Source organism: Agromyces sp. Marseille-Q5079 (genome assembly GCF_051016555.1).
GTDB lineage: Bacteria > Actinomycetota > Actinomycetes > Actinomycetales > Microbacteriaceae > Agromyces.
Window position 1 is genome coordinate 169,494 of sequence record NZ_JBPEJF010000004.1, and the last position, 111,820, is coordinate 281,313.

Genomic DNA, 111,820 nt, shown 5'->3' on the forward strand with positions numbered 1-111,820 from the left:
ATGGCCCTCTTCGACGACGACCGGTCGCCGCTGCCCGAATCGTCCGGGCTCGACGAGCCGTCGCATCGACGGGGACCTCGGCCGGTGCGCGAGCGCATCGGATGGTGGGCCGCCATCGTGGCCACGGTCATCGGCATCGTGTTCGCGCTCTTCCCGACCCCGTACGTGATCGAGCGGCCCGGACCCGTCTACGACACCCTCGGCACGGCTGAGCACGGCGACGAGGAGATCCCGCTCATCGAGATCCCCGATGAGCGGACGTACCCGACCGAGGGAGAGCTGAACCTCCTCACGGTCTCGGTCGTCGGCCGGCCGGGCTCCACGCCCACGTGGTTCGAGGTGCTCGGCGCATGGCTCGACCGGCAGCAGTCCGTCGTGCCGGTCGAGGCGATCTTCCCGCCCGGGCTCAGCAACGAGGACCGCGACGCGCAGAACTCCGCGGCCATGGTCGACTCGCAGCAGGACGCCATCGCCGCGGCGCTCGTCGAACTCGGCTACGACTTCCCGCGGGAGGTCACGGTCTCCGGCGTGGTCGAGGACGGACCGGCCGACGGCGTGCTCCAAGACGACGACGTGGTCCTGGCCGTGAACGGCACCGAGGTGTTCTCGATCGACGAGCTGCGTTCCGCCGTCCAGGACAACGGCACCGATGCGCCGGCCGAACTCACCGTGCTCCGCGACGGCGAGGAGGTCTCCGTCGAGGTGACACCCACCGACAACGGCGGCACCGCGGTGCTCGGCATCGGCGTGCGCATGGTCTACGAGTTCCCGATCGACGTCGAACTGCAGCTCGACGACGTGGGTGGCCCGAGCGCCGGCATGATGTTCGCCCTCGGCATCGTCGACAAGCTCACGCCGGGCGCGATGACCGGCGGCGAGATCATCGCGGGCACCGGCACGATCGACTCGTCGGGCATCGTGGGGCCCATCGGCGGCATCCGCCAGAAGCTCTGGGGTGCGAAGGATGCCGGTGCCACCGTCTTCCTGGCCCCCGAATCCAACTGCGACGAGGTGACGGGGCACGTCCCCGACGGACTCGACGTGTTCGCCGTGACCGACCTCGATCAGGCCCGCGAGATCGTCGAGGCGGTCGGCGAGGACGCCGACACCGACGCCTTCGCCACCTGCCCGACCTCCTGACGGCCTGACCGGGGCCTTTCGGGGCAGACGCACGGGTTCGCGAACATAGGATGGAATCTCGATCCGTCCCGACCGAACAGAAGGCCGAGAGTGACAGCACAGACGCAAGAACCGAGGACATCGCGCCGGCGCGCGCCCATCGCCCTGACGATCGGGGTGTTGGCAGTGCTGGTGATCGCGTTCTTCGTGTTCATCGGGCTTTATGCCGATGTGCTCTGGTACGACCAGCTCGGCTTCCTCGAGGTGCTCACCACGCAGTGGGTCGCCCGCACGGTGCTCTTCCTCATCGGGTTCGTCGCGATGGCACTGCCGGTCTGGGCGTCGATCCAGATCGCCTATCGCACGCGTCCGGTGTACGCGAAGCTCAACTCGCAACTGGATCGTTATCAAGAGGTGTTCGAGCCGCTGCGGCGACTCGCGATGTACGGCATCCCCGTGGTGCTGGGCATCTTCGCGGGCGTCTCGACGTCGAGCCGCTGGGACCTCACGCTGACCTGGCTGAACCGCACGCCGTTCGGCTCGACCGATCCGCAGTTCGGCTTCGACCTCGGGTTCTACGTCTTCGAGCTCCCCTTCTACCGTTCGATCATCGGCTTCGCCTCGGCCGTCGTGCTCCTGTCGCTGCTGCTCGTGGCCGCGACGAACTACCTGTACGGCGCGATCCGCGTGAGCGGTCGCGAGGTCGTCATCTCGAAGTCGGCGCGCGTGCAGATCGCGATCACGGCCGGCCTGTACCTGCTGCTGCAGGGCGTCAGCATCTGGTTCGACCAGTACGCCACGGTGACCGAGTCCGGGTCGCTCATCACGGGTGCGGCATACACCGACGTGAACGCGGTGATCCCCGGTCGCCAGATCCTCGCGGTGGCCGCCATCGGCGTCGCGGTGCTCTTCGTCGTGACCGCGATCATCGGTCGGTGGCGCCTGCCGCTCGTCGGCGTCGCGCTGCTCGTCGTCTCGAGCCTGCTCATCGGCACGCTCTACCCGTGGGTCATCCAGCGCTTCCAGGTCGACCCCAGCCCCCGCACGCTCGAGGCGCCGTACATCCAGCGCAACATCGACCTCACGCGTGATGCCTACGGCGTCGCCGATATCGAGGAGATCCCGTTCGAGGCGAAGACCGACGCCGAGCCCGGCGCGCTGCGCTCCGACGCCGAGACGACCGCGAACATCCGCCTCATGGACCCGCTCGTGATCAGCCCCGCGTTCCAGCAGCTCGAGCAGTTCCGCCAGTACTACCAGTTCCCCGAGGCCCTCGACGTCGACCGGTACCAGATCGACGGCAAGACCCAGGACACCGTCGTCGCCGTGCGCGACCTGAAGCTGTCCGGCCTCGGCGACGCCGAGACCTGGTACAACTCCCACATCGTCTACACGCACGGCTACGGCCTCGTCGCCGCTGCGGGCAACCAGCGTTCGGCCGGCGGGCAGCCGGTGTTCGTGCAGTCGGGCATCCCGTCCACGGGCGACCTCGGCGAGTTCGAGCCCCGCGTGTACTTCGGCGAGAACTCGCCCGACTACTCGATCGTCGGAGCGCCCGAGGACACCAAGCCCGTCGAGCTCGACTACCCGGCCGGTGGCGACAACGACGAGCAGACCCAGACGACCTTCGAGGGCGATGGCGGGCCGAAGCTCGACAACGTCTTCACGAAGCTCGCCTACGCGCTGAAGTTCCAGTCGGAGCAGATCTTCCTCTCCGACGCGGTGAACACGACGTCGCAGATCCTCTACGACCGCGACCCGATCGAGCGCGTCCGCAAGGTGGCGCCGTACCTCACTCCCGACTCCGACGCGTACCCGTCGGTGGTCGACGGCAAGCTCGTCTGGATCGTCGACGCGTACACGCTGACCGACCAGTACCCGTACTCGAACAAGGTGAGCATGAGCGAGGCGATCGCCGACAGCGAGAGCCTGCCGCAGACCCTCCCGTTCGACGAGGTCAACTACATCCGCAACTCCGTCAAGGCCACGGTCGACGCCTACGACGGCTCGGTCACGCTCTACGCGTGGGATGCCGAGGACCCCATCCTCAAGACGTGGCAGAAGGTCTTCCCGTCGACGATCGAGCCGATGAGCAAGATGTCGGGCGACCTGCTGAGCCACGTGCGGTACCCGGCCGACATGTTCAAGATGCAGCGCGCCGTCCTCGGGCGCTACCACGTCACCGACGCGAGCGCCTTCTACTCGCGTGAAGACGCGTGGACGACGCCCAAGGAGCCCACGCAGGCGGCCAACACCACGCTCCTGCAGCCGCCCTATTACCTGACGATGCAGATGCCCGGCCAGGAGGTGCCGTCGTACTCGCTGTACTCGACGTTCATCCCCGAGGCGAGCGGCGACCAGAGTCGCAACGTGCTGCGCGGATACCTCGCGGTCGACGCGGATGCCGGGAGCACCGACGGTGAGCGGGCCGAGGGCTACGGCAAGCTGAGGCTGCTCACGCTGCCCGAAGACGACAACGTGCCGGGCCCCGGCCAGGTGCAGGCCACGTTCAACTCCGATCCGACGGTGTCGCAGTCGCTGAACCTGCTGAAGCAGGGCCAGTCCGACGTGATCAACGGCAACCTGCTCACGGTTCCCGTGGGCGGCGGTCTGCTCTACGTGCAGCCGGTCTACGTGAAGTCCACCGGCAACACGAGCTATCCGCTGCTGCAGAAGGTCCTCGTCGCGTTCGGCGACCAGATCGCGTTCCAGGACACGCTCGACCTCGCGCTCGACGTGCTGTTCGGCGGCGATTCGGGTGCGGATGCCGGCGACCAGGCGGTCGACCCCGGTGCGACGCCGGAGACACCCGCCGAGGGCGAGGGCGAGGGCGACGGCGCCACCGACGGTTCGACGGGTGGCGAGGCCCCGAGCGAGGAGATGCAGCAGCTGCTCCGCGAGGCATCCGGATTCCTGAAGGCGAAGCAGGCCGCTCTCGCCGATGGCGACTGGGCAGCCTACGGTGCGGCCGACGCGCAGCTCGCCGAGACGATCGCGAAGATGCTCGCGCTCACCAACGGCGAGTGATCCACGCGGGCGTGCAGCCCGCATCCGAAGCGACACCGATGGCCGGCAGGAGATCCTGCCGGCCATCGGTGTCGGAGCAGAGGGAAGGCTCAGTCGAGCGGGCCCTCGGGTGCGTTGCGCAGGGCATCGCCGAGCGAGTCGCCGAGCTCGTTGCGGTAGTCGCCGGAGAGGTCCCACCACATCGCGCCGCCGTAGCCGGCCTGCGTGAGCCATTGCGCCTTCGCCGTGACCGAGGCGGGGTCGTCGAGGCTCCACCAGTCGCCGGTCGCCGCATCGTATCGCCATGACGCGCCCACGATCGGGTCGAAGTACCCGTCGCCGACCTCGCGGATCTCGTAGTAGGGCTTCGTGCCGATCGACGCCGTCGCGGGCTGCCATGCGTCATCGCCGACGGTCACGCCGGTCCACCCCTGTCCGTAGGCCGCGAGGCCCGCGTTGAGCTGCTCGGGGGAGGCGCCCGCGTTCAGGTACATGCCCACGGCGCCGTCCAGGCCGAGGCCCCAGTTCTCGGTGCCGTCGGGGTGAAGGTTGCCCTGGTGCCCGGTCTTGTCGGGGACCCATCCGCCGTGGAAGTCGTACCCCTGCACGTTGAGGAAGTCGACCGAGGCAAAGAGGCGAGGGTCGAGCCATCCGCCCTGCCCGGCGTTCCAGCCGCCCGCCGGGGCGAACGCGGTCAGCAGGTAGTCCTCATGCGTCTTCTCGCCGTAGGCGTCGAGCTGCGTGCGGAACTCCTCCATGAGTGCGAGGAAGTTCTCCTTGTCGATGGCGGGGTCGGGGCTGCTGCTCGGCACCTCGCCGCCCGTGACCGGCCACTCCCAGTCGATGTCGATGCCGTCGAAGATGCCCTTGGCGACGCCCGTGCCGCCCTGCTTGCCGACGACGGGGAGGTTGCCCTTCAGGTAGACGTCGATGCAGCTCGACACGAGCTTCGCGCGGCTCTGCGGCGTCGCGGCGGCGGCAGAGAAGTTGTCGGACCACGTCCAGCCGCCGAGCGAGATGAGGATCTTCGTGTCCGGGCTCTTCTCCTTGAGCTTGCGCAACTGGTTGAAGTTGCCGGCGAGCCTCTGGTTCTTGGAGTCCTTCTTGCCATCGACCGAATCGGCGGCGGACACCAGTCGCAGGTAGTCGTTCTGCGCGTCGCCCTCGCCCGCGACGTTCGTGATGTCGCACGTGAGCTTCGACGTGACGTTGCCGAAGGCGTAGTTGAGGTGGGTGATGTCCTTGATCGCGCCCGTCGTCAGCACGTCCTCGATCTGGTAGTCGCGCGTGACCGGGGTGTCCGCCATGAGGTAGCCCACGGCGCGGTATCCGTTGATCTCGTCGGGGCCGGCTGAGCGGCCGTGCTTCCCGCGGTCGTGGTGCTGGCCGTGGCCGCCCCGGTCGTCATCGTGGGCGAGGGCGGGGGAGACGGCGGATGCCGCGACGAGCGCGGTTGCGGCGGCGGCGAGTGCGGCGGCCCTGAGCAGATGGCGTTTCGGCATGGGAATCCTCATCGATCGTGTGGCCCGCACGAGCACGCCGCGCGTGCGGTTGCGGTGACGGTACCAACGCACGGCGGAGTTCGGTAGGAGTCCTAACAATTACTGGGGGAACCGCAATCAATCCGGCGACGGCGTGGTGATCTTCCATAGGGGATTCCAAGGTTCGTGCAGATGCTGCAACGTTCGACGGAGGTGCGCGGAGGTCGCCAGATGGTCTCCGGGGTGCGGCGTGGTCGCTCCGCGGCATCCGGAATCGCAGGGCGGATGCCGCGTAGCGGTCGAAACTCGCCTCGATTTGTGAGGCCCCGGATCCCGTGCTAGATTCATCTCTTGTGCCGCGGGGTGGAGCAGTTCGGTAGCTCGCTGGGCTCATAACCCAGAGGTCGTAGGTTCAAATCCTGCCCCCGCAACCGAGGTGGTAGAAATACCGCTCGAAGAGGCCGGAATCGAAGCAATTCGATTCCGGCCTCTTTCGTTTCCCCCGCCTCGCATCCTGCCCGAGTGGTCGGAGGCGGGGCTGCCGGCACGTATACTGGATGAAGCGCGACGAAGAGCCTGGGCAAGATCATCAGGTTCCTCGAGCGGAGGCCCTGGTTCAGGGCTCACGGCGCGGGGTGGAGCAGTTCGGTAGCTCGCTGGGCTCATAACCCAGAGGTCGTAGGTTCAAATCCTGCCCCCGCAACCAACCAACCAAGAGAGGCCGGCACCGGAGAAATCCGGTGCCGGCCTCTTCTGTCTTCCGCCTTCGGGGGAACTCCTCAAGAGCGACACCTCACGACTCGCGAAGATGAGGCCCCTCAGAGCAGAGGAGCTGACACGGCCGGCTCGTTGAGAGCTCTCGACGAGCTTGCTCAGTGCCGCCGCACCGCGCTCGCCCAGACCCAGGTGTGCATGTCGTGCCCGCCGTGCTGCCAGCGTACGAGCACGGCGCCCCGGGTCCACGCGACGGCCTCGCCCTCGATGAGGCGCGGCTCCTCGGTGATGACGCGGAGCCTGACCCGCGCATCGACGCGCACCGGGATGCGGGCGTCGGTCCTGCGGCCGGTCGTGCCCAGTTCGTCGATCGAGAGGCCGATCGGGGTGCCTCGGTCTTCGTCGGCCCGCGCGGCCCGGGCGAGGTTCTCGTCGAGACGCGTGCCGGAGCGGCGGTTCTGCGTCACGGCCAGACGTGCTCGACGACCCAGCCGCCGTCGACGCGGACGACGTCGACCGTGAGGAACTCGTCGGCTTCGGAGCACGCGCGGATGCGCCATCCGAAGTGCTGCGTCGGGGGGTGGGTGAGCGCGGCGGGGAGCACCTCGGGCTCGCGGGTGAGCGGGATGGGCGTGTCGACCGGGTGCCAGCGCGCATTGCGGAAGACGAGCCTGACCGGCACGCCGTCGTGCTCCCAGATGGACGCTGCCTCCACTGCGATCGTCATGGCGACCCCTTCACTCGAACGTATGTTCGAAGGATAGACCGGAAGCGCTCGACACGCCCAAACGTCGTCGGAGGCTTCGCGCACCGAACGTTCACGCGGTCGTCGCCCGCCGGGCATTGCCCTCGGCGCGTGCGAAGAGGACCATGGGCGCATGAATGAGCCGGTCGAGCGCAATGCCGTCGAGAACGTGATCGCCAAGCTGACGGAGCGGTATCCGTCGGTGGGTCGTGAGGGGGTCGAGCACATCGTCGACGAGGAGGCCGAGCGGCTGGAGGGCAACCCGGTCCGCGAGTACGTGCCCTCGCTGATCGAGCATGCCGCCGACGAGCGGCTCCGTCAGGAGGCCGAGCCCGTCGTCGCGGAGGCCGACCCCGGCGGTCCGGCGCTGGTGGGCGACGACGAGCTCGATCCGATGGAGATCGAGCGTCGCGAACGCGAGCGGGAGGCGGGCTTCCTCTTCGGCGACCTCGGCGGCGGCTCGGTCTGACCGCGACCGGCGTCGTCGCGTTCTGGGTCGTGAACCGCCGGGCGGTCAGCCCTCGTCCGCGTTGGACTCGCTCGGCGTCGCGATGGTGATGACCTCGTCGGCACGGTCGGATTCGATGGCCTCGGCGGCCGCGAGCTGCTGCTCGGGCGTGAGCCGGAGCCGCTGGGCCCGGGAGGGGCGGATGGCGGGGACGTCGCCCACGATGGGCACCGGCGTGCGGTACCAGCGCAGGCCGTAGCGGGCCCAGAGGCCGATCATCGTCGTGAGCCGGTTGCGTGCGCCGAGCAGGCTGCCGATGTGCACGAACAGCCACACGGCCCAGGCGGGGTAGTCGGTGAGGCCGATGGTGCGGCGGAAGCCCGGCACCTTCCGCAGGAACTTCAGGGAGTGCAGCACCGGGACGTTCGCGAGGCCGGGCAGTTCGCCGACGGCCGAGCGGCGCCCGATGACCGCGAGCTGTCCCTTGTCGTGGTACTCGAAGCGTTCGGTCGGTTCACCCGCGATCAGGTGGAGGATCTGCCGGCCGACGTGCCCGCCGCCCTGGATGGCCGGCTGCGCGAGCTGCGGCAGGTCCTGCGGCGCGATCGCCACGTCGCCGGCGGCGAACACGCCGGGCAACCCGAGGACCTGCAGGTCCTCGCCCACCCGGATGCGGTCGTGCTCGTCGAGCGGCAGGCTCCAGTAGCGCACCTCCTCGTGAGGGGCGACGCCGGTCGCCCAGACCGTCAGGTCGGAGGCGACCGAGGTGCCGTCGGTGAGGACGACCTCGTTCTCGCGCACCTCCGCCACACCGGCGCCGAGTCGGAGTTCGACGTTACGGTGCTCGAGCTGCTTCTTCGCGTAGTCGCGCAGGCGCGGGATGAAGGGCTTCAGCAGCTCCTGGCCGCGCTGCACGATGGTGATGCGGAACGCGTCACCGTCGAGTTCGGGATACGCAGGGCGCAGGCCCTGGTCGCGGAGCTCGGCGAGGGCGCCCGCCATCTCGACCCCGGTCGCGCCGCCGCCGACGACGACGACGCGCAGGCCGTCGGTGCGGCCCTCCTGCTGCGTCGCGCGCTCCAGCCTCGTGAAGAGGGTGTCGCGGATGCGGATCGCCTGGGAGCGCGAGTACACGGCGAAGGCGTGCTCCTTCGCACCGGGGGTGCCGAAGTAGGTGGTGGTGACGCCGTTGGCGAGCACGAGGTAGTCGTAGTCGATCGTCTGGCCGTCGAGGAGGCGGATGCTGCGCGCGTCGGGGTCGATCTCCATGAGGTGCTCGTGCACGATCTCGAGGTTCGGCTGCCGGATGCGGAGACTGCGCAGGAAGTGCGTGACGTCGCCCGGGTTCAGTCCGCCCGTCGCGACCTGGTAGAGCAGCGGCTGGAAGGTGTTGTAGACCCGGCGATCGATCAGCGTGACGCGAACGGGCGCCTTCGCGAGCGCCTTGGCCGCGTACACGCCGGCGAAGCCGCCGCCCACGATCACGACGTGGGGCTGCTCGGTGGAAGCGGAGGGGGAGGAGTTCGTCACGGGTACCACGCTACCCACTCGCGGCGGGGTCCCCGGCCTCGGGGCGGTCCGCCGAACGGTGCGCTCAGCCGAGCTGGCGCGGCGGATGCTTCGCCCTCGCCCAGCGCGCGGGCGTCCCGGGACCGTCCCAGACCTGGACGACGCCCCAGGCGACGGCCGTGATCGGCACCGCCAGGACCGCGCCGAGGATGCCGCCGAGGGCGGTGCCGACCGTCAGCGCCACGAGGATGACGAAGGCGTGCAGCTTCATCGACCTCCCCATGAGCACCGGCTGGAGGAAGTTGCCCTCGAGCTGGTTCACGAGCACCACCACGCCCACGACGAAGAGCGCGTTGACCCATCCGTTGGCCACGAGCGCGACGAGCGCGGCGAGGATGCCGGCGAGCGTCGCGCCCACGATCGGGATGAACGCGAGCAGGAACACGAGCACCGAGAGGGGGATCGCGAGGGGCACCTGGAGGATCAGCAGGCCGATGAGGATGCCGATCGCGTCGACGAGCGCGACGGCGGCCGTGCCGCGGATGTACGAGCCCAGCACCGACACGGTCTTGTCGCCGACGCGACGCGCGCGCTGGTAGTTCGCGCCGCGGAACGGCCGCAGCAGGAACTCCCACATCTGCGGACCGTCCTTCAGGAAGAAGAACAGGATGGTGACGAGCAGCACGAATCCGGTGATGAAGCTCGCCACCGCCCCGACGCCCGCGATCGCGCCGGACCCGAACTGCGCACTCGTCAGGAAGTCGGTGACCTGCGCGATCCAGTCGTCGAGCTGGTCGGCGGTCGGGAAGAACGGCAGGTCCTGCGCCCAGGCCGCGAGCGAGGCGAAGCCCTCCTGCGCCTGTGCGTACAGGTCGTCCCACTGGTCGCGCACCGCCCAGACGATGAGCCAGCCGAGCGCGCCGAGCAGCAGCACCGTGGCGAGCAGGGTAATGAGCGTCGCGAGCACCGACGGGATGCCGCGTCCGCGCATCCACCGCATGACCGGGGCGAACGCGCTCGCGAAGATCAGCGCCAGCACGAGCGGGATCGTGACGAGGGTCAGCGACTGGATGACGAAGATGATGCCCGCGGCGATCGCGACCACGATGATCGCCTGGATCGAGCGGATCGCCAGCCGGCCGAACCCGTCGGCCCAGAGGCTCCACGGCGCCCGGTCGGCCTTCAGGCCGACGGATGGATCCTGCAGGCGGATGACGCGGGGTTCCCTTGGGGCGAAGAAGGACATGCCTCGACGCTACGTGGTGCCCGGCGGAATGCGACCCGTTGACACGGCCGGTCGTGCCCGTGTCCCGCCGGGACCGGGAAGGGCCGCGAGCGGTGCGCGGCCCCTCCCTCGGTCGCTCGGGTGCTCAGTCGCTCGTGAGGATCACGAGCTCGCGGGTCGCACGCGTCATCGCGACGTAGCGGTCGACGGCCCCCTCGATGCCGTCGCCGAACCCGTCGGGGTCGATGAGCACGACGAGGTCGAACTCGAGCCCCTTCGAGAGTTCGGGCGTCAGCATCCGCACGCGCGACGTCGCCGGCACGGCGGCGCTCGCGACATCCGTCCCCTCGTCGACGCCGATCACGCAGGCGACGCCCTCGGCGTGCTCGGCGAGCCACCCGTCGAGGATCGGCCCGAGCTCGGCGAGCGCCCCGCGCCGCACGGGCAGCCCGCTGCTGCGCACCGACGTGGGCACGTTCGCATCGGGCAGGGCCGACCGGATCACGGGTTCGGCCTCGACCATGACCTCCTCGGGCGTGCGGTAGTTGACGGTCAGCGACGAGACGTGCACCGCGCCGAACCCGACGCGTTCGAGCCGCTCCCGCCACGACTCCGTGAACCCGTGCCGTGCCTGGGCGCGATCGCCGACGATCGTGAAGCTCCGCGACGGACAGCGCAGCAGCAGCATCTGCCATTCGGCGTCGGTGAGCTCCTGGGCCTCGTCGACGACGATGTGCGCGAACGGGCCCGCGAGCACCTCGGGGTCGCTCTTCGGCGCCGCGGTGTGCCGGAGCAGCGAGTTCTGCACGTCCTCGCCGCGCAGCATCGTCATGACGCCCTCGCCCTCGCCGTCGTCGTACTCGGCGGCGTCGATGAGGTGGTCGATGACGGTGCTCATCTCCTCGCGTTCACGCTCGGCGAGCGCCTCGCGCCGGCGTCGGCGAGCGGATGCCTCGGGGTCGCCGATGCGCTGCCGGGCGGCGTCGAGCAGCGGCAGGTCCGCGACCGTCCAGGCGCGCGCATCCGCTCGTTGCAGGGTTGCGACCTCCTCGGCGGTGAGCCACGGCGCGCTCGCCCGGAGGTACGCGGGCACCGACCAGAGGTCGCCGACGACGCCCGCGGCGTCGAGCAGCGGCCAGGCGCGGTTGAACGCGGTGCGCAGGGCCGGGTTCTGCTGCAGCGACCGCCGCACCATCCGGTCGGAGACCTCGACCTCGTCGTGGTGGTCCATGAGGATCGCGACGAGCTCGTCCCAGACCCGGCCGCGGGCCTCGTTGTGCGGCGTCTCGGGCTCGGGCGCGCTGAAGGCCTCGGCCCAGTCGGCGGCGTCGAGCCAGACATCCGCCCAGTGCGTCTCGATCGACATGCCCGTCATCGGCGGGACCTCGTAGTGACGCACGGCGGCCTCGACGGCGGAGACGAGCCGGGCCGACGACTTGAGGCTCGCCACCTCGGCCTCGGCCTCGGCGACGGCGGCCGGGCCCTCGGGCAGCAGGTCGCGGAGCGTGCAGGTCTCCACGCCCTCCTCGCCGAGGCTCGGCAGCACGTCGGACACGTAGTCGAGGTACGGCTGATGGGGGCCGACGAACAGCACGCCGCCGTGCCGGTGCCCGAGGCGCGGATCGGAGTAGAGCAGGTACGCCGTGCGGTGCAGGGCGACGACGGTCTTGCCCGTGCCGGGTCCGCCGTCGACGACGAGGGCGCCCCGCGATCCGGCGCGGATGATGGCGTTCTGGTCGGCCTGGATGGTGCCGAGCACGTCGCGCATGCGCGGGGAGCGCGTGCCCGCGAGGCTCGCGATGAAGGCGGACTGGTCGTCGAGCGCGGCGCGCCCCTCGAGCGCATCGGGCGCGAACACCTCGTCCCAGTAGTCGGTGACCCGGCCGCGGGTCCACCGGTAGCGCCGCCGGCTCGCGAGCCCCATGGGATCGGCGTGCGTCGCCCCGAAGAAGGGCTCGGCGGCGGGGGAGCGCCAGTCGAGCAGGAGCCGGCGGCCCGCGTCGTCGGTGAGCCCGGTGCGGCCGATGTAGACGGGTTCCGCTCCGTCGTCGCCGACGATGCGCCCCAGGCAGAGGTCGAGCCCGAACCGTCGGAGGGTGCGGAGCCGGCTCGTGAGGCGGTGGACCTCGAGGTCGCGGTCGAGTGCGCGCTGGCCGTGTCCGCCGCGTTCCAGGCGGGCGGCGTCGAGGCGAGCGGATGTCTCGGCGATGGACTCCTCGACGCTCGCGGCGATCGCCGCGAAGTGTGCCTCGTCGTCGGCGATGAGGTCGGGCCCCGCCTTGACGGCGAGGCGATCGGGCAGGTTGAATGCGGTGCTGGTCAGGACTTCTCCTCGAGGTATGGTGCGTGCGACGGACCATTCTGCATCAGAGGGGGGCCCTTGCGGCAAGGCCCCCTCCCTGCGTTAAACTGGCTACGGCGGGCACGATGGTGTCCGCCTTTCGCGTTTCCAACGGTGCGTCCGCCCACGTCGTCAGCGCCGGGGCGAACGGCCGCGAATCGGGCGTAGCCTGACGCTTCGGGGTGGATGCGGCATCCGCCCGTCGAGGATGGAGCGCATCGGCATGGAATTCGGACTGCACATCGCGGACTACACGTGGACGAGCGGCGCTCGCGACCTCGGCCCGGCACTGGCACGGCACGTGCGCAACGCCGAGGCGAGCGGCATCGAGCGCATCACGGTCATGGACCACTTCTGGCAGCTGCCGGGCATCGGGCCGGTCGAGCACGAGATGCTCGAGGCGTACGCGACGCTCGGCTTCATCGTCGCGAACACCGAGAAGGCGATGCTCCACACCCTCGTGACCGGCGTGATCTACCGCGAGCCGGCGCTCCTCGTGAAGCAGGTGACCACGCTCGACGTGCTCTCGGGCGGTCGGGTCGGCCTCGGCGTGGGCGCGGCGTGGAACGTGCAGGAGTCCGAGGGGCTCGGCTTCGAGTTCCCGCCGGTCGCCGAACGGTTCCGGCGCCTCGAGGAGACGGTGCAGATCGCTCTGCAGATGTGGTCGGACTCCGAGGAGCCGTATGACGGTGCCGTCTACCAGTTGGGGCGCACGCTGAATTCGCCGCAGTCCCTCACCCGACCGCATCCGTACCTCATGATCGGCGGCAGCGGCGAGCGCAAGACGCTGCGCCTCGTCGCGCAGTACGCCGATGCCTGCAACATCGGATTCACGCCCGAGTCGGCGCGCAAGCTCGACGTGCTCCGCGGCCACTGCGACGCCGTCGGCCGCGACTACGACGAGATCGAGAAGACCGCGATGATCGCCGTGACCCCCGAGTCGACGCCCGACACGGTGGCCGCCACGGTGCGCGAGCTCGAGGGCCTCGGCTTCACGGCGACGTACGTGTACGCGATCGGCATGCCCGAGCCCGAGCACGTCGTCGACCTCATCGCGGGGGCGCGCACCGTCGCGGCCTGACTCCGGGTCCGCACGGAGGCGCCGGATCCCGACGCCTCGATACGCTCGGGCCATGCGCCGATCACGCGCCACCGGCTCGGCCGGCCTGCCCGACCTGGGCGGTGCACGGGCGCTCGTCACGGGTGCGAGCAGCGGCATCGGCCTCGAGATCGCGCGCGCGCTCGCCGGGGCCGGCGCCGAGGTGACCATGCCCGTGCGCGACCGGGAGAAGGGCGCCCGCGCCATGGCGGAGATCCGCCGGACGGCTCCGGATTCCCGACTGGAGCTCGCCGACCTCGATCTCGCGCGGCTGGACTCGGTGCGGGCGCTCGCCGCCGTCGTGAACGCGGACTCCCGCCCGTTCGAGTTCCTCGTGCTGAACGCCGGCATCGTGCTGCTCGGCGACCCGGTGCGCCACGTCAGCACCGACGGCTACGAGCTGCACTTCCAGACGAACTTCCTCGGGCACGCCGTGCTCGTGCTCGCCATCCTGCCCCTCCTCGTGGCGGGCCACGCGCGCGTCGCCGTGCAGACGAGCCTCGCCGCGGCGACCGGCCGCCTCGACCTGCACGACACGCTCGGGATCGAGCGGTACACCCCGCTCCGCGCGTACGGCGCCTCGAAGCTCGCCCTCGGGCTCTTCGGCGTCGAGCTCGGCCGGCGTGCGAGCGACGTGGGAGTCGAGCTCTGCCACCCCGGCATCGCCCCCGACACGGGCATCGCCGCCGACCTCCGGGCGCGGGCGTCCGCCGCCCAGGCGCGGCTCAGCCGGGGGCTGGGCAGCACGCCGGCCCAGGCAGCGGAACCCGCATTGGCCGCGCTCACGGGCGAGGTCGGCGCGGGTCGGATGGTCGCGCCGTCCGGCGCCTTCCAGCTCTCGGGGCCGCCGGCGCCCGCGCGGCGATTCCGCAGGCTCGACGACCCGGCCACCGCGGCGGCGGTGTGGAGCTTCGCCGAGCGCGTCGCGTCGACCGCGTGATCGCGCCCCTTCGTTCGGCAGGTCGGCTGTCCTAGCATTGCCTCATGTCGGTACCGACGAATCGCGTCCAGCTCGAGGCCGCCGCCGTGCGCGGATTCCACCGGTTCGATGAGGCCATCGAGTCGATCCCCGAGGCCGAGCGCGAGGCGCCGTTCCCGCGCGAGGGGCGCGACCGCGACATCCGAGACGTCATCGACCACCTGCACGCGTGGCACGAGCTGCTCCTCGGCTGGCTCGACGCCGAACGCGCGGGCGAGCCGGTCGCCTACCCCGCCGAGGGGTACACCTGGGCGCAGCTCGACGAGCTGAACGCGGTGCTCCGCGAGCGATACCGCGGCAAGTCGCTCGCCGAGGCGCGGGAGCGCCTGCGCGGCAGCCACATCACCGTGCTCGCCCGCATCGAGACGCTGAGCGACGACGACCTCTTCGATCCCGCCGCGCACGACTGGCTCGGCGGACCGCTCGCCGAGCCGGTGCACGAGTGCCTCGGCGGTCACTACGCGTGGGCGCTCGAGACGCTCGACGCCGCACGTGCGTAGCATCGCAGCATGAGTCCTGACGTCACGGATGCCGCCGGCACGCCGACCGAGTCCGCGTTCGGCGTCGCGGTCGCCCAGTTCGCGCCCGGCGACGACGCCGCGGCGAACCTCGCCGAGATCACGCGCCTGGCCGAGCTCGCGGCATCCCGTGGCGCCGGCCTGGTCGTCTTCCCCGAGTACTCCAGTTACTTCACGCCCCAGCCGGATGCCTCGTGGCTCGCGGCATCCGAACCGGTCGACGGCCCGTTCGCGCGGGCGCTCGCCGCGCTCGCCGACCGGCTCGACGTGCACCTCGTCGCCGGCATGATCGAACGCGTCGAGGGGGAGCGGCGCGTCTCGAACACCGTCGTCGCCGTGGCGCCCGCGGCCGGCGTCGTGGCGACCTACCGCAAGCTGCACCTCTACGACGCCTTCGGCCAGCAGGAGTCCGAGTGGGTCGCGCCGGGCGCCGTCGAGGAGCCCGAGACCTTCGTGGCCGGCGGCCTCCGCTTCGGACTGCAGACCTGCTACGACGCGCGCTTCCCCGAGGTCACCCGGCGCATCGTCGACGCGGGCGCCGACGTCGTGTGCATGCCCGCCGAATGGGTGCGCGGTCCGCTGAAGGAGGCGCACTGGCGCGTGCTCACCACCGCGAGGGCGCTCGAGAACACGGTCTTCGTCGCCGCGGCCGACCACGCCCCGCCGATCGGTGCGGGCAACAGCATGATCGTCGACCCGATGGGCGTCGAGCTCGCGACCATCGGCGAGTCGACGGATGTCGCGGTCGCCTGGGTCTCCGCGGCCCGCATCGCCGCGGTGCGCCGCGTCAACCCGGCCCTGCGGCTGCGCCGGTTCGGCGTCGTCCCGCGCTGAGTCAGGCCGGGGCCGCGGGCGGGTCCTGGGTCGGGACCGCGTCGAGCCGGCGCGTCATCTGGATGCGGCGGCCGAGCGCCGGGAGCCCCAGCCGCTCCTCGACCGCGACGAGCCCGCGATGGAACTCCGACGCGGGCTCGGTCTCGACGAACCCGCACGTGGCGTAGAAGGGCGCGTTCCACGGGACGTCGGCGAACGTGCGGAGCGTGATGCGGTCGTACCCGCGGGCTGCGGCCTCGTCGACGGCCGCCTCGACGAGTCGGCGGCCGAAGCCCCGCCTCGTCGCATCCGGCAGCACCGAGACCTGCTCGAGGTGCGCGAAGCCGTCGACCTCGAGCACGTGCACGAAGCCGACCGCCCGTTCGGTGCCGCGCTCGACGGCCATGAGCGTGAAGCCGGGCAGCGACCCGCGCTCGCGCCCGGTCGGCGCAGGAGTCCAGTGCTCGGGCCGCAGCAGCGCCACGAGCAGCGCATCGGCCTCGTTCTCGATGGACTCGGTGAGGTCGAGGTCCCGCCGCGTCGCATGGCGGAGCACCATGCCGGCGTCGACCGGCATCAGCGGGCGCCCAGGGCGGTGAGCCGCGCCGAGGCCTCCTGCAGCACCTCGAGTCGCTTGCAGAACGCGAAGCGCACGAGGCTCCGGGTCGCCGCGCGCCGCTCGGGATGCACGAACGCCGAGATCGGCACGCCGACGACGCCGGCGAGGTCGGGCAGGCGGCGGCAGAGCTCGGCGCCGTCGTCGAAGCCGAGCGGCGCGGCATCCGCGACGATGAAGTACCCGGCAGTGGGGAGCGAGATCTCGAACCCCGCCGCCCCGAGCCCGGCGGCGAGCACGTCGCGCTTGGCCGCGAGGCCGGCCGCGGCATCCGAGAACACCGCGTCGGGCAGGTCGAGTCCCGCCGCGATCGCGGGCTGGAACGGCGCCCCGTTGACGTACGTGAGGTACTGCTTGACCGCGAGGATCGCCGTCACGAGGTGCGCCGGCGCGACGAGCCAGCCGATCTTCCACCCCGTCGTGCTGAAGGTCTTGCCGCCCGAGGAGATCGTGACGGTGCGCTCGCGGGCGCCCGGCAACGTGGCGATGGGCACGTGCCGGCCGTCGAACACGAGGTGCTCGTAGACCTCGTCGGTCACGATGACGGCGTCGTGGCGCTCGGCGAGGGCCACGATGTGCGCGAGCGTCGCCGTGTCGAACACGGCGCCGGTCGGGTTGTGCGGCGTGTTCACGATGATGAGGCGCGTGCGCGGCCCCACGGCCGCCGAGAGCTCGTCGAGGTCGGGCTGCCAGTCGGGAAAGGTGAGCGGCACCGTTCGGTGCACGCCGCCGGCCCGTGCGATGAGCGCCGCGTAGGCGTCGTAGTACGGCTCGAACGTCACCACCTCGTCGCCGTCGTCGACGAGCGCGAGGATCGTGGCGGCGAGCGCCTCGGTCGCGCCGGCGGTCACGAGCACCTCGGATGCCGCATCCGCCTCGATGCCGTACCACCGCGACTGGTGGCGGGCGATCGCCTCGCGGAGCACGGGCATGCCCGTGCCGGGCGGGTACTGGTTGACCCCGTCGGCGATGGCGGCGCGGGCCGCCTCGAGCACCTCGGCGGGGCCGTCCTCGTCGGGGAAGCCCTGCCCGAGGTTGATCGCCCCGGTCCGGATCGCGAGCGCGCTCATCTCGGCGAAGATCGTGGCGGCGATGGTGCCGTCGGCCGCGAGCAGGCCCGCGCCGGCGGCGGTGCGCTGCCACGGACGCAGGCGGCGTGCGGGGTCGAAGTCGGTCACGCTCACACCGTACGTCAGACGGCGGCCGCTACGCTGGCACACGGCGTTCCTGCGCGGTGTCGAGGCACTCGGAGCCTTCACCGCCAGGGGATAGCAAGAACACAGACTTCGCCGATGCGCTGCACAGGTTGCAGCGAGAAGCTGGCTTCGCCCTGGAAGGAGCACACCATGACCGACAGCACTCACGGACCCACGCAGCCCGAGGACGCGCAGGTCGCCCAGACCGCCGCGACCGATGCAGCTCCGGAGGCACCCACGACGGATGCCGCCACCACGAACGTCTCCACCCCCGCTTCGGACGCCGCGCCGGCGACGGAGGCCGCGACCCCCGCGGTCACGACTCCGGCAGCCGCGACGCGGTCCGCGGCCTCCGCGTCCGTCGACACCCGGCTGACCGACTTCCGCGCCGCCCTCCCGCGGCTCCCCGCCCCCCCCCCCCCCCTGCCCCGCCCCGCCCCCCCCACCCCCCCCCCCCCCCCCCCCGCCCCCCCCCCCCCCCCCCCCCCCCCCCGCCCCCCCCCCCCGGCGCGGGGGGGGGCGCCCCCCCCGCCCCGCGGGCGGCCCCCCCCGGGCGCCCCCCCGCCCCCCCCCCCCCCGCGGGGGCGCCCCCCCCACCCCCCCCGCCCGGGGCGCCCCGCGGGCCGCCGGCCAGGCCACGCCCCGCCGCAAGGTCGGCTTCGGCATCGCGGCGGCACTCGTCGCTGCAGCACTCATCGGCGGCGCCTCGGGCGCTGGCATCACGGCCCTCGTCAACTCCAACGACCAGGGCACCACGGCGAGCAACACGGCCGACGCGCAGAACGTCGTCGTCAACGACACCGACTCGGTGAACCAGATCACGGCGGTCGCCGCGAAGGCGAGCCCGAGCGTGGTCACCATCTCGGTCTCCGGCAGCAACGGCGCCGGCACCGGCTCGGGCATCATCCTGTCCGACGACGGCTACGTGCTGACCAACACCCACGTGGTCACGCTCGACGGCGAGATCGCCGACCCGAGCATCCAGGTCAAGACCGCCGACGGCCACCTCTACGCGGCGACCGTCGTGGGCACCGACCCGCTCTCCGACCTCGCGGTCATCAAGCTGACGGATGCGTCGGGCCTGACCCCGCTCGAGTTCGCCGACTCCGACGAGCTCAACGTCGGCGACACGGCGATCGCCATCGGCGCGCCGCTCGGCCTCTCCGGAACGGTGACCAACGGCATCGTGAGCGCGCTCAACCGCTCGATCGACGTCGCGTCCTCCGCGGCCCCGACCACGCCCGACGACTCGACCGAGGGTGACGACGGCAGCCAGGGCGACCAGGGCGACGGCTCGCAGAGCCCGTTCGACTTCTTCTTCGACCTGCCCGAGGGCGAGTGCGGCGAGGGCGGCGAGTCGCAGCAGCAGCCGACCGCGACGAGCCAGGTCTCGCTCCCGGTCATCCAGACGGATGCCGCGATCAACCCGGGCAACTCGGGCGGCGCGCTGCTCGACTCCGAGGGCAAGCTCATCGGCGTCAACGTCGCGATCCTCTCCACCGGCTCGTCGGCGGAGTCGGGCAACATCGGCGTCGGCTTCGCGGTCCCCTCGAACCTCGCCAAGCGCGTGGCTGAGGAGATCATCGACAACGGCGCGGCGACCCACGGCCTGCTGGGCGCGTCGGTCACCTCGGCTGAGACGGCCGAGGGCAGCGACAGCGTCGGCGCCCTCATCGCCGACACCCCCGTCGACGGCGGCGCCGCAGCCGGTGCCGGGCTCGAGCAGGGCGACGTGATCACCGAGTTCAACGGCGTGCCGATCACCGACCAGACCGACCTCACCGCGCAGGTGCGGGCGCTGCCCGGCGGCACGAAGACGACCCTCACGTACACGCGTGACGGCGAGTCGAAGACGGTCGACGTCACGCTCGGCACCTTCGAGGGCTGAGCCCGACCGAGCGCACCGAACGGCGGTGCCGGACCGACAGGTCCGGCACCGCCGTCCGCATTCCGGCGTCCCGCAGCGACCACGGGTTCGCAGGCGTCGGCTGCTAGGCTCGATCGACCCGATCACGAGTGAGGAACATGCCCGACCAGCACCGCGAGGCGACCACGTCGCCGCTCGTCGGCGTTTCGTACGTGATGCCCGTCCTCAACGATGCCTCCCACGTCCGCGAGGCGGTCGAGTCGATCCTCGCGCAGGACTACACCGGCCCGGTGGAGGTGCTCATCGCCCTCGGTCCGTCGATCGACGGCACGAACGAGCTCGTCGCCGACCTCGCCGCACGAGACAGCCGCGTGCACGTGCTCGAGAACGCGGTGGGCTCGACCCCCGCGGGGCTGAACCTCGGCATCCGCGCGGCCGTGTACCCGGTCGTCGTGCGGGTCGACTCGCACTCGATGCTGCCGGTCGACTACGCCCGCATCGCGGTCGAGGTGCTCGAGCGCACCGGAGCCGACAACGTCGGCGGCATCATGGACGCCCAGGGCGTCACCCCGTTCCAGAAGGCCGTCGCGCTGGCGTACACGACCAAGGTCGGCCTGGGCGGATCCTCGTTCCACGTCGGCGGCGAGGAGGGGCCGGCCGACACCGTGTACCTCGGCGTGTTCCGCCGCGAGGCGCTGCTCCGCGTCGGGCTCTTCGACGAGCGCATCAAGCGCGGGCAGGACTGGGAGCTGAACCGGCGCATCAGGGCCGACGGCGGCACGGTCTGGTTCACCCCGGCGCTCGCGGTCACCTATCGCCCTCGCGCCACGCTCGAGCGGCTCGCCAGGCAGATGTTCTCCACGGGTCTCTGGCGCGGCGAGCTCGCACGACGGTTCCCGGGGGCCAGCGGCATCCGGTACTTCGTGCCGCCGGTCATGGTCGTCGGCGTGTTCCTCGGACTCGTGCTCGGCGTCATCGGCCTCGTGCAGGCCGCGGTCGGCGCGACGCCGTGGCTCCTCCTCGGATTCGTGGTCCCCGCCGTCTACCTCCTGTTCGTGATCGCGGCCACGCTGCTGTACGCCCGCGGCCACGGTGCGCGCACGGCGCTCTGGTTTCTCGTAGTCTTGCCATGCATCCACGTCTTCTGGGGGGCGGGCTTCGTGCCCGGGTATCTCTCGCTGACGAGCAACATCGCAGAACACACGGGAAGGTGACACGGATGTCGCGCATCGACCCGCACGCGAGGCCGGCGAGCATCGCCGAGCTCCGCGCCGTCGCGCAGCCGCCCGAGGTGCGCGGCCGGCGCAACGCCGAGCACTGGACGGCGTCGCTGTACCTGCGGCGCTTCTCGCCGTACCTCACGTGGTGGCTGCTGAAGACGCCGATCTCGGCCAACGGCGTCACCGCCCTCATGATCCTCGTCGGCTGGTCGACGGCCGCCGCGCTGCTCATCCCGGGCGTCTGGGGCGCCCTGCTCGCCGTCGTGCTCGGCCAGCTGCAGATGCTGGTCGACTGCTGCGACGGCGAGGTCGCCAGATGGCGCCGCACCTCGTCGCCCGCGGGCGTGTTCCTCGACAAGGTCGGCCACTACACGACCGAGGCGCTCATCCCGCTGGCGCTCGGCATCCGGGCGGCCGCGTACCCGCTGGAGTTCCCGGCCGACTTCCTCTGGACCACGCTCGCGGCGCTGCTCGCGCTCGTGATCGTGCTCAACAAGGCGCTCAACGACATGGTGCACGTGGCGCGGGCCAACGCGGGCCTCTCCAAGCTCGCCGACACCCACGGCGAGAGCGCCCCGCGCGGGGGCCTCGTCGCCAAGCTGCGCAAGGCCGCCAGGTTCCTCCCGTTCCACCGCCTCTACCACTCGGTCGAACTCACGCTCATCGTGTTCGCGGCCGCACTCGTCGGGCTCGTGTTCGGGCAGCCGCTCGTCGACCGCATCGTGCTCGCCGCGCTGCTGCCGCTCGCGATCCTCGCCGTGATCGGGCACTTCGTGGCGATCATGGCGTCCCGTCGTGTCCGGTCCTGACGCCGCGCGTCCCGACCCGCGACCCGCGCCGACCGGGTCCGTCACGGCCGTCCCGCCGCGGGTCGGCGTCGTCGTGCTCACCATGGGCACGCGTCCCGACGACCTCGCCCGCGGCATCCGCAGTGTGCTCGACCAGCAGGGCGTCGTGGTCGACGTGGTGTGCGTCGGCAACGGCTGGGACCCGGCTACAGCAGACCCGCCCCTCCCGGCCGGCGTGAAGACCCTGCACCTGCCCGAGAACCTGGGCATCCCGGCCGGTCGCAACCGCGGCGTGCCCGAGGTCGCCGGCGACGTGCTCTTCTTCCTCGACGACGACGCGTTCCTGCCGAGCGGCACCTTCCTGAGCGACGGATGCCGCATGCTGGCCGATCGCCCCGAGATCGGCCTGATCCAGCCGCGCGTCGTCGACCCCACGGGGCTCGTCTCGCCGCGTCGGTGGATCCCGCGCATCCGCAAGGGCGACGCGGCGCATTCCAGCGCGGTGTTCTCCTGCTGGGAGGGGGCGGTGCTGCTCCCGCGGCGGGTCTTCGAGGCCGCGGGCGGCTGGGCCGACCCGTTCTTCTACGCCCACGAGGGCATCGAGCTGGCCTGGCGGGTGTGGAACACCGGGCACGTCGCCTGGTACGCGGGCGACCTCGAGGCGGGGCATCCGGTCATCGACCCGGCGCGGCACGCGTACTACTACCGCCTGAATGCGCGCAACCGCGTCTGGCTCGCGCGTCGCAACCTGCCGTACGTGCTCGTGCCGTTCTACGTCGCGTCCTGGACCGGCATCCAGGTGCTCCGCTGGGCGCGGCGCCCGGCGGCGCTGAAGGCGTGGTTCGGCGGATGGCGCGCCGGCTGGCGCGAACACCCGGGGGAGCGGCGGCCGATGAGTTGGCGCACGGTGTGGCGGATGACGCGCGCCGGCCGCCCGCCGATCGTCTGACGCGGTCGGCCACCGGCCGGTAACGATCGGCTCTCGGTCCCCGCGCCGCGGCCGCTCCGTGGCATCCGCCCAGCCCTGCGTCGCTACCCTTGGACGGTGGGATTGCGAAGAGATGCACGTCGAGCCGTCAAGCTGGCCAAGGAGATCATGTGGTCGCGGCGCGCACAGCGGGCGCTCGTCGCGAAGCTGGCCGACCAGGCGCCGCTCGAACCCCACCGGTTCCGGGTCGGCGTGTACTTCGCCGACGGCAAGGTCAACCTGTACCAGCTGCGCCAGTGGTACGCGCCGCTCGCGACGCTGGCAGAGCGGCATCCGGTGCTGGTCCTCAGCCGCGCCTCGGGTGCCGCGCTGAAGCTGCTCGACGAGTCGCCGCTGCCGGTCGCCTACGTGCGCCGGGTCGCCGACCTCGAGCGCGTGGTGCACGAGCAGGACCTGCACGTCATCTTCTACGTGAACCAGAACGCGAAGAACTTCCAGATGATGCGCTACGGCCGCCGCTGGCATGTGTTCATCAACCACGGCGAGTCCGACAAGATGTACATGACGACGAACCAGTTCAAGGCCTACGACTACGCCCTCATCGCCGGCGACGCCGCCCGCGCGCGGCTCGAGAAGGTGCTCTGGGACTACGACTTCGACAAGCGGGCCATCCCGATCGGGCGCCCGCAGGCCGACCACTACCTCGACGGCACGACGCTGCCGTACACGCCCGACGAGCGCGAGGTCGTGCTCTACGCGCCCACGTGGGAGGGCGACCGCGCCGCCGCGGCCTACGGCTCGATCGCCACGCACGGCGTCGGCCTCGTGCAGGGCCTGCTCGCGACGGGGCGGCACCGGGTCATCTACCGGCCGCACCCGCGTTCGGGCGTCGTCGACCACGAGTACGGTGCGGCGAACCAGGCGATCATCGCGGCCATCGCGGCGGCTAACGCGGCCGATCCGTCGGCGCAGCACGTCTTCGACGACGGCCCGAAGCTCGGCTGGCAGCTCGCGGCGGCGGATGTCGCGATCGTGGACATCTCGGCGATGGTCTACGACCGGCTCGCGGCGGGCAAGCCGCTGCTCATCACCCGCCCGGTGAACCCGGCGGCGCAGATCGACCTGGCCGGCTACCTGCAGGCCTGCGAGTGGCTCGAGGCGTCGGATGCCGCGGCGCTCGTCGCGCGCGTCGACCAGGTCGCCCACGACGAGGCCGCGCTCGAGCGGCTCGAGCGCTGGGTCACCCGGTACTTCGGCGACACGACGCCGGGCGCGACGACCGAGCGCTTCCACGCCACGGTCGACCACCTGATGGCCGAGTGGGAGCGGTTCGCGGCCCTCCACGCGGCAGACGGCGAGATCGACGAGCACGACGTCGAGGCCGACGTCGACGACGAGCTCGAGGTCGAGTAGGGCTCAGCGACCCTCGTCGCCGGTCTCCGGGGCCCCAGCGGCCTCGCCCTCGTCGGCCACGTCGCCCGCGCCATCCGCACCGTCGATGCCGACGACCGGCTCCTCGCCGGACGACGCGCCGCGGCTGCCGAGGCGGGACGCCACGGTGCGGAGCCCGCGACTCGTCGAGACGGCCACCGAGCCGACCGCCGCACCCGCGCGCGTGATCCGCGCCGTGGCCGCGGACACGAGCGTCGGGGTGTCGCCCGATTCCAGCTCGGCGGGCAGCAGGGCCGGAGGTCGGCCGAACGCGACCCGCGACTGCTGGAGGACCCTGCGACCGAGGAGGTGGTTGCCGGTGCCTCCGATGGCGGCGCCGATGCCGAACGGGAGCGCCTTGCCGATGATGCCGGCGCCGCCCTTGACGGCGAACTGCTTGATGAACACGGACCGGAGGCGATCGGCGACCGGACCCACGAGTGCGCGGGGGATGCCGTTCGTGATGAGCTCGCCCCAGTACACGTCGCGGGCGACGCCGGTGCCGCCCGCCTGCCCGGCGAACTGGCGCACGAGGTCCACGCCCTCCCGGCCGAGCATGAGCGTCATCACCAGGGCCCTGGCCCGCTCGGGGTTCTCGATCGCGATGCCGTGCACCTCGGCGACCGACTGGGCGAACAGCGCCGTCGCCTCGAGGAAGCCAGCGGTCTCGAGCCCCGAGAGGGCGAGCGTCACGCCCGTGCCGATGCCGGGGATCACCGCGGTCGCACCGACGGCGGCGCCGCCGGTGGTGACGGCGGCCAGGTAGCGTTGCTCGAGGATCCGCACGAGGCGCTCGGTCGAGGCATCCGGGACCCGCCGGCGGATGCTGCGGATATGGGCGACGACGACCGGCCGCTGGATGGACAGCACGGCGTCGATGCCGCGATCGAGGCCGGCTCCCCGGGCGGGAGCGTCAGGAGTGGGCTCACCCTCGATCGGCGGCTCGTTCGGCGCGGAGCCGCCCATCGAGGTGATCTTGTGCACGCGCTCGGGCATGCGGCGATGATACGTGACCGTGATGGGGCGAAGCCGTCCGCACCGCCCCCGTGGACAGGTCGGGGGATGCGTGCTAGGCCGTGCCGTGGTCGGCGTTGTAGCGGTCGAGCACCTCGTCGATGGGGCCGTCGAGCTGGAGGGCGCCCTTGTCGAGGTAGAGGCCGCGGCTGCAGAACCGGCGGAGGTCGCGCTCGTTGTGCGAGACGAAGAACATCGTGCGCCCGCCCGAGAGGAGCTCCTCGATGCGCGCGTAGCACTTCTCGCGGAAGGCCTTGTCGCCGACGGCGAGCACCTCGTCGACGAGCAGGATCGGCTCCTCGAGTTGGGAGATGACAGCGAAGGCGATGCGCACCTTCATTCCGCTCGAGAGGTGCTTGTAGGGCGTGTCGAGGAAGGCGCCGACGCCGGAGAAGTCGACGATCTCGTCGAACTTCGCGTCGATCTGCGAATTGGTCATGCCGTGCAGCCCGGCGGTCAGGTAGACGTTGTCGCGAACCGTGAGGTCGTCGACGAACCCGCCCGTGATCTCGATGAGCGGGGCGACCCCGCCCGTCACCTCGACCGTGCCCTCGTCGGCGATCATGACGCCCGCGACGAGCTTCAGCAGGGTCGACTTTCCCTGGCCGTTGCGGCCGACGACGCCGATGGCCTCGCCGGGGCGCACCGTGATGGACACGTCGCGGAGCGCCCAGAACTCGTCGGGACGCGTGCGGCGACGACGTCCGGAGAGCAGGTCCTTGAACGAACGGCGCCCGCGGCGGTTGCGCCGGAACCGGATGCCGAGTCCCTCGGTGCGGATCGCATAGGTTTCGGCCATCAGATCTCCTTCAGCACCTGGCGCACGCTGCCGCGGAAGACGAGCAGCCCGACCACGAGGAATGCGATCGACATGACCGCGCTCACGGCCACCTCGAACCAGATGAGCTGGTCTGGGAAGAAGCCGGCCCGGTACAGGCCGAAGATGCCGGTCAGCGGATTGAACGCCGCCCAGAACTGCAGCCCCTCGGGCAGGTCCGTCGTGCCGTAGATGATCGGCGACGCGTAGAAGAGGAAGCGGAGCACGAGCTTGGCCGCGCGTTCGAGGTCGCGGAAGAAGACGACGAGCGGCGCGACGATGAGTGCCACGCCCGCGGTCAGCACGGCCTGGATGAGGATGGCGAGCGGGAAGAGGACGAGCTGCCATGAGACCGTCGCCTGCGCGAGGAGCGCGAAGAGCGCCAGCACGGGGATCGCGAGGACGAACTCGATGCCCTTCGAGAGCACGATGCGATTCACCCAGATCGTGCGGGGGATCATCGTGGACCGCACGAGCTTCGCATCCTTCAGGAACGCGCGCGTGGAGTCGGAGACGGCGCCGTTGAACCACATCCACGGCAACAGGGCCGAGAGCAGGAACACGATGTAGGGCTCGGTGCCGACGGGCTTCTGGAAGACCTGGGTGAACACGAACCAGTAGATGCCCGCCATGACGAGCGGGTCGAGCACCGACCAGACGTACCCGAGCGCGGACGTCGAGTAGCGCACCTTCAGGTCGCGCGTGGTGAGCAGCCACAGCGCGTGCCGGTACCGCGACCACCGGGTGCGCTGCAGTGGATGGGTGTCGCCGTACGCGACCGAGGTGGTGCTCATCACGATCTCATCGTAGATGCCGCGCACCGGTAGATTTGTAGCGGCGTCGTCTGCGGCGTCATCTGAGAGGAGCGTCGTGCGGCGTACAACGACCCGGGTCCTGTTGAGTTGTGCGGCCATCGGCGTCGGCGGCGGTCTCGTCGCGGGCGCGTCCGGCTACCTCGCCGCGGCGTTCGCGGCGTTCGGCCCGCTGTTCTACGGCGTGACCGTCGGTGCGCACTTCCTGCCGAGCATCGTGGCGCTGGCGCTCCTGAAGCGTCCCGGCACGGCGGTGCTCGCGGGCGTGATCGCCGGTCTCGTCGGCGCCGTCTTCGCCCCGTGGTGGATCGGCCGCTTCGTCGGCACGGGCCTCCTCGTGGGCGTGCTCGTCGAGCTGCCGTTCCTCATCACCGCGTACCGCCGCTGGCAGCCGTGGATGTTCTACATCGCGGCCGTGTTCTCAGGGGCGGTGCTGGCCGTCGGCGTGTTCTTCGCCCTCGGGGCCGAGCACTACACGCCGCTGGCCTGGGCGATCGCCCTGCCGCTCTGGGTCCTCAGCCCCGTGCTGTTCACGTGGATCGGCCGACTGATCGCCGCGCGGCTCGCCCGTGCGGGTGTCGCGCAGGCCGGCGCCGACGCGCCCTGACCCGTCGCTCGCAGCGAATGCACAGGGCCGGCCGGTGATCGGTCGGGCCGGCGTCGACGAGCCCCGACATGCGAAGAGCGGATGCCTCGTGGCATCCGCTCTTCACTGCTGTGGGGTTGTGATCACACGAAGTGGTTCGCCCGCTCGAGGTCTTCGGCGAAGTCGATCTCGACCGCGTAGAGGTCGGAGATGTCCATGGGCTCGATGAGCAGGCCGTTGTTCTCGATCGCGAGCTCGAGGCCCCGCTCGAAGTAGTCCTGGTCGTCGACGCGGCGAAGGTGGGCGAGGAACGCCGCCTTGTCGCGCGAGGAGATGTAGTTGATGCCGACGGCCTCGCCGAGGCCGCCCTTGACCGTCTTCGACAGTTCCTTGACGTAGCCCTCGGCGCTGATCGTGTACTTGACCTCCTCGTCGGAGACCTTCGCGTGGTTGACCGTGACGAACGACTGGTCGCGCGCGATGTACGGCAGGGCGCGGTCGAGGATGCGCGGGTCGAACACGACGTCGCCGTTCATCCAGAGCACGCCGCCCGACTGCGACGCCTGCAGCGCGCGCATGAGCGACTTCGACGTGTTCGTCTGGTCGTACTCCTCGTTGTAGACGAAGGACGCCTGCGGGAACGCCTCGATGATGTGCTCGAGCTTGTAGCCGACCACGATCGTCACGCTGGCGTTGGCGCCGAACGCGTGCTCGACGTTGTCGAACTGCTGGCGCATGATGGTGCGGCCGTCGCTGAGTTCGGTGAGCGGCTTGGGGAGGGATCGTCCGAGCCGGCTCCCCATGCCGGCTGCCAGAATCACGATCTGGGTGGTCATTGCTGCTCCTTCGATGGTTCGGATGCCGCGAAACCTCGATTCGAGAATTTACGTGCGGTTCATCCGGAAGATCTGTTGAAGACACACCGTTATGCCGTTCATCAGCGTAGCGGGCGGGGGTTACGCAACGCTGAACGCGGCCGAGGTCGTAGTCGGATCGTGATCCGGCACACAGGAAATGCACAGGCGTGCGGGGCGCGCCATGACGTCGTCGGGAGCGCCGGAACCACGGAGGTTGGTAGGTTGTCTGGGTGACTTCCGTTTCGCGCTCCGAACACGACGACGAAACTCCCGGAGGCACGGGCACGGGGGTGTCTGCCGAGGGGGGCGCGTCCGACGCGCGCTCCGGCTCCGGCTCCGGCTCGGCGCCCGCGACCGGCGCACGAGCATCGGCATCGCCGGCCAAGCGCGCTCCCGCCCGTCGTCCGGCCGCGAAGGCGGCGACATCCAAGGCGGCCCCCAAGACCCCGGCGGATGCCGCCGAGAGCGAGCAGCCCGCATCCTCGGCCACCACCCCGGCGTCTTCCTCTGCGGCATCGAAGGCGAAGACCCCTGCGGCAGCGTCGAAGGCTCCTGCGGCCACGTCGAAGGCTCCCGCGGCGAAGCGGCCTGCTGCCAAGCGGCCCGCCGAGGCCGCGCCGAGCGACGCCGCCGCGGCCGCCGAGTCCGAGCCCGTGGCCTCCAAGCGCACCCCGGCGTCGCGACAGGCGTCGGCCGGCGCGGCGTCGGCGCGCAGCACCGCGGCGAAGTCCTCGCGCACCACGCGCACGACCGCCAAGGGCGACGCTCCGAGCGCTCGAAGCCGCGCCGCATCCGACGCCGCGAAGAAGCGGCAGACCCAGCGGGTCGCCGCGTCCCTCACCACGGACACCACGGCGGCCGAGCGCGCACCCCGGAAGACGACGGCTGCGCAGCCCGACGAGCCCCAGACCGACGCGGCAGCCGCGACGGCCGCAGCACGACCCGACGACGCGCCCGTGAGCGCTCCGGCCGAGCCGGTTGCCGTGCCCGAGCCGGTCGCCGAGGCCGTGCCGGTCGTCGAGCCGGAGCCGGTCGTCGAGGCCGTGCCGGTCGTCGAGCCGGAGCCGGTCGTCGAGCCCGAGCCGGTGGTGGAGACCGTGCCGGTCGTCGAGGCGGAGCCGGTCGTCGAATCCGCGCCCGTGGTCGCGCCCGAGCCCGAACCCGAACGGCCCGCGCGGACGGTGGCCGCCGCCGTGGTCGCGGCTTCCGTCCTCGACGCCCCGCCGTCGCCGACGGCCGAGCCGGAACCGGAGCCCGAGGCCGAGCCCGCCGCGCCGATCTCGCAGGATGTCGCGGTCGCCGTGATCCCCGCCGCGCCGAAGTCGACGCCGCGCAAGAAGCGCACGCTCCGGGTCGCCCGGGCAGCGCCCCCGTCCGATGCACCCCGCGTGCTCGCGATCGAGGGACTGGTCAAGCAGTTCGGCGGCAACACCGCCGTCGACAGCATCTCGCTCGAGGTGCGCGCCGGCTCGTTCTACGGCATCGTCGGACCCAACGGCGCGGGCAAGACCACGACGCTCTCGATGGTCACGGGGCTCCTGCGTCCCGATGCCGGCAGCGTGCACATCAACGGCATCGACGCCTGGGCCGACCCGCTCGCCGCCAAGCGCGCCACTGGCGTGCTGCCCGACCGCCTCCGGCTCTTCGACCGGCTCACGGGCGCCCAGCTGCTCTCGTACTCCGGCAGTCTCCGCGGCCTCGACAATCGAACGGTGCGCGAGCGCAGTGCCGACCTCATCGCGGCCTTCGGGCTCGACGACGCCGTCGACCGCCTCGTCGCCGACTACTCGGCGGGCATGACGAAGAAGATCGCCCTGGCGTGCGCGATGATCCACGCGCCTCGCCTGCTCGTGCTCGACGAGCCGTTCGAGTCGGTCGACCCGGTCTCCGCGGCGAACCTCACCGACATCCTCGAGCGCTTCGTCGCGGGCGGCGGCACGGTCGTGCTGTCCAGCCACGGCATGGACCTCATCGAGCGGGTGTGCGACTCGGCGGCGATCATCGTCGGAGGCCGGGTCCTGGCATCCGGAACCCTCGACGAGGTCCGCGCAGGGAAGACCCTCGAAGACCGATTCGTCGAGCTCGCCGGCGGGCGCAAGGCAGCGGAAGGCATGGAATGGTTGCACAGTTTCTCCGACTGAAACTGCGACTCCTCGGCAACATCTTCCAGCGCAGCCCATGGCAGGTCGTGGGCCTCTCGCTCGGACTGATCTATGGGTTCGGCATCGCGGCGCTGCTGTTCGTCGGGCTCGTCGGACTGCGCACGGTCGAGGACGTCGCGCTCATCCGTGACGGGATCATCGTCGCCGGCAGCCTGGTGGTCGTCGGATTCATCGTGCTGCCACTGCTCTTCGGCGTCGACGACACCATGGACCCGCGGCGGTTCGCCTTGTTCGGCGTGCCCGACCGCACGCTCGCCCTCGGGCTCGCGCTCGCCGCCGCGATCGGCATCCCGGCCACGGTGCTCGGCATCGTGCTGCTCGGCACGGTGGTGACCTGGTCCAGGGGCGTCGGCGAGACGTTCCTCGCGATCCTCGGTGCGGCGCTCGCCTTCGCCACGTGCCTGCTGGTCGCGCGGGTCGCGACCTCCATCGCCTCGCTCCTGCTGTCCAGCAGGAGGGCGAAGGAGGTCGGCGGCGTGCTCGGCGTCGTCGCCATCGTGCTGCTGCTGCCGGTGATCGTCGTGCTGGTGAGCCTCGACTGGGCCGCGAGCGGACTCCTGCTGCTCGAGGATGCCGCCGACATCCTCGGCTGGACGCCGCTCGGGGCCGCGTTCGCCGTGCCCGGCGATGCGGCCGCCGGCGCGTGGGGTGCCGCGATCCTGAAACTGCTCATCGCCGCGGCGACGCTCTGGGCGCTGTGGCTCGGGTGGCGCGCCCTCGTGGCGCGCATGCTCGTGACCCCCGGCCGCGAGGCATCCGCCAAGCACTACCGCGGCCTCGGATGGTTCGATCGCATGCCGCACACGCCCGCCGGCGTCATCGCCGCGCGCAGCTTCACCTACTGGGGTCGCGACGCGCGCTACTGGGTCTCGCTCGTGATGCTCCCGCTCGTCCCGCTGCTCGTGCTCGTACCACTGACGCTGGCGGGATTCCCGCTCGGCGTGACTGCGCTGATTCCCGTTCCCCTGATCTGCCTGCTGCTCGGCTGGACCCTGCACAACGACACCGCGTACGACAGCACCGCCATCTGGCTGCACGTGGTGTCGGGCGTCCGGGGCACGGCCGATCGGCTGGGCCGGCTCGTGCCGGTCCTGCTCGGCGGCATCCTCGTGATCGGCGCGGGTTCCGCCCTCACCCTCATCGCACTCGACGACGACACCGTGCTGCCCTCGCTCATCGGCGTGAGCACGGCACTGCTGCTCGGCGGACTCGGCATCGGATCCATCGGATCGGCCTGGCTGCCGTACCCGGCCGTGAAGCCAGGCGACTCGCCGTTCCAGCAGCCGCAGTCGACGGGCACGATCGCGGCGCTCGTGCAGACGATGACGATGCTCGGCTCGGCGCTCGTGGCGGCACCGGCGATCTGGTTCGCCTACCTCGGGCTCACGGATGACCCGCGCTGGCACGCCATCTCGTTCGTCGTGGGCACCGCGGCGGGCGTGATCGTCCTCGTCGTCGGCATCCTCGCCGGCGGCCGCATCTTCGATCGGCGCGGGCCCGAGATCCTCGGCGCCGCACTTCGAGCCTGAGCGCATCGGCCCGGCCCCGCTCCCGAGCACGTAGAATCGGGACCATGATCGTGCCCGTCACCGCCAGCATCGCCGACCCCGACACCCCAGGTGGCGGCACCTCGGTCCTCGACCGCGAGCTCGAGAAGCTCCTGCAGGACGAGGCCATCGAGCCCGGCGATCACGAACGCTTCTCGCACTATGTCAAGAAGGACAAGATCCTCGAGTCCGCGATGACCGGCAAGCCGGTCAAGGCGCTCTGCGGCAAGAAGTGGACCCCAGGTCGTGATCCCGAGAAGTTCCCGGTGTGCCCGACCTGCAAGGAGATCTACGAGCGCATGAAGCAGGGCTGAGCCGCGGCGCAACCCACGGATCGCGGGTTGTGCTGAGACATTCGTCCGGCCGGAGCCCCGCCGCGACTCAGCGGTAGGTCGTCGGGATGGCGGCCTCGCCGCGTCCGAGGCGGAACGCCTCGATCGGCAGCTCCTGCATCGCCTCGGCGCGATGCGCCCGCGCGGCCGCCGTGCCGGCGGCGCCCAGGTGCGCGGCATCCGCGACGCCCTCGGTCATGAACGGGACCATGAGCGGTCGCAGTTGCGAACCCTGCTCGAACTCCGCGTCGCCGCCCGGGCCGTCGCCGACGAACACGATCTCCTCGCGCGCCGTGCGCGTGGAGTCGAGCCGGCGCGCCGCGTTCTTGCGCCCGCCGACGCTGGCCTTCGAGAGCGATGACTTGGCGACGGCCACCCAGTCGCCGGCGTCGTCGCGTCGCGCCACGAGCTTGTAGACCATGCCGGCGGCGGGGGACCCGGAACCGGTGACCACCGAGGTGCCCACGCCGTAGGAGTCCACGGGGGCGCCCGACAGGCCGGCGATCGTGAACTCGTCGAGGTCGCTCGTCACGGTGATCTTCGTGCTCACCGCGCCGAGCTCGTCGAGCTGCTCGCGCACGGCGGCCACGACCGTCGGCAGGTCGCCGGAGTCGATGCGGACCGCGCCGAGTTCGGGGCCCGCGACCCGGACCGCCAGCTCGACGCCGGTGCGGATGTCGTAGGTGTCGACGAGCAACGTGGTCTTCGGCCCGAACGCCCGCACCTGGGCGCGGAAGGCGTCCTCCTCGGAATCGTGGAGCAGGGTGAACGCGTGTGCCGCCGTGCCCATCGTCGGGAGACCCCACGTGCGACCGGCCTCGAGATTCGAGGTCGCGTCGAAGCCGGCGATGTACGCGGCACGGGCCGCGGCGACCGCCGAGCCCTCGTTCGTGCGCCGTGAGCCCATCTCGGCGATCGGCCGTCCGAGCGCCACGGAGACCATGCGGGCGGCCGCGCTCGCCACCGACGAGTCGAAGTTGAGGGTCGAGAGCACGAGGGTCTCGAGCACGACCGCCTCGGCGAAGCTCGCCTGGATGCTCAGCAGAGGGGAGCCCGGGAAGTAGACCTCGCCCTCGCGGTAGCCCCAGATGTCGCCGCGGAAGCGGTAGTCGGCGAGCCAGTCGACGGTCTCGGAGCGCACGACCTGGTTCTCGCGCAGCCAGTCGAGCTCGGCATCCTCGAACCGGAACCGGTCGATGAGCTCGAGCAGGCGGCCCGTGCCCGCGACGACGCCGTAACGCCGTCCGTCGGGGAGGCGGCGCGCGAACGCCTCGAAGAGGCTCTCGCGATGCGCGGTGCCGTCCTGGAGGGCGGCATCCACCATCGTGAGCTCGTATCGATCGGTGAACAACGCAGCAGACCCGGTCACCTGGTCAGCCTACTTGCCCGGTGGCCGGTGCGACCGCGGCCTCGCCTAAGCTGGTCTGTTGTGACGGATGCACCGATCGGGATCTTCGACTCCGGCGTGGGCGGGCTCACGGTGGCGCGTGCCGTGAAGGACCAGCTGCCGAACGAGTCCATCCTCTACATCGGCGACCTCGAGCACTCGCCCTACGGGCCGAAGCGCATCGCCGACGTCCGCGGCTACGCGCTCGCGGTGCTCGACGACCTCGTCGCGCAGGGCGTGAAGATGCTCGTCATCGCGTGCAACACGGCGTCCGCGGCCATGCTGCGCGACGCCCGGGAACGCTATGACGTGCCCGTGGTCGAGGTGATCCAGCCGGCGGTGCGCCGTGCGGTGGCCACGACCCGCAACGGGCGCGTCGGCGTCATCGGCACGGCCGGCACGATCTCGTCGCGAGCGTACGACGACGCGTTCGCCGCGGCACCGCATCTCGACCTGCACACGGTCGCGTGCCCGCGATTCGTCGAGTTCGTCGAGGCCGGCGTCACGAGCGGCGACGAACTGCTCGCCGTCGCCGAGGAGTACCTCGCGCCGCTGCGGGCCGCCGACGTCGACACGCTCGTGCTCGGGTGCACGCACTACCCGTTCCTCAAGGGCGCCATCTCGTACGTCATGGGCGAGCGCGTCTCGCTCGTCTCGAGCGACGTCGAGACCGCGAACGACGTCTACCGGGTGCTCGTGGGCACCGGCATGGAGCGTCGCTCGGCCATGCCCCCCACCTACCGCTACGAGGCGACCGGCGGTTCCACGAGCGCGTTCCTCGACCTCGCGCACCGACTCATCGCCCCCGAGATCCCGAGCGTCGAGCTCGTCGAGACGGGCGCGGTCACCATTCCCGACCAGGTACGACTTCGACAGGAGAACGCATGACCGAGGCATCCGCCACCATCGTCCGCGCCGACGGCCGCGCACCCGACGACCTCCGCGAGGTGCGCATCGAGCGAGGGTGGAGCGAGCACGCCGAGGGCAGCGCGCTCATCTCGTTCGGTCGCACGAAGGTGCTCTGCACGGCGAGCTTCACCAACGGCGTTCCCCGGTGGATGCAGGGCAGCGGCAAGGGCTGGGTCACCGCCGAGTACGCCATGCTGCCGCGGGCCACGAACACGCGCAACGACCGCGAGGCCGTGAAGGGCCGCATCGGCGGCCGCACGCACGAGATCAGCCGGCTCATCGGCCGCAGCCTCCGCGCCGTGGTCGACATGAAGGCGCTCGGCGAGAACACGATCCAGATCGACTGCGACGTGCTGCAGGCCGACGGCGGCACCCGCACCGCCGCCATCACGGGCGCGTACGTGGCCCTCGCCGACGCGATCGAGTGGGCGCGCGGCAAGAAGTTCATCGCCCAGAAGGCCACGCCGCTCATCGACACCGTCGCGGCCGTGTCGGTCGGCATCATCGACGGCACGCCCATGCTCGACCTCGCCTACGTCGAGGACGTGCGCGCCGAGACCGACATGAACGTCGTCGCCACGGGCCGCGGCCTCTTCGTCGAGGTGCAGGGCACCGCCGAGGGCGCCCCGTTCGACCGCCGCGAGCTCGACGCCCTGCTCGACCTCGCGCTCGGCGGCACCGCGTCGCTCACCGACATCCAGAAGGCCGTGCTCGCCGAGGCGAAGGCGGGCGCGTGAGCCTCGAGTTCGTCCTGGCGACCCACAACCAGCACAAGGTCGCGGAGTTCCAGCGCATCATCGGCGAGCGGATGCCGCAGGCCGTCGTCGTCTCGTACGACGGCCCCGAGCCCGTCGAAGACGGCGTGAGCTTCGCCGCCAACGCGCTCATCAAGGCGCGCACCGCCGCGGCGCACACGGGTCGCATCGCGCTCGCCGACGACTCGGGCATCGTGGTCGACCTGCTGGGGGAGGCCCCCGGCATCCTCTCGGCGCGCTGGGCCGGGCACGCGGCGGGCGATGAGGCGAACCGGATGCTGCTGCTCGACCAGCTTTCCGACATCGCGCGTCCGAACCGCGGTGCGGAGTTCCGGTGCACCATCGCACTGGTCGTCCCCGAGTCGCTGATCGAGGGCGGGTCGGAGTTCGTCGCCGAGGGTCGGTGGCGCGGGTCGCTCGCCTACGAGCCGCGCGGGTCGCACGGGTTCGGCTACGACCCGATCTTCGAGCCCGAAGGGCTCGAGGTCACGGCCGCCGAGCTGCTGCCCGAGGAGAAGAACGCGCGGAGCCATCGCGCGCTCGCCTTCGTCGAGTTGCTGCCCGAGCTGGAGCGCATCGCGAGCCTGGTCGACGCAGCCGGGGCCTGATCGGCCTGAGAACGCGACTCATTCCCATCACGGGCGCGCCGCGCGTTCCGCGCCTACGCTGGAGGTGATGGGACACTCGCACGATCACGACCACGCGCACGGCGCGGCGAATCGCACCAGGCTCTGGATCGCGATCGCCATCATCGGCGTGTTCCTGCTCGTGCAGGTGGTCGGCGCGCTGCTCACCGGCTCGCTCGCGCTGCTCGCCGACGCGGGCCACATGTCGAGCGACCTCATCGGACTCGTGGTGGCGCTCATCGCGGCGGTCGTCGCGGCCCGACCGGCCACCGACCGGCAGACCTACGGCTATCGGCGCGCGGAGGTGCTCGGCGCGCTCGTGAACGGCGTGATCCTCACGGTCGTCGCCGTCACGGTCGCCGTCTCGGCGATCTCGCGACTCGTCGAGGGCGTGTCGGGGGAGGCGCACGAGGTGGCGGGCGGCGGAATGCTCATCGTGGGCATCGCCGGCCTGGTCGCCAACGTCGCGGCGATGCTCGTGCTGCGCGGGGGAGCGAAGGACTCGATCAACCTCCGCGGTGCATACCTCGAGGTGCTCGGCGACCTCATCGGCTCGGTGCTCGTGATCGTCGCCGCGCTCGTCATCGTCCTGACCGGATTCGACGCGGCCGACCCCATCGCCTCGATCGGTATCGCCGTGCTCATCGTGCCGCGGGCGATCTCGCTGCTCCGCGACGTGGTGCACGTGCTCTTCGAGTCGGCGCCCGCCGACACCGATGTCGCCGAGATCCGCGAGCACCTGCTCGGCACGCGCGGTGTGGTGGCCGTGCACGACGTGCACGTGTGGCAGATCACCTCGGGGCAGCCGGTGTTCTCGGCGCACGTCGAGGTCGAGCCCGAGGTGTTCGCCTCGGGCCGCACCGGGGCGCTGCTCGACGAGCTGGGCGGATGCCTCGCCGCGCACTTCGACGTCGAGCACTCGACGTTCCAGCTCGAACCCGCCGGCCGCGCGGAGCAGGAGCAGGGCTCGCACCGCTGAGCCGCGGCATCCGCCGTTCGGTGTCGCAGCGCGGCCGGGCGACGCGGGACGGAGCCGGTTGGCTCAGCGCGCGTGCGGGTCTTCGGGACCGCGTTCGAAGACCTCGGGGTCGAGCACGAGCGCCTCGGCCTCGTCTTCGTCCGTGATGACGTCTTCGCCTGCCGCCGCCGCCTTCTTCGCCTTCGAGCGCTCGCGGAGGTAGTGCCACAGCGTGACGATCGCCGTGCCGCCGACCGCGGCGAGCAGGATGAGGTCGATGTACTCCTTGACGAAGTTCGCGACGGGCGGGATGAAGCCGATCGCGTAGCCGAACATCGTGAGGCCGAAGCCCCAGAGGATCGCCCCGATGAGGTTGTACAGCGTGTACTTGCCCTTGCCCATGTGGCCGACGCCCGCGGCGACCGGCGTGAACGTGCGGACGATCGGCACGAAGCGGGCGAGGATGACGGCCAGTGCGCCGAACCGCTCGAAGAACGCGTTCGTGCGTTCGACGTTCTTGACGCTGAAGAGGCCGGACTCCTTGCGCTCGAAGATCGTGGGGCCGGCCTTGTGCCCGATGTAGTACCCGACCTCCCCGCCGAGGAAGGCCGCGAGCCCGATGAGGAGCGAGACCCACCACACGGAGATGCCGAAGACGCCGTTCGGCGCGCCGTCGAGCGGGTGCGAGAGGAGGCCCGAGATGACCAGCAGCGTGTCGCCGGGGAGCAGGAACCCGATGAGCAGGCCGGTCTCGGCGAAGATGATGCCGCAGACGACGAGCAGCGCCCATGGACCGGCGCCGCCGATGATGGTCTCGGGGTCGAGCCAGGGGATGAGTGCGGTGTTGATCACGGGATCGTGCTCCTGACGGCGGACACGGCGAAGGCCGGATCACAGGCGGCGTGGGTGTCGATGCAGTCTACCGAGCCGGTGGGCCCGCCGACTGGGTGGCAACCCTGAAATCATCCCCGGGTATGACGGCGGCGCCGCGGCATCCGCACCTGTGGACGGATGCGGCGGCGCCGCCGTGATGCAGGGCTCAGCCGGCGAGGGCCTCGAAGATCGCTCCGTTGAGGCGGAACGAGGCCTTCGCCTCGTCGATGAGCACGTCGACCTGCCCCGGTTCGAGCGCGAGGGCGTTCATCGCCTCGCGGTAGCGGCGCTTGTAGCGCACCGGGCCCTCGTCGCCGAGGTCGAAGTCGTAGAAGCTCAACTGGTCGGGCGTCGCGCCGTAGTGGCGGCCGACGAGCGCCGCGATGGCCTGGCCGCCCGACAGGTCGCCGAGGTAGCGCGTGTAGTGATGGGCCAGGTAGCGCACGTCGTCGTCGGAGATCGCGCGCAGGTGCGCCGCGTAGGCCGCGGTGGCGGGCAGCGCGGGGTGGGTCTCGCGCCAGTCGCCGGCGCCGAGAGCCGCGAGGTCGGATTCGATGGCCGCCAGGCGCGCAAGGCTCGGATCGAAGACCTCGGGGTCGCCGTCGCGGCTGCCGCGCGCCTCGAGCGCCTCGTATACCCACGCGAACTGGGCGAGGTAGCGGGTGTAGTCGTCGAGCGTGAGCTCGCCGCCCATCAGGCGCGTGATGAATCCGCGGGTCTCGGCGTTGCGGTGGTCCTCGGCGGTCGCGGCGCGCACGAGGGCGGCGACGTCGAGGGGCTCGGTGGCGGCCACGGCCTCGGCGGGGGGAGCGATGGTCATCGGGCGCGTCCTTCGGTCGATGCGAGATAAAGTAAGCCTAACCTTACTAGCTGCGGATGCCGTGTCGAATCCGGCATCGATGAGTCGGGATGCGAGTGCGGATGTCGGCGGCCGGCGATACCTTCGGCGCATGGAGTACGGCTTCATCTACACGGGCAGCGATCCAGAGATCGCGGTCCGACTGGCGAGCCTCGCCGAGACGCACGGCTGGCACGGCTTCTTCGTGTGGGAGGGCATCTGGGCGACCGACCCGTGGGCGACGCTCGCCGCGGCGGCCGTGACGACGTCGACCATCCGCCTCGGCACGATGCTCACGCCCGTGCCGCGGCGCAGGCCGTGGGAGCTCGCCGGGCAGACCATGACGGTCGACCGCCTCTCGCACGGCCGGGTCATCCTCTCCGCAGGTCTCGGCGTGCCCGAGTCGGTCGAGCCGAGGTTCTGGATCTTCGAGTCCGATCCGGGCCGGCGCGAGCGCGCCGAGCGGCTCGACGAATCGCTCGAGCTGCTCGAGCATCTCTGGCGGGGCGAGCCGTTCGAGTACGAGGGTGCGCACTACCGTGTCTCGAAGGCCGATCAGATGCTGCCTCCGCCTGCCGTGCAGCAGCCGCGCATCCCGACCTGGGTGGTCGGCGTGTGGCCGCGACCGAAGTCCATGCGCCGGGCGGCGCTCGCCGACGGGTGGATCCCCAACTTCGCCCCGCCCGGCACCGCGATCACGCCCGAGGCACCCGGCTACACTCCCGAGGTCGCCGCCGAGGCGATCAACTGGATCCGGCGCCAACGCGAGGCGGCGGGGCTCGCCGACCGCCCCTACGCGATCACGCAGGAAGGCACCACGAGCACCACCGATGCCGCAGCCGCCGCCGAGGTCGTCAGGCCGTGGGCCGAGGCCGGGGTGACGTGGTGGCTCGAGGCCGACTGGAGCGTGCCCGCCGAGCAGGTCGAGGCCAAGGCTCGGGCTCGCATCGAGGCCGGGCCGCCCTCGGTCTGAGGCGGGCGCCACCCGCCGTCAGTCGTGCACGAGCAGCCGCCGTCAGTCGCGCACGAGCACGGCGCCGCAGCGCCAGCACGGCGTTGCGCCGACGCCCTCGACGAGGGCGCCGCACTCGTCGCAGACCCGCGAGAGCCAGCAGACGGCGTCGCCGCCGTCGAAGCGGTCGCCATCGACGCCGGGGCGGTCGTCGCCGGCCACGTCGGCTCGGCCATCGCGGGGCGACGTCACATTCGGGTCTTGACTCGCCATGCCCGAATAGTCTCAGCGGGTGAACCCAGAACGCCATGTCGTCGTCGAACCGAGCGTGCTCTACGTGGGCACCCCCGCGTACCTGATCGCCACCGAGAACGCCGACGGCTCCCCGAACCTCGCACCGGCCTCGTCGTACTGGGCGCTCGGCCGCATGCTCGTGCTCGGCATCGAGGTCGACGGGCAGACCGCGGCGAACCTGCTCGAGCGACCCGACATCACGGTCAACTTCCCGTCGGGCGACCTGTGGCGCGCCCTCGTGCGCCTGTCCACGCTCACGGGCCGCGACCCCGTGCCCGACGACAAGCGGCGCCGATACCGATTCGAGCCCGACAAGTTCCGGGCGGCGGGGCTCACCCCGCATCCGTCCGATCTCGTCTCGGCGCCGCGCGTGCTCGAGTGCCGGCTGCAGTTCGAGGCGCGCGTGCGGCGGGCGACGCCCGGGCTCGACGGGAGCTACCTCATGGTCGAGGCCGAGGTGCTGCGCGTGCACGCCGACCCCGCGATCCTCGATCCGAGCGGCGAGCACATCGATCCGACGATCTGGAATCCGATCGTCTACGCCTTCCGCCACTTCTTCGAACGCGGCGCCCAGGTGGGCTGGCTCGCCTCGAGCCCGACGGCGCCGCATCCGCCGATCATCGAGTGACAGCGGATGCCGATGTGAGAGGACGCGCGCCGGCGTCGCCATACGGCATCGATCGGACAGACGTCAGTCAGTCAGTCAGTGTCAGTGCGGAAGGAGGGACTTGAACCCTCACGCCCGAAGGCACAGGAACCTAAATCCTGCGTGTCTGCCGATTCCACCACTCCCGCGAGTGCCCGTACAGTCTAGGCGCGCGGTGCGCACGGGCTGCGCGCACGATGGCCTTCGGACGACGCGATGCGGCATCCGCCCGCCTCGAGGGTGAACGGATGTCGCGTCGCGCGATGAGCAGGGCTCAGTCGGCCTTCTCGGCCTTCTCGGCCGTGCCGGCCTTCTCGCCGAAGAGCATGCGCGCGAGCACGAGCATCATGGCCACGAAGCCGCCGATGAACGCGAGCGGCGCCCAGATCCAGCCGGCGGTGAAGCCGATGATGGGGATCGCCACGAACGCGAGGATCCAGATCACGGCCGAGTAGATGCCGAAGCGGGCGCCGGCGGCGGGGTCGTCCTCGAAGCGGGTGCCGATGGATGCCGCGTCGCGATGCTGCTGCACGACCCACGGCTTGTGCCGGTTGGTCTGGGTCGCGCCGAGGTAGCTCAGCTCGCCGATGGCCGCGACGACGGCGGCGCCGGCGAGCACGAGCCACCCGAGGTCGAGGTGCAGGATCACGATGGGCGTGAACGCGAGGCCGGCCAGCAGCAGGCCGGTCGCGGCGCCGTACCCGAGCGCGCGCCCCGCAGGCATGCGATGGTTGGTCGTCGTCTCCTGGCTGAGGGCGTCGCCCGTGACCGTGCCGAGTGCCAGGCCGAAGACGGCGGCGAGGGCGATGAGGGCACCGACGGCGAGCGGCAGCAACGGGGTGAGGCCGAGCACGAGCAGCACGAGCGCGGCCGCGGCGATGATCGCGAGCACGACGGTGCGCACGACGAAGGCGGGCTTCGGGCGCACGCGGTTGCGGAGGGCCGCCGCGCCGGCGGACTCGACGCGGGCGGCGCGTGCCGAGCGGGCGGTCGACGGCGAAGAGGCGCCGGTGCCTGCGGCATCCGTCGTGCCGTCGGCCTCGATGAGCTCGTGCACGTCGCCGAGTTCGGCGACGGCCCGGCGCGCGGCATCCGCCTGGGGGAGTCCGGATGCCTCGAGCTCGGCCATGCGGGCGAGCAGGTTGCCGCGGATCTCCTCCTTGAGGTCTTGGATCTCGGGGGTGACCTCGATGCCGGCGAAGGCCTCGTCGAGCAGTCGGTGCAGGTCGCCGCCTGAGGAGCGGTGGTCGTTCATGTCAGGAGCCCTTCTTGGCCGTGGGCGCGGTGGGCGTGCCCAGCAGGGAGTCGATGATGGTGCGGGTGGCGACCCAGGCGGCGACGTTCTGCGTGAACGCGGCCCGACCGGCGTCGGTGATGCGGTAGTACTTGCGACGGCCGCCCTGCGACTCGTCACCCCAGTACGCCTCGGCGAGTCCGTCGCGGAGGAGGCGCCGGTAGCTCGCGTAGAGGGTCGCCTCCTTGATCTCGTACGCGCCGCCGGTGGCGTCGCGGATGAGCTTGTAGATCTCGAAGCCGTAGCTGTCGTGCCTGCGGAGCACGCCGAGCACGATGGTGTCGGTGTGACCGCGCAGCAGGTCGGCTGCGAAGGCGTCGTCCGGCGCGGAGCCGGATGCTGTGTCCTTGGTCATGACAGGTACTTTATCAGATCAACTACTGAATCAGAAGGCCTATATTGCGGCAGTCGGTACCGGAGGGCGAGGTCTCGCTCGATCAGGCCGACTGGCGGCGGATGACGGTGGCCGGCGTCGGTGCGGCTGCGCTGTCGTCGGCGGGAAGGTCGAGCACCTCGCGGGCGAGGCGTCGACCGAAGCCGGCCGTGTCGATGCGCACGGTCGTGAGCGCGGGGGAGACGAGCTCGCCGGCGCCCGCGTCGTCGAAGCCGATCACGGCGAGGCGCTGGGGCACCGCGATGTCGAGGGTCCGCGCGGCGGCGAGCACGCGGAGCGCGGTGTCGTCGTCGAGCCCGGCAACGGCGGTGACCTCGGGGTGCCCGTCGAGGAAGTCGGACAGCGCGCGCCGGTCCTCGTCGAGGTCGCGGCCCATCACGAGGGGGAGCGGCGCCTCGAGGTCGACCGCGGCGAGGATGCGAGCGGCGTAGTCGAGCCGCAGCGCCGCGAGTCGGTCGAGCTCCGACCTGTCGGTGGGGAGGGCCATGGCGATGCGCGTGTGCCCGAGGTCGACGAGGTACCGGAACTGCACGGCCGTGTGTGCGGCCAGGCCCTCGGTCCACCCGCCGTCGGCGGTCTCGGCGTCGGGGGAGTTGTAGATGCGGTCGAGGTCGAGCACCGCGCGCGGGGCGACCATCGCCGTCATCCGCTCGATGTCGGCGGAGCCCGGCCGGTAGCGCACGAGCAGCATGTGGTCGAGGCGCTCGAGCTCGCCATCGAGGGCGTCGATGAAGGCCGCGAGGCCGGTGCCGCCGTGCGGGAGCCTGGCCACGTTCAGGATGACGATGCGCGAGGTGCCCTCGCGGAGGGCGCGTGCGGCGCCGTTCGGCACGTAGCCGAGCTCGGCGGCGGCGCGGCGCACGCGCTCGCGGGTCTCGGGCGAGATCGTCTCGGTCGGCTTGTCGTTCAGCACGAAGCTCACGGTCGCGGGGGAGACGCCGGCGGCGACCGAGACGTCCTTCATGGTCACTCGGGTGGACTTCACGGGGCCTCCTTCCGGCGCATTCGCTGTGAGTCGCGTCGGCGACCTGGCGTCGCCGTGTTCCCAGCGTAGACTGCACTTATTCGATTTAGTGACCGTGCCGCGAATCCGATGCGCACGGCGAGAGAGGAATTGCGAACGATGAAGTCGGTCATGGTCACCGGTCCCGGCACCACCGCGATCGTGGAGGTCGAGCAGCCCGTCGCGGGCCCCCGCGACGTGCTCGTGCGCATCCGCGCGTGCGGCATCTGCGGCAGCGACCACATGTACACGGTGTACGGCGGCATCCCGCCGCGGCAGGGCGCGACGCCGCTCGGCCACGAGCCCGCCGGCGAGATCGTGTTCGTCGGCGACGAGGTGCAGGGCGCGCAGGTCGGCGACCACGTCGTCATCAACCCCATGGCCGCGAGCGACGGCATCATCGGCTCGGGCGGCGCGCAGGGTGCGTTCTCGCCGTTCGTGGTGCTGTTCGACGCCGTCGCCGGCACGCACTTCCGCGTCATCCCGAACGAGATCCCGTTCGAGGTCGCCGCGCTCAACGAGCCCATGGCCGTCGCCCGCCACGCCGTCAACCGCTCCGGTGCGAAGCCCGGCGAGCAGGCCGTCGTCTTCGGCGCCGGCCCCATCGGCCTCGGCGCGCTGCTCAGCCTCAAGGCGAAGGGCGTCGAGCACGTCGTCGTCATCGACATCCTGCCCACGCGCCTCGAGAAGGCACTCGCCGTCGGCGCCGACGCGGTCATCAACTCTGCGACCGAAGATGTCAAGGCGCGCCTCATCGAGCTGCACGGCCAGGCGCCCGCGGTCATCGGCGCGCGCGACGCACGCCCCGCGACCGACGTCTACCTCGACGCCGCCGGCGCCCCCGTCGTGCCCACGACCGTCTTCGGCCTCGTCAAGCAGGGCGCCCGCCTCGTGATTCCCGCGGTGCACAAGAAGCCCGTCGAGGTCGACTTCGGCAGCCTGCTCACCACCGAGATCTCGATCATCATGTCGATGGGCTACCCGACCGAGATCTTCGAGGTCACCGACGACATCATCGCCAACTGGGAGAAGTACCAGCTCATCATCAGCGACCGCTTCACCGTCGACGACGTGCAGCAGGCGCTCGAACTCGCGGCCACGCCCGGCGCGGCCGACAAGGTCATGGTCACGCTCGACTGAGCTGGCCAGGTCGCCCGCCGGCTCAGGTGCCCGGCGACCGCAGAGACGCACGGGGCGTCGCAGACACTACGGATGTCGCGGCGCCCCAACCCATGTTCCGACGCCGCGCCGCGGCATCCGCGAAGCCAACGACCTGGACTAGGTCATCTATATCGAAGATCAGCGACCTGCTGCCCAGTGCAACCCGGCGGCAACGGCGGCGAGATCGACCTCGAAATCGGCCGTTGAAGCTCCCGACACCTTCTGATTGTCAGGTGACTGGCCGATCGCGTAGCCGTAGACGAGGTCTCCGGCCGCGCTGAGCGACGCGTAGTAGGCGAAGAGGTGCGCATCAGAGAACATCTCGAATACGCGCGCGCCGGGGCGCATATACCCGATGCCCGTCAATCCGGACCCTGAGACCCCGGCAACGGCGATCGCGTTGCGGAAGTCGAGAGCCTGATCGCCGGACTGCATCGGGTCGTAGATCTCATACCCGATTTCGGCAGCCATGCTCTCGACTTCCGCAACCTGTGATGGGTTGCGGCTGTAACCGCGACGGGTGACGAACAGTTTGCGCGTTTCGACGGGCTCGGGCATGGCACCGCGGAGCGTGTCTGGAACTACGGCGTCGTATTGGCGCCGTAGGCCCGGGAACGTGGGCGCGTACAGCCGGTCCACCTTGTAGGCGTGGCTCCATTCCATCTCGACGACTCGGGTGTCGATGCCCATGCGATGGAGAAGCAGTCGGGCTTGTGGTGCCTCGCGCGTGTGGGGCACGAGGATCCTATCTGCGCGACGCAGGAATCGGTCAGGGATGAGCCCGAGGCGGGATAGCCCGTCCGGGACCATGTGTCCGTAGTGGTTCCCCCACGTAGTCCCGAGGGTGATGGCGGTGCCGCCGAGCTCGTGTGTCTCACGGATTCGGTCCGGGCCCTTTTCGGCGACGCCGTGCCAGCTGATCGACGGAACCACTGACCGATCACGGTCTAGTACCCATCCCGGGCCGACGACGGTGGCGTTTCTGATGGTGTGCACACCGAGCTCGGGCACGCGGGGAGCGAGCTGGCCGGAGAAGTCGAGCGGACGTTCACCGAATTGCCTGGCTGGGGGAAGTCGGTAGTCGTACGACCGCTTGGTCCTCGTGAATCTGTCGCGCATGGTGGGCCGATCCTACGTCCAGCTGGGGAGCGACCGCGTCCAACGTTCAGCAGGCGCTCGAGCTCGCGGCCACGCCCGGCGCGGCCGACAAGGTCATGGTCACGCTCGACTGAGCTGGCCAGGTCGCCCGCCGGCTCAGGTGCCCGGCGACCGCAGAGACGCATGGGGCGTCGCAGACACATCGGATGTCGCGGCGCCCCGTCGCATGTTCGGGCGCCGCGCCGCGGCATCCGCGATGCCATCGATGACGAGCGGATGCCGCGTGCGGTGAGATGGGTCGCACCCCTCCGCCCCGGCGGACGTGCGGACCGGAGGGGTGCGAGTCGGTGGGATCGGGATCAGCCGGCGTAGGTCTCGAACTCGGCGATCCGCGGGGTGGCCTTGGAGGCCGTGATCTCGAAGTTGATCTTCGAGAGGGTGGTCGTCGCGAACGTGATCGTGCCGGCGACCGTGCCCGTGGCGAGCACCGCACCGGTGTCGTTGTTCACGACACGCCACGCGGTGATGTTGCCGACGGCTCCGGATGCCTCGCGGATGACCACCGACGAGACGGTCTTGGCGGAGCCCCACTTGACCGAGATCCGGCCGGTCGCGCTCGCGGGCGACCAGTAGGTGCTCGTCGAGCCGTCGATGACATTGCCGAACCCGGTGCCGCTCGCCTTGCTCGAGCCATCAGCCCCGGCGCCGAGGCTGAGGTTGCTGCCGGTGGGCGGGGTCGTTGGCGGCGTGGTGGGCGGCGTGGTCGGAGGCGTCGTGGGGTCCGGGTTCTGCGGCGTGCACGAGCCATCCGACACCTTGAGACCCTTGTTCGCGCCCGCGGTCGCGGCGACGACGCCGGGCACGCACGACGCGGTGTCGAGGCTGAACGAGTAGGGGATCGAGACGGTCGTGGTCGAGACCGGGTTCGGTCCGGCGGGGTTGTTGTCCCCGCTGCGCGCCGACCAGGTGACGTTGTCGAAGATGTTGCCGCTGACCTGCCACGTGCCCGCGGCGTCCGTGTAGAAGGTGCCGAGCACGTCCTTCGAGTCCTCGAAGTAGTTGTTGTCGACCTTCGCCTTCGCCCCGGCGCGCGAGTTGATGCCCGACTCGTTGAGGCTCACGTAGTGGTTGTTGTAGATGTGGGCGATGCCGCCGCGCAGCAAGGGTGCTCGGGAGTCGATGTTCTCGTACAGGTTGTGGTGGAAGGTCACGAACCCGTTCGACACGTCGCTCTCGCTGGAGCCGATGAGCCCGCCTCGGCCGGAGTTCTTGAGGATGCTGTACGACAGGGTCACGTACTTCGTGTCCGCCTTCATGTCGAACAGGCCGTCGTAGCCCTCGCTCTCGCCGCCGGATGCCTCGAGGGTCGAGTGGTCGACCCAGACGTTGCGAACGCTCGACTCCATGCTGATCGCGTCGCCGCCGTTCGAGGTCGGCGACCCCGACTTCTTGACGTTCTTGACGTGCACGTTCTGGATGATGACGTTGCTCGCCTCGCGGATGTGGATGCCGACCTGGTCGAACGTCGCGCCGGCGCCGACGCCGACGATCGTGACGTTGCCGACCTGCTTCAGCTCGATCACGCCGTCGGCGGTGTTGCAGCTCGCGCCCGAGACCTTCGCCGTGTTCGCGTGCGTGATGGTGCCCTCGACTTGGATCGTGATCGGGGTCGTGGCGGATGCCCGGCCGCACAGCGCGGCGTGGATCTGGGTGCCGGTCGTGGCCCGCACCGTGGCACCCCCGGCACCGCCGGTGGTGCCGCCGTTCTGGGTGGCGAATCCGGTGGCGCTGCCGGTGGCGGCATTCGCGGCGGGGAGCGCGACGCCCATCACCCCCAGCGCCGCGACGACGGCCCCCGCTGATGCGGTCGCGATGATTCTGCGGACGGTGTTGCGTCTCATGCTTTCGATCCTTCTCATCGTTGAGTGGAGCACTCGTACCTCGAGTCCGGGCGAGCGATGGCGCGCCCTTCATGGTCGAATTCGACCAAAGGCCCTCTCGGCGTCCGCTCCGAGAAAGCGCTTTCTCGGGTATCCTAGGGTGAACGGATGCCTCGACTCAAGGGCCTGTTTCGATTCGCCTCGTCGTGCTCCGGGACTGACCCGCTCCGAGCTTCGGCATCCCGCGAAGCAAGGGCGGGCCCCTCCCACGCCACTGGGCCCGACCAGGTTCGCCCGGTGGCGAGGTGCCACCGCGGCCTGTCGAACGCGAGCGGATGCCCCGCGCCGACCTCTGTGGATAACTTCACGGCGCTCGCGCGGGCTGACCCCAAGATGGGGGACATGACCGACGCCGTGCGCACCATCACCGATCGGGTGCGCACCCGCGTGCTGCGCGAGGGCGTCGACCTCGCGCGCGACCCGAACGCGGCGGCGCGCTTCACGCGCGAAGAGGTGCGCCGCTACAGCGAGCGCGCCCTCGCCGGCACTCAGGTGCACCCGATCGACGAGCTCGCGACCGTGCGCGACGTCGAGGCCGCGATCACGGGATACGGCCCGCTGCAGCCGTACTTCGACGATCCCGAGATCGAGGAGATCTGGATCAACGGTCCGACGCGCGTGTTCGTCGCACGCGACGGCGTGGCCGAACTCACCACCGTCGTGCTGAGCGACCGAGAGGTGCGCGAACTCGTCGAGCGGATGCTGCAGCACAGCGGTCGTCGCGTCGACCTGAGTTCGCCGTTCGTCGATGCATCGCTGCCCGACGGCTCCCGCCTCCACGTCGCGATCCCCGACGTCGCCCGCGCCCACTGGGCCGTGAACATCCGCAAGTTCCAGCGGCGCATCCGCAGCCTCGATGCCCTGGTCGTACTCGGGTCGCTCACGCCGGCGGCCGCCTCCTTCCTTCGAGCCGCCGTGGTCGCCGGCGCCAACCTGCTCGTCTCGGGAGCAACTCACACGGGCAAGACCACGATGCTGAACGCGCTGATGTCAGCCGCACGCATCGACGAGCGCGTGATCACGATCGAGGAGACCTTCGAACTCGATCTCGACGTGCGCGACCTCGTATCGCTGCAGTGCCGGCAGCCCAGCCTCGAGGGCACGGGCGAGATCTCGCTCCGGCGCCTGATCAAGGAGTCGCTGCGCATGCGACCCGACCGGCTCATCGTCGGCGAGGTTCGCGAGGCCGAGAGTCTCGATCTGCTCATCGCGTTGAACTCCGGCCTGCCGGGCATGTGCACGATCCATGCGAACTCCGCCCGCGATGCGCTCGCGAAGCTGTGCACGCTGCCGCTGCTCGCCGGCCGCAACATCGACGCGGCGTTCGTCGTGCCGACCGTGGCCGCCTGCATCGACCTCGTCGTGCACCTCGGCATCGACTCGCTCGGTCGGCGCAGCGTCGTCGAGATCCTCGCCCCGACCGGCGGGACCTCGGCGGGCGCAGTCGACGGCGAGCTCCTCTTCGCGACCGTCGACGGGGTCCTCCGTCCGACCGGCACCCGTCCGCGCCGGCTCGAGAAGTTCTCCGCCGCCGGGCATCCGATCGATGCCCTGTTCAGCGAGGACCTCGCGTGAGCCTCGTGGTCGGGGTGATGCTCGGCGTCGGGATCCTCCTCGTATTCGCACCGCTCCTCTGGCCGGCGAGGGCCGATGCGAAGCCGGCCGTGCAATCGATGGCGATGCGGCGCATTCGGGACGACCTCGCGCTGGCGGGCATCGGCGACGTGCCGATCGCGGTCGTCGTGATCGTGTGCGTCGTGATCGCGGTGATGCTCGGCGCTGTCGCGCAGGCCGTCATGCAGGTGCCGACCATCACGATCGTCGCAACGCTGCTCGGCGCGGCAACCGTCCCACTCGCCGTCCGTTCGCGAGCCGATCGCCGCCGTGCGCGGAACCGCTCGGTCTGGCCCGACGTGGTCGACCACCTCGTCGCCTCCGTGCGGTCGGGCATGCCGTTGCCCGAGAGCGTCGGCGCGCTCGCGGTGCTCGGCCCGGCAGTGACTCGGCCGGCATTCGCGAGATTCGACGCGGACTACCACCGCACGGGTAATTTCGGAGCCTGCCTCGACGCGCTCAAGGCGACGCTCGCCGACCCGGTGGCCGATCGCATCCTCGAGACGCTGCGCATGGCGCGCGAGGTCGGCGGCAGCGAGTTGACCGCGGTCCTCAGGAGCCTCTCGGGGTATCTGCGCGAAGACGCCGCGCTCCGGTCCGAGGTCGTCGCCCGGCAGTCCTGGATCCGCAATGCCGCTCGCCTCGGCGTGGCGGCGCCGTGGCTGCTGCTCGTGGTGCTCTCCTCGCGCGCCGAGACGCTCACAGCGTACAACTCGCCTGCCGGTGCGGCGCTCATCGTGGTCGGCGTCATCGTCACCGTGGTCGCCTACCAGGCGATGACCGCACTCGGCCGGCTACCCGAGGAGCGCCGATGGTTCCGCTGAACGCGACGCTCGCGATCTCGCTGCTCATGGGCGTCCTGCTCGGGCTCGGGGCGTGGCTCGTGGTGAGCGCCATCCCGCGGATCGGGCGGCCGAGCCTCGCCGAGCGGGTCGCACCCTACGTCGCCGACTTCTCGGAGCCGGCGCGCGAGCTGCTCGCCCGCCGACCCGCCGACCCCGCCCCGGTGTTCGGCGTCGTTCTCGGCCCAGTGTCGCGTCGGGTCCGCGCATCGATCACGCGGTGGTCGGGCGGAGGCGAGCTGGTCGCGAAGCGCTTGCGTCAGGCCGGCTCCTCCATCGGCGTCGAGCGGTTCCGGGCCGAGCAGCTCGCGTGGGGTGCGACGGCGTTCGCCATCGCGGCAGGCCTCGCCATCTGGGCACCGGGATTCGCGACGATGCCCGCGGCGGTGCGGGTCGCGGTGCCCCTGCTCGCTGCTGCGGGCGGGGTCGTCGCGCGCGAGTGGATGCTGCAGCGCAGCGCAGGTCAGCGCCTGGCTCGCATCTCCGACGAGCTGCCGACCGTTCTCGAGTTCCTGACACTCAGCCTGACGGCCGGCGAGAGCATGCTCGAGGCCATCCGTCGGGTGGCACGCATCGGCTCCGGTGAGCTCTCCCAGGAGTTCGCCGGCGTCATCTCGGCCGTCGGCACCGGCGTACCGCTCTCGGTCGCGATCAGGAGCCTTCGTGACGACCTCGACCATGCGGCGCTCTCGCGAGCCCTCGATCAGGTCCTCGGCGCGCTCGACCGTGGCGCCCCACTCGCGTCGGTGCTCGCGTCACAGGCCGGCGACGCCCGCGACCAGGCCAAGCGCACCATCATCGAGCTCGCCGGACGCAAGGAGATCGCGATGCTCGTCCCACTCGTCTTCCTCATCCTGCCGATCACGATCGCATTCGCCCTGCTGCCCGGGTACCTCGTCCTCCAGACGGGGTTCTGATGCCCGCGGTTCGGATGCACCCAGCCCCGCGCTCCTCGAGCGCCCACGAAAGGAACACCCATGCGCACGCTCCGAACGATGCTCCACCGCCTCGGCGACGAACGAGGGGACGTCCCCGGCTGGGTCCTCATCACCTTGATGACGGCAGGTCTCGTCATCGTGATCTGGGGGCTCGCCGGACCGGCGCTCGAGGGCGTCTTCCAGCAGGCGATCGATCGAGTCACGGGGTTCTGAGTCGAGGCCCCTCTCCCCGAATCGGCGTCTCGCTCGGCGACGAACGAGGATCCGCCGTCGCGGAGTTCACGCTCGTGGGAGTGCTCCTCGTCGCACTCGCGCTCGCGGTCGTGCAGTTGGCGCTCTCGCTGCACGTGCGCAACACGCTGCTGGACGCCGCAGCTGAGGGAGCGAGATTCGCCTCGCTCGCCGGCTCGTCGCCGGCCGAGGGAGTCGAGCGCACGCGCGACCTCATCGACGCGGCCATCGCGTCCTCGTACGCCGACGACGTCTCGGCGTCGCGGGTCACGCTCGCCGGAGTCGACACCGTCGAGATCACCGTTCGGGCCACGCTCCCCGTGATCGGACTCATCGGAGTCCCGAACGGATTGGAGGTCGAAGGGCATGCGCCGATCGAGGCCATCGACTGACTCGACACCGTCACCGTCAGCGTCGGCGGCGCGCGAATCAGCGTCGCGGGCCAAGCCGGTCGGGCGACTGACGGCGGAGACGGGATCCGCGTCGTTGGAGTTCCTCACGGTCGGGCTCCTGCTGCTCGTCCCGATCGTCTACCTCGTCCTGAGCGTCGCCGCGATCCAGGCCGGGGCGTTCGGCGTCGAGGGCGCGGCCCGTCACGTGGCCCGCATCGTCGCCGACGGCGCACGATCGTCGACGGATGCGGGCTCGATCGACCGGGTCGTGCGGGTCATCCTCGACGACTACGGCATCGACGCCGATTCCGCCGCCGTCACGGTCGCGTGCGAGACGCCGGCGTGCGATCAGGCCGGTGAGCGCGTCGAGGTCTCGGTGCGCGCCCGGATCGCGCTTCCCCTCACGCCGGCGGTGCTCGGACCGGAGTCCGCGACGAGTCTTCCGGTCGAAGCGACGGCGACAGCGACCGTGTCGCGATTCGCGGGCGCCGGATGACCCGCGATCCGTCGGCCGAGCCCCGAGACGAGCGGGGCTCGACCCTGCTCATCACGATCCTCCTCTCGGCGCTCGCGATCCTCATCGTGCTCGTCGTGGTGTCCGCGTCATCGCTCTACCTCGAGCGCAAGCGCCTCTTCACGCTGGCCGACAGTGCCGCACTCGCGGGCGCGGAGGCATGGAGCCTCGACTCGGTCGCACTCGACGGCGACGCGCTCGATCTCGACCTGCAGTCGGAGGCGGTGCGCGCGGCGGTGGCCGAGTATCTCGGCGATGCCGGTTCGTCGGCTGAGACCGTCGCACTCGTCGAGGCGACCTCGCGCGACGGCCGGAGTGCGACCGTGACCCTCCGAAGCGTGTGGCACGCGCCGATCTCGACCGACCTGGTGCCGGTGACCGTGCCGGTCGAGGTCACGTCGACCGCGCGCTCGGTCTTCCACTGAGCCCGCTGAAGATGGCGCGAAGATGCGATTGACTGGTGGCATGACGTCTCAGCCCACACTCCGTCATCGACCTCCGACGAGCGGTCTGCGATGAGCGCAGGACCACAACGGGGGGCCGTCGGATTCAGCCGCCGAACCTCGCGAGTCGCGATCACCGGCGCGGTGCTCGCCGTCGCGTCGATGCTGCTTCCTGCGGTCGGTGCGCTGGTGGTCTCGGCCGGCGCGATCGTGTGCGGGGTCATCGGCCGGCGCCAGTTGCGAAAGGATCCATCGACCGGCCCGCGCTGGGTCTCGCTCATCGCGATCGCCCTCGGCGTGTTCGTGTTCCTCGGTCAGGCCGCGATCCTCTGGTCGGCGACATTGGCCGGTTGAGGTCGCGCTGGGACGCGCTCGTTCGCGAGCGGCACGTGGTGCCGCTCCACAACGGTCCGGCGCGGCCGTAGCGTGGGTGTCTACTTGCGCTCCAACTGCACGGTCTTCGTGACGCCGAGCGCCGTGACGTCGTAGCTGATCGCGTCGTCGTCATATGAGAACGTCTTGGTCGGGTCGCCCGAGGCGAGTATCGACGTGCCGGTCTTCTCCACGTCGTTCAAGGAGTCCCAGCTGTACGCACCAGCCTCAGTGGGCGCCTCGAACGTCCCCGCCCAATACAGGGCGGTCGTGCTCTCCGCCTCATTGACCCAGTAGACCTCGATCGTGTCGGCGGTGATCGTTGCCGACTGGTAGGTGTCCTCGGCGCCCGAGTCCGTCTGTACCCATTCGCCGATCAGGTCGGCAGGGGCCTCGACGGGTGCCTCGGCCTCCTCAGATGCGGCCGCCGGCTCCGACGATTCGGAGTTCGAGTTCGATCCGCATCCGGAGAGACCGGTGCCGAGCAGCATGAGCGCTGCGAATGCGAGTGTTCCGCGCGCGAATGATCCGTTCATGATTTCCCCCCAGAAGACCGAACGAGTCCGACCCTAGCAGCGCGCACCGTCTGGGCGGACAGCAGCGTGCGACGAGAGTCTGCGACCGGCTCACACGGCATCGATCCGCAACGTGCAGTGCTCGGCATTCCCGCGAGACCGGGGATGCAACGCGGTCGCCCATCGGAACCGGGAGGTGTCGCTCGTCGAAAGCCTCATGGGGCGCTCGTCGTCAGTCAGGCTGCGATGCTCGGTGCGGTGACGAGGACGGGTCGAGTTCCTTCGGGCGCGCGCCCGCGTGCGGCACGTACTTCGGCACGTAGCGCCAGAGGATCGCGGCCCCGACGAAGCCGAGCACGCCCATCGCCGCGCTCGCCGCCATGATCGAGAACGCCGAGGTGATCGCCGCGATCGCGAGGGGAGCCCCGGCTTGGCCGGCATCCGCGATCGTGCGGAAGGCGCCGAGGAACGGCGCCGGATTCGCCTTCGGGGCGAGGTCGGCGCCGAGCGTGAGGATCACGCCGCTCGACAGTCCGTTCGCGATGCCGAAGAGCACGGCGATGGCCGCGAACCAGGCCTCGGCACCCGGTGCGTCGTGCGTGAAGGCCAGCACGAGGTGGCCGATGCCGAGTCCGAGCAGGCCCGGGATGGCGCTCCAGAGTCGCCCGAACCGGTCCATGACCTGGCCGCTCACGTAGAAGAGCGCGAAGTCGATCGTCGCCGAGACGCCGATCACGACTGCGGCAGCCTCGGGCGCCATGCCGATCGAGACGGCCCAGAGCGGCAGGATCACCATGCGGCTCGCACGAAGTGCCGCGAGCAGTCCGACGCCGGTGCCGATGCGGGCGAGCACCGCGCGGTGCGTCCTGATCGCACGGAAGACGCCGTGCGACGCGGCATCCGCTTCACGACGACCCGGCGAATCGGAGCCCACGGTCGGGCCAGAGGACGTAGCCGGCATCGAGGCGGATGTCTCGTCGACTGCAGCATCGTCGGCCTCGGCCTCGGCCTCGGCCTCGGCCTCGGCCGAACGGCGGGCCGCGGCATCCGACGCTGCCGCCCGGGTCTGCTGCACCGTGCCGAACACGCGCTCGGGATCGGGCAGCACGAGCAGCACGACCACGACGGCGAGGCACGCGATGACGAGCACCCAGAAGACCGTCTCGCTCGAGCCAGTGGCGGCGAGCAGTGCGGCGGCGATGAACGGGCCGATCGCCCAGCCGCCGCGGAACACGCCCGCGAGCGTCGAGAGGGCGCGGGCCCGCACCCGCTCGGGCACGTAGCTCGTGAGGAACGCGTGGCGGGCGAGCCCGAACACCGCGGTCGCGAGCCCCACGAGGAGGATGCCGATGCCGAGCGCGGGCAACGTCGGCGAGACGAGCGCGATGAGCACGCCGACCACGGCGAGGGCGGATGCGCCGATCATCGAGGCGCGTTCGCCGATGCGGGCCACGAGCCACCCGGCGGGAAGGTCGCCGATGAGCTCGCCGACCATGATCATCGCGGCAATCAGCCCGGCCAGTGCGATCGAGGCGCCGCGCTCGGTGGCGACGACGGGGATGACCGGGATGATCGCGCCCTCGCCGATGGAGAAGAGCAGGGTCGGCAGGTAGGCCGGGAGGACGATCGAGCGCCAGGTGAACGAGGGCGTGGTGAAGGTCATCGCCTTCGACGCTACACCTGCGCCTGCCGACGGGCGGCGGCGAGCGGCGACGGGCAGCGGCGACGGGCGGCGACCGGCAACCACGACGGGCACCGCCGACGGGCGGATCGGCACCGAAGACCACGGCGACGGCGGGATGCCCGCCCGGGTAGGCTGGGGGAGCCATGTTGGATCTTGACCTCACGCAGGAGATCGCCGCGCTGCGCTCCACCTTCCGCGACATCAGCGCCGTCGTCGACGTCGAAGCCCTCGAGGCCGACATCACTCGTCTCTCCGAGGAGGCGGGCAAGCCCGACCTCTGGGACGACACCGCCAACGCGCAGAAGGTGACGAGCGCGCTCAGCCACCGCCAGTCCGAGCTCGCCCGGGTGCGCAGCATCGACTCGCGCCTCGACGACCTCGAGGTGCTCATCGAGCTCGCCAACGAGATGGGCGACGAAGACAGCGCCGCCGAGGCGCGCACCGAGCTCATCGCGCTGCAGAAGACGATCGGCGACCTCGAGGTGCAGATCCTGCTCGACGGCGAGTGGGACGACCGCCCCGCGGTCATCACGATCCGTGCCGGCGCCGGCGGCGTCGACGCCGCCGACTTCGCCGAGATGCTCATGCGCATGTACCTGCGCTGGGCCGAGCAGCACAACTACAAGGCCACGGTCATGGACACGAGCTACGCCGAAGAGGCGGGCATCAAGTCGGCCACCTTCGAGATCGACGCGCCCTACGCGTTCGGCACGCTCAGCGTCGAGGCGGGCACGCACCGCCTGGTGCGCATGAGCCCGTTCGGCGCGGCCGGCAAGCGCCAGACGAGCTTCGCGGCCGTCGAGGTCATCCCGCTCATGGAGGAGGCGCAGGCGGTCGAGATCCCCGAGAACGACATCCGCGTCGACGTCTTCCGCTCGTCGGGCCCCGGCGGCCAGTCGGTCAACACGACCGACTCCGCGGTGCGCCTGACCCACCTCCCGACCGGCCTCGTCGTGTCGATGCAGAACGAGAAGTCGCAGATCCAGAACCGCGCCGCCGCCATGCGCGTGCTCCAGGCTCGCCTGCTGCTGCTCCAGAAGGAGCAGGAAGCGGCGCAGAAGAAGGAACTCGCGGGAAACATCACCGCGAGCTGGGGCGACCAGATGCGCTCCTACGTGCTCGCGCCGTACCAGATGGTCAAGGACCTGCGCACCGACTACGAGGAGGGCAACCCCTCGAAGGTCTTCGACGGCGAGCTCGACGGCTTCATCGCCGCCGGCATCAAGTGGCGCAAGCGCAAGATCGAAGACTGATCAGTCGCGGTCGGATGCCGCTGGGCTGAGCCCTGCGAGCAGTCCGCGCACGCCCAGTTCGAAGCTGCGGTCGGTGGGGCGGATGCCGCGGGCTGCCGCATCCTCGCCGCGTCGGGCCTCGGCGGCGGCGAAGTTCGGCGCGGTCGCCGCGGCCGAACCGGGCGACATGATGTCGGCCGGGGCGAGCGCGTCGAGCGCGGACCCGATGAAGAACGACTCGAAGGCCACGATCGTGTCGACCACGTCGTGCTCGGCCCATCCCTCGGCGAGCAGCCGCGTGGTGATGATCTCGTAGTTGTCGACCGAGCGCTGCTGGCCGTCGACCGGGGTGGTGGCCAGCAGCGTGATGCCCGACGGGAACGCGGCGAACACATCGCGGTAGCTGCGGCTCCAGCGCACGACGGCCTCGGCGAGCGGCAGGTCGATGTCGGCGAACCCGGTGGTGTCGATGCGGTCGGCGAGTCGCCCGCGCATCGCCCGGATCACCTCGTCCTTGCCGCCGAAGTAGTGGTAGAGCGCGGGCGGCTGAACCGAGAGCGAGCGGGCCAGGGCCGCCATGGAGAAGCCGTCGGGGCCGGCCGTGCGGGCGAGGTCGAAGGCTGCGTCGACGATCTGGTCGCCGCTCAGCACGCGCGTGCGCGGGCGTCCGGCGGTGCGCTTCGTCGGGGTCTCGGCCACGGGTCTCCTCGTCGATTTGCGGCGGGCGGAGGCGAGGCGTAGCCTGTGCCCGATTTATTTACGATCATTCAATTATGCGGCGACCCGATGCGGTGGCGCCGGAAGGGCACTCGCATGCACCAGGTCTTCGCCGACACCATTCTCGTCGGTGCCCGCGTGATCACGATGAATCCGCGCCAGCCGCACGCCGAGGCCGTCGCCATCCGCGACGGCCGCATCATCGCGGTCGGCGATGCGGCGACCATGCGCGAATTGCGCGGGCCCGACACCGACCAGGCCGACCTGCACGGCGCCGTCGTCACGCCCGGGCTCATCGACGCGCACATGCACCCCATCCAGGGCATCGAACTCGCGGTCGGCATCGACTTCGGGGGAGTGCGCGACCCCGAGGTCCTCCTCGCCATGCTGCGCGCCGAGGCCGACCGGGTCGCCGACGGTGCGGCCGGCGGCTGGGTGCGCGGCTGGAACGTCGACTACGACGTGTTCTCGACGATGCCCATGACGGCCGCCGCGATCGACGCCGCGACGGCACCGGCGCCCGCCTTCCTCATGTGCTTCGACGGGCACACCGCGCTTGCGAACACCGAGGCCCTGCGCCGCTCCGGCATCACGGGTGCGCGCACCTTCGGCGACACGTCCGAGATCATCGTCGACGACCGAGGCGTGCCCACCGGATGCCTCCGCGAGGACTCCGCGTTCGACATCGTGCTGCGCACGGCGCCCGAGTACACGCGCGAGGAGACGCTCGACCGGGTGCGCGGCATCCTCGGCGGGCTCGCCGCGTCGGGCATCACCGGCGGATGCATCATGGACGGCAACCCCGGAACCCTCGACCTGCTCGACGAGCTCGACGGCGCGGCATCCGCCCACGGCAGCGCGAGCGGGCTCCCCGTGCGCATCGTCTCCGCGATGGCGCACAACCCCGGCTACGACGAGGAGCGCACGCAGCACCACCTCGCGCAGCGCGATCGCCGCGGCGCGCGCTGGCGGGGCGGCCTCGTCAAGCTGTTCAACGACGGCGTCATCGACACCGGCACGGGCTGGCTCTACGAACCCGACACCCACGGCGACGGCAACGTCTCGTTCTGGGCCGACCCCGACGAGTTCGAACGCGTCGTCGCCCGCTACGCCGACGCCGGGTTCCAGATCGCCACCCACGCGATCGGCGACCGCGCGATCGGCACCACGATCGACGCCTACCTCAAGGCCGGCGTGCACTCCCGCCGCGGCGCGCCCCACCGCATCGAGCACCTCGAGCTGCTCGCCGACCGCGACCTCGTGCGGCTCGCCCAGTTCGGCATCACGGCCTCGGTGCAGCCGCTGCACATGCAGTGGCGCAAGGCCGACGGCAGCGACTTCTGGGCTGAGCGTCTCGGGCCCGAGCGGGCCGCCCTCGGCTGGCGCGTGCGCGACATGATCGACGCCGGCGCGCCCGTCGCGCTCGGCTCCGACTGGCCCGTGGCGCAGACCGACGCGCGCATCGGCCTGGCCTGGGCACGACTCCGCCGAGAACCCGGCAACCCCGACGCCCCGGTGTTCGAGCCCCACCAGGTGCTCACGCCGTACGAGGCCCTCCAGGGCTACACCGTCTGGGCCGCGCAGGCCCAGGGCGACCACGACCTCGGCGTCATCGCGCCGGGGTACCGCGCCGACCTCGTCGTCTGGGAAGACAGCCCGCTCGACGTCGGCGCGGACGACCTGCTGCACCTCCCCGTGCTGACGACGATCGTCGACGGGCAACCCGTGACCGCGGCATCCGCCGCCTGACCCCTTCGAATCAAGAGGCAACCATGCAAGACGTCGGCGCGCTCGCGCTCCTTCCCGTCGTCACCATCCTCGTCGTGGCCGTGTTCACGCGGCGCACGCTCTTCGCCATGCTCTGCGGCACGCTCGTCGGCGCCGTGCTCCTTGGCGGCTGGGAGTTCTTCGACTCCTGGATCGGGTACTTCGGCACCGCCATGGCCGACGAGACCCTGCAGTGGCTCATGCTCGTCGTCGTGCTCTTCGGCATCCTGATCACGCTCTTCGAGCGCTCGGGCGCGGTGAGCGAGTTCGCTGCCTGGGCCGAGCGCTTCGTGAACTCGCGGCGCAAGTCGACGATCCTGAGCTTCCTGCTCAGCATCGTGCTCTTCGTCGACGACTACCTCAACGTGCTCACCGTCGGCACCTCGATGAAGGCCGTGACCGACCGCTACAAGGTGCCCCGCACGGAGCTCGGCACGATCATGAAGCTGACGGCGGCGCCGATCGCGGTCATCGTGCCGTTCTCGACGTGGGCGCTCTTCTTCGCCGGCCTCCTCGAGGCGCAGGGCGTCACGGCGAACGGCTCCGGCTTCGGCGCCTACCTCCAGGCCATCCCGTTCATCTTCTTCGGCTGGATCGCGATCGCCATCGCCGCGCTCGTCGCGTTCGGCTGGTTCCCGCGGCTCGGCGCCCTGAAGAAGGACATCGCGCGAGCGGATGCCACGGGCGACGTGTTCCCCGTCGGCACGACCGCCGAGGAGCGCGAGGCCGAGGGCGGCCTGCCCCTGCACGCCGAGGTCGGCGAGTTCGCGGCATCCGGCGACGGGGGAGCGCGAGCCGTGGCATCCGCTCCCGAGACGGCGCCCGCGGCGACGGCCGTGGCGACGCGTGAGCCCGAGTACGCCAAGCCGCGCCCGTGGAACTTCCTCGTGCCCATCGCCGTCATGATCGCCGTGACGATCTTCACCGAGGTCGACGTGCTGAAGGGCACGGTGGCCGCGCTCATCGTCGCGATCGTGATGTACACCGTGCAGCGGCGCCTGAAGGTCAAGGCCGTGTTCGAGGCTGCCTTCGACGGCGTCGGCAGCATGCTGTTCGTCATCGTGCTCACCGCACTGGCCTTCATGGTGCAGCACATGAACATCGACCTGCACCTGGCCGACTGGGTGATCGACGCGACCCAGCCCGTCATGAACGGCGCGCTGCTGCCCGCGATGGTCTTCCTCGTCTGCGGCGTCTACGCCTACGCCACCGGCTCGTTCTGGGACCTCGCGGCGGTCATCACGCCGATCGTGATCCCGCTCGCCTTCGCCATGGACGTGAACCCGATCATCGCCGGAGCGGCCGTGTTCTCGGGCGCGGCGCTCGGGTCGACGACCTGCCTCTATGGCGACGGGATCATCCTCGCCTCGCGCTCGACCGGCATCAAGCCGCTCAACCTGATGACGGCGATCCTGCCCTATGCGGGCATCGCCGCCGCCCTGTCGCTCGTGCTCTACCTGGTCGTCGGGTTCCTCGGACTCTGATCTCGCGAGCCGCGCGTCCCGATCCGCGGGCGGCGACGCCGATTCCCGGTGTCGCTGCCCGCATTTGCGTTCGGCCTGCTTAGGCTCGAACGCGATGATCCGCTTCGACTCCGTCACCAAGACCTACCCCGGGCAGGCGAAGCCCGCGCTGAACGACATCGGCGTGGAAATCCTCCGCGGCGAGTTCGTGTTCCTCGTCGGGGCCTCGGGCTCCGGGAAGTCCAGCTTCCTCCGACTGATCCTCAAGGAGGAGAAGCCCTCGAAGGGCACGATCCACGTGCTCGGGCAGAACCTCGGCCAGATCTCCAGTCGCAAGGTGCCCTACTTCCGCCGCGACCTCGGCGTCGTGTTCCAGGACTTCCGCCTCCTGAACGACAAGACGGTCTACGAGAACGTGGCGTTCACGCTGCGCGTGATCGGCAAGTCCCGCGGATACATCCACTCCGCCGTGCCCGAGACGCTCAAGCTCGTCGGGCTCGACGGCAAGGCCAAGCGCATGCCGCACGAGCTGTCGGGCGGTGAGCAGCAGCGCGTCGCGATCGCGCGCGCCATCGTGAACAAGCCGCAGATCCTGCTCGCCGACGAGCCCACCGGAAACCTCGACCCCGTCACGAGCGCCGGCATCATGACGCTGCTCGAGCGCATCAACGCCGGCGGCACGACCGTCGTCATGGCGACCCACGAGGCCGGCATCGTCGACGAGATGCGCAAGCGCGTCATCGAGCTCTCCGCGGGCGACGTCGTGCGCGACGAGCGCGCCGCGGGATACGGGACGGTCACCGGTTCCCTGCCGGCTGACGAGGACGTCGAGGCCGCGGCCGAAGCCAGTGCCGAACAGTCCGACGTCGTGCAGTCCGACGGTGGCGACGTGGCCGCCGCCGCGACCGCGACGGCCGCCGCATCCGCGAAGGCGAAGCGCGAGTCCAAGGCGAAGCAGAAGCCGAAGCGCGGCGAGACGATCACGGCGGCCGCGCCGAAGGTCACGCCCGAGATGATGGCGCACAGCCAGCCGCTCTACGTCGAGCCCGAGGCATCCGACGAGGTGACGGATGCCGCCGCCGAGATCACCGCCGCCGCGACGGCGTCGATCGAGATCCCGCGGGGTTCGGGCGCCGAGGGCGCCGACGACGCGGAGACCGCCGCCGACGAGGCGGCGAAGGCCGATGCGCCGACGGATGCCGCGACCGACGTGAAAGCGCACCTCACCCTCGCCGAACGACTGGGGCTGCGTGCGCCGGGCGGACCCCGCGAAGGCGACGACGACCAGGAAGTGGGCCCGACGAAATGAGGTTCGGACTCGTGCTCGCCGAGGCGGGCAACGGCCTTCGCCGCAACGTCACGATGGTCGTCTCCGTCGTGCTCGTGACGTTCATCTCGCTGACCTTCGTCGGCACCGCCGCACTGCTGCAACTGCAGATCGGCCAGATGAAGAACTACTGGTACGACCGCGCCCAGGTGGCGGTCTACCTCTGCACCTCCGTCTCGACGGCGGCCGGCTGCGTCGACGGCGAGGCGACGCCCGAGCAGAAGGACGCGATCGAGGCGCAGCTGACCTCCGACACGCTCTCGCCGTTCATCGACGAGTACTACTTCGAGGACCACGACCAGGCGTACGCGAACTTCCAGAAGCAGTTCGCCGGCACTCCCGCGGCCGACTACGTGACGCCCGAGGTGCTGAACGAGACGTTCTGGGTGAACCTCGTCGACCCGTCGCAGTCCGACGTGCTCGTGGAGTCCCTCGCGGGACTGCCCGGCGTGGAGGGGGTCGTCGACCAGCGCCGCTACCTCGACCAGATCTTCGACGTGCTGAACGCCGCGAGCTACACGGCCATCGCGGTGGCCGCCATCATGCTCGTGGCCGCCGCGCTGCTGATCGCCACGACCATTCGGCTGTCGGCGTTCTCGCGGAGGCGTGAACTCGGCATCATGCGCCTGGTCGGGGCATCCAACCGGTTCATCCAGACGCCGTTCGTGCTCGAGGGGGTGTTCGCGGGCCTCATCGGGTCCCTGCTCGCCGGCGGCGCGGTCGTCGGGATCGTGCACTTCTTCGTGCAGGGCTACCTGTCCGAACGGCTCTCGTTCACCTTCGTCGACATCGGCGACGCGCTCCTGGTGGTGCCGCTGCTCATCGTGGTGGGCGTGCTGCTCGCGGCGGTCTCCGCGGGCATCGCGATCACGAGATACCTCCGCGTCTGACGTCGGCGCCGCGGGTCGCCCCGCGTGCACTAGAGTGAAAGGCTGCTCCGGATGCCCCGGGGCGTCCGAAGATCGGCACGTGGTCGATCAGCCGATGAGAAGGAGTGCGCCGTGCCCAGGGAACGCGGTCAGAAGGTGGTGGCGACCAACCGCAAGGCGCGCCACGACTACACGATCGAGGACACCTACGAGGCGGGCATCGTGCTCACGGGCACCGAGGTGAAGTCGCTGCGCGAGGGGCGTGCGTCGCTCGTCGACGGGTATGCGTTCATCGACGGCGGCGAGATGTGGCTCGATGCGGTGCACATCCCCGAGTACACCGAGGGCACGTGGAACAACCACGCGCCGCGGCGCAAGCGCAAGCTCCTGCTGCACAAGCACGAGATCGTGAAGATCAGCCATCGCACGTCGCAGGGCGGCTACACGCTCGTGCCGCTGCAGATCTACTTCGCCGACGGTCGGGCGAAGGTCGAGATCGCGGTCGCCAAGGGCAAGCGCGAGTACGACAAGCGCCAGGCGTTGCGCGAGAAGCAGGACAAGCGCGAGGCCGATCGGGCGATCTCGAGCCGTCGCAACCTCGGCGACTAGCGCGCGCCGGTCGTCGGGTCTTCGAGCGCCGGTCCGGCGGTCGCGCCGTCGTACGTGGTGACGGCAGTCCCGTGCAGGCCTTCGGCGAAGCGGCTGAGGGTGCGGATGGTGGCACGCAGGTCATCGGCGTCGAGCCCCGAGAATGCGGCGAACTGCGACTGCGCCAGCAGTTCGTCGCCGCGGCGCACAGTCTCGGTCCCCTCGGCGGTGAGTCGGGCGACCTTCTCGCGCCGTGAGACGGGGGAGACCGAGGTGGTCAGGAGTCCCGCAGCCTCGGCATTCTCGATCTGCCGGCTGACGGTGCCCTTGGTGAGACCGAGATAGTCGGCGACGGTCTGCTGGTTGAACGCGCCGGGGCGGGCGTCGATGACGCTCAGCACCATGAACTGCGAGAGCGAGATGCCGATGCCCTCGCGGAAGAGCTCCTCTCCGCCTCGATCCATGAGCGCGGCGCTCTTGCGCACGAGGAACCAGAAGTTCGCGATCTCCGCGTCGGTGACGTCCACGGGATGATCCTAGCAAAACGTTTGACATCCAACCGTTGCGCATGCAACCGTTGTATATCAAACCTTTGGAGGATCACATGCGTGTCGCGCTCGTCGTCGACCACCCCTATACGCTCGCCTCGAGCGAGAACGAGCCGCATCGGCGCAGCTTCACCGCCGCCGTCGCGGCAGCCGCCATCCGCGGCCTCGAGTCCGCCGGCCACGAGGTCGACGTGATGGATCTCGTGGCCGACGGGTTCGACCCGGTCATGCGCCGGGAGGACCTCCTCGCGTGGCGGTCGACGTCGACGGCAGATCCGCTCGCGAGCGACTACCAGCGACGGGTCCTCGCCGCCGACCACCTGGTCTTCGTCTTCCCGATCTGGTGGGAGGCGATGCCGGCCGCGACCAAGGGGTTCCTCGACAAGGTGCTCACCAAGGGCGTCGTCTTCAGCGAGGATCCGGCCGCCAAGGGCAACCCGTTCACGAACCTCATGACACGGCTGACTGGCGTGAGCGTGCTCACGATCATGACCACGCCGCACGCCGCCTACCGCTGGTGGTTCGGCAACCCCGTCATCAAGATCATGTTCAAGGGGACCTTCGGCAAGATCGGCGTGCGCAACCTGTCGTGGACGAACTTCGACCGGGTCGCCGAGCGATCCGCGGCCGAGCGCGAGACGTTGCTCGCGAGGACCGAACGGACGTTCGCCCGCCTCGCCGGTCCCGTGGGCAGTTCGGGGCGGGCTCCCAGCCGCCGGTTCGCGGGTGCGAGGTAGGCTCGACCCGATGGAGACCTCGACGCGCATTCCGGTTCCCGGCACCTACAACTTCCGCGACGTCGGCGGCCTGCGCGCGAGCACCGGCACGGTGCGCGACGGCGTGCTCTACCGGTCCGACGGCCTCTACCGCATCGGCGCCGAGGGCCGCGAGATGCTGAAGCAACTCGGCATCGGCATCGTCATCGACCTGCGTGACGAGCAGGAGGCCGAGCGCATGCCCGACGACATCGACGGGCTCGGGCTCGAGGTGCTGCGACTGCCCGTCTTCGAGGGCTCCGGCGCCTCGCAGGGCGCCGCCGGCATCTCCCTCGAGGCGCTCTATGACCGCATCGTCACGATGCACGCATCCGTCGTCGTCAGCGCCCTTCGCGAGATCTCGAGCGCCGGCGATCGAGCCGTCGTCGTGCACTGCACGGCCGGCAAGGATCGCACGGGCGTCGTCGTCGCGCTCGCCCTGCTCGCGGTCGGCGTCGACCGGGAGGCCGTCATCGACGACTACGCGCGAACCGAGGCGAACCTCGCGGGCGAGTGGCTCGAGGAGATGATCGAGCTCATCGGCCGCTACGGCGTGCCCGACACCCCTGCGCTGCGCACCCTCATGGGCGGAAGCCCCCGCGACGCGATCGAAGGCGTCATCGAGACGATCGAGCGCGCACACGGGTCGACCAGGGAGTACCTGCTCGCCTCGGGGCTGACGCTCGCCGATCTCGCGGCGCTCGAGACGCTGCTCGTGCAGGCCGACTGACCCGCTCCTGCGGCCCGCCGTGCTCGTCTCGCGACGGCATGACCAGCGGCGCGCGAACTGCGACAGCGCGCGAACCTCGACCCGCGGACGCGCGAGCCTGCGGCAGCCCGTGTCAGGCGGCGTCGGCGGAGAACCGCGCGTCGACGGCGGCCGTGATCACGAGGTCCTGCGGTGAGAACTCCGTGGGCCCGCCACTGGCCTTGTCGCCGCGCATGGCCATGACCCCGGGCATCGCCGCGGGCACCGCCGACAGCATGCCGTGGTCGGCGAGCTCGACCACGACCGGGGTGCCGAGTCCGAGCGCGGAGGCGTAGACCGCGGCCTTGGCGACGGCGTCGGTCACCGCGGCGCGCTGGGCGGCCTCCTGCGTCGTGGCCAGGGTCTGATCGGTCAGCCGCCAGTCGATGCCGCCGATCGTGAGCGCCTCGGTCGGGGCGGCCTCGCCGAGCCATTCGCCGACGCGCACGAGGTCGCGGAACACGACCTCGACCTCGGCGCTCGACTGGTGCACGAGGGGGAGTTGCGCGCCCTGGTCGTTCCACGGCCGGAAGGACCACACGCGCACCTGGTCGGCCGACCAGGCTTCGAGGACACCGGATGCCTCGAGCTCACGGATCGCGTCGAGCAGGCGCGTGTGCGCGGCGGCGGTGCGCTCGGCGACGCCCTCACGATCGGCTCCGGAGTCGCCGATCGACAGCGTGACGGCTGCGAGTTCGGGCGCCACGCGGAGTTCGGCGCGGCCGCTGACGGAGATGGTGGTCGGCATGTCTGGCCCTCTCGACGCTGGTCGGCGGGCCCGGCCGGGCCCGCGGCCGTGCTCGCGCGCGGCCGGGGCCAGCCTAGGCGGCCCGGCCGAGAGCCGGGCCGCCGTGGTACTCAGGCGGGCATGCGCGCCGGAAGCACCCCTGCACCGTCGAAGAGCCGCTCGAAGACGATGCCCCGGTCGAACTGCATGGCGTACGCGCGCGCTGCCGCCGCACGCTCGGCCCGCTCGGCCGGCGGCCTGGCGATCGCCTCGTCGATCGCGATGGCGATGGCCTGCGGGTCCTCGACCGGGACGATGGTCGCATGGTCGCCGACCGCTTCGATGATGCCGCCCGTGTCGGTGGTGATGACGGCGCCGCCGCCCGCGAGCATCTGCTCCGCCAGGGCGATGCCGAACGTCTCCACGAACTCGGGCCGCGGCTTGCTCGGCAGCACGTAGGCCGCGCAGCCGGCCATCAGGTACGGCTTCTCGGCGTCGTCGACGTCGTCGAAGAACCGGATGCGGTCGGCGAGGGGCGACCGGGCCGCGAGCTCGCGCAGCGCCCGCTCCTCGGGTCCGCGTCCGACGATCACGAGGTCGAGGGCGTGCCGGGCCTCGGAACGCTCGTAGCCCGCGATGAGGTCGTCGACCCCCTTCGCGTTCGTCAGCCTCGACAGGAAGAGCACGTAGCCGTCGCGCTGCAGCCCGCGCACGGCCAGGGTCGCCTCGATCACGGCCGGATCGAGGTCGAGGTACGCCGATGTGTCGATGGCGGGGTACGAGATGGCGATGCGGGCGCGGCACTGCTCGGCGAACTGCGTGCCGTGCACGGCATCGATCTCGGCGGCCGAGGACACGATGAGGTCTCGCGTGTACTCCGAGACCGCGACGCAGTGGTCCTGCGAGAGGTAGCTCGAGAGCACGTGCGCGGCGGCGCCGAACCTGCCCTCCTCGACGCACGAGCGCACCACGTTCGTGACATCCGACCCCACCGCCTCGGCGATGGTCGTCACGTTGACCGGGAGCCCGGTGTTCCAGGCCGCCCGCACGGCGTCGGCGACGGCGATCGTGTGCGGGCTGAGGTAGAGCGAGAGGCAGACCGTCGGCACGCCGTCGGTGAACAGCTCGATGAGCCGGCCGGTGATGCCCGCGAGGTATCGTCCGTCGGGCACCTTGTAGTCGCCCACCGGGTCGGGACGCTCGACGACGATCCCCTCGCTGTAGGGCAGCATCGTGTCCAGCGGCTTCAGGGGGAGACCGGTGGCCTCCAGTCGTTCGATCGGCCACGTGATGATGCGCACCTCGTCGAAGCCCCGCCGCCTGGCGGCTTCGGCGAGGTTGCGTCCCTCGACGGAGTGCCCGCAGATGACGGGGTCGGCGCGATTGACGATCACGAGTCGGTTTCGCGGTGTCCTGGTCATGATGCCTCCTCGGTTCGTGCGGTCCTCGAGTTCGTACGGTTCGGTTCTCGGTCGTCAGCCGTCAGCCGTCGGGCGCCGACGAGGGCGGTCGGGCGCTGCGACCCCAGTCGCCGGGTTCGGGCCCGAGTTCGACGAGCAGTCGGCCGCCGCGGTGCAGCTCGCCGCCGCGGAGCCAGGTGCGATCGAGCGGCTCGCCGTTGAGCGTGGCCGACTGCACGTACTGCGCCGGTCCGCCCGGCCTGGGCTCCACGAATCCCCTCGTCGCGATCTCGAGTTCGCCGTCGCCCATGCGCACCGCGCTCTCGGCGAAGGCCGGCGCGTTCACGAGGAACAGGTTCTGACCCGCGACGGGGAACAGGCCGAGCGAGGCCCACACGTACCAGGAGCTGAGTCCGCCCGAGTCGTCGTTGCCGGGGAGCCCGCCTCGCCCGACGCCGAACTGCTGGTGCACGGCCGCATGCACGATCTCGGCCGTGCGATCGGGGCGGCCCGTGTAGTGGTACGCCCACGGGGCCTCCATGTCGGGCTCGTTGTTCAGCCCCTCGAAGCGGCCGAGCGCGTAGCCGGCGGCGATCTCCTCGATGCCGGGGCGGATGCCGGGCTGCCGCACCGGCTCGGCGCCGTAGCCGAAGAACGCGTCGAGCATGTCGTTGAACCGGTCGTCGCCGCCCGCGAGGTCGATGCGCCCGCGCATGTCGTGCAGCAGGCGGAACGAGTAGTTGTACCGGCTGCCCTCGTAGAACGTCGAGTCGTGCAGCAGGCCGGTCGCATCGTCGAACGCGTTGCGCCACCTGGTCGACAGCTCGCCGAACTGCTGGACGAGCGCTCGGTCGCCGACCCGCTCGGCGACCTTCGCGGTGCACCAGTAGCCGTAGGCGAGATCGAGGGTGTGGCTGATCGGATGCGCGACCCCGCGGAGCAGGAAGTCCTCGCCGTACGTGCGCCTGAGGTCGGTGTGCATGTTCACGAGGGCCCAGTCCCAGTCGATGCCCGGCAGTCCGAGCTGGCAGAGATCGGCGAGGAAGGTCTGGGCGAGCGCGCTGCCCTGCCGCGAGAACCGGTCGCTGCCTCGCGCCATCCGGTAGCCGATCGGGAAGTTGCCCTCCTCCTCGCAGATCGTGAGCAGGGCGGACCCGAGCTCGACCGCGCGTTCGGGCATGAGTGCGGTGATCAGCGGAAGCTGCGTGCGGTAGATGTCCCACATCGTCGACAGGTCGAAGACGAACGGACCGTCGGACGGCCAGAACGGACTCTCATCGGGTGCGAGGCACGGCTTGATCAGCGAGTGGTAGAGCGCGGTCGAGAAGACGGTCTCCTGCTCGGCGCTCGGGGCGTCGACCGTGATCGCCTTCAGCTGCCGGCGCCACGCCTTGCGCGTGCGGTCGCGCCGGGGCGAGAACCTCGCCGCGCCGTCGCCGCAGTCGGCGCGCAGGTTCGCCTTGGCCTGCTCGACACCGCGCAACGAGAACCCGATGCGCACCTCGACCGACTCGCCGGGTTCGCTGGGCCCCGCCCACATGAGCCCGAACGGTCGCAGCGTGGTGGGACGGATGTGGTCGAACGCGAGCCTCGTGCCGCCGGGCATGAGTCGGCGGTCGTACCAGAGCATCTGCCGCCACGACCTCGCATCGCACTCGATGTACACGGCGAGGGGCGTGCCCTCGACGACGATCTCGCCCTGCGCCACGCCGGGTCCGATCGACTCGAGCCTGGCGCGTAGCGGGATCGTCTCGCCGTAGGGGATGCCGAGACCCCCGAGCGAGAAGTCGATGACGATGCGCGCGCTGTGATGCCGGGGGAACGTGTACCGGTGCACCGCCGACTTGGGACCGACGGTGAGCTCGGCGCGGATGCCGTTCTCCAGCGTCGCCGCGTAGAAGCCCGGCTCGGCCGCCTCCTCGCCGATCTCCCACTGCCGGCCGAGTTCGTCGAGCGGCTCGATCATGGGCGTCACGCGGAAGTAGTTGTAGTACTTGCGGATGGCGCCGGTGCCCGACTGCTGGAAATGCGTGAATCCGGATGCCACGGGCCGGTCGTGGATGCTCGGGGGCACGCCCTCGGTGCTGAGGTCGTATCGGCCGTACCCGGTGGGGTAGGCGCCCGAATAGGCGCAGGCCGAGACCATGCCGAGGGGATACGTCGCGCCCGGGTGCGTGTTGCCCACCTGCGGCTTCGGCCACCACCACGTGGCGGCGAGTCCCGTGGGCGAGGGCAGGTCGGTGACCTCGGTGCCGATGAACGGATCGACGCGCCGGTTCACGCGGCCGTCCCCTGCCGCGCACCGAACAGCCGCCGGGGTCTCCGGCTGCCGGTCGCGGACATCGTGCTCATGTGGGGACGTTACGTGTTCGGCGCTCGCCGTGGGTTACGGGCGGATGAACGATGGCGGGCGGACCGAGGCGGCGACCGGCGGCATCCGCTCGGGTGCGCGGGGAGGGGATCTTCGTCGGATCGGGAATGACAGCGCGCGTTCGCTGTTGTAGTCTGTAGGGCCGCGTGTTCCTCAGGATCGCGCGGATTGGAAACTCAACAGCGTGTGACAACGGCTCGCCGAACCGGTACGACCGGGCGGTGCGACATGGGGATGATCGGTTTCGACATCGTCTGTGTACCCACGAGAAGCGGGCCGAGGATCCAGGGTTATCTCGTAAACGATCTCTGGAAAAAGATAACTGCCAATAAGACGCAGTCTGACTTCGCCCTCGCTGCTTAAGCGAGCTCGATAGTCCGTCAGCCCGGGTGTGTTCCCGACCCGGTCGCTGGCGTCATCTAGGGAACTCGCTGTACGTCGTCGCCTGAGCGCCGTGCGGGACTTTACTCAGGCTGGGCCTGTCGACTTAGGTGCCTGTGGCAAAGGTCGGGGCCGAGGAGAACGCTTGCACAGGATGCGCCCGGAGAAGGCGTGGAAACTCAGCGATGGACGGGGGTTCAATTCCCCCCATCTCCACCATCGGCCGTTGTCGCACGTTGTGGGTTCTCGATCGAGAGGCCGTCCTTCGGGACGGCCTCTCGTCGTTTCCGGGGTCGTGCCTCGCGCGGCCGCGCAGCTCGTGGCACGTGGCTCAGGCCGGGGGCGCGGATGCCGCGAGCAGCAGTCCTCTCGCGCGCTGCGCGGCCGGGTTCGCCTGCATCGAGCGCTTCACGCGCAGCATGATGCGACGGCGCACGCCGGCGTCGCGGATCGGCACCATCGCGGTGCCGGGCGGCAGTCCGATCGCGCCGAGGCGGGGGAGCACCGTGACGCCGACCCCGTGCGCGACGAAGTCGAAGGCGCTCGTGTAGTCGGGCGCCTGGATGCGGAATCGCGGCACGAAGCCGGCGGCGGCGCACCCGGACATGACGATCTCCCGGCACGGACCGCGGCTGTGGTCGTTGTCGATCCAGGGTTCGGACGCGAGCTCGGCGAGGGCGATCGACTCGCGGTCGGCGAGCGGATGCCCCGTGGGCAGCACCACGACGTAGCCCTCGGTGCGAAGCTCCTCGAGGTCGTACGCGTCGCTCGCGCCGGCGGCTGCCGTCGGGTCGCGATCGCCCCGGACGGATTCGGCCACGTAGAGCTCGAGGTCGGGATCGCCCGTGAGCTGGCCGCGCAGCTCGACCATCGAGAGCTCGAGCCGCAGCTGCGGGAAGTCGCGCGCGAGCGCGGCCACGACCTGCGGCATCCACGCCCGGTTGGCCGACATGAACGTGCCGATGCGCAGCGTGCCCGTGCGGCCCGTGCGCAGGTCGTCGACGGCGCCGTCGAAGTCCGCGAGGTGGTCGAGCACGCGCGTGGCCCGCTCGGCGACCGCGATGCCGGCGGCGGTCGCGACGATGCCGCGGCCGCGACGCTCGACGAGGGTCAGGCCGGTCTCGCGCTGCAGCGCGCTGACCTGCTGGCTCACCGCCGACGCCGTGTAGCCGAGCCGCACGGCGGCCTGGTTGATCGAGCCGGCCTGGACGACCGCGCGGAAGACCTGGAGCCGTTGAGGATCGACCATGTCGCGATCATACAGTCTTGCTTATGCAACCCCAATGATCGTTCGCTTGTGCTGTTGTGAGTCACGCGTCAGGCTTGATCGCATGACGACGACCGCCGCGACCGCTGCCGACCTCGACCCGACCGGCTCTCCGAAGGCGTCCGCCGGATGGCGGGTGCTGTCGGCGATGGCGGTCGTGCTCGTGCTCTGGGCCTCCGCGTTCATCGCGATCAGGTTCGTCGGCGACGCCATCTCGCCCGGGCCGCTGGCCCTCGGACGACAACTCGTCGGCACGACCGTGCTGGTCGCCGTCGCCCTGATCCGTCGGCCACCGCTACCGCGCGGCCGCACGCTCGCCCTCATCGCCCTGTACGGGGTGCTCTGGTTCGCCGGCTACACGCTCGTGCTGAACCTCGCCGAACGCCACCTCGACGCCGGCACCGCCGCCATGCTCGTGAACATCGCGCCGCTGCTCGTCGCGCTCGCGGCCGGGGCGTTCCTCCACGAGGGCTTCCCGCGCTCGCTCATGATCGGCATGGTCGTCGCGTTCGTCGGCGTCGTGATCATCGCCACCGGCGGTCTCGGCGCCCACAGCGATCCGCTCGGCATCGCGCTCGGCATCCTCGCGGCGGTCCTGTACGCGCTCGGCGTGCTCGTGCAGAAGGTCGCGCTCCGCACCGCGGACGCGCTGAGCGCGACCTGGATCGGGTGCGCGGTCGGTGCCGCCGTACTGCTGCCCTTCCTGCCCCAGGCCGTGGGCGAGGTGGCCGCGGCGCCGGCACCGGCCGTCTGGGCGATGGTCTACCTCGGCGTCTTCCCGTCGGCGGTCGCGTTCCTGCTCTGGGCGTACGTGCTGAAGCGGAGTCCTGCCGGCGTCACGGCCTCGGCGACGCTCGCGGTGCCCGCGATCGTCGTCCTGCTCTCGTGGCTGCTGCTCGGCGAGCTCCCCACGCTGCTCGGCATGATCGGCGGCGCGCTCTGCCTCGTCGGCGTCGCCGTCAGCCGGCGGTCGGCGAGGCCCAAGCGGTCGTGAGCCGGATGCCGCGAGCCGACGGCTCCGGTCGGCCCGGTGCCCGACTCAGGAGTCGGTGATCCGGCGGAACCGCGGCGCCTCGACGCCGTCGACCACCACCCGTTCGGCGAACATGTCGAGCGGACGGATCCAGACACCCCGCTCGCCGTAGAGCGCGCGGTAGACGACGAACCACTCCTCGGTCTCGGAGTGCCTGGCCAGCTCGAGCACCTCGTAGGGGTGGCCCTTGTAGTGCTCGTACAGCCCCGGCAAGATGTCGGCCGTGGCGTCGGTCGGCGCGTCGGGCGCGGTCGCCGACGGCTCGGACGCCGTCATGCGCGCCCGCCGAGGTGGGGGAGCACGGCGGTGCCGAGCAGCTCGGCGTGATCGAGGTCGCGCAGGTCGACGGTCTGGAGGTACACGCGGTCGGCGCCGAGCTCGCGGAGGCGCTCGATCTTCTCGATCGCGGCGTCGGGCGTGCCGGCGACGTTGACGTCGGCGAAGGTCTCGGGGTCCTCGTCGATCGCCGCGAGACGACGCAGGTAGGTGGCGTCATCCGTCGCCACCACGGTGGGCAGGGCCACCGAGAGCTTGAGGGTCGCCGGGTCGCGGTCGATCGCCTCGCACGCACGCCGCACGCCGTCGAACTTCTCGGCGATCTCGTCTTCGCCCCGGAACCCCAGGTTGAACTCGGTCGCGAACCGCGCGGCCAGGGCCGGGGTGCGCTTCGGGCCGCCGCCGCCGACGATCACGGGCACCCGCTGCTGCGCGGGCCGCGGGAGCGCCGGCGAGCCCTCGAGCGAGTAGTGCTCGCCCGAGAAGTCGAACGTCGCACCGTCGGGCGTCGCCCAGAGCCCGGTGACGATCGCCAACTGCTCCTCGAGCAGGTCGAAGCGCTTCTCGGGGAACGGGATGCCGTACGCGCGATGCTCCTCGGCGAACCAGCCCGTGCCGAGACCGAGCTCGACCCGCCCGCCCGACATCCGGTCGACCTGCGCGACCTGGATCGCCAGGATGCCGGGCACGCGATAGGTGACTGAGGACACGAGCGTGCCGAGGCGGATGCGACGGGTCTCCCGTGCGAGGCCCGCGAGGGTGGTCCAGGCATCCGTGGGGCCCGGTTGCGGGTCGCCGTCGCCCATGCGGAGGTAGTGGTCGGAGCGGAACCAGCCGTCGAACCCGAGCCGCTCGGCCGCCGACGCGTGGGCGAGCTGGTCGTCATAGCTCGCGCCCTGCTGCGGCTCGGTGAAGAGGCAGACCTCGAACGATCGACGGGCTGCCGTGCCGGTCATGCGCCGGCCTGCTTCGAGAGGTCGGATGCCGCGGCGATCGCGCCGAGCACGCGATCGTGCAGCAGGGCGTTCGTCGCCAGCGCCGACCCGTGCGCGTGGCCGGGCTCGCCGTCGATCGAGGTGAACCGGCCGCCGGCCTCCTCGACGATCGGCACGAGCGCGGCGAGGTCGTACTCCTTCACGTCGAACTCGCCGACGATGTCGACGAGCCCCTCGGCGAGCAGCATGTACGACCAGAGGTCGCCGTAGGCCCGGTCGCGCCAGACGGCCTCGCCGAGTGCGAGCAGGGCCGGCAGGCGGCCCGCGTCGCGCCACTGCGCGATGCTCTGGAAGCTGAGCGAGGCGTCGGCGAGGTCGGAGACGCCCGAGACCCGGATGCGCCGTGCAGGAGCTCCCTCGGCCGGAGCGGCGTCGGCCGAAGGCGCAGCCGCGGCATCGGGGAGGTTCGTCCAGGCGCCCTGACCGCGCGCGGCCCACCAGCGTCGGTCGAACGTCGGCATGGACGCGACGCCGACGACGGGCACGCCGTCGATCGCGAGGGCGATGAGGGCACCCCACACGGGGACGCCGCGCAGGAAGTTCGAGGTGCCGTCGATGGGGTCGATGATCCACTGGCGCGAGCCGCGGTCGTCGCGCCCGTACTCCTCGCCGAGGATGCCGTCGGCAGGCCGTGCCTCGGCGAGTCGCGCGCGCAGCGCACGTTCGACGGCGAGGTCGGACTCGGTCACGAACGTGCGGTCGGGCTTCGTCGCGATCTCGAGGTCCGCCGAACGGAACCGGTCGAGCGCGATGCGGTCGGCCAGGTCGGCGAGTTCGAGCGCGAGCTCGAGGTCGTCTCGGAGCGGGGAATCCTGGAGGGTGGAATCGACAGGCGTCGGGTCTGCGGTCACGCGTTTCAGGCTATCGTCCGAGCGGGCGACATGCCGTTGAGAGCCTCGATTCGCGCAACTCGAACTCTCCTGCTAACGTTGTCTCTCGGCCCGAGGTGATGAAAATCACGCCGGGTCACGCACCTCTAGCTCAATTGGCAGAGCAACTGACTCTTAATCAGTGGGTTCTCGGTTCAAGTCCGAGGGGGTGCACGGATCAACCCCGGAAACTCTCGCCAGTTTCCGGGGTTTTTTCACTCTCAGGGTCGATGCTCCGGCATGACGCGTTTCCCGTCATCCACCTTTTACTCACCCTTTTGGTTTCGCGAAAGAGCCTCCCGGCACGGGGCCGGGACTCTGGTGGTTGTCAGGCGAACCGGGGTATCCTTTCTCCATGGTTCCCATCACAGGCTCGGAGCGACGGCCGGACACGCGCAGCACTCTTCGCGTTGTCACCGTCTGCAACGCGACCCAAAATGTTGATGGTGAGTCGCGTGTTCACACGCGCGAGGAGCGGCGCGAGATCGTGCGTTGGATCGCTCAGCGCGACGCCGAATTGCTTCGTCGCCTCGCTTAGTCAGTGTTCGAGTACCTCGAATATGAGGACATCGTTGGGATCAACGATGAGCATACTGGCGGCAGCGTCATCAATGAGGGCGGCATCCGCGCAAACCTCGGGCGGCTAACATCCGGGTTTGGCGGTGCCGATCTGTTCCCGGATGTCTGGTCCAAAGCGGCAGTGCTTCTATCCGCGTTTTCGCGGACGCAGTACTTCGGAGACGGAAACAAACGAACAGCGTGGCTCAGCACGCTGCTGTTCCTGGAACTGAACGACATCAAGACTCGACGGGTCGAGACAATCCACGCGGAAGTGTTCGTCCTGGCGATCGCTGCGAATGCATTGGACGACCCGTCGAGGGACCGGAGCGAGCTGGAGATGATCCAAGAGTGGCTAAAAGCCGCGTTCCCGCAGTCCGCAGACGGGATCCTTCCACTCACCGATGTTCCGGCGTAGCTCATCGTTCACCATTGGTCGGGAGTCGAACCGCCGTTATGCGGTCGCCTCGAAGCGCTGCAACACCTCCGACACGTCGGGAGCGATCGCGGCGCGCTGCACATAGTGCTTGACCGTCACACCCTCGCGCGCGTGCCCGAGTTGCGAGGCCGCTGAGGCGGTCGACGCCTCTTGATCGATGAGGGTCGCCACCGTCTTTCGAAAGGTGTGCGGCACGACCCAATCGAACCCGGCCGCATCGCGAGCATCCCGCCAAGCCCGGCGCACGTTCGCCGGTTCTCGGAGTGTGCCCGTTCGAGACGGGAAAATCAGTTCGGTACCTAGCGGCGCATCGGCCCTGCGCCGCCGAAGCGTCTCGACCGCGAACCGGGGGAGTGTCACGGTGCGGAACCCGGCATCGGATTTCGGATGCGGCTGACGGATCAGCCCCTGACCTTTCAGGCGAACCACCGTCCCGGAAATCGTGACCGTGGCGCGATCTCCTGCGAACGAAACATCCGCCCAGCGGAGCGCGCATAGTTCGCCGATTCGCGCGCCCGTCGCCAGCAACACATCCACGACATCGGGGATGTCGGCGCTTCGGCGCTGGCCGTTTTGATCCGGCGCGCTCTGCCAAGCCCGAACGCCCACCCGGAGCGCGTGCACGTCCGCGACACTGAGCGCGCGGACCTCTTTGCTCACCCGCCGAAGCGGAGCGACCTCACGAACAGGATTCGCCTGAATCGCGTCGTGGCGAACGGCCAACGCCAGCATCCCCGAGAGGACGACCTTCGCCACCCTCGCCTGCGACGGGGTGCGCGCGGAAACCTCTTTCAAGAATCGATCCAGCGCCGAAGTAGTCGCCTCGCGTACGCGAAGCTGACCGGCGCCGGGGCAGATCACGCGATCGAACGCCCATCGATACTGGGCGAGAGACTGCGGCGAAAGATCCTCGCTGGACTCGCGCTCAGCTAGCCAGAGATCTCCGAGCACACGAAGCGATGTCTCGCCGGTCACGAACTCGCCCGCCGTGGCGACGCGCTCGCGAAGCCGTGACTCTAGGCGGCGCTGCGCGTCGGCGCCAGATTTGCCGGACGCCTCAATGACGATCGTTCGCCCGGTGAAATCACGAAGCTTCGCCCGCGCCCGCCATTTCTTCGGCTCGATCTGCGCGCGCGTGACCTTGCCCCACGTTCCGACGGGTAGCGGCGGCCTAGGCATCTCCCTTCCCCCTTCGCGGCTTTCGCTCGGGCAGCTCGATGAGCGCCGAGTTCTCGGCAACGGCATGGATCCGCCGCGAAGCGGTCGCCTTGGAAGTCCCGAGCGCCCATTGCACGAACGAATGCGGCGGCACGCCCCGCGAGCGGGCCAGCAGCCAGAGATCGGCCACCGCCTGCATCGACTCCTTCGAGGTCGGCGAAGCCCCCATGACCTTCGCCCGCCATTCATCCGACGGCGGCGCCGGATACGGCGCGCCCGCCTCGAGTTCTCGGAGGTGGCCCGGAAGGTATCGAGGCACGAACTCGGGTCTACTCTGAGCCTCAACGCCGGGAACGGCGGCGCTGCCCTCATCGTGGATCAGACGGCCGCTGGCGGCCACGCGCACGCGAAGCGTGATTTCTGGCCGGTCGCCCTCGCCCGCTAGGGCGAGATAACGCGCCGCGAGACGAAACGCATCATCCGGAATGATGCCCCGAAGCGTCGTCGACGTCACCGGATGCCCCGGCGCCGCCCGCACCGCCAACTCGGCAAGCTCTAGCGGCGTGCCCGAGAGCGTCACGATCATCGGATTCTGCGGAAGCAACCCGACCAACTCGACCCGGCCAGCCCGGCGCCCGATGCGACGCGCCCGCACCTCGCGCTCGTTGCTTTGTAATGTCATGTTCGCCAGCGTAGCGGAACCCGCGCGAATGTTCCAAGAAACTCTTGCGCTCGTTTCATATCCGGGGCTACCGTGACCGCACGTGGAACAACCGCACGTGTTTCACGCTCACGTAGTCCATCGAAAGGATACGGGCGATGACCCGAGACAACGAACTCAACAGTTCGGCCGAGGTGGCCGAGGTATTCGATAAGACACCCGAAGCCATGACCGTCTGGCGACATCGCGGCGGCGGCCCGCCATACCTAAAGATCGGGCGTCGCGTCTATTACCGTTCGCAAGACGTGCGTGCCTTTATCGACGCGCAAGCCACGATTGACCCCGCCGCGGCAAACCCAGAGCGGCGGATTGAGGCGGACAGCCTTCGGCTCGCTCTGGACGTCCCGGGATCGAAATCGAAGCCGACCGTAACGCCGCGCGAGGACAACCGTTGAGTCGGGGCGAGTGGCCCGGGGTGCGCCGATCCTTCCTCGGGCTCGCCGTCTCAGATCTCACGATCGTTGCGCATTTCGGCGGCCACCGGTTCCTCGCTCAGTGTGAGTGCGGCCGCTTGCTCGAAGTTGACGAGCGTAACGTGTTCGAAGACGGCGAGCTCTTCTGCGGCAATCACCCGTCGGTGAATGGCCGGCGACCGGGTGTGTATCGCCAGGCGCATAGCCAAGTTCGCAAAGTGCGCGGCGAGCCCGGCCGCTGCTGGATCTGTGGAGGCCCCTCGAGTGAGTGGGCGTTCGACGACCGGCGCGAGCCGAGCGGGTGCACCCTGGCGGGTCACTACCCATATTCGCTCAACTCGTGGCATTACTTGCCGGTCTGCATTCCACACCACCGACAATCCGCTCGTTGGCGCGACGCCCGGCTCCACGGCGCGACGCCCCTGCCTGGAATGGAGAGCGAGTATGGGCCGTAATAGCCTCCTGCTCGCGCTCAGTCTCGTCGATGTCGTCGACGTCGTGCTCCCACCGGCGGTTGGGTTGCGCTACCTGAGGGCGGCGTTTCACACACTCGACGACGACCAGCCCGGGATACCCGCCCGGACCCTGCTTGACGATACTGCGATCGCGATGCTGACCAGGATCACCGCGCCCGGAGAAGCACCCACGCGGTCCGATCTCGTCGTCGCCCGTCGTTGGCGCGACCACGCCATTTCGGCCGGGCTCCTGCGCCGACACACCCCTCCGCTGGGCGGATACGCGGTGATCGTCGACCGGGCTGAGCGAACGACGGCGCTGCGCCTGCTGTATGACCCGACGCCGACGCAGGGCTTGTGAGTCTGGGCAACGATTCGTTGCCCAGACTTCGGGAGTGCAACAACCAATCGTTGTCGCGGTGACAACAGATCGTTGTCGCGGCGACAACAAATCGTTGTCGCGCTCCTTCTATTAACGAGTGCGCGAGCCGCAGCACGAGTCGCAACGTACGAATGAACATCAGTCCCCGGCTCGAGCGAGTACGTTACGTGGCACCTGTGGATAAGACGCGATTCACAAGCGAAATGCAGAACGATCACGCGGTTCGCCCGGTATTGCGTTGCGTTTTTTTGCCACAGACATCGAGAGGGACACCCCGCCCTTTCCCGTTTTCACTCGGGGTGCCCAACAAATCCGCTGTGGATTGCGTCACAGGAATCCGGCCTCCTGTTGAGTTATTGCACATTACGGGAGATTCATCGCTCAATCACGTTCGCGGGTTCGGCGAAACGCTTGCGTTCGTTTCATTGCCGGGACTACCGTGACCAGACCTGGAACAACCGCAGATGTTCCGCGCTTACGGATCGTGACGAAATGAGGAACCCGAGATGCCCACCGAGCAGCCCTGGACGAATCTCCGCGTGAACGCCGCCGCGCCCGGCGCGCTGGACGCTCTCGAATCTGTTGATCTCGCGATCGGTGCAATGGACGGCCGAACCTACGTCTTCGGCATCGTCGCGCCATACGACATCGCAGCATCCGATGGGCGGCGGCCGATCATCGGACGCGGCCTCAACTGGGCGCCCCGTGGGTTCTGGCTCCGCAGCGCCCACCTGCCCGACGGAAACGTGCTCGGGGCAACGCGGCACATTCGCGATACGCCCTCAGGGGTGTTCGCCGTGTTCGAAATCTTCCCCGACGGTCTGGGCGAAGCGGGCGCCCTCATCGCCGAGGGCGCCGGATTCTCGGTCGGTCTGATCGACGTCGCCGACACCGATCCATCGGTCATCGTGACCGACGGCATCACCGGTTCCATCATCGAAGTGTCCCTAGTCACGGACCCCGCCCATCCCGAGGCTCTGGTCTACGGCATCGTCACGCCGACCGACATTCTGATGCGAAACGCATCGGGCGTCTTCAAGCGATCTCCCGGGCCTCGCCACCTTGACGACGCGCTCGATAATCAGGCAACGAGCACGCTCGACCCTGAGGCCAGCCTGGCGGACGGGATCGCACCCGCGACGTTCGATCTCTCCCCGCTTCCCGATATCGCTCCCGCCACCGATCGCCCCGTCGAGACGGCAGAGTTTCGAACCTCCCTCACCCTCGTACGACCCGAACGAACCGGCCGCGGCGGGGGATCCAGTGAGGCCAGCACCTCCGTCACCTCACACAGTGCCACCGCGGTAGCCGTCCCGGCGGCTCCGCGGCCAGCACCACGGCGGATCGCGACAGGCGCCCTCATCGCCGCACCGTCCGTAGACCCGACACAGGATCACTACCTCGAGGGGATATGCGTCCCCTACGGCCGCCGAACCGATCGCGCCCCCGGCGGCACACCTGAAGTCATCCTTTCCGGCGCATTCGCCGCCGCAGTCGCGGCCCCATCGTCAGTGCGCCTGCAAGACAACAACCACTCCAAGAACACCCGCCCCGTTGGCGTCGCCGTCGAACTCCACGAGACGCCCGAAGGCCTCTGGGGTCGGTTTCGCCTCTACCGGACACCCGAAGGCCGAGCAGCGTTTGAGAACGTCGTGGCCGGCACATATGGCGGCCTATCAGTCGGATTCATCGCGGTCTCAGAAACCAACATCAGGGGCGTACGGAACATCCAATCTGCACGATTAGATCACGTCTCACTCGTCGATGAGCCCGCATACCCAGACGCTCAGATCCTCGCGATCCGGGGGAGCCTGACGACATGAGCGCGCAGAAGCCCATCACCCCCAACCCGCCGATCGACTACCCACACACGGAATGGGTCGATGAACCCGGGCAACCCTTCTACGTCGCCGAAGCGCTGCGCGCCGACTACGTGGCCGCGGACGTCGATCGCACCGAGTATGCCCGGGACACACCGCTCCGACACACCGTACGACCCCCGACCCGCAATCGCGACGGTTTCGTTTCCATCTCGTCGACCGCGCCGGTTCCGTTTGAGTCGTGGGCATACAGTCGCCGGATCCGCCTCGCCGAAGCAGCCGCCCGAATGCGCGCCACCATCGCCAAGGATCGCGCCCGATACTGGGGCATATGCCGGGTCTGCGGCCTCGAGGCCGACGCCCGCGGATGGCCGCGACCCAGCGAAACGCACCGTGTCGTAGCGTGCCCGGCCTGTGCTCCAACCCTCGCGGCAGCGCTCGCGCGCGCTGGCATCCTCCCCGACGGTCGAACCCGAGGCGAAGCCGCCGACACCATCGCCGCAGAGTTGCGAGCGACGGCGTGATGGCGGAATCTCCTTCGCCATTCTCCGCGGAGCTCGCGCCTGTGGCGCTTGGCCCCGTCAACATGCATCCGACCGCAAGCGAGCGGCTAGTGTAAGCGCATGTTGACGAGTCTCCTACCTGGTCTCCGTGATCTGCGCGTACCGCTCGCAACCGGGTTCCTCTGGCTCGTCGTGTTGTGGTTGCTGTTCTATCCGTCGATTCCGACCCAGCAAGAGGCCGTCGGCTTTGCTGCCGAGGTGTATCGGACGCTCGGCGCATTCGGGCCTGCAGCCCTGGTCACCGTCGCAGGCTTTGTCGCCTACGTCATCGGCATTCTGTTGGTCCGTCCGTGGTCCGCTGCGCTTCGAGCCCTCTTGCGACTGCTACGGGGGTGGAGTCCCGAACCCGCACTTTCCCCATCTTCCGACCTCGCGGCTCGGCAACTCTCGCTCCGCACGGCAAACGAGTTGATCCGTGCGAAGGTATATCTCCCCTATGCTCCCGAGGATGAGTACGACGGCTCTTTCGTAGGACGATTTCCTGGTGATGAGGATGACCCTGCAACAGACGGGCCTCGTCAACGTGAGTACATCAGCCGAACGCTCCGCAAGCGGATGCAAAGGGACATACCGCTCGTTGCCACGCGCCTCTTGGCCGATAACCGTGAGCTATTCGACCGCTACGATCGCGCAGACGCCGAAGCAGCCTTTCGTTACAGCATCTCCCTCCCGATTCTGGTCGTCAGCGTTCTCGTCCCGTGGAGGCTCGGCGTCGAATGGTGGGGCTACGTGATCTGCATTGGCTTGGGCCTCATCGTCGCCATCGTTCTCATTTTCGAGGGCTACAAGAAACAGGTCGAGAGCAACGATGCGATTTACCAGGCGGTCTTCGTCGGCAAAGTAGAGTTTCCGTCCATTGAGGCGGGACGCCGCGCAATCAAGGAAATGGAGGAACTAGAGGTAGCCGAGCGCGAAGCGAGTATGGCGCGACTGAGTGGTCCTCTCTCCAAACAGGTCAGACCCGCCTCTTCTGGTAGCTGAAAGCCGGTTCGGTTCGACGCCTTGGCTCGTGCTGCTAGCCTCCGTGCATGGGCTTCACAGTGATCCTCGTTTACGTAGTCGGCCTCGCGATCGTGCTGACTGCGCTCTACTTCGTGATCCGTGGGGCCGTGCTCTCGGCGCTGCGTGCGCACGTCACGAGCAGCACGACGGGCGTATCGATTGTGAGCGCGAACCCGCTTCGCGTGGTCGTGCAGGGCGACGATTCCGTGGATGCTCCGAGCGCTGCACAGGGCGACGACCTCGAGCGCTGACCGAGCATGCCGTGACTGCTGACACGCTATTTGCAACAGAGCCGGATTGCCCGTCCTGCGGCACCCGGTGCGTGCCGCGCCCCGAGGGCGAGTACCTGTGTCGTGGGTGCGACCTGATCGTGGTGGGGATGCTGCTGCTCGATGCCCCGTGATGAACCGAAGTGGCATCCGCTGCTGGCGGCCGTCGAAGGGCCAGTCGGTGTCTGGCGGATGATCGACGCGTTCGACCATGAGTATGGCGTCATCCGACTAGTGAGGTTGGACGGAGAACCGCGGTACCGGGCCGAGTTCCGTGGTGAACTCATCGGTTACGGATTGACGCTGCGGAGCACGTGCGAGCGACTCCACTGGACATTCATTGCTGCCCACGCGCCCGGCGGCGGGCGTGCCTCGCGCTATCCAGACTTTCGAGCGTGAATCCGCCCCCCCCCCCGGGCAGTGAGCGGCCCGAATGGGCGCGTTGCCCACCTTTTACCCACTCTTTTCGTCGAGATTACCGCTCGCTACTGGGCGCGTCCGTAGCTTGCAAATCGCTACTAACCGGGTGTTTTGTAGCCGCCAGTTAGGCCATGAAATGCCGATTCTCAATCAGTGGGTTCTCGGTTCAAGTCCGAGGGGGTGCACGGATAAGCCCCGAACCTCTCGCCAGGTTCGGGGCTTTTCTCATGCCGGGTGGCGAGACCTTGCGTCCCGCCGGGCGTGATCCGTCAGTCGTCCGACGAGCGCAGCTCGCGTCCGTGCACGGTGATCGCGTAGATGACCAGCACGTCGATCGCGATCACGATCAGCGACCACCACGGCTGCGCCGGGATCAGGAACAGCTGGCCGACCGCGCTGAGGCCCGCCACGATCACGGCCACGACCCGCGCCCAGCCCGCGCCCGAGAACAGTGCCAGGCCGGTGAGCAGGAGGCCGGCGCCGAGGATGACGTTCCACCACCCCCACCCGGTCAGGTCGAACAGGATCAGGCTCCCGCTCGTGACGACGTAGTAGTAGTCGGATCCGACCAGCGCGATGAACCCCTGCACGAGGCTGAACACGCCGTTGAGGATGAGGATGATGGCCGCGAAGCCGACCCACCCCACCCATCCCGTTGATCCCTTGACATCACTCATGGTCTTCTCCGTTCCTGTATCGATGGCCGGCGGACGGCGTCCGTCGGAGTTCGTGGCGAGCAGGTGCTCGTCGTCATTTCGTGCCGGATGCCGCGAGTTCGACGATGAACAGCGTCTGCGCCGCGATCATCCGCTCGATCTCACCAGGGTCGACGGACTCCTCGGAGGCGTGGATGCGCGACTGGGCCGTGTCCTCCGCGCCCCACAGCACGATGGCGCCCTCGGGCGCGACCTTCTTCAACGAGGCGACGAGCGGGATCGAGGCGCCGCTGCCGATCGACTCGACGGGCGCGCCGTAGGCTGCGGCCAGCGCGTCGTTCGCCGCGATGATCGCCGGGTGGCTCTCGTCGACCGCGAACGGTTGCCCCACCTTCACCTTCTCCACCTCGACCTCGCAGTTCCACGGCCGTTGCGACCGCAGGTGCGACATGAGGGCCTCGAGCTGCGCATCGCCGTCGGACCCGGGGATGATGCGCATCGACAGCTTCGCCGTGACCTCGGGCAGCAGCACGTTCGAGGCCTCCGCCGTGTTCGGCAGGTCCATGCCGAGCACGGTGACCGAGGGCTTCATCCAGATCCGGTCCGAGAGCGAACCGGTGCCGAGGAACTCGACGCCCGGCAGGATCGAGGAGCCGTCGCGGTACACCTCCTCGTCCATGTCGGCGCCGCCCCAGCTGCCGCTGTCCACTCCGGGGATCGTGGTGTCGCCGTTCTCGTCGTGCAGCGAGTCGAGGATGCGGATCATCGCGGTCATCGCATCGGGTGCCGCACCGCCGAACATGCCGGAGTGCACCGGGTTCGCCAGGGTCCGCACGGTCACCGTGCAGGCGACGTCGCCGCGAAGCGCCGTGGTGAGTCCGGGGCGACCGACCCGCTGCGGGCCGATGTCGGCGATCACGTAGGCGTCGGCGGCGAAGAGCTCGGGGTTGGCCTCCACGAACGCCTCGAGGTGGGAGATGGTCTCCTCCTCGCCCTCGACGAGGATCTTGAGGTTGCACGGCCGGTCGGGGCCGAGGAGCTTCAGCGTGCCGTAGTGGATGACGAGGCCCGACTTGTCGTCGGCGGCGCCGCGGCCGTAGATGCGGCCGTCGTCCTTCGTGACCGGCTCGAACGGCTCACTCGTCCACCCCTGGCTCTTCGGCGCGGGCTGCACGTCGTAGTGCGCGTAGAGGAGCACCGTCGGCGAGCCTGCGGGGCCCGGGAGATCCGCGTACACGCAGGGATACCCGTCGGGCACGTCGAGCAGCGTGACGCCGCTCGCCCCGGCCGCTTCGAAGAGTTCGACGACGGCGGCGCCCATGGCATGCACGGGTTCGGGGTCGAATCCCGGGAACGCCACCGAGGGAATGCGCACGAGCGCCTCGAGCCGCTCGATCACCTCGGGCATGAGCTCCGCGGCGGCCGCCGAGAACTCGTTTGGGTCGGACATGGTTCCTCCTTCGCAGATGGCACGGGAACCGCAGACGCGCCGTCGGGCGCGCCGCGGTCCGGGTACCGGGTCAGACCGGAATGACGAGCTGGATCAGGAGACCGGCCCCGACGACCGCGACCCACGAGACCAGCATCGGGATCGTGAACGAGTGCCAGACCGGCACCTGGGTGAGCTTCGTCGATCCGGTGAGGTCGGTCTCGACCGCGGCGATCTGCGAACCGTTCGCGGGGAACAGCCAGACACCGATCAGCGAGGGCCACATGGCGGTGATGACACCCGGCGCGAGGCCCGCGGCCAGCGCGATCGGGATCATCGTGTTCGTGGTCGCCGACTGGCTCGTCGTGAGACCGCAGACGATGAACAGGGCGACCGCGAGCAGCAGCGGGTTCGCCTCGATCATGGCGCCCAGCGGCTCGATGATCGTCTCCTCGTTCGCCGAGATGAAGGTGTCGGCCATCCAGGCGATGCCGAACAGTGCGACCGCCGCGACGAATCCCGCCTTCAGCAGAGGTTGCTCGACCACGGTGGCCGGCTTGACCTTGCGCACGAGGATGATGACGAGCGCCACGGTGAACATGATCATCTCGATGACGGTCGACATGCCGATCGGGACTAGCTCGCCCTCCTCGTCGGGGAAGGCCGGGCGCAGGCTCGGGAACAGGCCGAAGAGCACGATGAGCAGGGTGCCGGAGACGAAGATCCAGGCCGAGATCGCACCGCCCTCGGGAACGGGGTGCTCGATCGGCGTCTGCGGTGCGCGGTTCGTGCCCGAGTCGCCGGAGCCGCCGGTGATCGTGGTGGTCGTCGTGCCGGCGCCGCCGCCGACCTTCGCGTCGTACCGTGCCCGAAGCGAGGCGGGGACCTCGACCGTGCCGGCCTTCACCCGCGCGAGGAACTCCGGGTCGTCGACCAGGTCCTTGCCGAGGCGCTGCTGTACGAGCGACGTGACGACGCAGGCGACGAGGGCCGCCGGCAGTGTGATCAGCAGGATCTGCGGCAGTCCGAAGCCGGTGCCGTCCATCAGGACGAGGTAGGCCGCCATCGCCGCCGACACCGGGCTGGCGGTGATGCCGAGGCCGGAGGTCACGGTCGATGCCGAGAGAGCCCGCTCAGGTCGCTGCCCGTTTCGGTAGGACGTCTCGTAGATGACCGGGATGAGGGCGAAGAAGATGTTCGACGTGCCCGAGAGGACCGTGAAGACGAAGGCGACGATCGGCGCCACGTAGGTGAGCCGCTTGGGGTTGCGCTGGATGATCTTCGACGCGATCGACACCAGGTAGTCGATGCCGCCGGCTGCCTGCATCGCGGACGACGCGGTGATGACGGCGATGATGATGAAGAACGCGTCGATCGGGATCGCCCCCGGGGGCAGGTGGAACCCGAACACCAGGATGACCGTGCCGACGACCCCCCAGAGTCCGAGGCCGAGGCCTCCGGTGCGAACGCCCATGGCGATCGCACCGATGACGACGGCGCCCTGCAAGATAACGAGGAAGATGTCCACCGCAACCCCCAAAGTTCAGCGATGACCGACTAGATCGCCGGCAGTGGCGATGGCTGAACTGTACTGCCGCAAGGGGTTGACAGCCAAGAACCTGCGGGGGTGCGAGACGGCGTGTCGCGGGCGCCCGACATTCACCGAGAATCGCGTCGAGATCCGCCTCGCCACGGGGTGGGACGGGCGGTCCGCCAGGAGTCGCGAGTGGGGGAGCGAGCGCCCCGGTGGAGCCCTCGGCTCAGCCGACGTTGCCGAGTGCGGCGAGCACCCGCGGCGCCGCACCGCCGAGGTTCCAGCGCTCGGCGAAGTGCTCGAACGCGGCGATCGCGTCGCCCTCGAGCGGGCGGATCGTCGCGTCGAACTCGCCGAGCTCGAGATCGCGCACGACCTCGACGACCTTCGGGGCGACGTCGAGGTAGGCCGAGGCGTCGGTGAGGCGGGCGCGCATCGTGGCCGACAGCGGTACGGATGCATCGACCGCGGCCGCGCGGATGCCGTCGAGGTCGACGAAGTCCTTCAGGAGGCTCGCGGCCGTCTTCTCGCCGATGCCCTTGACGCCCGGCAGTCCGTCGGAGGCGTCGCCGCGCAGGGCTGCGAAGTCGGCGTACTGCTCGGGCAGCACGCCGTACCTTCCGACCACCGACGCGTCGGTGAGCACCTCGAGCTTGCTCATGCCCCGCGCCGTGTAGATCACGCGCACGCCGCTCGCGTCGTCGACGAGCTGGAACAGGTCGCGGTCGCCGGTCACCACGTCGACCGGCACGCTCGCCTGGGTCGCGAGGCTGCCGATGACGTCGTCGGCCTCGTGCTCGGCGGCGCCGACGATCGGGATGCCGAGGATGCCGAGCACCTCGCGGATGAGCGGGATCTGCACGACGAGCGGGTCGGGCGCCTCTTCGACGTCGGGCCCCGTGACGACGACCTCGACGACCCGGTGCGCCTTGTAGCTGGGGATGAGCTCGACGCGCCACGCGGGGCGCCAGTCGTCGTCCCAGCAGGCCACGAGCTGCGTGGGTTCGTAGTCGGTGACGAGCCGCGAGATGATGTCGAGCAGGCCTCGCACGGCGTTCACGGGTGTGCCGTCGGCCGCCTTGAGCGAGTCGGGCACGCCGTAGAACGCGCGGAAGTAGAGCGAGGCGGTGTCGAGGAGCATCAGGCGTTCGGTCACAGGGCGATCCTGCCACGGACGACCGTCGACCACGACGGCACGGCCGTCGCACACTTGCGGCGAGCGACGGTGCGACCCCCGTCCGGGGGCCGCGCTGTTCTCGCCCGGACGATAGATTGTGCGAGTCGCACGGGGGGTGCGTCGACCTTTGGGGGAACCGCATGCGCCGGAACGGGGCTGTGGTGATCGGTGTGCTCGCGAGTGCGGTGCTGCTGGCCACGACGGGATGCACGATGGACGCGGCCGACTCCGCGGAACCGCTCTCGACCGATCGCCCGGGGTTCGGCGATCCGCGGGTCGACGCCGTGGGGAGCGTGACGGAGGAGCGCGTCGACGAGGCGGTGGAGGCCCTTCCCGAGCTCGTCGAGACGACCATGGCCAAGCGCGGGATCCCGGGCCTGGCCGTGGCCGTCGTGTCCGGTGACGAGGTGCTCTACGCCGAGGGATTCGGCGAGCGGAACGTCGACACGGGTGATCCGGTCGACACGGGCACCGCCTTCCAGATCGCGTCGATGTCGAAGTCGGTGGCCGCGACCGTCGTCGCGCACGAGGTCGCCGCGGGCACGGTGAGATGGGACACGCCGATCGTCGAGAACCTGCCCGACTTCGCGCTGTCGGACGCCTGGGTGGGCGATCACGTGACGATCGGCGACCTGTTCGCGCACCGGTCCGGCCTGTGGGAGCACGCCGGCGACGACCTCGAGGACATCGGCTACGGCCGCGACGAGGTCATCGAGCGCCTGCGCCTCCTGCCCCTCACGCCGTTCCGAACCTCGTACGCGTACGGCAACTTCGACCTGACGACCGCCGCGGAGTCCGTCGCCCGCGCGGCGGGCACCACGTGGGAGGACCTGTCGGAGGAGGTGCTCTACGCACCGCTCGGCATGGACGCCACGAGTTCGAGGTTCGCCGACTTCGAGGCGAACGAGAACCATGCGGACGGGCACATCCAGGAGGGCGACGAGTGGATCGTCACCCCGAGCCAGCGTGATCCCGACCAGCAGTCGCCGGCCGGCGGCGTCAGCTCGAGCATCGACGACATGGCGGTCTGGCTCGAACTGCTGATCGCGGCATCCGGTCCGGGTGCCGACCCCGACCAGGAGATCGAGGGCGTCCTGACACCGGCCGCCCTCGCTCCCGCACTGGTGCCGCAGGGCGACTCGGGTCTCTCGCGCACCGCGTACCAGCGGTCCTCCTTCTACGGCTACGGGTTCAACACGAGCGTCGGTCCGGGCGGCCTGACGTCGCTCGGGCATTCGGGCGCCTTCGCGCTCGGCACGGGAACGACCTTCAGCGTGCTGCCCGACGCCGGGCTCGGCATCGTGGTGCTGACCAATGCGAGCCCCACGGGAATCGCCGAGACGATCGCGGCCGACTTCATGGACCTCGCCCAGTTCGGCGAGGTGCGCCAGGACTGGTGGTCGCTGGCCCAGCAGCAGTTCCCCGCCGGACCCGAGCCGTTCGGCGAGCTGGTCGGCGAGACGCCGCCGTCCGATCCCGCACCCGCGAAGGCGCTCGCCGACTACGCTGGCGTCTACGCGAACGAGTACTTCGGGGACGCGACCGTCTCGGTCGTCGGCGACGCGCTCGAGCTGACCGTCGGTCCGGGGACGATCGTCTGGCCGCTCGAGCACTGGGACGGGGACGTGTTCGTGTTCGAACCGGTCTCCGAGAACACGGAGCCCGGCAGCGTCTCGCAGGCGACGTTCGACGGCGGGACCCTCGTGATCGAATCCCTCGACGCGCACGACCTCGGCTCGTTCACGAAGGTGGAATGAGCCGTGCGAGCGGATGCCGCGACGGAAACATGCGGCATGGCGGTCACCGTGACGTGAACCGCTCGAAGCCGATCAGCTGCAGGCTCTCGTAGGCGAAGCCGGCGAGGCAATAGAGGCCGAGGGCGGCGCCGAGCAGCGCCTCACGGAACGAACCGGTGTCGCCCAGCAGCGGCAGCGCGACGTGACCGCTCGCGAGCCAGACGCGGTTCACCACGGGCGTGTCGCGCCAACGCTCGGGCGGTCGGAACACCTGCGGCCAGATGAGGCCCGGCAGGCCCCCGGTGGTCAGGAAGTCACCCGCCAGATGCGCGACGAACCCGAGCGTCACCGCCAGCGGGAACCACGCCACCTGCTCGGGTGCGAAGACCACGATCGCCGCGCCGAAGGCGGCTCCGAGCACCCACGCAGTGAGCCAGGTACGCACGTAGTCGCGCGCCTTCAGCCCGAAGCACGTCAGGACGGCGGTGCCGATGCCGGCGCCGATCGCGATCGTGCCGCCGCCCTCGACCTCGAACGTGACGAGCGTGAGCGCCCAGGCGAGCACCGCGACGACGAGCACCGCGATCGCCGAGTGCGCCCCCTGGCGATGCCCGCCGGAGAGCGAGCCGATCGCCCTCGTCACGAGTCGTCCGAGCACGGGCACCGAGTGCGCGATGGTGGCGCTGTGGTGGTCGGCGTCGGGCAGGAGCGCCGCCCCGGCTGCGACGGCAGTGCCGGCGAGGACGCCGACGGGATCGAGCGGGTATACGCCGAGGCCGACGAACGGCATCGTGCTGGTGACGACGAGCCAGGTCGCGGCACCGCTGGTCGCGTGCGTGATGCCCATCATGGCGTGGCGCCCGTCATGGCGTGGTGCTCCTCCGATCGGCACGGTGCTCGGCCGAACGGCCGTGGCCCAGTCTGCCGGGCGCCGCCGACATCGCGCGAACCGATCGCGGTCGACGGGGCGGGTCGTCGTCAGTCGTCGAAGCCGCGGGCCGTCAGCGCCTCGCCGAGGTGCTCGGCCGTGCGCAGGGCGCGCACGATCACGGGCACCGCGAGGGCCAGCAGCGAGCCCTCGGCGCCGCGGGCCCGTCGGGCCTCCATGACCTCCCGCACGAGGTCGGCGAGCAACGGCACGCACCGGATCGTGAGGGCGAGGGCGAGGCCGACCCGGTCGGCGTCCACCCATCGGCGGAACGGGCGGAGCAGGGCCTGCATCGCGTCGAGCGTCGCGCTCACGGGGGTCGTGAGCGTGTAGAGCGCGGCCAGCGCGACGGCGATCAGGAGACGCACGGCCATGATCGAGGCCGCCTCCCATCCGCCGAACACGACCTGCACGGGCACCGCGAACGCGAGCACCCAGAGGATCGGCACGATCTGTCGCACCGCGGTGCGCACGGGCACGCGCGAGAGGAGGAAGAGGAGGAGGACGATCCCGGATGCCGCGCCCAGCCAGACTAGGGACCCGATGAGCGCCGTAGCGGTCACGAAGGCCGCGAGCACGGCGAGCTTCACGAGCGCCGGCACCCGGTGCAGGAGCGAGGTTCCGGGGTGGAAGACGCCGATCACGGTCGCGACCTCATGCGATCAGCGCCCGGTAGGCGTCGAGGGCGACCGCCGGCACGTCGTCGGCGACCACCCGGCCGGTCTCCATCACGATCACCCGGTCGAAGTCCTCGAGCAGTTCCAGCTGGTGGCTGACGACGACGAGCTGCTCGTCGAGCGACGTGAAGTACTGGGCGATGCGTCGCGCGTTCCGCGCGTCCAGCAGGGTGGTCGGCTCATCGGCGACGACGATCGCGGGCTCCGCGACCAGCACCGAGGCGAGCGCCAGCAACTGCTTCTGGCCGCCCGAGAGCCGGTGCGCCGGACGGTCGGCGAGCTCGACGAGTCCGAACCGGTCGAGCACCGCGTCGACGCGGGCCGCGGCATCCGCCTTCTCGAGCCGGTGACGGCGGAGCGTGAACGCGACGTCCTCGCGCACGGTGGGCATCACGATCTGGTTGTCGGCGTTCGTGAACACGAAGCCGACGCGACGACGCACGTCGCGGCCGCGACGCGACACGTCGAGTCCGTCGACGCTCACGCGCCCGACGGTGGGGGAGACGAGCCCGTTGATCATGCGGGCGAGGGTCGACTTGCCGGAGCCGTTCGCCCCGACGATGCCGACCCGACGTTCGCGCAGCACGAGCGACACGTCGTCGACGACCCGCTCGTCGCCGAAGTCGTGGCTGACGCCCTCGAACACGATCTCGCTCATGCCGGCTCCTTCTCGCTCATGCGACCCGCTCCACGATCATCGCCACGCCCTGCCCGCCGCCGATCGAGCACGCCGCCAGCCCGGGGCGGTGGTCGTCGGATGCGGCCATCCTCGCGGCGAGCCTGACGAGCAGCACGGCACCGGATGCCCCCCACGGGTGCCCGAGCGCGATGGCGCCGCCGTCGCCGCTGATGAGCTCCTCCTCGATCCCGAGCTCGTCGGAGACGGCGAGCACCTGGGCGGCGAAGGCCTCGGTGATCTCGACGAACCCGAGGTCGCGGACCCCGAGGCCCGCGCGATCGAGTGCGGCACGGGCCGCCGGCGCGGCGCCGAGCCCCGGCAGGGCGGGGTCGCCGCCGGCGACGGCCGCGGCGCGGATCCGCAGGGCGGGGAGTCCGAGTTCGCGCGCGATCCGCTCGCTCGTCACGGCCATCGCGGCTGCGCCGTCGGAGAACCCGCACGAGTTGCCGGCCGTCACGGTGGCGCCGGCGCCCGACGAGAACGCGGGGGAGAACCTCGCGAGTCGAGCGGCGTCCAAGCCCGCGCGGGGCCGGTCGTCGCGGGCGATGCCGTCGACGGCGACGATCTCGCCGTCGAACGCGCCGGCGTCGCGAGCGGATGCCGCGCGGGCGTGCGACCTCGCCGCCCACGCGTCCTGGCGGGCCCTCGTGATGCCGCGCAGCGCGGCCAGGGCGTCGGCCGCGGGCCCCATGTCGGGGTCGGGCAGGCCGGTCGGGGCGAAGGGGGCGCGCGTGAATCGCTCGCCGGAGTCGGGCCACAGGCGATGCGGCGCGGTGGACGCCGACTCCGCCCCGCCTGCCAGCACGAGCCCGGCGTCGCCGGCCTTCACACGCGAGGCGGCCTGGAGCACCGCATCGAGGCCCGAACCGCACTGGCGATCGACGGTGACCCCGGGCACCTCGTCGCCGAGCCCGGCCCGCAGTGCGCTCACCCTGGCGACGTCGCCACCGGGGCCCATGCAGTTGCCCAGCACGACGTCGTCGATGCGGATGCCGCCCGGAGCGACCAGGCGCGCGACCTCGGCGAGCACCGGGGCGGCGAGGGCGTCGACGGTGCGGGTCGCGAACGCCCGCCCCGCGGTGCCGATCGCGGTGCGGCGGGCGGCGACGATGACCGTTCCTCCGCCGTGCGCGCCCGGCATCATGCCCGGCCCGACCGTGTCGGCGCGGCGGACTCGTCGAGCCGGCCGGAGGCGAGGGCGTCGCGCAGTTCGCGGCGTGCGACCTTGCCCGACGCGGTGTGCGGCACGGGGGCCGCGAACCATCGCCGCGGCAGTTCCGGTGCCGTCAGGCGGCCGCGGGCGGCCCTGGCGACCTCGTCGAGCGAGGCTCCGGGTTCGAGCTCGACGACGGCGACGACGCGTTCGCCGAGCAGGTCATGGGGCTCGCCGAGCACGGCCGCGGCGAGCACGCCCGGCACCTCGACGAGGCGGGACTCCACATGCTCGGCGAGCACCGTGGCGCCGGCCGTCGTGATCGCCGCATCGCCTCGTCCGAGCACGCGCCAGGCTCCTGTGGCGACGTGCTCGGCGAGGTCGCCCACCGTCGCGAAGGCGTCGTCGTCACGGCGGAGCATGCCGCCGCCGATCACCCCGAGGGCGAGGTAGGGCGAGCGCGCCCAGAGCTCGGTCGCGTCATCCGTCGCGGCACTCGGGCGCAACTGCACCTCGACGCCGGGGAACGGTCGCAGGTCGCCGCCGCATCCGGCGAGCACGAACGAGAGCTCGGCGGCGCCGTAGTACTCGGTGAGGCGGATGCCGCGGTGCTCCGCCACCGCCCGCAGCGACGGTGCCAGGACCGCTCCGGCGACGACGACCGACGGCGGGCAGTGCCCGCTGTCGAGCATGCGGGCGAGCCGGGTCGGCGTGGCGTGCGCGACCGACGCGCCGTCGATGGCATCGGTCGCCGTCGCGCCGAGCCAGAGCGCGTGCAGCACCGCGTAGAGGTGCATCGACGCGTGCAGCGGGCCGGTGACGGCGATGCGATCGTCGCGGCCGAGACCGGCGACCTCCGCGAGCGGGCCCGCGGACGCCAGCCACGAGCGACTCGTGCGCGCGACGACGCGCGGGGCGCCTCCCGAGGAGCCGGAGGTGAGCAGTGCGAGCTCGGTGCCGGCCGGCAGCGATGCGGCGAGGGCGTCCGCCTCGCGCTGCGTCCCGCCGACGAGCACCGGTCGCCCGCGATCGAGGGCCGCGAGCACGCGGATGACGAGCGTCACGGCGTCGAGGCCCGCCGGGCATGCGACCGGACCGTCACCGGCCGGAAGCCCGGCGCCGGCGACGCCCTGCGCGAGCTCGACGTAGCGCACGGCCCCGCCCTCGAATGCGAGGGCGGTCGCGTGCGGCGAGCCGTTGAGCCAGTCGCTCATGCCGACGCGTCGACCTGCTTCCGGCGCGCCCACGGCCAGGCCTGCGGGGTGATGAGGCCGGGCCAGGCGCGGTGCACGCCCTTCGCGACGAGCACGGTGATCACGACCTTCACGATGTCGCCGGGAAGGAACACCAGCGACCCCGCGAGGGCGATGCCGAGCGGCGTGCCCGTGATCGCGGCGAACACCGGGACCCCGACGAGGTAGATGGCGACGATTCCGCCGAGGGCGGTCCACGCGAGTGCGGGCACCAGCGGGTACTTCGGGAGGAGGCGGGCCGTCGCCCAGCCGATGACCACGACGCCGAGGAGCCAGCCCAGGAGGTACCCCACCGACGGCCCCACGAAGACGCCGAGCCCGCCGCGCCCGCCCGACAGGAGCGGGAGCCCCGCGGCGACGAGGGCGATGAGCAGGAGCACCGAGAGGAAGCCCTTGCGGGCGCCGAGGATCGCGCCCGCGAGCATGACCCCGAGCGTCTGGAACGTGATCGGCACGGCGGCGGAGCCGAGGTAGAGCGCGCCGGGCAGGCCGAGCGCGGCGATGAGCGCGGCGAACACCGCGATCTGGGCGAGGTCGGTCGCCGTGCTCCGACGCTTCGGGCGCGGTGATGCATCGAGTTCGGCGTTGTCGGTGGCGGTCATCGGTGCCTCTCGGTCGTGACGGGGGAGAGCCGGAAGGCTCGTCCATCACGCTAGGGAAGACACGTCGGCGCCCGCTCGGATCGCCGTACAAGAATCCGGGGTGGATTTTGGAACGGTGTCGGCCGCGGCCGCGAGCGGCCGATCAGGCCGCGCGCGCCTCGAACTCGTGCTCGGCGTAGATCGGCGTCTCGATCGAGGCCTCGGTCGGGACATCAGTCGTCGCGACGTCGGCGGTGGGCTCCGCCCACACGACGAGCGGAGCCGGCTCCCAGCTCAGGGCGAGCGGCTCGGCCTCGGCCGGCACGACGACCGCGACCGCGTCGCGCTCGTCGAGCACCGCGCGCGTCAGCTCCGCCGAGATCTGGTGCGTGATGACCGCATCGAAGATCTGGTCGGTGTCGTCGTCGGAACGCCGGACCAGCGACCAGGCGCCGTTCGGCCCGATGAACTCGGACAGCTTCGCGTTCAACAGCTCGAACAGGTGTTCGCCGCGCAGGTCGGCCGCGGTGGGGCGCGGCGTCTTGGCGGCGGCGTGCGCGGAAGCCTGTGCGGCAAGCCTCGCTCTGCGCCAACGGCGGAACATCGGTGGCCCCTCTCGGTGGGAATTCGGTCCCGTGCGGTTCGGGCCGCGCGGAGCTGCATCCAGTGTCAGCCCATGAGGGTTCGGGATGCCGGTGAACACGCCGCGAACGGCGGACTTCCCGATGCTACTCGGTCAGCTCGCCGTCGCGAGCCTCCTCGGCGACGGTGCCGATCGCGATGGCGAGCGTCGCCGCCCAAGAGACCCACATGAGCAGCAGCCGCCAGTCGCGCGGCCCGGAGGCGGTGGCGCGCACGACGCCCACTCCGCTGATGATCGCACCGAGGACGGCTCCGCTGAAGAGGTACTTGCGCATGCAGCCACGCTACCGTCCGGAACCGCTCCCGTGCGAGACATCCGCCGACCCTTGACATCGGAGGCCGATGGCCTCAGGCGGCATCGCCGCCGACGGCGTGCGCCCGGCCACGGTAGCCTGAACCGGAACTCGAGAAGGGACTCCGGTCGCATGAACCCAGTTCACCAGGACCCCGACCTGTACGTCGATCACGCCTACGACATGATCGTCGTGTCGAACCGCCTCCCGGTCGACTACGAGGAGCAACCCGACGGCGGTGTGGGGTGGAAGAGCTCGCCCGGGGGGCTCGTGACGGCGCTCGAGCCCGTCATGCGCGCCGCCGACGGCGCCTGGATCGGATGGGCGGGCGTCGCGGACCGCGAGTTCGACCCGTTCGAGCACGACGGGATCTCGATCATCCCCGTGCCGCTCAGCGACTCGGAGCTCGAGGAGTACTACGAGGGGTTCTCGAACGACACCCTCTGGCCGCTCTACCACGACGTCATCGCGCCGCCGTCGTTCCATCGCGAGTGGTGGGACGCCTACGTGAGGGTGAACCGCCGCTTTGCCGAGGCCGCGGCGCGTGCGGCCTCCGACGGCGCGGTCGTGTGGGTCCAGGACTACCAGTTGCAGCTCGTGCCGAAGATGCTGCGCGAGGCGCGACCCGATCTCGTGATCGGCTTCTTCAACCACATACCGTTCCCGGCATACGGCATCTACTCGCAGTTGCCCTGGCGTCGCCAGGTGATCGACGGGCTGCTCGGCGCCGACGTCATCGGGTTCCAGCGCACGGCCGACGCGGGCAACTTCTCGCGCGCCGTGCGGCGCCTGTTCGGGTACCGCACGCACGGCACCGTCATCGACGTGCCCGACCCCGGCTCCGCGTCGGATGCCGAGGTGCGGCGCGTCGTCGCCCGCGCCTTCCCGATCTCCATCGACGCCGCGGGCTTCGAGGAGATGGCGCGGCAGCCCGAGGTCCAGGCGCGCGCCGCCGAGATTCGCGAGAGCCTCGGGAACCCCGAGACGATCATCCTCGGCGTCGACCGGCTCGACTACACCAAGGGCATCCGGCACCGCATGAAGGCGTTCGGCGAGCTGCTGCGCGACGGCCGCCTGAACGTCGAGGACGTGACCCTCGTGCAGGTCGCGAGCCCGTCGCGCGAGCGCGTCGAGACCTATCGCCAGCTGCGCGACGAGATCGAGCTCACCGTCGGGCGCCTCAACGGCGACTACGCGACGCTCGGCCACCAGGCCATCGCCTACCTCCACCACGGCTATCCCCGCGAGGAGATGGTCGCGCTCTACCTCGCCGCCGACGTCATGCTCGTGACGGCCCTCCGCGACGGCATGAACCTCGTCGCCAAGGAGTACGTGGCCTGCCGGTTCGACGGCGACGGCGTGCTCGTGCTCAGCGAGTTCGCCGGGGCGTCCGACGAGCTGCGCCAGGCCGTGCTCGTGAACCCCCACGACATCGAGGGGCTGAAGGACGCCATCGTCGAGGCCGTGCGGATGCCGCGGCGCGAGCGCACCCGGCGCATGCGCGCCCTGCGGCGCCGCGTGATCGACAACGACGTGGCCAAGTGGTCCGCCAGCTTCCTCGAGACCCTGACCGGCGCCGGCATCATCAAGGCCGGCATCACCGAACCGCTGCAACGCGCGATCGAGGAGCTGGCATCCACCGAGCGCCTGCTCGTCGCCCTCGACTTCGACGGCACGCTGGCGCCGCTCGTCGACCGTCCCGACGACGCCCGTGCGACGGAGCGCGCGAGGGCCGCGATGGCGCGCCTCGTCGCCGCACCCGACACGCGCGTCGCGCTCGTCTCCGGGCGGGCGCTCGAGAGCCTCGGGCACGTCGCCGAACCCGGCGACGGGGTCCTGCTGAGCGGATCGCACGGCGTGGAACTGAAGCTCGACACCGGCGCGATCACGCTCGACCTCCGAGACGCCGAACTGGCGAAGCTGGCACAGCTCGGCCGCATCATCGAGCAGGTCGCCGCCGAAACCGAGGGGGCGAGGGTCGAGCACAAGCCGGCCGGCCTCGCGCTCCACACGCGCGGGCTCACCTCCAGCGCCGCGACCGCCGTGCAGCTCGCGGCGCGCGAGCGCGTGGCGGCCGAGCTCGGCGGGGTGACGGTGCGCACCGGCAAGTCGGTGATCGAGTTCGCGGTGCGCTCCACCGACAAGGGGGAGTCCTTCATCCGGCTCCGTCAGCATGCACGGGCGACCGCCGCGCTCTACGTGGGCGACGACGTCACCGACGAAGACGCGTTCGCGTCGCTCGACGACGGCGACGTCGGGGTCAAGGTCGGCCAGGGCAAGTCCATCGCGCCCTACCGGGTGCGCAATCCCGACGACGTCGCGGAGCTGCTCGAGCGCCTTGCGACGGCTCGTGAAGCGGCGGCGGAGGGCGCCTCCCGCTGGCAATAGACTCGACAGCATGTCGGAGTTCGATCCAAAACCGCGTAGTCGCACCGTCACCGATGGCATCGAGGCCATGACCAGCAGGGGCATGCTCCGTGCGGTCGGCATGGGAGATGCCGATTGGGACAAGCCCCAGATCGGCATTGCCAGCTCGTGGAACGAGATCACGCCGTGCAACCTCTCGCTCGCCCGCCTCGCGCAGGCCGCGAAGGAGGGCGTGCACGGCGGCGGCGGGTACCCGCTGCAGTTCGGCACGGTGTCGGTCTCCGACGGCATCTCGATGGGCCACGAGGGCATGCACTTCTCGCTCGTCTCGCGCGAGGTCATCGCCGACTCGGTCGAGGTCGTCATGCAGGCCGAGCGCCTCGACGGCTCGGTACTGCTCGCCGGGTGCGACAAGTCGATCCCCGGCATGCTCATGGCCGCGGCACGCCTCGACCTGGCCTCCGTCTTCCTCTACGCCGGCTCGATCGCCCCCGGATGGGTCCGCCTGTCCGACGGCACCGAGAAGGACATCACCATCATCGACTCGTTCGAGGCCGTGGGCGCGGTCAAGGCCGGCACCATGAGCGCCGAGGACGCCCACCGCATCGAGTGCGCGTTCGCGCCGGGCGAGGGGGCCTGCGGCGGCATGTACACCGCGAACACCATGGCGTCGGTCGCCGAGGCCCTCGGGCTCTCGCTCCCCGGCTCCGCCTCGCCGGCCTCCGCCGACCGTCGTCGCGACTACTACGCGCACCGCTCGGGCGAGGCCGTCGTGAACCTGCTGAAGCACGGCATCACGGCCCGGCAGATCCTCACGAAGAAGGCCTTCGAGAACGCGATCGCGGTGGGCATGGCGCTCGGCGGCTCGACGAACATCGTCCTGCACCTGCTCGCCATCGCCCGCGAGGCCGAAGTCGACCTCACGCTCGACGACTTCAACCGCATCGGGTCGAAGGTGCCGCACATCGGCGACCTCAAGCCGTTCGGCAAGTACGTCATGAACGACGTCGACCGTCGCGGCGGCGTGCCCGTGCTCATGAAGGCGCTGCTCGACGCCGGCCTCCTGCACGGCGACGTGCTCACCGTCACCGGCAAGACCATGGCCGAGAATCTCGAGGAGCTGAACCTCCCGCCGCTCGACGGCGAGGTGCTGCGCACGCTCGACAACCCGATCCACGAGACCGGCGGCCTCACGATCCTGCACGGCTCCCTCGCTCCCGAGGGTGCGGTCGTGAAGACCGCGGGCTTCGACGCGGCCACGTTCGAGGGGCCCGCGCGCGTCTTCGAGCGTGAGCGCGCGGCCATGGACGCCCTCACGGCCGGAGAGATCAACGCCGGCGACGTCGTCGTCATCCGTTACGAGGGACCCAAGGGCGGCCCCGGCATGCGCGAGATGCTCGCCATCACGGCGGCCATCAAGGGCGCCGGCCTCGGAAAAGATGTACTACTCTTGACGGACGGTCGATTCTCAGGCGGCACAACCGGACTGTGCATCGGCCATCTGGCACCCGAAGCGGTGGACGAAGGTCCTATCGCATTCGTGCGCGATGGTGATCTGATACGGGTCGATATCGCAGCTCGTTCCATCGACCTACTTGTCGATGATGCCGAGCTGGCTGCCCGCCGTGAAGGCTGGGCTCCGCTTCCCCCGCGCTACACCCGAGGCGTCCTCGCGAAGTACTCCAAGCTCGTGCGCTCGGCCGCTGAAGGCGCCACCACGGGCTGAGTGCTGCGACTCTCCGCACACATCGCTCATCAGAACAGGAACCGAATGACCACGGAATCCAGTCCCGTGCCATCGCCCGCCCTCGTGCCGTCGCACGCACCGGTTGAGATCACCGGTGCCGAGGCGGTCGTCCGCTCGCTCGAGATGCTCGGCATCACCGACGTGTTCGGACTGCCGGGCGGCGCGATCCTCCCCGTCTACGACCCGCTGCTCGACAGCAAGAAGCTCCGGCACATCCTCGTTCGCCACGAACAGGGTGCGGGCCACGCGGCCCAGGGCTACGCGTCGTCGACCGGCAAGCTCGGCGTCGCGATCGCGACCTCGGGCCCCGGCGCGACCAACCTCGTCACCGCGATCGCCGACGCGCACATGGACTCGGTGCCGCTGCTGGCGATCACCGGTCAGGTGTTCTCGAACCTCATGGGAACCGACGCGTTCCAGGAGGCCGACATCGTCGGCATCACGATGCCGATCACCAAGCACTCCTTCCTCGTGAAGGACCCGAGCGAGATCCCGGCCACGATCGCCGCCGCCGTGCACATCGCCACGACGGGGCGTCCCGGTCCGGTGCTGGTGGACATCACCAAGGACGCGCAGCAGGCCTCGTTCGCGTTCTCGTGGCCGCCGAAGATCGACCTCCCGGGCTACCGCCCGATCACGAAGGCGCACGGCAAGCAGGTCACGGCGGCGGCGCAGCTGCTCGCCGAGGCCAAGCGCCCCGTGCTCTACGTCGGCGGCGGCGTCATCCGCTCGAATGCGTCCGCCGAGCTGCTCGAGCTCGCCGAGACGACCAACGTCCCGGTCGTGACGACGCTCATGGCCCGAGGCGCGTTCCCCGACTCGCACCAGCAGCACCTCGGCATGCCCGGCATGCACGGCACGGTCCCGGCCGTGATCGCGCTGCAGGAGGCCGACCTGCTCGTCGCGCTCGGCGCCAGGTTCGACGACCGCGTGACCGGCAAGGCGGCGCTCTTCGCACCCAACGCGAAGGTCGTGCACGTCGACATCGATCCCGCCGAGATCTCCAAGATCCGCGTGGCCGACGTGCCGATCGTGGGCGACCTGAAGGACGTCCTCGGCGACCTCGTCGCGGCCTACCGCGAGCAGACCACCGCCGGCACGCCCGACATCGCCGAATGGTGGGCCACGCTCGACGGACTCCGCTCGGAGTTCCCGCTCGGCTTCTCGCAGCCGAGCGACGGGCTCCTCGCGCCGCAGTACGTGATCCAGCGCATCGGCGAGCTCACCGGACCCGAGGGCATCTACGCGGCCGGAGTCGGCCAGCACCAGATGTGGGCGGCGCAGTTCATCAAGTACGAGCGTCCGAACTCGTGGCTGAACTCCGGCGGCGCCGGCACCATGGGCTACGCGGTTCCCGCGGCCATGGGCGCGAAGGTCGCCGAGCCTCACCGCGACGTGTGGGCGATCGACGGCGACGGCTGCTTCCAGATGACCAACCAGGAGCTCGCGACCTGCACGTTGAACGACATCCCGATCAAGGTCGCGATCATCAACAACTCCTCGCTCGGCATGGTGCGCCAGTGGCAGACGCTGTTCTACGACGGCCGGTACTCCAACACCGACCTGAACACGGGCCACGACAGCGTGCGCGTGCCCGACTTCGTGAAGCTGGCCGAGGCGTACGGCGCGCTCGGCATCCGCGTCACGAAGGAGGAGGAGGTCGACGCCGCGATCAAGCTCGCGCTCGAGACCAACGACCGCCCGGTCGTGATCGACTTCGTCGTCTCGGCCGACGCCATGGTGTGGCCGATGGTGCCGCAGGGCGTCTCGAACAGCTACATCCAGTACGCCCGCGATCACTCGCCGGCCTTCAGCGAGGAGGACTAAGCATGTCGACCCACGTTCTGTCCCTCCTCGTCGAGGACAAGCCGGGCCTGCTCACGCGCGTCGCCGGGCTCTTCGCCCGCCGCGGCTTCAACATCGAGTCGCTCGCGGTCGGCCACTCCGAGATCGCGGGCCTGTCCCGCATCACGGTCGTCGTCGACGTCGACGAGTTGCCGCTCGAGCAGGTGACCAAGCAGCTGAACAAGCTCATCAACGTCATCAAGATCGTCGAGCTCGACCAGTCGCAGTCCGTCCAGCGCGAGCACCTGCTCATCAAGGTCCGCGTCGACAACACCACGCGTTCGCAGGTGCTCGAGGCGGTGAACCTCTTCCGCGCCCGCGTGGTCGACGTCGCCACCGACGCGCTCGTGATCGAGGTCACGGGCGACTCCGGCAAGACCACCGCGTTCCTGAAGGTGCTCGAGCCCTACGGCATCCGCGAGATCGCCCAGTCGGGCCTGCTCGCGATCGGCCGTGGCGGCAAGTCCATCACCGAACGCGTCTTCAAGAACTGAACGACCGGATGCTGCGGCCCCACGTCGCGGCATCCGCCGGCGGAACCCCATCACAAGGAGAAAGAACAGCACATGGCTGAGATCTATTACGACAAGGACGCGGACCTCTCGCTCATCCAGGCGAAGAAGGTCGCCGTCATCGGCTACGGCTCGCAGGGCCACGCGCACGCGCAGAACCTCCGCGACTCGGGCGTCGAGGTCGTCATCGGCCTCAAGGACGGCTCCAAGTCCATCGCCAAGGCCGAGGAGGCCGGCTTCGAGGTCAAGAACGTGGCGGATGCCGCGGCCTGGGCCGACGTCATCGTCATCCTCGCTCCCGACCAGTACCAGCGCCACATCTACGCGGAGTCCATCAAGGACAACCTCGCCGAGGGCAAGACGCTGGTCTTCGGACACGGCTTCAACATCCGCTTCGGCTACATCGAGGCGCCCGAGGGCGTCGACGTGATCCTCGTCGCCCCGAAGGCGCCGGGCCACACCGTGCGTCGCGAGTTCGTCGCCGGCCGCGGCATCCCCGACATCATCGCGGTCGAGCAGGACGCCTCGGGTTCGGCCTGGGACCTCGCGAAGTCCTACGCCAAGGCCATCGGCGGCACGCGTGCCGGCGTCATCAAGACGACCTTCACCGAAGAGACCGAGACCGACCTGTTCGGCGAGCAGTCCGTGCTCTGCGGCGGCGTCTCGCAGCTCGTGCAGTACGGCTTCGAGACCCTCACCGAGGCCGGCTACCAGCCGCAGATCGCCTACTTCGAGGTGCTCCACGAGCTGAAGCTCATCGTCGACCTCATGTGGGAGGGCGGCATCGCCAAGCAGCGCTGGTCGGTCTCCGACACGGCCGAATACGGCGATTACGTCTCGGGCCCGCGCGTCATCGACCCGCGCGTCAAGGAGAACATGAAGGCCGTGCTCGACGACATCCAGTCGGGTGCCTTCGCGACGCGCTTCATTGCCGACCAGGACGCCGGAGCCCCCGAGTTCCTCGCGCTGCGCGCCAAGGGCGAGCAGCACCCCATCGAGGTGACCGGTCGCGAGCTGCGCGCCCTGTTCGCGTGGAACTCGTCCGACGACGACGACTACGTGGACGGCGAGGTCGCTCGCTGACGCGAGCGGACCTGCCGACCTCTCCGTCAACGACGCTGATGCGGCGCCGCGCACGCGGCGGCGCCGACGGCGAGGTCGCTCGCTGACGCGAGTCACACCACCTGCTGGGACGGCGGGGTCGGCTTCGGCCGGCCCCGCCGTTTCGCGCGTGCTCGGATGAGCACGGAGAAATCCCGCCAGAGCCCTTGTCCCGAGGGCTCGGATGTGGTCGCATGTGTGGCCATGAGCCAACTCTCACATCACCATTCCGAACCCGTTCCCCGCTGGTGCTCCTGCGCCGTGCCCGACGACGACGTCGAGCCCGCCAGGTCGGGGCTGTCCCGACGCAACGTCCTCGTCGGCGCCTCCGCCGCCGGCGTCCTGGCCGCCGCAGGGTGGCCGGGAGCCGCCCAGGCCGCGCCCGACGACAAGTCCGTGACCATTACGGTCATGGGCACGTCCGACCTGCACTCGAACGTCGTCAACTGGGACTACTACAAGGACGCCACGTACAGCGACAGCGCGGGCAACACCGTCGGCCTCGCTCGCGTGGCGAGCGTCGTCGGGCAGATCCGTGCCGACCGCGGTCGCGAGCGCACACTCCTGTTCGATGCCGGCGACACCATTCAGGGCACGCCGCTCGGCTACTACTACGCCACGGTCGAGCCGGTGACCGAGACCGGCGCGATCCACCCGATGGCCGCGCAGATGAACGCGCTCGGCTATGACGCCGTCGCACTCGGCAACCACGAGTTCAACTACGGTCTCGAGTTCCTCGACCACTGGATCGAGCAGATGGACGCGCCCGTGCTCGCGGCGAACGCCGTGCACGCGGGCACGAAGGTGCCGAGGTTCCGCCCGTACACGATCAAGACGATCAAGGTGAAGGGCCGTCCGCCGATCCGGATCGGCGTGCTCGGCCTCACGAACCCCGGGGTCGTCATCTGGGACAAGGCGAACGTCTCCGGAAAGGTCGAGGTGCAGGGCCTCGTCGAGGCGGCGGCGCGCTGGGTGCCCCGCATGCGCGCCGAGGGAGCCGACATCGTCGTGGTGAGCGCGCACTCGGGCGACAGCGGCACGTCCTCGTACTCGGGCGACCTGCCCGTCGAGAACGCCGCCGCGCTCGTCGCGGCGCAGGTGTCCGGCATCGACGCGATCCTGTTCGGCCACGCCCACCTGGAGATCCCGCAGCGGTTCGTCACCAACGTCGAGACCGGCAAGCAGGTCATCATGAGCGAGCCGAAGAACTGGGGCCAGCGCGTGAGCGTGTTCGACCTGAAGCTGGAGTTCGTTCGCGGCAGCTGGCAGGTCGCGACGGCGAAGGCGATCACGGTGAACACGAACACGGTCGTCGACGACCCGGCCTTCGTCGCGTTGGTGCGATCCCAGCACGATGCGGTCGTGACCTACATGAACACGCCGGTCGCGAACTCGACCGAGGCGATGTCGGCGGCCGAGGCGTGCTGGAAGGACACCGCCATCCTCGACTACGTCAACGAGGTGCAGACGGCGACGGTCGCTGCGGCGGTCGCCGGAACGCCGGAGGCGGCGCTGCCGATCATCTCCATCGCCGCACCGTTCAACCGGGCCGCGAGCTTCCCGGCCGGTCCGGTCACGATCAAGGACGTCGCGGGTCTCTACATCTACGACAACACGCTCATGGCGTCGGTGCTCACGGGTGCGCAGATCAAGGACTACCTCGAGTACTCGGCGAAGTACTTCATCCAGGTCGCACCGGACGCCCCGATCGCGCCCGCATCGTGGACCAACGCCCGGTGGCCGAACGCCGACTCGCCCACGACGCCCGACTACAACTACGACCAGTTCTCGGGCGTGGACTACTCGGTCGACCTCTCCAAGCCGGTGGGGTCGCGCATCACGGGGCTGTCCTACGACGGCGTCCCGGTTGCCGCCGATCAGCGGTTCCTGGTCGCGGTGAACAACTACCGCCAGTCGGGCGGCGGCGGATTCCCGCACATCGCGGCGGCCCCGGTCGTCTACAACGCCCAGGTCGCGATCCGCGAGGCGATCGTCGCGTACGCCTCGGCGCAGGGCACGATCGACCCGTCGCAGTTCCATGTCGAGAACTGGCGGCTCGTGCGAAACGGGGTTCCCGTCTTCTGATCGGCCGACCGTGACGGCGGGGTCGACTCCGGTCGGCCCCGCCGTTTCGCATGCGGTCCAGCCCCCGAAGCTCGGCGGCCGGGAACTCGTCATCGCACCGACCCGGTAGCGTGTCGGGGTGACCCGAATCCTTCCCGTCGAGATCGCCGTCCAGGATGCCGCCGGCGTGCGCATCGCCCTCACGCAGGGGGCCGCACGCGTCGAACTCTGCCAGGCCCTCGGGCTCGGCGGGCTCACGCCCTCGGCGGGGCTCGTCGAGGCGGCCGTCGCAGTCGCAGGGGAGGCATCCGCCCCGAGCTTCGTGCACGTCCTCGTCCGCCCGCGCGGTGGCGGCTTCGTCTACGACGCCGACGAGATCGACACGATCGTGCGCGACATCCGATGGGCCGCATCGCAGGGCGCGCACGGCGTGGTCGTCGGCGCGGCCACGGATGCCGGATCACTCGACACGGACGCGATCGCCGCGTTCGTCGCGGCCGCCGAGGGCATCGACGTGACCGTGCATCGCGTCGTCGACGCGACGCCCGACCCGCTCGGCGCGGTCCTGCAGCTCGCCGGCCTCGGGGTGCGTCGCGTGCTCACCTCCGGCGGCGGGGCCGACTGTCGCGCAGGACTCACCACCCTCGCGCGCATGGTCGACGAGGTCGCCGGCACGCTCGAGATCATGGCCGGCGGCGGCGTGAAGGTCGACGACATCTCCGCCCTCGCGGCGGTCGGCGTCGATGCCGTGCACCTGTCGGCACGAGGCCGGGCCGTGCGCGGCGGCGTGAGCGGACCCGGCGGGGGAGAGGTCGGCTTCGACGAGACGGACGCATCGCTCGTCGCGGCAGCCGTGCGGGCAGCGGGTCCCAGAAACGAGCCGCCCACGGGCGCATGACGCCGATCCCGAGCCGAACGCCGGGCCGGAAGCGTCCGCCGCGGTCGAGTCGGCGCGGGTCTCGTTCGACTTCGGCGTCGCGCAGCCGCGCATCGAGGGTCGCTGCCTCGTCGAAGGCTGACGCCGCTGGCTAGGCTGGAGGCATGCGCGACCCCGATCCCCACGACGACGCCCTGCGCTGGGAGGGCGACGACGATCCGACGCTCGCCCCGGGATGGAAGACGGTCGGTTCGCCGGTCCCGACCCGTCCCGAACCGACGACCGCGTCGGGCGACGACGGCCCCGACACCGACGGGAAGGTGGACGCGGACGCGGACGCGACGACGGTGGCCGACGCCGCGGCATCCCATCGCGAGGTCGACGACGCCGACGCAGGCGATGACGCCGTCGACGAGGCCGCCCCGGCGCCCGCGCAGATCGGCTCGGTCGAGCTCGTCGTGCTCGGCGTCCTCGCGGGCGTCTACCTGCTCTACACGATCGGCTGGCTGATCAGCGCGCTCCGCACGTCGAGCCCCGGCGTCAGCATCGTGAGCGACTTCATGTACTCGCTCGGGCTCTGGCTCGCGGTGCTCGCGGCACCGTGCTGGTTCGCGCTCGCCCTCCGCTCGCGCGGGCGTCGCAGCCGTCTCATCTGGCTGATCGCGGGCGTGGTCGTGCTCGCACCGCTGCCGTTCGTCCTGGGGGTGACCGCATGAGCACGGCTCCGATCGCGCCCGATCACGGGCGTGGCCCCGCGGCATCCGACCCGGCAGGTGCCCGAGCAGGCGCCACGACCCATCCGGTGCCGCTGTGGCTCGAAGTGGCCCTCGCGGTCGTGTTCGGCCTGTTCTACGCGTTCGACGTGTGGGAGGTCGTCGAGAGCATCGTGCAGCTGCTCGGCATCGGCCTCTCGTTCACGGCCGGCGGATGGGCGGTCATGATCGCGGCCCTGGTTGCGCCGCTCGCCTGCTTCGTCGCGGCGTTCGCACTCGGTCGTCGAACCGGCGTGCTCGGGCGCATCGCGCTCTACTTCACCGGGCTCTGCGTCTCGGCCGTGCTGTTCCTCAGCCTGTCGGTGCTGCTCGGGCAAGTCGGCGGCGTCGTCGCCTGACCGACCGGTGGTGCGGGCGAGCCGGTCTGCGGGCATCGTCGCGCATCGTCACACGCACGGCGCGCCCTCGCGCCTGAAGTAGGCTGGGCGGGTTGCGCCCCCCATGGCGTGTGGCGCATCCCACCCACACACTGCAGCGCCCTGTGCGCGCAAGACCCGAAGGAACCATTCGTGTCAAAGCCGGTCGTGCTGATCGCAGAAGAACTCTCGCCCGCCACCGTCGACGCCCTCGGGCCCGACTTCGACGTCCGCAACGTCGACGGCACCGACCGTGCGGCGCTGCTGTCCGCACTCTCCGACGCCGAGGCGATCCTCATCCGGTCCGCGACCCAGGTCGACGCCGAGGCGATCGCGGCGGCGCCGAGGCTCCGGGTCGTGGCACGTGCCGGCGTCGGCCTCGACAACGTCGACGTCAAGGCGGCCACGACCGCCGGCGTCATGGTCGTGAACGCACCCACGTCGAACATCATCTCCGCGGCCGAACTCACGATCGGCCACATCCTGAGCCTCGCGCGCCACATTCCCGCCGGGCACAGCTCACTGGCTGCGGGCCAGTGGAAGCGGTCGGCCTACACCGGCACCGAGCTCTACGAGAAGACCGTGGGCATCATCGGCCTCGGCCGCATCGGCGCGCTCATCACCGCACGCCTGCAGGCGTTCGGCATGAACGTCATCGCGTTCGACCCCTACATCACGGCCGCCCGCGCGCAGCAGCTCGGCGTGCAGACCGTCTCGCTCGACGAACTGCTCGCGCAGAGCGACTTCGTCACCATCCACATGCCGCGCACGCCCGAGACGCTCGGCATGATCGGCACCGAGCAGCTCGCGAAGATGAAGAAGACCGCCTACGTCGTGAACGTCGCGCGCGGCGGCCTCATCGACGAGGAGGCACTGCACGACGCGCTGGTCGACGGCGTCATCGCCGGTGCCGCGCTCGACGTCTTCGTGCAGGAGCCGCCGAAGGAGTCGCCGCTGCTCGGCCTCCCGAACATCATCGTCACGCCGCACCTCGGCGCCTCGACCGACGACGCCCAGGAGAAGGCGGGCGTCTCGGTCGCCAAGTCCGTGCGGCTCGCGCTCGCGGGCGAGCTCGTGCCCGACGCGGTCAACGTCGCGGGCGGCGTCATCGACCCGTACGTGCGTCCGGGCATCCCGCTCGTCGAGAAGCTCGGCCAGCTCTTCTCCGGCCTCGCGCACGGGCCGCTCACGAGCCTCGACGTCGAGGTGCGCGGCGAGCTCGTCGACTACGACGTGAGCGTGCTGAAGCTCGCGGCGCTGAAGGGCGTCTTCACCAACGTGGTGAGCGAGACGGTGTCGTACGTGAACGCGCCGCTCCTCGCCGAGCAGCGCGGCATCGCGGTGCGCCTGATCACCGAGTCCGACAGCCCCGAGTTCCGCAACGTGATCACGCTGCGCGGCGCCCTGGCCGACGGCACGCAGGTCTCGGTCGCGGGCACGCTGACCGGCACGAAGCAGATCGAGAAGCTCGTCGGCATCAACGGCTACGAGCTCGAGGTGCCGATCGCGACCACGCACATCGTCATGGAGTACGTCGACCGCCCCGGCATCGTCGCGGTCTACGGCCAGGAGTTCGGCGAGGCCGGCATCAACATCGCGGGCATGCAGATCGCCCGCCGCGAGGCCGGCGGCTCGGCGCTCAGCGTGCTCACGGTCGACTCGCCGGTTCCCACCGACGTCCTCGACCGGGTCCGCGAGGCGATCGACGCGCAGATCTTCGTCGAGATCGACATCACCGAGTAGTCGAGACGACCTGTGGCGGATGCCGCGGCCGACCGGGTTCCGGTCGACCGCGGCATCCGTCGTCTCAGGGGCGGTGGTCGGCGTCGGCGTCGGAGCCGGCCGTGAGGCGTTCGAGCAGTGCGATGAGGTCGTCCATCTCGGCAGGGCCGAGCGGGTCGGATGCCGCGATCGCGGCCGCTTCGCCGTCGACGGGGCCGCTCGGGGCGTCGGCCTCGGCGCGAAGGGCTGCGTGGTAGTAGAGGCCGTCGCCGATCAGGGTGATCGCGAGGGCCAGCGTGGGGTCGCCGACGTGTCGGCCCAGCACGTCGAGCCAGCGGCCGCGCACGTCGTCGATGGCCCGCGCCGCGGCGTGATCGCCGCCCTGGGCGAGTCGAACGGTGGCGATGAAGGTGCGGTCGAGCGGGGTCTCGAGCTCGACCGATGACCGCACGAAGTAGGCGACGGCACCCTCGGGTGCGGCGTCGATGAGGGCCACGTCGTCGTCGATGAGGCGGTGCAACCGTGCCAGCAGGCCGGCGATGAGGGCGTCGCGGGTGCCGAAGTGGTAGAGCAGACCGCCCTTCGAGACGCCGGCGGCCCGGGCCGTGGCATCGATGGTCGCGCCGCGTTCGCCCTCGGCGATGATGAGGCGCTCGAACGCGTCGAGCACGGCTTCTCGCGCTGCGGGGGGTCGGCTCATGACTCCATTGTGGCGGAGATCGGGTCGGGTTCCGGCGTTGGCGGGTGCTGCGGCATTCTGTTACTATACCAACCGGACGGTACAGTAACCGTCTTCCGACGAGAACGAGCGAAACGCATGACCGAGAACACGACGAACATCGCCACCCAGGCGACTGCTGCGGCATCCGCCCCTGGATCGGGGGCGGCCCCGCGTGCGCCCCGCCGCGCCTGGGTCGCGCTCGCGGTGCTGATGCTGCCGGTGCTGCTGGTCTCGGTCGACAACACGGTGCTGAGCTTCGCGCTGCCCGAGATCGCGCTCGCCCTCGAGCCGACGGCCGCCCAGCAGCTCTGGATCATCGACGCCTACCCGCTGGTGCTCGCGGGCCTCCTCGTCGCCATGGGCAGCGCCGGAGACCGCTTCGGCCGTCGCCGGATGCTGCTGATCGGCTCGATCGGCTTCGCCGTGGTGTCGGTCGGCGCGGCCTTCGCGCCGACCGCCGAGGCGCTCATCGCGGCCCGTGCGGCACTCGGATTCTTCGGCGCGATGCTCATGCCCTCGACGCTGTCGCTGCTGCGCACGATCTTCGCCGACCGCGAGCAGCGCCGACTGGCGATCGCGATCTGGGCGACGGGCTTCGCGGCCGGCAGCGCGCTCGGCCCGATCGTGGGCGGCGTGCTGCTCGAGCACTTCGCCTGGGGCTCGGTCTTCCTCCTCGCGGTGCCGGTGCTCGTGCCCCTCATCGTGCTGGTCCCGCTGCTGATCCCCGAGAGCCGCGACCCTGCTCCGGGCGCCATCGACGTGCCGAGCATCCTGCTCTCGCTCGCGGCCATGGTGCCGATCGTCTTCGGGATCAAGTCGATCGCGACCGAGGGCCTCGGCGGATTCGGCATCCAGGCGATCGTGCTCGGCGTGTTCTGCGCGGCGTGGTTCGTGCGCCGTCAGCTGCGCAGTGCGACGCCGATGCTCGACGTGCGCCTGTTCGCGAAGGGATCGTTCGGCGGCGCCGTGCTCGTGAACCTGTTCAGCGTCATCGCGCTCGTCGGCTTCCTCTACTTCGTGTCGCAGCACCTGCAGCTCATCGCCGGGCTGAGTCCGGTGCAGGCGGGCGTCGCGCTGCTGCCCGGGCTCGTGGCGATGATCATCGCCGGACTCGTGGTCGTGCCGATCGCACGACGGGTGCGCCCGCGCGTGCTCGTGCCGACGGCGCTCGGGCTCTCCGGCCTCGGCTACCTCATGATCGCGCTCATGACGGACGCCGAGTCGATCGCGCCGATCGTGATCGCGTTCGTGCTGCTCGGCGTCGGCATCGGCGCCGCCGAGACGGTGTCGAACGAGCTCATCCTCTCGAGCGCGCCGTCCGACAAGGCCGGCGCCGCCTCCGCGGTCTCCGAGACCGCGTACGAGCTCGGCGCGGTGCTCGGCACCGCGGTGCTCGGCAGCATCCTCGCCGCGCACTACCGCAGTGCGCTCGCGCTGCCGGCCTCGCTGACTTCGGCCCAGGCGGATGCCGCACGCGAGACCCTCGCCGGCACGACGGCGGTGGCCGACCAACTGCCCGCCGGCGTCGCCGACCAGCTCCTCGCATCTGCGGCCGCGGCGTTCGACGGAGGCGTCGTGCTCACCTCGCTCATCGGCGTGGCGCTCATGCTCGCCGCCGCCGTGATCGCCGCGGTGACGCTGCGCAACCCGCAGCCCGCGACCGGCGAGTCGTCGCGCTGAGTCGATCGCGCGGAGGCCGGAACACGAACGAGCCCGCCCGTGCCATCGCGGCATCGGACGGGCTCGTTCGGTCGTGGTGGGTCAGAGCTCCTCGGGCCCGGGACCGGGGCGCGACTGCTCGCTGCGCGTGACGCGGTTGCCGGTCGACGGGTCGATCGAGGTCTGACTGGTGGCGACCGTGCGGCGGCGGCGCGCCATCAGCACCAAGCTGAGGACGACGACGACCGCGCCGGCGGCCATGAGGATGTAGCCGACCAGCTGAAGGTCGATCCAGTCGACGCTCACCTGCAGCGCGAAGGCGAGGATGGCGCCGATGACGAACAGGACGATTCCGAGTCCGAGACTCATGAGCTACCTCCAATGCCGGGGCGGTCGGATGCCGCGTCCGACGGCGGCGGGGACGTGCCCCGCACAGCGTCAGGCTAGCCCCGTCAGCCACTACGCTGGGAGGGCTGGTGCACGAAGGGACGTTCATGGTACGCACGGTCAAGCTCGCAGTCATCGCCGGAGACGGAATCGGCCCCGAGGTGGTCGCCGAGGCCCTGAAGGTGCTCGAGGCTGCCACGGCCGCAACCGACGTCGCCTTCGCGCAGACGCCGTTCTCGCTCGGCGCCGCACGCTACCTCGAGACCGGCGACGTGCTCACCGACGAGGACCTGGCCGCCATCAAGGGCCACGACGCGATCCTCCTGGGCGCCGTCGGCGGGGTGCCGGGCGATCCTCGCCTCGCGGGCGCCAACATCGAGCGCGGGCTCCTGCTGAAGCTCCGCTTCGAGCTCGACCACTACGTCAACCTCCGTCCGACCGTGCTGCACGAGGGCGTCGCGAGTCCGCTCGCGAACCCCGGCGAGGTCGACTTCGTCGTCGTGCGCGAGGGCACCGAGGGGCCGTACGTCGGCAACGGCGGGGCCATCCGCGTGGGCACCCCGGCCGAGGTCGCG

109 protein-coding genes, 4 tRNA genes and 1 other RNA gene (1 of these 114 running past the window's edge) are annotated in these 111,820 nt (G+C 70.3%); 64 read left to right on the forward strand and 50 right to left on the reverse strand.

What is annotated here, in order from left to right; genetic code table 11:
• Window positions 1-1,140 (forward strand): YlbL family protein, encoded by a 1,140-nt coding sequence (locus ACR3IO_RS11400; protein WP_434071329.1) that lies wholly within the window; start codon window positions 1-3, stop codon window positions 1,138-1,140.
• Window positions 1,141-1,230: 90 nt separating this feature from the next.
• Entirely contained in the window at window positions 1,231-4,146 is a 2,916-nt protein-coding gene (locus ACR3IO_RS11405; RefSeq protein ID WP_434071330.1) for a UPF0182 family membrane protein, read from the forward strand.
• Window positions 4,147-4,235: 89 nt separating this feature from the next.
• On the opposite strand, the gene ACR3IO_RS11410 is transcribed toward ACR3IO_RS11405, so the two are convergent.
• Window positions 4,236-5,627, reverse strand: coding sequence for a glycoside hydrolase family 18 protein (locus ACR3IO_RS11410; RefSeq protein ID WP_434071331.1), 1,392 nt, complete (start codon window positions 5,625-5,627; stop codon window positions 4,236-4,238).
• Between the two features lie 336 nt (window positions 5,628-5,963).
• On the opposite strand from ACR3IO_RS11410, the gene ACR3IO_RS11415 reads away from it, so the two are divergent.
• Window positions 5,964-6,037, forward strand: a tRNA-Met gene (locus ACR3IO_RS11415).
• A 198-nt stretch (window positions 6,038-6,235) separates the two neighbouring features.
• Window positions 6,236-6,312 (forward strand) — tRNA-Met (locus ACR3IO_RS11420).
• A gap of 166 nt (window positions 6,313-6,478) precedes the next feature.
• Here ACR3IO_RS11420 and ACR3IO_RS11425 read toward each other — a convergent pair.
• Window positions 6,479-6,787, reverse strand: a complete 309-nt coding sequence (locus ACR3IO_RS11425) for a hypothetical protein (protein ID WP_434071332.1) — start codon at window positions 6,785-6,787, stop codon at window positions 6,479-6,481.
• Window positions 6,784-7,047, reverse strand: coding sequence for a hypothetical protein (locus ACR3IO_RS11430; protein ID WP_434071333.1), 264 nt, complete (start codon window positions 7,045-7,047; stop codon window positions 6,784-6,786). Before ACR3IO_RS11430 ends, ACR3IO_RS11425 begins: the two co-directional genes overlap by 4 nt.
• 151 nt (window positions 7,048-7,198) lie before the next feature.
• Here ACR3IO_RS11430 and ACR3IO_RS11435 point away from each other — a divergent pair, with 151 nt between their 5' ends.
• Window positions 7,199-7,534 carry a three-helix bundle dimerization domain-containing protein gene (locus tag ACR3IO_RS11435; protein ID WP_434071334.1) on the forward strand — a complete coding sequence of 112 codons (336 nt, stop codon included), beginning with the start codon at window positions 7,199-7,201 and terminating at the stop codon, window positions 7,532-7,534.
• Window positions 7,535-7,579: 45 nt separating this feature from the next.
• Here the strand turns inward: ACR3IO_RS11435 and ACR3IO_RS11440 are convergent, their stop codons facing one another.
• The 3 genes from ACR3IO_RS11440 to helR all read right to left on the reverse strand — a co-directional run bounded on the left by ACR3IO_RS11440 (window position 7,580) and on the right by helR (window position 12,588).
• Window positions 7,580-9,043: an NAD(P)/FAD-dependent oxidoreductase gene (locus ACR3IO_RS11440; protein WP_434071335.1), complete on the reverse strand. Its 1,464-nt coding sequence runs from the start codon at window positions 9,041-9,043 to the stop codon at window positions 7,580-7,582.
• Window positions 9,044-9,107: 64 nt separating this feature from the next.
• Window positions 9,108-10,268, reverse strand: a complete 1,161-nt coding sequence (locus tag ACR3IO_RS11445) for an AI-2E family transporter (protein WP_434071336.1) — start codon at window positions 10,266-10,268, stop codon at window positions 9,108-9,110.
• Window positions 10,269-10,392: 124 nt separating this feature from the next.
• Window positions 10,393-12,588 (reverse strand): RNA polymerase recycling motor ATPase HelR, encoded by a 2,196-nt coding sequence (helR, locus tag ACR3IO_RS11450; RefSeq protein WP_434071562.1) that lies wholly within the window; start codon window positions 12,586-12,588, stop codon window positions 10,393-10,395.
• 223 nt (window positions 12,589-12,811) lie between these two features.
• Between helR and ACR3IO_RS11455 the strand changes: the two genes are divergently transcribed.
• From ACR3IO_RS11455 to ACR3IO_RS11470, 4 genes are read left to right on the forward strand one after another with little or no spacing between them, the layout of a single operon-like run.
• Window positions 12,812-13,669, forward strand: coding sequence for an LLM class F420-dependent oxidoreductase (locus tag ACR3IO_RS11455; protein ID WP_434071337.1), 858 nt, complete (start codon window positions 12,812-12,814; stop codon window positions 13,667-13,669).
• A 52-nt stretch (window positions 13,670-13,721) separates the two neighbouring features.
• Window positions 13,722-14,627 carry an SDR family NAD(P)-dependent oxidoreductase gene (locus tag ACR3IO_RS11460; protein ID WP_434071338.1) on the forward strand — a complete coding sequence of 302 codons (906 nt, stop codon included), beginning with the start codon at window positions 13,722-13,724 and terminating at the stop codon, window positions 14,625-14,627.
• Window positions 14,628-14,671: 44 nt separating this feature from the next.
• Complete coding sequence (locus tag ACR3IO_RS11465; protein ID WP_434071339.1) at window positions 14,672-15,166, forward strand: ClbS/DfsB family four-helix bundle protein; 495 nt, start codon at window positions 14,672-14,674, stop codon at window positions 15,164-15,166.
• A 9-nt stretch (window positions 15,167-15,175) separates the two neighbouring features.
• Window positions 15,176-16,018, forward strand: a complete 843-nt coding sequence (locus ACR3IO_RS11470) for a carbon-nitrogen hydrolase family protein (protein ID WP_434071340.1) — start codon at window positions 15,176-15,178, stop codon at window positions 16,016-16,018.
• A 1-nt stretch (window position 16,019) separates the two neighbouring features.
• Here ACR3IO_RS11470 and ACR3IO_RS11475 read toward each other — a convergent pair whose 3' ends face one another.
• Together ACR3IO_RS11475 and ACR3IO_RS11480 are read right to left on the reverse strand one after the other, a co-directional pair.
• Entirely contained in the window at window positions 16,020-16,574 is a 555-nt protein-coding gene (locus ACR3IO_RS11475; protein WP_434071341.1) for a GNAT family N-acetyltransferase, read from the reverse strand.
• Window positions 16,574-17,791 (reverse strand): aminotransferase class I/II-fold pyridoxal phosphate-dependent enzyme, encoded by a 1,218-nt coding sequence (locus ACR3IO_RS11480; protein WP_434071342.1) that lies wholly within the window; start codon window positions 17,789-17,791, stop codon window positions 16,574-16,576. The genes ACR3IO_RS11475 and ACR3IO_RS11480 overlap by 1 nt, the downstream gene beginning before the upstream one ends.
• A gap of 826 nt (window positions 17,792-18,617) precedes the next feature.
• Here ACR3IO_RS11480 and ACR3IO_RS11485 point away from each other — a divergent pair.
• From ACR3IO_RS11485 to ACR3IO_RS11505, 5 genes are all read left to right on the forward strand, one after another.
• On the forward strand, window positions 18,618-19,697 hold the full coding sequence (locus ACR3IO_RS11485; protein ID WP_434071343.1) for a S1C family serine protease: 1,080 nt from the start codon (window positions 18,618-18,620) through the stop codon (window positions 19,695-19,697).
• A gap of 137 nt (window positions 19,698-19,834) precedes the next feature.
• A complete protein-coding gene (locus ACR3IO_RS11490) occupies window positions 19,835-20,890 on the forward strand; it encodes a glycosyltransferase family 2 protein (protein WP_434071344.1) in 1,056 nt (351 codons plus the stop codon).
• Window positions 20,891-20,895: 5 nt separating this feature from the next.
• The gene (locus ACR3IO_RS11495; RefSeq protein ID WP_434071345.1) at window positions 20,896-21,705 is read left to right on the forward strand and encodes a CDP-alcohol phosphatidyltransferase family protein; all 810 of its coding nucleotides are present in this window, start codon (window positions 20,896-20,898) and stop codon (window positions 21,703-21,705) included.
• A gap of 82 nt (window positions 21,706-21,787) precedes the next feature.
• Window positions 21,788-22,633: a glycosyltransferase family 2 protein gene (locus ACR3IO_RS11500; RefSeq protein WP_434071563.1), complete on the forward strand. Its 846-nt coding sequence runs from the start codon at window positions 21,788-21,790 to the stop codon at window positions 22,631-22,633.
• Between the two features lie 96 nt (window positions 22,634-22,729).
• Window positions 22,730-24,025 (forward strand): CDP-glycerol glycerophosphotransferase family protein, encoded by a 1,296-nt coding sequence (locus ACR3IO_RS11505; protein WP_434071346.1) that lies wholly within the window; start codon window positions 22,730-22,732, stop codon window positions 24,023-24,025.
• A gap of 3 nt (window positions 24,026-24,028) precedes the next feature.
• Here the strand turns inward: ACR3IO_RS11505 and ACR3IO_RS11510 are convergent, their stop codons facing one another.
• The 3 genes from ACR3IO_RS11510 to ACR3IO_RS11520 all read right to left on the reverse strand — a co-directional run bounded on the left by ACR3IO_RS11510 (window position 24,029) and on the right by ACR3IO_RS11520 (window position 26,668).
• Window positions 24,029-25,039 carry a hypothetical protein gene (locus ACR3IO_RS11510; RefSeq protein ID WP_434071347.1) on the reverse strand — a complete coding sequence of 337 codons (1,011 nt, stop codon included), beginning with the start codon at window positions 25,037-25,039 and terminating at the stop codon, window positions 24,029-24,031.
• A gap of 73 nt (window positions 25,040-25,112) precedes the next feature.
• Window positions 25,113-25,856, reverse strand: a complete 744-nt coding sequence (locus tag ACR3IO_RS11515; protein ID WP_434071348.1) for an ABC transporter ATP-binding protein — start codon at window positions 25,854-25,856, stop codon at window positions 25,113-25,115.
• Window positions 25,856-26,668, reverse strand: a complete 813-nt coding sequence (locus ACR3IO_RS11520; RefSeq protein ID WP_434071564.1) for an ABC transporter permease — start codon at window positions 26,666-26,668, stop codon at window positions 25,856-25,858. The genes ACR3IO_RS11515 and ACR3IO_RS11520 overlap by 1 nt, the downstream gene beginning before the upstream one ends.
• Window positions 26,669-26,744: 76 nt before the next feature.
• Between ACR3IO_RS11520 and ACR3IO_RS11525 the strand changes: the two genes are divergently transcribed.
• Window positions 26,745-27,293: an ECF transporter S component gene (locus tag ACR3IO_RS11525; protein ID WP_434071349.1), complete on the forward strand. Its 549-nt coding sequence runs from the start codon at window positions 26,745-26,747 to the stop codon at window positions 27,291-27,293.
• A 122-nt stretch (window positions 27,294-27,415) separates the two neighbouring features.
• On the opposite strand, the gene ACR3IO_RS11530 is transcribed toward ACR3IO_RS11525, so the two are convergent.
• Window positions 27,416-28,108 (reverse strand): NTP transferase domain-containing protein, encoded by a 693-nt coding sequence (locus ACR3IO_RS11530; protein ID WP_434071350.1) that lies wholly within the window; start codon window positions 28,106-28,108, stop codon window positions 27,416-27,418.
• A gap of 251 nt (window positions 28,109-28,359) precedes the next feature.
• Here ACR3IO_RS11530 and ACR3IO_RS11535 point away from each other — a divergent pair, with 251 nt between their 5' ends.
• The 3 genes from ACR3IO_RS11535 to ACR3IO_RS11545 are packed head-to-tail and all read left to right on the forward strand — an operon-like array spanning window position 28,360 to window position 32,152.
• Window positions 28,360-30,270, forward strand: coding sequence for an ABC transporter ATP-binding protein (locus ACR3IO_RS11535; RefSeq protein WP_434071351.1), 1,911 nt, complete (start codon window positions 28,360-28,362; stop codon window positions 30,268-30,270).
• Window positions 30,246-31,820: a hypothetical protein gene (locus ACR3IO_RS11540; protein ID WP_434071352.1), complete on the forward strand. Its 1,575-nt coding sequence runs from the start codon at window positions 30,246-30,248 to the stop codon at window positions 31,818-31,820. Before ACR3IO_RS11535 ends, ACR3IO_RS11540 begins: the two co-directional genes overlap by 25 nt.
• Window positions 31,821-31,864: 44 nt before the next feature.
• The gene (locus ACR3IO_RS11545; RefSeq protein WP_434071353.1) at window positions 31,865-32,152 is read left to right on the forward strand and encodes a DUF3039 domain-containing protein; all 288 of its coding nucleotides are present in this window, start codon (window positions 31,865-31,867) and stop codon (window positions 32,150-32,152) included.
• Window positions 32,153-32,219: 67 nt separating this feature from the next.
• Here the strand turns inward: ACR3IO_RS11545 and ACR3IO_RS11550 are convergent, their stop codons facing one another.
• On the reverse strand, window positions 32,220-33,539 hold the full coding sequence (locus ACR3IO_RS11550; RefSeq protein ID WP_434071354.1) for a nicotinate phosphoribosyltransferase: 1,320 nt from the start codon (window positions 33,537-33,539) through the stop codon (window positions 32,220-32,222).
• Window positions 33,540-33,599: 60 nt separating this feature from the next.
• On the opposite strand from ACR3IO_RS11550, the gene murI reads away from it, so the two are divergent.
• The 4 genes from murI (at window position 33,600) to ACR3IO_RS11570 (ending at window position 36,826) form a co-directional block, all read left to right on the forward strand.
• On the forward strand, window positions 33,600-34,445 hold the full coding sequence (gene murI / locus ACR3IO_RS11555) for a glutamate racemase (protein WP_434071355.1): 846 nt from the start codon (window positions 33,600-33,602) through the stop codon (window positions 34,443-34,445).
• Complete coding sequence (rph, locus tag ACR3IO_RS11560; protein WP_434071356.1) at window positions 34,442-35,203, forward strand: ribonuclease PH; 762 nt, start codon at window positions 34,442-34,444, stop codon at window positions 35,201-35,203. Before murI ends, rph begins: the two co-directional genes overlap by 4 nt.
• Window positions 35,200-35,829 (forward strand): RdgB/HAM1 family non-canonical purine NTP pyrophosphatase, encoded by a 630-nt coding sequence (gene rdgB, locus ACR3IO_RS11565; RefSeq protein ID WP_434071357.1) that lies wholly within the window; start codon window positions 35,200-35,202, stop codon window positions 35,827-35,829. The genes rph and rdgB overlap by 4 nt, the downstream gene beginning before the upstream one ends.
• A 67-nt stretch (window positions 35,830-35,896) precedes the next feature.
• Entirely contained in the window at window positions 35,897-36,826 is a 930-nt protein-coding gene (locus ACR3IO_RS11570) for a cation diffusion facilitator family transporter (protein ID WP_434071358.1), read from the forward strand.
• A 63-nt stretch (window positions 36,827-36,889) separates the two neighbouring features.
• On the opposite strand, the gene ACR3IO_RS11575 is transcribed toward ACR3IO_RS11570, so the two are convergent.
• Window positions 36,890-37,654, reverse strand: a complete 765-nt coding sequence (locus ACR3IO_RS11575; protein ID WP_434071565.1) for a DedA family protein — start codon at window positions 37,652-37,654, stop codon at window positions 36,890-36,892.
• 190 nt (window positions 37,655-37,844) lie between these two features.
• Window positions 37,845-38,498 (reverse strand): heme oxygenase (biliverdin-producing), encoded by a 654-nt coding sequence (locus ACR3IO_RS11580; RefSeq protein ID WP_434071359.1) that lies wholly within the window; start codon window positions 38,496-38,498, stop codon window positions 37,845-37,847.
• A 130-nt stretch (window positions 38,499-38,628) separates the two neighbouring features.
• Between ACR3IO_RS11580 and ACR3IO_RS11585 the strand changes: the two genes are divergently transcribed.
• Entirely contained in the window at window positions 38,629-39,489 is an 861-nt protein-coding gene (locus tag ACR3IO_RS11585; RefSeq protein WP_434071360.1) for an LLM class flavin-dependent oxidoreductase, read from the forward strand.
• A gap of 42 nt (window positions 39,490-39,531) precedes the next feature.
• On the opposite strand, the gene ACR3IO_RS11590 is transcribed toward ACR3IO_RS11585, so the two are convergent.
• The gene (locus ACR3IO_RS11590) at window positions 39,532-39,741 is read right to left on the reverse strand and encodes a hypothetical protein (protein WP_434071361.1); all 210 of its coding nucleotides are present in this window, start codon (window positions 39,739-39,741) and stop codon (window positions 39,532-39,534) included.
• Between the two features lie 19 nt (window positions 39,742-39,760).
• On the opposite strand from ACR3IO_RS11590, the gene ACR3IO_RS11595 reads away from it, so the two are divergent.
• Complete coding sequence (locus ACR3IO_RS11595) at window positions 39,761-40,390, forward strand: flavin reductase family protein (protein ID WP_434071362.1); 630 nt, start codon at window positions 39,761-39,763, stop codon at window positions 40,388-40,390.
• A gap of 85 nt (window positions 40,391-40,475) precedes the next feature.
• Here ACR3IO_RS11595 and ACR3IO_RS11600 read toward each other — a convergent pair.
• From ACR3IO_RS11600 to ACR3IO_RS11615, 4 genes are all read right to left on the reverse strand, one after another.
• Window positions 40,476-40,557, reverse strand: a tRNA-Leu gene (locus ACR3IO_RS11600).
• Window positions 40,558-40,682: 125 nt separating this feature from the next.
• Window positions 40,683-41,663, reverse strand: coding sequence for a permease prefix domain 1-containing protein (locus ACR3IO_RS11605; protein WP_434071363.1), 981 nt, complete (start codon window positions 41,661-41,663; stop codon window positions 40,683-40,685).
• Window position 41,664: 1 nt separating this feature from the next.
• Complete coding sequence (locus ACR3IO_RS11610; protein WP_434071364.1) at window positions 41,665-42,057, reverse strand: PadR family transcriptional regulator; 393 nt, start codon at window positions 42,055-42,057, stop codon at window positions 41,665-41,667.
• Window positions 42,058-42,139: 82 nt separating this feature from the next.
• Window positions 42,140-43,081 carry a LacI family DNA-binding transcriptional regulator gene (locus tag ACR3IO_RS11615; RefSeq protein WP_434071365.1) on the reverse strand — a complete coding sequence of 314 codons (942 nt, stop codon included), beginning with the start codon at window positions 43,079-43,081 and terminating at the stop codon, window positions 42,140-42,142.
• 138 nt (window positions 43,082-43,219) lie between these two features.
• On the opposite strand from ACR3IO_RS11615, the gene ACR3IO_RS11620 reads away from it, so the two are divergent.
• A complete protein-coding gene (locus tag ACR3IO_RS11620; protein WP_434071366.1) occupies window positions 43,220-44,239 on the forward strand; it encodes a zinc-dependent alcohol dehydrogenase in 1,020 nt (339 codons plus the stop codon).
• A gap of 159 nt (window positions 44,240-44,398) precedes the next feature.
• Here ACR3IO_RS11620 and ACR3IO_RS11625 read toward each other — a convergent pair whose 3' ends face one another.
• Both ACR3IO_RS11625 and ACR3IO_RS11630 read right to left on the reverse strand, forming a co-directional pair.
• Window positions 44,399-45,379: a glycosyltransferase family 61 protein gene (locus ACR3IO_RS11625; RefSeq protein ID WP_434071367.1), complete on the reverse strand. Its 981-nt coding sequence runs from the start codon at window positions 45,377-45,379 to the stop codon at window positions 44,399-44,401.
• Window positions 45,380-45,717: 338 nt separating this feature from the next.
• Entirely contained in the window at window positions 45,718-47,259 is a 1,542-nt protein-coding gene (locus ACR3IO_RS11630; protein ID WP_434071368.1) for a pectate lyase, read from the reverse strand.
• A gap of 381 nt (window positions 47,260-47,640) precedes the next feature.
• On the opposite strand from ACR3IO_RS11630, the gene ACR3IO_RS11635 reads away from it, so the two are divergent.
• From ACR3IO_RS11635 to ACR3IO_RS11670, 8 genes are all read left to right on the forward strand, one after another.
• Entirely contained in the window at window positions 47,641-48,873 is a 1,233-nt protein-coding gene (locus tag ACR3IO_RS11635) for a CpaF family protein (protein ID WP_434071369.1), read from the forward strand.
• Window positions 48,870-49,736 (forward strand): type II secretion system F family protein, encoded by an 867-nt coding sequence (locus ACR3IO_RS11640; protein WP_434071370.1) that lies wholly within the window; start codon window positions 48,870-48,872, stop codon window positions 49,734-49,736. The genes ACR3IO_RS11635 and ACR3IO_RS11640 overlap by 4 nt, the downstream gene beginning before the upstream one ends.
• On the forward strand, window positions 49,724-50,671 hold the full coding sequence (locus ACR3IO_RS11645; RefSeq protein ID WP_434071371.1) for a type II secretion system F family protein: 948 nt from the start codon (window positions 49,724-49,726) through the stop codon (window positions 50,669-50,671). The genes ACR3IO_RS11640 and ACR3IO_RS11645 overlap by 13 nt, the downstream gene beginning before the upstream one ends.
• 60 nt (window positions 50,672-50,731) lie before the next feature.
• Entirely contained in the window at window positions 50,732-50,905 is a 174-nt protein-coding gene (locus ACR3IO_RS11650) for a hypothetical protein (RefSeq protein ID WP_434071372.1), read from the forward strand.
• Between the two features lie 20 nt (window positions 50,906-50,925).
• Complete coding sequence (locus ACR3IO_RS11655) at window positions 50,926-51,315, forward strand: TadE/TadG family type IV pilus assembly protein (RefSeq protein ID WP_434071566.1); 390 nt, start codon at window positions 50,926-50,928, stop codon at window positions 51,313-51,315.
• 94 nt (window positions 51,316-51,409) lie between these two features.
• Window positions 51,410-51,811: a TadE family protein gene (locus ACR3IO_RS11660; protein WP_434071373.1), complete on the forward strand. Its 402-nt coding sequence runs from the start codon at window positions 51,410-51,412 to the stop codon at window positions 51,809-51,811.
• Complete coding sequence (locus tag ACR3IO_RS11665) at window positions 51,808-52,254, forward strand: pilus assembly protein TadG-related protein (protein ID WP_434071374.1); 447 nt, start codon at window positions 51,808-51,810, stop codon at window positions 52,252-52,254. The genes ACR3IO_RS11660 and ACR3IO_RS11665 overlap by 4 nt, the downstream gene beginning before the upstream one ends.
• Window positions 52,255-52,344: 90 nt before the next feature.
• Complete coding sequence (locus tag ACR3IO_RS11670) at window positions 52,345-52,626, forward strand: hypothetical protein (RefSeq protein WP_434071375.1); 282 nt, start codon at window positions 52,345-52,347, stop codon at window positions 52,624-52,626.
• 80 nt (window positions 52,627-52,706) lie between these two features.
• Here the strand turns inward: ACR3IO_RS11670 and ACR3IO_RS11675 are convergent, their stop codons facing one another.
• Together ACR3IO_RS11675 and ACR3IO_RS11680 are read right to left on the reverse strand one after the other, a co-directional pair.
• A complete protein-coding gene (locus ACR3IO_RS11675) occupies window positions 52,707-53,180 on the reverse strand; it encodes a hypothetical protein (protein WP_434071376.1) in 474 nt (157 codons plus the stop codon).
• A 211-nt stretch (window positions 53,181-53,391) separates the two neighbouring features.
• Window positions 53,392-54,822, reverse strand: coding sequence for an MFS transporter (locus tag ACR3IO_RS11680; protein WP_434071377.1), 1,431 nt, complete (start codon window positions 54,820-54,822; stop codon window positions 53,392-53,394).
• Window positions 54,823-54,986: 164 nt separating this feature from the next.
• Between ACR3IO_RS11680 and prfB the strand changes: the two genes are divergently transcribed.
• Window positions 54,987-56,096, forward strand: a complete 1,110-nt coding sequence (gene prfB / locus ACR3IO_RS11685) for a peptide chain release factor 2 (protein ID WP_434071378.1) — start codon at window positions 54,987-54,989, stop codon at window positions 56,094-56,096.
• Here the strand turns inward: prfB and ACR3IO_RS11690 are convergent, their stop codons facing one another.
• A complete protein-coding gene (locus ACR3IO_RS11690) occupies window positions 56,097-56,774 on the reverse strand; it encodes a TetR/AcrR family transcriptional regulator (RefSeq protein ID WP_434071379.1) in 678 nt (225 codons plus the stop codon).
• Window positions 56,775-56,888: 114 nt separating this feature from the next.
• Here ACR3IO_RS11690 and ACR3IO_RS11695 point away from each other — a divergent pair, with 114 nt between their 5' ends.
• From ACR3IO_RS11695 to smpB, 5 genes are all read left to right on the forward strand, one after another.
• On the forward strand, window positions 56,889-58,541 hold the full coding sequence (locus tag ACR3IO_RS11695) for an amidohydrolase (RefSeq protein ID WP_434071380.1): 1,653 nt from the start codon (window positions 56,889-56,891) through the stop codon (window positions 58,539-58,541).
• 23 nt (window positions 58,542-58,564) lie between these two features.
• Window positions 58,565-60,043 carry a Na+/H+ antiporter NhaC family protein gene (locus ACR3IO_RS11700; protein ID WP_434071381.1) on the forward strand — a complete coding sequence of 493 codons (1,479 nt, stop codon included), beginning with the start codon at window positions 58,565-58,567 and terminating at the stop codon, window positions 60,041-60,043.
• A gap of 94 nt (window positions 60,044-60,137) precedes the next feature.
• Complete coding sequence (gene ftsE / locus ACR3IO_RS11705) at window positions 60,138-61,331, forward strand: cell division ATP-binding protein FtsE (protein ID WP_434071382.1); 1,194 nt, start codon at window positions 60,138-60,140, stop codon at window positions 61,329-61,331.
• Window positions 61,328-62,239, forward strand: a complete 912-nt coding sequence (gene ftsX, locus ACR3IO_RS11710) for a permease-like cell division protein FtsX (RefSeq protein ID WP_434071383.1) — start codon at window positions 61,328-61,330, stop codon at window positions 62,237-62,239. The genes ftsE and ftsX overlap by 4 nt, the downstream gene beginning before the upstream one ends.
• Window positions 62,240-62,350: 111 nt before the next feature.
• Window positions 62,351-62,827 (forward strand): SsrA-binding protein SmpB, encoded by a 477-nt coding sequence (gene smpB / locus ACR3IO_RS11715; protein ID WP_434071384.1) that lies wholly within the window; start codon window positions 62,351-62,353, stop codon window positions 62,825-62,827.
• Here the strand turns inward: smpB and ACR3IO_RS11720 are convergent.
• Window positions 62,824-63,333, reverse strand: a complete 510-nt coding sequence (locus ACR3IO_RS11720; RefSeq protein ID WP_434071385.1) for a MarR family winged helix-turn-helix transcriptional regulator — start codon at window positions 63,331-63,333, stop codon at window positions 62,824-62,826. The genes smpB and ACR3IO_RS11720 overlap by 4 nt on opposite strands.
• A gap of 77 nt (window positions 63,334-63,410) precedes the next feature.
• On the opposite strand from ACR3IO_RS11720, the gene ACR3IO_RS11725 reads away from it, so the two are divergent.
• The gene (locus ACR3IO_RS11725) at window positions 63,411-64,091 is read left to right on the forward strand and encodes an NAD(P)H-dependent oxidoreductase (RefSeq protein WP_434071386.1); all 681 of its coding nucleotides are present in this window, start codon (window positions 63,411-63,413) and stop codon (window positions 64,089-64,091) included.
• 10 nt (window positions 64,092-64,101) lie between these two features.
• Window positions 64,102-64,839, forward strand: a complete 738-nt coding sequence (locus ACR3IO_RS11730; protein WP_434071387.1) for a tyrosine-protein phosphatase — start codon at window positions 64,102-64,104, stop codon at window positions 64,837-64,839.
• Between the two features lie 112 nt (window positions 64,840-64,951).
• Here ACR3IO_RS11730 and ACR3IO_RS11735 read toward each other — a convergent pair whose 3' ends face one another.
• The 3 genes from ACR3IO_RS11735 to ACR3IO_RS11745 all read right to left on the reverse strand — a co-directional run bounded on the left by ACR3IO_RS11735 (window position 64,952) and on the right by ACR3IO_RS11745 (window position 69,265).
• Window positions 64,952-65,605: an SIMPL domain-containing protein gene (locus ACR3IO_RS11735; protein ID WP_434071388.1), complete on the reverse strand. Its 654-nt coding sequence runs from the start codon at window positions 65,603-65,605 to the stop codon at window positions 64,952-64,954.
• Between the two features lie 110 nt (window positions 65,606-65,715).
• Window positions 65,716-67,005, reverse strand: coding sequence for a glycosyltransferase (locus tag ACR3IO_RS11740; protein WP_434071389.1), 1,290 nt, complete (start codon window positions 67,003-67,005; stop codon window positions 65,716-65,718).
• Between the two features lie 61 nt (window positions 67,006-67,066).
• Window positions 67,067-69,265 carry a glycoside hydrolase domain-containing protein gene (locus tag ACR3IO_RS11745; protein WP_434071390.1) on the reverse strand — a complete coding sequence of 733 codons (2,199 nt, stop codon included), beginning with the start codon at window positions 69,263-69,265 and terminating at the stop codon, window positions 67,067-67,069.
• Between the two features lie 320 nt (window positions 69,266-69,585).
• Here ACR3IO_RS11745 and ssrA point away from each other — a divergent pair.
• Window positions 69,586-69,955, forward strand: a transfer-messenger RNA (tmRNA) gene (gene ssrA, locus ACR3IO_RS11750).
• 112 nt (window positions 69,956-70,067) lie between these two features.
• Here the strand turns inward: ssrA and ACR3IO_RS11755 are convergent.
• On the reverse strand, window positions 70,068-70,985 hold the full coding sequence (locus ACR3IO_RS11755) for a LysR family transcriptional regulator (protein ID WP_434071391.1): 918 nt from the start codon (window positions 70,983-70,985) through the stop codon (window positions 70,068-70,070).
• A gap of 82 nt (window positions 70,986-71,067) precedes the next feature.
• Between ACR3IO_RS11755 and ACR3IO_RS11760 the strand changes: the two genes are divergently transcribed.
• The gene (locus ACR3IO_RS11760) at window positions 71,068-71,997 is read left to right on the forward strand and encodes a DMT family transporter (protein ID WP_434071392.1); all 930 of its coding nucleotides are present in this window, start codon (window positions 71,068-71,070) and stop codon (window positions 71,995-71,997) included.
• Between the two features lie 45 nt (window positions 71,998-72,042).
• Here ACR3IO_RS11760 and ACR3IO_RS11765 read toward each other — a convergent pair whose 3' ends face one another.
• Genes ACR3IO_RS11765 through ACR3IO_RS11775 form a run of 3 tightly spaced genes read right to left on the reverse strand, consistent with a single transcriptional unit; the run spans window position 72,043 to window position 74,158 of the window.
• Window positions 72,043-72,312 carry a DUF1653 domain-containing protein gene (locus ACR3IO_RS11765; protein WP_434071393.1) on the reverse strand — a complete coding sequence of 90 codons (270 nt, stop codon included), beginning with the start codon at window positions 72,310-72,312 and terminating at the stop codon, window positions 72,043-72,045.
• Window positions 72,309-73,268: an LLM class F420-dependent oxidoreductase gene (locus ACR3IO_RS11770; protein ID WP_434071394.1), complete on the reverse strand. Its 960-nt coding sequence runs from the start codon at window positions 73,266-73,268 to the stop codon at window positions 72,309-72,311. Before ACR3IO_RS11770 ends, ACR3IO_RS11765 begins: the two co-directional genes overlap by 4 nt.
• The gene (locus tag ACR3IO_RS11775) at window positions 73,265-74,158 is read right to left on the reverse strand and encodes an inositol monophosphatase family protein (RefSeq protein WP_434071395.1); all 894 of its coding nucleotides are present in this window, start codon (window positions 74,156-74,158) and stop codon (window positions 73,265-73,267) included. The genes ACR3IO_RS11770 and ACR3IO_RS11775 overlap by 4 nt, the downstream gene beginning before the upstream one ends.
• A 119-nt stretch (window positions 74,159-74,277) precedes the next feature.
• On the opposite strand from ACR3IO_RS11775, the gene ACR3IO_RS11780 reads away from it, so the two are divergent.
• A tRNA-Lys gene (locus ACR3IO_RS11780) sits at window positions 74,278-74,350 on the forward strand.
• A gap of 367 nt (window positions 74,351-74,717) precedes the next feature.
• Complete coding sequence (locus tag ACR3IO_RS11785) at window positions 74,718-75,152, forward strand: type II toxin-antitoxin system death-on-curing family toxin (protein ID WP_434071396.1); 435 nt, start codon at window positions 74,718-74,720, stop codon at window positions 75,150-75,152.
• Between the two features lie 36 nt (window positions 75,153-75,188).
• On the opposite strand, the gene ACR3IO_RS11790 is transcribed toward ACR3IO_RS11785, so the two are convergent.
• Entirely contained in the window at window positions 75,189-76,352 is a 1,164-nt protein-coding gene (locus tag ACR3IO_RS11790) for a tyrosine-type recombinase/integrase (RefSeq protein WP_434071397.1), read from the reverse strand.
• Complete coding sequence (locus ACR3IO_RS11795) at window positions 76,345-77,013, reverse strand: hypothetical protein (protein ID WP_434071398.1); 669 nt, start codon at window positions 77,011-77,013, stop codon at window positions 76,345-76,347. The genes ACR3IO_RS11790 and ACR3IO_RS11795 overlap by 8 nt, the downstream gene beginning before the upstream one ends.
• 137 nt (window positions 77,014-77,150) lie before the next feature.
• Here ACR3IO_RS11795 and ACR3IO_RS11800 point away from each other — a divergent pair, with 137 nt between their 5' ends.
• Window positions 77,151-77,447 (forward strand): helix-turn-helix domain-containing protein, encoded by a 297-nt coding sequence (locus ACR3IO_RS11800; protein WP_434071399.1) that lies wholly within the window; start codon window positions 77,151-77,153, stop codon window positions 77,445-77,447.
• 50 nt (window positions 77,448-77,497) lie between these two features.
• Here the strand turns inward: ACR3IO_RS11800 and ACR3IO_RS11805 are convergent, their stop codons facing one another.
• On the reverse strand, window positions 77,498-77,785 hold the full coding sequence (locus ACR3IO_RS11805) for a hypothetical protein (RefSeq protein WP_434071400.1): 288 nt from the start codon (window positions 77,783-77,785) through the stop codon (window positions 77,498-77,500).
• 124 nt (window positions 77,786-77,909) lie between these two features.
• On the opposite strand from ACR3IO_RS11805, the gene ACR3IO_RS11810 reads away from it, so the two are divergent.
• The 5 genes from ACR3IO_RS11810 to ACR3IO_RS11830 all read left to right on the forward strand — a co-directional run bounded on the left by ACR3IO_RS11810 (window position 77,910) and on the right by ACR3IO_RS11830 (window position 81,938).
• Window positions 77,910-78,281, forward strand: a complete 372-nt coding sequence (locus ACR3IO_RS11810; RefSeq protein ID WP_434071401.1) for a hypothetical protein — start codon at window positions 77,910-77,912, stop codon at window positions 78,279-78,281.
• Window positions 78,282-78,808: 527 nt separating this feature from the next.
• On the forward strand, window positions 78,809-80,125 hold the full coding sequence (locus tag ACR3IO_RS11815) for an HK97 family phage prohead protease (protein ID WP_434071402.1): 1,317 nt from the start codon (window positions 78,809-78,811) through the stop codon (window positions 80,123-80,125).
• Window positions 80,122-80,646: a hypothetical protein gene (locus ACR3IO_RS11820; protein ID WP_434071403.1), complete on the forward strand. Its 525-nt coding sequence runs from the start codon at window positions 80,122-80,124 to the stop codon at window positions 80,644-80,646. Before ACR3IO_RS11815 ends, ACR3IO_RS11820 begins: the two co-directional genes overlap by 4 nt.
• Window positions 80,647-80,745: 99 nt before the next feature.
• On the forward strand, window positions 80,746-81,666 hold the full coding sequence (locus ACR3IO_RS11825) for a hypothetical protein (protein WP_434071404.1): 921 nt from the start codon (window positions 80,746-80,748) through the stop codon (window positions 81,664-81,666).
• Window positions 81,667-81,713: 47 nt separating this feature from the next.
• The gene (locus ACR3IO_RS11830) at window positions 81,714-81,938 is read left to right on the forward strand and encodes a hypothetical protein (protein WP_434071405.1); all 225 of its coding nucleotides are present in this window, start codon (window positions 81,714-81,716) and stop codon (window positions 81,936-81,938) included.
• A gap of 707 nt (window positions 81,939-82,645) precedes the next feature.
• On the opposite strand, the gene ACR3IO_RS11835 is transcribed toward ACR3IO_RS11830, so the two are convergent.
• From ACR3IO_RS11835 to ACR3IO_RS11850, 4 genes are all read right to left on the reverse strand, one after another.
• Window positions 82,646-83,053 carry a DUF7144 family membrane protein gene (locus ACR3IO_RS11835; protein WP_434071406.1) on the reverse strand — a complete coding sequence of 136 codons (408 nt, stop codon included), beginning with the start codon at window positions 83,051-83,053 and terminating at the stop codon, window positions 82,646-82,648.
• A gap of 73 nt (window positions 83,054-83,126) precedes the next feature.
• Window positions 83,127-84,482, reverse strand: a complete 1,356-nt coding sequence (locus ACR3IO_RS11840; RefSeq protein ID WP_434071407.1) for a M20/M25/M40 family metallo-hydrolase — start codon at window positions 84,480-84,482, stop codon at window positions 83,127-83,129.
• Window positions 84,483-84,552: 70 nt separating this feature from the next.
• A complete protein-coding gene (locus ACR3IO_RS11845) occupies window positions 84,553-85,989 on the reverse strand; it encodes an SLC13 family permease (RefSeq protein ID WP_434071408.1) in 1,437 nt (478 codons plus the stop codon).
• 232 nt (window positions 85,990-86,221) lie between these two features.
• Window positions 86,222-87,151 carry a 5'-3' exonuclease gene (locus ACR3IO_RS11850; protein WP_434071409.1) on the reverse strand — a complete coding sequence of 310 codons (930 nt, stop codon included), beginning with the start codon at window positions 87,149-87,151 and terminating at the stop codon, window positions 86,222-86,224.
• 182 nt (window positions 87,152-87,333) lie between these two features.
• Between ACR3IO_RS11850 and ACR3IO_RS11855 the strand changes: the two genes are divergently transcribed.
• Window positions 87,334-88,929, forward strand: a complete 1,596-nt coding sequence (locus ACR3IO_RS11855) for a serine hydrolase (RefSeq protein WP_434071410.1) — start codon at window positions 87,334-87,336, stop codon at window positions 88,927-88,929.
• A gap of 43 nt (window positions 88,930-88,972) precedes the next feature.
• On the opposite strand, the gene ACR3IO_RS11860 is transcribed toward ACR3IO_RS11855, so the two are convergent.
• From ACR3IO_RS11860 to ACR3IO_RS11895, 8 genes are all read right to left on the reverse strand, one after another.
• The gene (locus ACR3IO_RS11860; protein WP_434071411.1) at window positions 88,973-89,758 is read right to left on the reverse strand and encodes a metal-dependent hydrolase; all 786 of its coding nucleotides are present in this window, start codon (window positions 89,756-89,758) and stop codon (window positions 88,973-88,975) included.
• A 128-nt stretch (window positions 89,759-89,886) separates the two neighbouring features.
• On the reverse strand, window positions 89,887-90,480 hold the full coding sequence (locus ACR3IO_RS11865) for an energy-coupling factor transporter transmembrane component T family protein (protein WP_434071412.1): 594 nt from the start codon (window positions 90,478-90,480) through the stop codon (window positions 89,887-89,889).
• A 10-nt stretch (window positions 90,481-90,490) separates the two neighbouring features.
• Window positions 90,491-91,171 (reverse strand): energy-coupling factor ABC transporter ATP-binding protein, encoded by a 681-nt coding sequence (locus ACR3IO_RS11870; RefSeq protein WP_434071413.1) that lies wholly within the window; start codon window positions 91,169-91,171, stop codon window positions 90,491-90,493.
• A 16-nt stretch (window positions 91,172-91,187) separates the two neighbouring features.
• Window positions 91,188-92,336: a thiolase family protein gene (locus tag ACR3IO_RS11875; RefSeq protein WP_434071414.1), complete on the reverse strand. Its 1,149-nt coding sequence runs from the start codon at window positions 92,334-92,336 to the stop codon at window positions 91,188-91,190.
• The gene (locus ACR3IO_RS11880; protein ID WP_434071415.1) at window positions 92,333-93,559 is read right to left on the reverse strand and encodes a class I adenylate-forming enzyme family protein; all 1,227 of its coding nucleotides are present in this window, start codon (window positions 93,557-93,559) and stop codon (window positions 92,333-92,335) included. The genes ACR3IO_RS11875 and ACR3IO_RS11880 overlap by 4 nt, the downstream gene beginning before the upstream one ends.
• A complete protein-coding gene (locus ACR3IO_RS11885) occupies window positions 93,556-94,200 on the reverse strand; it encodes a biotin transporter BioY (RefSeq protein WP_434071416.1) in 645 nt (214 codons plus the stop codon). Before ACR3IO_RS11885 ends, ACR3IO_RS11880 begins: the two co-directional genes overlap by 4 nt.
• A 142-nt stretch (window positions 94,201-94,342) precedes the next feature.
• Window positions 94,343-94,783: a hypothetical protein gene (locus ACR3IO_RS11890; protein WP_434071417.1), complete on the reverse strand. Its 441-nt coding sequence runs from the start codon at window positions 94,781-94,783 to the stop codon at window positions 94,343-94,345.
• 124 nt (window positions 94,784-94,907) lie between these two features.
• Window positions 94,908-95,096, reverse strand: coding sequence for a hypothetical protein (locus ACR3IO_RS11895; protein WP_434071418.1), 189 nt, complete (start codon window positions 95,094-95,096; stop codon window positions 94,908-94,910).
• Window positions 95,097-95,246: 150 nt separating this feature from the next.
• Here ACR3IO_RS11895 and ACR3IO_RS11900 point away from each other — a divergent pair, with 150 nt between their 5' ends.
• The 10 genes from ACR3IO_RS11900 to serA all read left to right on the forward strand — a co-directional run bounded on the left by ACR3IO_RS11900 (window position 95,247) and on the right by serA (window position 108,499).
• Complete coding sequence (locus tag ACR3IO_RS11900) at window positions 95,247-97,502, forward strand: bifunctional alpha,alpha-trehalose-phosphate synthase (UDP-forming)/trehalose-phosphatase (RefSeq protein ID WP_434071419.1); 2,256 nt, start codon at window positions 95,247-95,249, stop codon at window positions 97,500-97,502.
• A gap of 10 nt (window positions 97,503-97,512) precedes the next feature.
• Complete coding sequence (gene ilvD, locus ACR3IO_RS11905; protein ID WP_434071420.1) at window positions 97,513-99,207, forward strand: dihydroxy-acid dehydratase; 1,695 nt, start codon at window positions 97,513-97,515, stop codon at window positions 99,205-99,207.
• Between the two features lie 45 nt (window positions 99,208-99,252).
• Window positions 99,253-101,055: an acetolactate synthase large subunit gene (locus ACR3IO_RS11910; protein WP_434071421.1), complete on the forward strand. Its 1,803-nt coding sequence runs from the start codon at window positions 99,253-99,255 to the stop codon at window positions 101,053-101,055.
• Between the two features lie 2 nt (window positions 101,056-101,057).
• Window positions 101,058-101,567, forward strand: a complete 510-nt coding sequence (gene ilvN, locus ACR3IO_RS11915; RefSeq protein WP_434071422.1) for an acetolactate synthase small subunit — start codon at window positions 101,058-101,060, stop codon at window positions 101,565-101,567.
• Between the two features lie 72 nt (window positions 101,568-101,639).
• Complete coding sequence (gene ilvC / locus ACR3IO_RS11920; protein ID WP_434071423.1) at window positions 101,640-102,668, forward strand: ketol-acid reductoisomerase; 1,029 nt, start codon at window positions 101,640-101,642, stop codon at window positions 102,666-102,668.
• A 222-nt stretch (window positions 102,669-102,890) separates the two neighbouring features.
• A complete protein-coding gene (locus ACR3IO_RS11925; protein WP_434071424.1) occupies window positions 102,891-104,771 on the forward strand; it encodes a bifunctional metallophosphatase/5'-nucleotidase in 1,881 nt (626 codons plus the stop codon).
• A 118-nt stretch (window positions 104,772-104,889) separates the two neighbouring features.
• Entirely contained in the window at window positions 104,890-105,648 is a 759-nt protein-coding gene (locus tag ACR3IO_RS11930) for a copper homeostasis protein CutC (RefSeq protein WP_434071425.1), read from the forward strand.
• Window positions 105,649-105,791: 143 nt separating this feature from the next.
• A complete protein-coding gene (locus ACR3IO_RS11935) occupies window positions 105,792-106,343 on the forward strand; it encodes a DNA polymerase III subunit gamma/tau (protein ID WP_434071426.1) in 552 nt (183 codons plus the stop codon).
• Window positions 106,340-106,738, forward strand: coding sequence for a bacitracin resistance protein (locus ACR3IO_RS11940; protein WP_434071427.1), 399 nt, complete (start codon window positions 106,340-106,342; stop codon window positions 106,736-106,738). The genes ACR3IO_RS11935 and ACR3IO_RS11940 overlap by 4 nt, the downstream gene beginning before the upstream one ends.
• Before the next feature lie 171 nt (window positions 106,739-106,909).
• Window positions 106,910-108,499 carry a phosphoglycerate dehydrogenase gene (gene serA, locus ACR3IO_RS11945; RefSeq protein ID WP_434071428.1) on the forward strand — a complete coding sequence of 530 codons (1,590 nt, stop codon included), beginning with the start codon at window positions 106,910-106,912 and terminating at the stop codon, window positions 108,497-108,499.
• Window positions 108,500-108,563: 64 nt separating this feature from the next.
• Here the strand turns inward: serA and ACR3IO_RS11950 are convergent, their stop codons facing one another.
• The gene (locus ACR3IO_RS11950; protein WP_434071429.1) at window positions 108,564-109,178 is read right to left on the reverse strand and encodes a TetR/AcrR family transcriptional regulator; all 615 of its coding nucleotides are present in this window, start codon (window positions 109,176-109,178) and stop codon (window positions 108,564-108,566) included.
• A gap of 117 nt (window positions 109,179-109,295) precedes the next feature.
• Between ACR3IO_RS11950 and ACR3IO_RS11955 the strand changes: the two genes are divergently transcribed.
• Window positions 109,296-110,879 carry an MFS transporter gene (locus ACR3IO_RS11955; RefSeq protein WP_434071430.1) on the forward strand — a complete coding sequence of 528 codons (1,584 nt, stop codon included), beginning with the start codon at window positions 109,296-109,298 and terminating at the stop codon, window positions 110,877-110,879.
• Between the two features lie 81 nt (window positions 110,880-110,960).
• Here the strand turns inward: ACR3IO_RS11955 and ACR3IO_RS11960 are convergent, their stop codons facing one another.
• Window positions 110,961-111,227 carry a DUF6458 family protein gene (locus ACR3IO_RS11960; protein WP_434071431.1) on the reverse strand — a complete coding sequence of 89 codons (267 nt, stop codon included), beginning with the start codon at window positions 111,225-111,227 and terminating at the stop codon, window positions 110,961-110,963.
• Window positions 111,228-111,352: 125 nt separating this feature from the next.
• On the opposite strand from ACR3IO_RS11960, the gene ACR3IO_RS11965 reads away from it, so the two are divergent.
• A protein-coding gene (locus tag ACR3IO_RS11965; RefSeq protein WP_434071432.1) for a 3-isopropylmalate dehydrogenase crosses the window boundary here: on the forward strand, window positions 111,353-111,820 show its start. Its footprint extends 594 nt past the window's final position; only the first 468 of its 1,062 coding nucleotides appear in the window; the start codon lies at window positions 111,353-111,355; its stop codon lies off the right edge, out of view.

Coding starts and splice junctions, on each gene's coding strand:
- ACR3IO_RS11400 (WP_434071329.1), top strand. CDS start 1: ATGGCCCTCTTCGACGACGACCGGTCGCCGCTGCCCGAATCGTCCGGG.
- ACR3IO_RS11410 (WP_434071331.1), bottom strand. CDS start 5,627: ATGCCGAAACGCCATCTGCTCAGGGCCGCCGCACTCGCCGCCGCCGCA.
- ACR3IO_RS11430 (WP_434071333.1), bottom strand. CDS start 7,047: ATGACGATCGCAGTGGAGGCAGCGTCCATCTGGGAGCACGACGGCGTG.
- ACR3IO_RS11435 (WP_434071334.1), top strand. CDS start 7,199: ATGAATGAGCCGGTCGAGCGCAATGCCGTCGAGAACGTGATCGCCAAG.
- ACR3IO_RS11445 (WP_434071336.1), bottom strand. CDS start 10,268: ATGTCCTTCTTCGCCCCAAGGGAACCCCGCGTCATCCGCCTGCAGGAT.
- ACR3IO_RS11455 (WP_434071337.1), top strand. CDS start 12,812: ATGGAATTCGGACTGCACATCGCGGACTACACGTGGACGAGCGGCGCT.
- ACR3IO_RS11460 (WP_434071338.1), top strand. CDS start 13,722: ATGCGCCGATCACGCGCCACCGGCTCGGCCGGCCTGCCCGACCTGGGC.
- ACR3IO_RS11465 (WP_434071339.1), top strand. CDS start 14,672: ATGTCGGTACCGACGAATCGCGTCCAGCTCGAGGCCGCCGCCGTGCGC.
- ACR3IO_RS11470 (WP_434071340.1), top strand. CDS start 15,176: ATGAGTCCTGACGTCACGGATGCCGCCGGCACGCCGACCGAGTCCGCG.
- ACR3IO_RS11475 (WP_434071341.1), bottom strand. CDS start 16,574: ATGCCGGTCGACGCCGGCATGGTGCTCCGCCATGCGACGCGGCGGGAC.
- ACR3IO_RS11490 (WP_434071344.1), top strand. CDS start 19,835: ATGCCCGACCAGCACCGCGAGGCGACCACGTCGCCGCTCGTCGGCGTT.
- ACR3IO_RS11495 (WP_434071345.1), top strand. CDS start 20,896: ATGTCGCGCATCGACCCGCACGCGAGGCCGGCGAGCATCGCCGAGCTC.
- ACR3IO_RS11500 (WP_434071563.1), top strand. CDS start 21,788: ATGGGCACGCGTCCCGACGACCTCGCCCGCGGCATCCGCAGTGTGCTC.
- ACR3IO_RS11510 (WP_434071347.1), bottom strand. CDS start 25,039: ATGCCCGAGCGCGTGCACAAGATCACCTCGATGGGCGGCTCCGCGCCG.
- ACR3IO_RS11515 (WP_434071348.1), bottom strand. CDS start 25,856: ATGGCCGAAACCTATGCGATCCGCACCGAGGGACTCGGCATCCGGTTC.
- ACR3IO_RS11520 (WP_434071564.1), bottom strand. CDS start 26,668: ATGAGCACCACCTCGGTCGCGTACGGCGACACCCATCCACTGCAGCGC.
- ACR3IO_RS11530 (WP_434071350.1), bottom strand. CDS start 28,108: ATGACCACCCAGATCGTGATTCTGGCAGCCGGCATGGGGAGCCGGCTC.
- ACR3IO_RS11540 (WP_434071352.1), top strand. CDS start 30,246: ATGGTTGCACAGTTTCTCCGACTGAAACTGCGACTCCTCGGCAACATC.
- ACR3IO_RS11545 (WP_434071353.1), top strand. CDS start 31,865: ATGATCGTGCCCGTCACCGCCAGCATCGCCGACCCCGACACCCCAGGT.
- rph (WP_434071356.1), top strand. CDS start 34,442: ATGACCGAGGCATCCGCCACCATCGTCCGCGCCGACGGCCGCGCACCC.
- ACR3IO_RS11570 (WP_434071358.1), top strand. CDS start 35,897: ATGGGACACTCGCACGATCACGACCACGCGCACGGCGCGGCGAATCGC.
- ACR3IO_RS11580 (WP_434071359.1), bottom strand. CDS start 38,498: ATGACCATCGCTCCCCCCGCCGAGGCCGTGGCCGCCACCGAGCCCCTC.
- ACR3IO_RS11585 (WP_434071360.1), top strand. CDS start 38,629: ATGGAGTACGGCTTCATCTACACGGGCAGCGATCCAGAGATCGCGGTC.
- ACR3IO_RS11590 (WP_434071361.1), bottom strand. CDS start 39,741: ATGGCGAGTCAAGACCCGAATGTGACGTCGCCCCGCGATGGCCGAGCC.
- ACR3IO_RS11605 (WP_434071363.1), bottom strand. CDS start 41,663: ATGAACGACCACCGCTCCTCAGGCGGCGACCTGCACCGACTGCTCGAC.
- ACR3IO_RS11610 (WP_434071364.1), bottom strand. CDS start 42,057: ATGACCAAGGACACAGCATCCGGCTCCGCGCCGGACGACGCCTTCGCA.
- ACR3IO_RS11620 (WP_434071366.1), top strand. CDS start 43,220: ATGAAGTCGGTCATGGTCACCGGTCCCGGCACCACCGCGATCGTGGAG.
- ACR3IO_RS11625 (WP_434071367.1), bottom strand. CDS start 45,379: ATGCGCGACAGATTCACGAGGACCAAGCGGTCGTACGACTACCGACTT.
- ACR3IO_RS11630 (WP_434071368.1), bottom strand. CDS start 47,259: ATGAGACGCAACACCGTCCGCAGAATCATCGCGACCGCATCAGCGGGG.
- ACR3IO_RS11635 (WP_434071369.1), top strand. CDS start 47,641: ATGACCGACGCCGTGCGCACCATCACCGATCGGGTGCGCACCCGCGTG.
- ACR3IO_RS11645 (WP_434071371.1), top strand. CDS start 49,724: ATGGTTCCGCTGAACGCGACGCTCGCGATCTCGCTGCTCATGGGCGTC.
- ACR3IO_RS11650 (WP_434071372.1), top strand. CDS start 50,732: ATGCGCACGCTCCGAACGATGCTCCACCGCCTCGGCGACGAACGAGGG.
- ACR3IO_RS11665 (WP_434071374.1), top strand. CDS start 51,808: ATGACCCGCGATCCGTCGGCCGAGCCCCGAGACGAGCGGGGCTCGACC.
- ACR3IO_RS11670 (WP_434071375.1), top strand. CDS start 52,345: ATGAGCGCAGGACCACAACGGGGGGCCGTCGGATTCAGCCGCCGAACC.
- ACR3IO_RS11675 (WP_434071376.1), bottom strand. CDS start 53,180: ATGAACGGATCATTCGCGCGCGGAACACTCGCATTCGCAGCGCTCATG.
- ACR3IO_RS11680 (WP_434071377.1), bottom strand. CDS start 54,822: ATGACCTTCACCACGCCCTCGTTCACCTGGCGCTCGATCGTCCTCCCG.
- prfB (WP_434071378.1), top strand. CDS start 54,987: ATGTTGGATCTTGACCTCACGCAGGAGATCGCCGCGCTGCGCTCCACC.
- ACR3IO_RS11695 (WP_434071380.1), top strand. CDS start 56,889: ATGCACCAGGTCTTCGCCGACACCATTCTCGTCGGTGCCCGCGTGATC.
- ACR3IO_RS11700 (WP_434071381.1), top strand. CDS start 58,565: ATGCAAGACGTCGGCGCGCTCGCGCTCCTTCCCGTCGTCACCATCCTC.
- ftsE (WP_434071382.1), top strand. CDS start 60,138: ATGATCCGCTTCGACTCCGTCACCAAGACCTACCCCGGGCAGGCGAAG.
- ftsX (WP_434071383.1), top strand. CDS start 61,328: ATGAGGTTCGGACTCGTGCTCGCCGAGGCGGGCAACGGCCTTCGCCGC.
- ACR3IO_RS11725 (WP_434071386.1), top strand. CDS start 63,411: ATGCGTGTCGCGCTCGTCGTCGACCACCCCTATACGCTCGCCTCGAGC.
- ACR3IO_RS11730 (WP_434071387.1), top strand. CDS start 64,102: ATGGAGACCTCGACGCGCATTCCGGTTCCCGGCACCTACAACTTCCGC.
- ACR3IO_RS11735 (WP_434071388.1), bottom strand. CDS start 65,605: ATGCCGACCACCATCTCCGTCAGCGGCCGCGCCGAACTCCGCGTGGCG.
- ACR3IO_RS11740 (WP_434071389.1), bottom strand. CDS start 67,005: ATGACCAGGACACCGCGAAACCGACTCGTGATCGTCAATCGCGCCGAC.
- ACR3IO_RS11755 (WP_434071391.1), bottom strand. CDS start 70,985: ATGGTCGATCCTCAACGGCTCCAGGTCTTCCGCGCGGTCGTCCAGGCC.
- ACR3IO_RS11760 (WP_434071392.1), top strand. CDS start 71,068: ATGACGACGACCGCCGCGACCGCTGCCGACCTCGACCCGACCGGCTCT.
- ACR3IO_RS11765 (WP_434071393.1), bottom strand. CDS start 72,312: ATGACGGCGTCCGAGCCGTCGGCGACCGCGCCCGACGCGCCGACCGAC.
- ACR3IO_RS11770 (WP_434071394.1), bottom strand. CDS start 73,268: ATGACCGGCACGGCAGCCCGTCGATCGTTCGAGGTCTGCCTCTTCACC.
- ACR3IO_RS11790 (WP_434071397.1), bottom strand. CDS start 76,352: ATGCCTAGGCCGCCGCTACCCGTCGGAACGTGGGGCAAGGTCACGCGC.
- ACR3IO_RS11795 (WP_434071398.1), bottom strand. CDS start 77,013: ATGACATTACAAAGCAACGAGCGCGAGGTGCGGGCGCGTCGCATCGGG.
- ACR3IO_RS11800 (WP_434071399.1), top strand. CDS start 77,151: ATGACCCGAGACAACGAACTCAACAGTTCGGCCGAGGTGGCCGAGGTA.
- ACR3IO_RS11810 (WP_434071401.1), top strand. CDS start 77,910: ATGGGCCGTAATAGCCTCCTGCTCGCGCTCAGTCTCGTCGATGTCGTC.
- ACR3IO_RS11815 (WP_434071402.1), top strand. CDS start 78,809: ATGCCCACCGAGCAGCCCTGGACGAATCTCCGCGTGAACGCCGCCGCG.
- ACR3IO_RS11820 (WP_434071403.1), top strand. CDS start 80,122: ATGAGCGCGCAGAAGCCCATCACCCCCAACCCGCCGATCGACTACCCA.
- ACR3IO_RS11825 (WP_434071404.1), top strand. CDS start 80,746: ATGTTGACGAGTCTCCTACCTGGTCTCCGTGATCTGCGCGTACCGCTC.
- ACR3IO_RS11830 (WP_434071405.1), top strand. CDS start 81,714: ATGGGCTTCACAGTGATCCTCGTTTACGTAGTCGGCCTCGCGATCGTG.
- ACR3IO_RS11835 (WP_434071406.1), bottom strand. CDS start 83,053: ATGAGTGATGTCAAGGGATCAACGGGATGGGTGGGGTGGGTCGGCTTC.
- ACR3IO_RS11840 (WP_434071407.1), bottom strand. CDS start 84,482: ATGTCCGACCCAAACGAGTTCTCGGCGGCCGCCGCGGAGCTCATGCCC.
- ACR3IO_RS11860 (WP_434071411.1), bottom strand. CDS start 89,758: ATGATGGGCATCACGCACGCGACCAGCGGTGCCGCGACCTGGCTCGTC.
- ACR3IO_RS11870 (WP_434071413.1), bottom strand. CDS start 91,171: ATGAGCGAGATCGTGTTCGAGGGCGTCAGCCACGACTTCGGCGACGAG.
- ACR3IO_RS11875 (WP_434071414.1), bottom strand. CDS start 92,336: ATGATGCCGGGCGCGCACGGCGGAGGAACGGTCATCGTCGCCGCCCGC.
- ACR3IO_RS11880 (WP_434071415.1), bottom strand. CDS start 93,559: ATGAGCGACTGGCTCAACGGCTCGCCGCACGCGACCGCCCTCGCATTC.
- ACR3IO_RS11885 (WP_434071416.1), bottom strand. CDS start 94,200: ATGACCGCCACCGACAACGCCGAACTCGATGCATCACCGCGCCCGAAG.
- ACR3IO_RS11890 (WP_434071417.1), bottom strand. CDS start 94,783: ATGTTCCGCCGTTGGCGCAGAGCGAGGCTTGCCGCACAGGCTTCCGCG.
- ACR3IO_RS11895 (WP_434071418.1), bottom strand. CDS start 95,096: ATGCGCAAGTACCTCTTCAGCGGAGCCGTCCTCGGTGCGATCATCAGC.
- ACR3IO_RS11900 (WP_434071419.1), top strand. CDS start 95,247: ATGAACCCAGTTCACCAGGACCCCGACCTGTACGTCGATCACGCCTAC.
- ilvD (WP_434071420.1), top strand. CDS start 97,513: ATGTCGGAGTTCGATCCAAAACCGCGTAGTCGCACCGTCACCGATGGC.
- ACR3IO_RS11910 (WP_434071421.1), top strand. CDS start 99,253: ATGACCACGGAATCCAGTCCCGTGCCATCGCCCGCCCTCGTGCCGTCG.
- ilvN (WP_434071422.1), top strand. CDS start 101,058: ATGTCGACCCACGTTCTGTCCCTCCTCGTCGAGGACAAGCCGGGCCTG.
- ilvC (WP_434071423.1), top strand. CDS start 101,640: ATGGCTGAGATCTATTACGACAAGGACGCGGACCTCTCGCTCATCCAG.
- ACR3IO_RS11925 (WP_434071424.1), top strand. CDS start 102,891: ATGAGCCAACTCTCACATCACCATTCCGAACCCGTTCCCCGCTGGTGC.
- ACR3IO_RS11935 (WP_434071426.1), top strand. CDS start 105,792: ATGCGCGACCCCGATCCCCACGACGACGCCCTGCGCTGGGAGGGCGAC.
- ACR3IO_RS11940 (WP_434071427.1), top strand. CDS start 106,340: ATGAGCACGGCTCCGATCGCGCCCGATCACGGGCGTGGCCCCGCGGCA.
- ACR3IO_RS11950 (WP_434071429.1), bottom strand. CDS start 109,178: ATGAGCCGACCCCCCGCAGCGCGAGAAGCCGTGCTCGACGCGTTCGAG.
- ACR3IO_RS11955 (WP_434071430.1), top strand. CDS start 109,296: ATGACCGAGAACACGACGAACATCGCCACCCAGGCGACTGCTGCGGCA.
- ACR3IO_RS11960 (WP_434071431.1), bottom strand. CDS start 111,227: ATGAGTCTCGGACTCGGAATCGTCCTGTTCGTCATCGGCGCCATCCTC.